Genomic DNA, 113,020 nt, shown 5'->3' with positions numbered 1-113,020 from the left:
CGGGGAGTCAGAAACCGGGTTTCTTACCCAAATCTTCGGTAGGATGCCAAAAGTATCGCAGAAACCCGGTTTCTTGGATGGTTGGCAGGGCCTCAGAAACCGGGTTTCTTCACCAAATCGGGCGTGAAGATGCCAGAATTATCGCAGAAACCCGGTTTCTTGAACAACGAGGATTCGATTTCTAGCTTCCCGATAAAATTTCTTCGAGTGCTAATTTAAGCGTCGGATATTGATATTGAAAACCGCTAGCTAAAGTTTGTTTCGGCAACACTTTCTGCCCTTCCAAAACAACTTTTGCCCCGTCTCCCAACAGCATTTCTAATGCAAAACCTGGCACCGGCAACCAAGAAGGTCGCTTTAAAACTTCCCCTAAAGTTTGACACAATTCATTCATCCGCACCGGATTCGGTGCTGTCGCATTCAAAACGCCTTCAACTTGCGAATTTTGCAAAGCATACAGAATTAAATCAACCACATCCTCGCGATGAACCCAAGAAAACCACTGTTTTCCTGTCCCAATTGGGCCGCCTGCAAATAGTTTAAAAGGTGGCAGCATTTTTGCCAACGCGCCTCCCATTCCCAAAACTATCCCCAGCCGCAAAATTGCTAACCGCGTTCCCGCATTTTTTGCAGGTTGGGCGGCTGCTTCCCAGTCCTTGCAAACTGTTGCTAAAAAATCGTTTCCCGCGAGGCTCGTTTCGTCAAACTCAGCGGTTTCGCTGGTTCCGTAATAGCCGATCGCCGATGCGCTAACAAACACAGATGGTCTAGGATTAGCATTGACGATCGCCTCGACCAATTTTGCCGTAGTCAGTTTGCGACTGTCCAGAATTGCTTGCTGGCGCGCCTCCGTCCACCTTTCCTCCGCAATCGGAACCCCAGCTAAATTGACAACAGCGTCGCAGCCCGCGATCGACTTTTGCCAATCACCAGACTCCGCTGGAGTGTAGGCGACAACTTCCAAATTCGGATAAGCTGAAGCCGGAAAAACTCGGCTAGCCTTCGCCCCATCCCTGCTCAAAACCACCACTTGATGTCCCGCAGCTTGCAGCTTCTCCACCAGCCGGCTACCTACAAATCCCGTTGCTCCCGCGATCGCTACTTTCATCTTTTACCAATAATGCACAGTTCTAGCAGTTTAGACGATCGTCCAAACTTGTGTTAAATCATACAAAAATAAAGAGCAGCCTCGATCGCCTCCCCACAAGCTTTCTGTATTTTCATTAAACTGATAAAGGACGCGAGGAAAACAAACCATGCCTGCAAAAAAATCAAAGCTTCTAATTGCTGCCTCCATCGCCGCAGCAGGTAGCGCTGCGGTCTACTTTTACTTCCAGGGTTTGAGCCAACAAGTATCCAACCCTCAAGACAGCGCCAAAGTTGTACCCGACGAAGCAATGATGGCCGCGTTTATCTCCCCCAATCCCCAAGCGTTGGCCCAGTTGCAGCGATTTGGCACGCCAGGGGCTCAAAAGTTGGTCGGTCAGGGTTTGAAGGCCTTTCAAGAACAAAGCTTGGCCGGCACTCAAATCGACTTTGACAGGGACTTAAAACCTTGGTTAGGGGGGGTGATGGTCGCTTTGCTACCCCCTGATGCTGTGACGAATACAGAGCCTCCAAAACTGCTGGTAGTAGTCAGCGTCAAAAATAAAATTAGCGCTTGGAATTTTGCGAATAAATTAAAATCTCAGCCCGGTGCAACTACTCAAGAAACTGAGTATAAAGGAGTTAAAATTTATGACATTGCAGAGCCAACTGGCAAGCGCTACAGTGTGGCTTTGCTGAACGACCAATTAGTGATGGCTCCTTTGAGAAAGCCTGTGGAATTGGCGATCGATACTTTTAAAGGAGAACCCTCCCTCGCTACGCAGCAGAGTACAACTAAGTTTTTTGCAGAGAGTGCTGGTGTCAAGAATCCGATCGCAACTGTTTATATTGCTGATTATCCTGCTGCAATTGAGCAATTGAAAGCTAATTTGCCCGCTGATATCCAGTTGCCTTGGACAGTTTTTTCGCAGTTCAAACAGGTTAAGTCTTTGGTTGCGGGAATTGGGGCGGACAGTGCGGGATTGAGGGTAAAAACTATCGCTCAGTTAGACCCTAAATTCGTCGAGCAAAATCCACAAGTCCCATCGAAATTGTTACCCAGATTTCCTGGTGAAACTATTGCTTTAGTCGGCGGCCAGGGAATCGATAAAATTTGGTCGCAAGCAACCGCTGAGGCACAAGATAGCCCGGAAGTTGACAGGGGAGTTCAGCAGGTGAGGGATAGTTTTAAGCGGTTGGATTTGGATGCGGATCGAGAGGTTTTTGGTTGGATGAATGGGGAATTTGCGATCGGGGCGATCGGTTCGGATCAAGGGATTTTGTCTCAGTTGGGCATGGGGGCGGCGATGATTTTTGAAACCAGCGATCGCCCTGCTGCAGAAGCAACTCTGAAAAAACTCGATGCGATCGCCAAAAGCAATCCTACAGTCAGTGTCGCCCCCAGACAAGTTCAAGGAAAGGAAGTTACGGAATGGAAAATACCCCAGCAAGGCACTTTATTCGGGCACGGTTGGCTGAATGAAAATTCTGTGTTTGTAGCTTTCGGTGGCCCTTTAGTTGATGTGATTACTTCGACGCCGCCCCAGCCGTTAAGCAGCAGTCCGAGTTTTCAGGCGATCGCCACTTCTTTACCGCAAGCCAACCAAGGTTACTTTTACATAGATATGGAAAAAACCCTGTCTTGGGCTAACCAATATTTGCTTGCAGTACAGCCAAATTTAGTTTCCCCGCCCGCCGCTGAATTGCTGAATTCTCTCCGAGGAGTTAGCGTAGCCACAGCTTCTACGCAACCGACAACTGCTGAGTTGGAGATGCTTTTTGCCTTGAAATCTAACAACAATTAGGCAATTTGTAATCGGTAATTTGTAATCGGTAATTCTTCCTTCTATCCTTCTAAGGATCGCGAATTAAATAACTTACAATTTTAATTGTTATTGTGGGATGGGCCTAAGAGCCCGTCCAAACAGGACGGGCTTTCAGGCCCATCCCACAAACTTTTGGAAGTTATTTAATTCTCATTCCTAAGCTGTTGCGGCCTTAAATTGTGTGTCAAAAAAAAATCAAAGTCTTGTGGGGAGTAGGGGCCCTAGCGTCCCGCCCGCCCAAAAATACAATCTAGATTCGTAACAGCCTATCCCTTAAATCCCGATTCATATCATGTCCGGTGAATCGATCGTGATTGTTGTAGGGGCGGGTTCACCGTGATATTCAACACAAATCCCAAATCCAATAAACCCGCCCCGACCGGATATTATGGTTGAGCGACCTGACATGAGCTCACTGCGCGTTGCCGGACTTTTTTCTTACTAAAAAAGATGCTGCCCTCCATGGAGGGCAGCTACTCAAATAAAGCATCTTAAAGTCTCTCACAACTTCAGAATTAACCTTCAGACATTCCTGATTTATTGGGCAATTGCAAATCATCCGGGTCTACGTAGTGACAAACTGCTTTGTCCATGCAAATCAAGGCCCAACCGGATTTATCGATGCTCATCAACTTGTAAGAAGCTGGCTGAATAAAGAAACCTTTGTGGTTGCGGGTTGCGGGTTTGATGTTAACGTGGCTGTCAGTGCTCATGTTTTTACAACTCCTAGTATTATCGTAGTAAAATCTGAAAACCGCTGAGCGGGTTTGTCAATCGTCTAAGTCTTCAAATACTAGCACTGACTTTCTGAGTTTTCCATAAAGTTATTTATTGATTTATTACGATGTCGTAATAAACCGCAAAGCCACTTTCGTCGATCCCCGCCCCAAATAGACTTGTTTGCGCGGTTACGGCTCCAGAAGCCACTGTTTAACGCGGGCGAGACTCTTCCAGTCGGGTTTTCTACTTAATCCTTCTTCAAAATTTTTTTTAACTTCGTCGAGTAACTCTTCGGAAGCCATCAGAAGTTGCTGAGCCACTTCTACGTGGGGACGCACTCCTTTCTCTTTGAGATCGAGGATCGCTACTGCTAGGTTGATGCGAGCTTGGGGGTCATGAGGGTTCAATTTAACGGCTGTTTTCGCTGCTTTTTGAGCCGAAGATGGTTTATTTTCCAACAGGTAGAGCCACGCGAGGCTAGCCCAAGCATTGCCATTTTTGGGAGCTTTTTCGCACACTTCTTTAAACACGGGGATCAGATTAGCCGGGGCTTCGCCAGCTTGGTAGCGATCGAAACCGTCTTTAAACAATTCTTCAGGGGTCATTCGATTTTAGATTTGGGATTTGAGATTTTAGATTGGAAAGAGCATTGGGTGCCGGACGCCGCAAGGCAGTCCGAGGCATTCTCAGCAATTAGCAATTACCAATCCCCAATGCCCTATTTTCCAATTTATGTAGAAAATGAACTGCCACAACCGCAAGTTTGAGTTGCGTTGGGGTTAGTAAACTGAAAACCGCCCCCGATCATAGCATCGCTGAAGTCGAGAACCAAACCGTAGAGATAAAGAATGCTCTTGCGATCGCAAACTACCTGAAAACCATCGTAGTCGAACACTTCATCGTCGGATTTCACAGTGCTCGGATCTGCGAAATCCATGACGTAAGACATACCAGAGCAGCCGCCCTGGCGCACCCCTACCCGCAAGCAGAGGTCTTTACCTTGTTTCTCTCTCAGAGCTAAAACTTGACGGACAGCAGAGTCTGTCATTTGAATGCCGCGCTTTTCAGAAATGGCTTGAGTCATCAGAAATATGGGTTAGAAACCCCGTCCTTTTAGGACGGCTTTACATTGAGTTAAAACTTTTGTGGGGTGGAGAGGTATGGTTGCCCCTCCGGCGAGGTATGGTTGCCTCAATCTCCTTTCGGAGTAAAGTTAGCTTCGCCAATGTTTTAAGAGCTTGTTAGGCTGAAAGCACTGTTCCAGTGACCTTAGAACTGTTTAACTCTCAACGACAGAGCAAGGAACTAGCTACGCATCCCAGGGTGTCGTGACTCGAAAAACGTAGTCAGTTAAGACTTAGGCTGGTCAGAACGGCTTGTTAGATTTCTCCTTCAAGCCTCATGCCTTTAGGCTGAGGTTCCTGACAATTTGCCGAACTCCTGAGATTGTCTAATGCTAAGAGTGTAATCTTATCCCTCCATTGTACAGGCATTCGCCAGAAGGCATAAGGTTAGATGCTGAAGGCCGAATTTTTAGCTTCTAATTTTTAATTCCCGTGGGGCCTCGTTCCCCAGCTCGATGTCCTCTCCCCCTATAGGGTTTATGATTGATAAGCAGCGGTTGACCGGCTACCGGCACCGCAACAATGCTTCACCCAACGGGCTTACTCTATGGCAGCGCTGAATCGCACTACTCTTCGTCGGCTACAAAACTTACCTCAAATTCCCAGCGTGTGGGAGGGCGATCGCCGACCCTTATCTAATGCTGACTCACACATGATGCTAGATGACGATGACGTTCTAGAAGCTGGTGGCGAGTGCATTCTCTGGGTCGATGGCTCCGAAGGAGTCGTGAGGGCTATGGACATGGTAGGCCCAGATGCCGGCCCAGAGGCGCTCGTCCGGGCCCTGCTACGGGCAATGGAACATCCCCAAAGTCCGGCTCCCGCAGTCCGCCCCCAAAAAATAGTAGTCAAAAACCGAGAAATTCAATTTTATCTGCGGGGCGTACTTCAAGATTTAGGCATTTCCATTGACTACGTGCCGGAATTGCCCCTAATTGACGAAATATTTCGCGGCATGGAAGAGGTCGCCATCAACAGACCTCCTGAGTTGCCACCTCAGTATGCTGAAGTTTTAATGGAAAAAGCTGCTCAAATTTGGCAAGACGCTCCGTGGCGGACTTTGAGGGAACACCAAATTATATCTATTGAAATCAATCAGTGGGATGTCGCCAGCCTCTACGTGTCCGTATTGGGGCAAGGCAGAATGGATTACGGAGTTTTACTGTACCGTTCTCTAGAATCCTTGAAGCGGTTTCGAGAACGAGTCGTCAACGATGAATCTTTTGAAGATTTAGAACAGGCTTTTTTAGGGCAAGACTGTTTGTTTGTTACCTTTGAAAGTGCAGCAGATATTGATGAGGACGACGAGGACGAAATTGATTTAGCCGATTTGCCTCCCTCGGAAATTGAACCAAATTTCGGCAACCTACATCCTTTAGAAGGATTGCGATCGATCCTTTACGAAGAAGAAGCCCTCACGATGTTAGTTGCTCTCGAAGCATTTCATCGCTTTTTCCGCAACGGTCGCCGGAAATTGGGTTCAGACACTTTTCCCAGTCTTAGCAGCCGCTACCGCATCCCAGTGCCGCAGCCTGACGGAGAAATTCAACAGGTATCCGTTAAAGTTTCCACGATGCCCGATGTGTCAGACGAATTATTACAGATGCTCGGTGATGACGATGATGACGATGATGACGATGATGAATTTGACAAGCCACTGCTGCGGGACGATTTAGTACCGCAAAATTCATTTTTGAGTCTCGGTGCCGTACCTTGGGAAACGGTAGATTTCCTGCGCCAAAGTGTCCAGTTTCACCAAGGTGCAGAAGTTGATATTAATACCGCCGGAGATGGTTTGCCGGTGGTGATGATCCAAACTTCTCATCCGAAGGCAAAAACTATGATTCAGGATTTGAAAGAAGCTGGAGGTGTGAAGGGGATTGGTTTTAATCCGGGCGAAAATCCTTTTCAGGATGAGCAATTCGACTTGGGTATTTTGCAAACTAAAAATGGGGAGCTGTATTTGTTTGGGGAGTTTAATGAAGACGATCCGGTGCATCAGGAAGCTCGCAAGAAATGGGACCGTCGCTGTAAATTAACCAACGGTTGGTGCGGTTTGATTATTGCTAAAGGGTTGATGGGTGCTTCTCGCGGTCAGCCTCAGTTTAAGGATATGATCGCTTTGCTTGAGGTTCGCTGGGTGTCTGCTAAAGAGTTGGGAATTGGGCCACTTCAGTTAATGCCGATGTTTTGAAGGAATAAAGAAGCAGGAAGAAGGAAGAAGGAAGAAGGAAGAAAGAATATGTAAAAGTAATTTGTAAGGTGCGCCCCAGCGCACCCTAGTTTTTAAATTATAAAGGAAAATGATTATGTCAAATTCTACTCAAAAGCGAGAAGTGTTAGTCGCCCTTGATGCTGAATTCGCGGAGAAAATAGACCAACTTACTGATGATTGGACGGAGGCGATCGAACAAGCTCTCCGTCTCTGGTACGCTAAGCAAATAGAAGATAAGTTGCGGAAGTTTTATCAAAACTGCAGCCAAGAAGATATTGAGTTTGAGGAAGAATGGGCAACATTTGCTCAGGAACAAATGGAAGAAATTTTAATAGAGGAAGGTCTTTGATACAATGACAGAAGCTTATCCGCGACAAGGCGAAGTTTATCTTGTTAGAGCTTTGCGAACGATCGGAGATACCAAAAAGCGTCCTGTTGCTGTCGTTTCCATAGATAGCCGGAATGAATTGAGCCGTACTGTACTGATTGTCCCTTTTACTAGCGATTTGAGAGGGGGCGAAACTCCGAGTCGGGTTTTGATTCCGCCTGGTGAAGGAGGGTTAGAATCTGACTCGCTGGCTGTCTGCGAGCAAATTATAACTGTCCAAAAGACTTATCTGGAACAAGGCGCTTACGGTCAACTTAGTGCCGATGTCCTAGCCAGAATTCAGAGGGCTATACAAGTGTCGATCGGCATTTACGAACTTTAATAATATTTCTAATATTCTAAATTTTGTTACAATTTGTAAAAATACTGTAAAGGATAGGTAAAATGCGGGTTGCGATCGCAGGTGCGGGACTGGCTGGAATGACCACAGCAGTCGATTTAGTGGAGGCCGGCCACGAAGTAGAAATTTTTGAATCCCGCCCCTTTGTTGGCGGCAAAGTCGGCAGTTGGGTAGATCCCGACGGCAATCACGTTGAAATGGGTTTGCACGTCTTCTTCGGTTGCTATTATAACTTATTTGCCCTGATGAAAAAAGTGGGAGCTTTTGACGACTTGCTCGTCAAAGAACACGTCCACACTTTTATCAATCGAGGCGGCGAAACTGGTTCTTTGGATTTTCGCTTTCCGGTGGGTGCTCCTTTGCACGGATTGAAGGCATTTTTTACTACATCTCAGCTATCGGTACAGGACAAAATCCAAAATTCGATCGCCCTGGGAACTAGCCCGATCGTCCGAGGTTTGATCGACTTTGACGGAGCGATGAAAACCATCCGCGATTTGGATAAAGTTAGCTTTGCTGACTGGTTCCGCAGTCATGGCGGCAACCAAAACTCGCTCAAAAGAATGTGGAATCCGATCGCCTACGCACTGGGTTTTATCGACACCGAAAATATTTCTGCTCGGTGTATGCTGACAATATTTCAATTCTTTGCTACCAAAACAGAAGCATCAAGGATGCGAATGCTGGCTGGTTCTCCCAGCGAATACTTGCACAAACCAATTGTGGAATATTTGGAAAAGAAAGGAGCAAAAATTTACACGCGGCGCAGAGTCCGAGAAATTCAGTTTGAAGAAGGTGCAGAAACCCGCGTCACAGGCTTGGCAGTAGCTAGCGGCGAAACTGAAGAAACTATTACCGCTGATGCTTATCTTTTTGCATTAGACGTACCAGGAATTCAGAAAATATTGCCCCCAGCTTGGCGCAAATGGTCAGAATTTGACAACATTTATAAATTAGATGCGGTGCCAGTTGCTACAGTGCAATTGCGGTTCGACGGTTGGGTAACGGAATTGGAAGACGAAGCCAAGCGCAAACAGTTGAGCCACGCTGTCGGCATCGATAATTTGCTATATTCAGCAGATGCAGATTTTTCCTGTTTTGCTGATTTGGCGCTGACAAGTCCCAAGGATTATTATAAGGAAGGACAAGGTTCTCTGTTGCAGTTGGTGTTGACTCCGGGAGATCCGTTTATTAAACAAAGCAATGAGGCGATCGCCCAACACGTACTTAAGCAAGTTCAGGATTTATTCCCGTCAGCGCGGGAATTAAACATGACTTGGTACAGTGTAGTGAAGCTAGCTCAATCTTTGTATCGCGAAGCACCGGGAATGGATGTTTTCCGCCCTGCTCAAAAAACTCCGATCGCCAATTTCTTTTTAGCAGGAAGTTACACTCAGCAAGACTACATTGATAGTATGGAAGGAGCGACACTTTCAGGCCATCAAGCCGCTAAGGCAATTCTCGAAGCTTACAGTCATTAGTCCTTAGTCTTCTATCGTTTTCTCTCGTTCCCAGGCTCTGCCTGGGAAGGGCGATCGGGAGGCTCTGCCTCCAGTATTCGAGAGGAAAAGTGAGGCGGAGCCTCTGGATCTGCGTTACCAGGCTCTTCCTGGTAACAAGAAAAAAAGAAACAATTCTTCAATCTAAAATCTAAAATCTAAAATCTAAAATCCCATGACTGATTGGTTAGAACACAGTGTCCAAGTAGAAGTGGCAATTCCCATCGAATTAGCGTGGCAACTCTGGTCAGATTTAGAGCAAATGCCGCGCTGGATGAAGTGGATAGAATCTGTTCATGTTCTCGAAGAAGATCCAGAGTTGTCTCGCTGGAAACTCGCAACTGGCGGGTTAGAATTTAGCTGGCTTTCTCGGATTCTCAAATTAGTGCCGAATCAGATAATTCAGTGGGAATCGGTAGACGGCTTACCAAATCGAGGTGCCGTAAGATTTTACGATCGCAAAGACAGCAGTATCGTCAAGCTGACAGTGGCTTACGGAATTCCCGGCTGGCTGGGAAAATTGATGGATAACCTATTTCTGGGCCGCGTGGTTGAATCGACAATTCAGGCTGACTTGGAAAGGTTTAAAGAGTATGCTCTGAAAGTAAAAGCCACATCTTAAATTCTGACGACTCAAGTCCTTTGGTTTTTAATTGTAACGCGAGAGTCGATCGCGCTTGGGCGTCAGTATCATAGAGATGTGCTGCTGATTCCTTCTCGGTTTAGTTATGAGTTATTGCCTAAACCCCGCCTGTCAAAACCCGCAAAATGCCGATCGTACCCAATTCTGCCTGAATTGCGGCTCCAAACTGTTGCTCAGAGAGCGTTACCGCGCCATCAAACCCCTTGGGCGCGGCGGTTTTGGCCGCACTTTTTTAGCAATAGACCAAGACAAACCCTCAAAACCGCGCTGTGCAATTAAACAGTTTTTTCCCCTATCCCAAGGTACCAGCAGCAGCGAGAAAGCAGCAGAATTATTCAACCGAGAAGCGGTGCGGCTAGACGAATTGGGGAAACACCCGCAAATTCCCGAACTGCTGGCGCACTTTCAGCAGGAACGCTATCAGTATTTGGTACAGGAATTTATAGAAGGTCAGAATTTACAGGAAGAGTTGGCGCGGAGTGGGCCTTTCAGCGAAAGTCAGATTCTTAGTCTGCTGAAGGATTTATTGCCAGTATTGCAGTTCGTGCACGATCGCAGTGTAATTCACCGAGATATTAAACCCCCCAATATTATCCGCCGCCGCCTTTCTCAAACTCCCACCATTTATACTTACCCAACATTAACCGGGGAATTAGTTTTAGTTGATTTTGGCGCTGCAAAACTTGTGGAGGGTTTGAGAGAAACCGGTACAGTCATCGGTTCTCCCGAATTCGTCGCGCCGGAACAAATTAGAGGTCAAGCGGTTTATGCCAGTGATTTGTATAGTTTGGGAGTAACTTGCATTTATTTGCTGACTCAAATATCTCCTTTTGATTTGTTCGATATCAATCAAGATGCTTGGGTTTGGCGAGACTTTTTGAAGGTTCCAATTGATCCGAAATTAAGTCGCATCCTCGACAAAATGATCGAATCGAGTCTCAGTCGGCGCTACAAATCTGTAGCTGAGGTATTGAAAGATTTGCAGCCGCAGCAGTCGGCGGGGGCGGGCACGGGGGCGGGCACGGGGGCGGGCACGGGGGCACCGCCCCTACCAGCGCCTAAAATTTCCGTGCCGCAGAGGACGCCTGTGGTGCAGAATGCAGTGCCGCCAACGGTTGCAGGCACCATTTTACCTGTGCCGCCGATGCAGCGGGTTGTGCCCGCACGCGCGCCTACTTGGAGGTGTGTTCATACTCTGGTAGGGCATTCTAATGCTGTTACGTCGGTAGCTTTCAGTCCTGATGGCGCGACTTTAGCTAGCGGCAGTGAGGACAAGACGATTGAGATGTGGAAGTTGGAGACTGGTAGGCGGTGGTACACTCTTACGGGTCATTCTGACTGGGTGACTTGTGTGGCGTTTAGTCCTGATGGCGCGACTTTGGCTAGTGGCGGCCGGGACAAAATGATTCATATTTGGAATTTGAATAAGGGTAAGTGGTGGTACGCTTTGGCGGGTCATTCTGACAGGGTTTCTGCTGTGGCGTTTGGTCGGGATGGTCAGGTTTTGGCTAGCGGCAGTCGGGACAAAACTGTGCAGTTGTGGAATTTGAATAAGGGAAGGCGGATGTCGGCTTTGACTGGTCACGCTGGCGGGGTGGAGGCGGTGGCTTTTAGTCCTGGCGGGGAGTTTTTGGCTAGCGGCAGCCGGGACAAGACTGTGCAGTTGTGGGATTGGCAAAAGGGTCGATCGATTTGTACTTTAGCAGAGCACGGGGATTGGGTGCGGGCGATCGTTTTTGCGACCCCCCCCAGCCCCCCCTTGGTAAGGGGGGGAGTAGGAGAAGGATTGACTTCCTCTGTGTCCCCTGCCGGTCAGACCCCCCCCAGCCCCCCCTTGGTAAGGGGGGGAGATGCAGAAGGATCATCGATTTTGGCGACGGGGAGTCGGGATGGTACGGCGAAGCTGTGGCGGGTGGATGCACAGGGGCGAGGGACGCTGCTGCGGAGTATGAGGGACAATTCTGGGGATGTTTTGTGTGTGGCGTTGAGTCCCGATGGTAGGGTTTTGGCGACGGGGAGTCGGGATGGGACGATTTATTTGTGGGATGCGGGTACGGGGGGTTTGCTGGAAATTCTGACGGGCCACGGGGAGGAGGTTTTGTCGGTGGCGTTTAGTGCTGATGGGGGGAGTTTGGCTAGCGGTGCGGGCGATCGAACTGTGAAGATTTGGCGGGGGATGGGGCATTAGGGGCGATGTCAAGAGTGCCTGCTTAAAAAATTTCATATTTATGCTTGACAGGCGATCGTATGTTCTGCTACATTAGGAATTCGTGAGGACGCATAGCTCAGTTGGTTAGAGCACTACGTTGACATCGTAGGGGTCACTGGTTCGAGTCCAGTTGTGTCCATGAATTTCCATCATTTATAAATCAAGGGTTTTAGGTTGGCCGTCCTACCGAGAGTCTGGTCTTTCGCTAGACAATTAACGGCGTTGCTTAATCAGGGTATGAAAAAAATCACTTGAAAATCCCGAAGCGTTGTGAATACTGGTTTCTATGATGTGCATATTTAGCCTTTCATACCGTAAATCAGCAACGCCACGTAAGTTATCCCACAAATAAAATTGTCCTAATCATCATGGCGACTGCGATAGCTACTGGTATCCAACAAGGAGAGTTGTCCCTCAACTACAGTGGATTTAGGTTGTGAAGCATAAGGAGGCTCACAATTTTCAGGTTTCCCTTTTTGTTTCCCCTGCTTTGGATTATTTGGTCTGACTATTTGCCTATTTCTTTCCTCCAGCAAACCAGCAAAATGAAACCATGACAACATTCGACTGGCATAATCCGATGCCGTTGTTGAGTTCAAATTATATTGCTCAGACAACAATTTTTGAAATTGAGCAAGCCATATCCATTCACCTGGTTTCAGTTGTTCATAAATTTTTTTTATTATGACATGATTCTGGATTTGTTCAGCTAATATTTCAGCTATTTCCTCATCTTGTAACTTTAGAAATTTCTCTAATACTATTATTTTGCCTCTTTCGTCCTTTCTTACTTCAAAAAACTTTTGCAAATCCAGAATAGCATTCTCAACTACGCCCTCGCTATAGCCTAATACCCTTACTAAGTCTGATATTGTTTGATATTGATTAAGCCGTCTAAAGATTTTCCAGGCCGTTGAAATTTTCGTTCGGGGTCTATAGCTTATTATCATTTCAGGTAGCTTACCATCCAACAAATATTCACGAAATATATCCCAGTAGATTTTATAGTTTTCCCCAGTTTCAATAACTAGCTTGCTTTTTAAGAGGCTACTAATTACATCTTTATTAAACTCGCGGCGTACATCCATCTTAGAAACTGGAGAAAATTTAGCTATATACTTTAAACACTTATCATCTCCAGTGATAATAGCTCCCTGAATATCTTTATTAAAGCTTGTTTCGATATCAGACTTGGTTATCACCTTGTTCGGGTCTGGATCAAGTTTAGATTGATCAATATCTTGATTATAAAGTTCACCGCACTCTCTTTTTAAGTACCAAGGTTGATTGAACCAAGGTTGACTAGAAAGATTGTCACGCAACGAAGTGGCTTTTGTAATTATTTCTAATTCTTTATCTTTCTTAGTTGTTACATATTCCTGAAATCCCTCTAATAATTCTAATGATTCTGACTCAGAAAATTCAGCCAACTTAATATTTTTTAGTCGCTCTTGTAGCTTTTCCCATGTAGAAGATGCTGGATGTTCTGGGGGTAAATGAACATCGGTTCTCCAGCAAAAGCCTAAAACTATATTCTTTTTTAAACAATCAATCTTATAAGCTGCTTCCTTAAACAAACCGTAAAGAGATGAAAGTGCATATCTCGTCAAAATTTCTTCAAATTGATCGAAAAAGATTACAATCACCTTACCACTATTTTCAAGGTTTTCTATTAATAATCGAATTGATTCACTATCAAAAGGTGATTCAGGATTTAGAGATACTAGGTAATTAGGAATCTCAACAAATTTACTATCAATAGCACCTTCTAATGCTTTTGTAATAGCGGCACTTACAAATAAATCTACATTTGTTTGGTTGACGCTCGTAACATCTATATGATATATGTAAACATTTCTCTTATCTTCATTTTCTGATTTACTACCGCATTCTGATGCTAACTTAAGAACTAAAGATGATTTGCCTAACCCTGTATTTCCCGAAAAAGAAACAACTCTTAAGTCTGTGCTGTTATCCCTTACTTTTTTGACAAACTCCCAAAACTTATGTTGATGTGTCTTACGTCCAAAAAAATCTTCAGGGCGGGATGGACGATGGTAATCATCAAAACTATCAGCCTGATTAATGTTCGATATTGTTACTCTTTTTTCCGAAATCGACTGGTTTATTAATTTATTTTTAGGCTCAATTACTGTTGGATTGAAAACAGTAACTTCAAGATTTTTCCACTCTTTATCACTAGCAAAATATTCTTTCCATTCTTCTGAACTCAAACATCTGTTACTCTTTTGAGTTGGGAAAATAATAGCACAATTTGGACTATGACTATTTCCTATTTCTTCTGCGACCCAAAAGAAATTTTTTTCATGCGTTACTAATAATGTAATAGTTTCACAACGACCACTTATTTTACCCATATCAGGCGGTTTAATATTATATAAACCCATAAATACTTCAGCAAGTTCATTTGAACTCCAACTCACTAAACTAAATGGTTTATTTTGTTGCTGTTTATATTCAAGAACAACCGGTTTTGCGTTTTTGTTAAGATCAGAATTTGAGAGTAAGTAGGCAAAGTCAACCTTTTTGTAAAGAGCTTGACCCATTAACTTGAATATAGTAGGAGCATCTATAAGCTCTTGCTGAAATTTACATTCAATTAATCCTATTTCATCAGTATCTAAGTGTTTGACATAGATATCAGTTTGCATTCCTTCAAATTCTATATCTTGAGTTACTTTCCATCGTTGTTTACGAAATAAATCTGCTGACACAGTTTCCCAAAAAGTACCTCTTTGTTTATTTGTCCATTGAGATTCATCTGGTATCACTATTTTAAATCTTATGGTCGGCTCATTTACAGTCATTTTTTAGTTGTCCCTATAAATTACTTTTTACTAAATTTGGTTGAACAACTCATAATAATTAGAATTATATCAGCCTTCTCATTAACGAATTGGCTACTTATTTCCGCTGAATGTTAATAATCTAGCTTGCACAGATTCTAAAATTGAATCTCGAATAAAAGCACTAGCATTAATAATTTCAATCCCAATTAATTCCCCGGCTTCATTGAGTTCTACCGTAATATTAGGGCTGATTTCCACACTTCCGACTTCCCGTTCATCAGAAATCGTTAAATGAAGAATATCCTCTTTTTCAAAATACGCCATTTTTGGATTATTCATAAATTACCAATCTCCCACTTGTTAAACGAAACTTTATTTGTTGACGAGTAGTTGTATGCACAGTGATCGGAGTAATAGAATCTTCATTTATTTCATAAGGTATCATAACCAATTCCTGATTATGTTTACCCACAACAATTTGAGTTCCCGTTACTGTGTCATCATACCTTTCTCCCGAAAATCTAATAATATTTTCCAAGATACTTAAGTCAAACCCCCTTAACTCGGCTCTATATTGCATATAGTCAGTCCAGATAATTTTAACCATATGTCTAAATATAATTACATAACCGTTTTTTTCCCCCATTGTATCCACGCTTGAGCCATTTGGGACATCCAACCACGCTGTTCGGTTTTACCGGATGTTCACCACTAATAGCCCTCAACGCCCAAAACTAACGATCGGGTTTTTGTTCAAGATCGCGCAAAATCAACGGTGCAACAGGCTGTCCCATGCCAATAATTCTCTGGTAAGCTGGGTGCATTGACTTCTGTGCAACCAATGACAGCATCCTTGTCTCGGTACGCCATTCTTCTGCGAGGCTATTAAACTCCGCTTCCAGTTCCACCTTACTTTTAATCGAGTATTTATAAGCAGTGGTGTAGTCAGGTAGTTTCATGTCAAGGCGTAGCTACTCCATCAATCTATATTACCTTACTTACGATCGCCCATTCGCACCCAGCCCCTGACTCAGTGCAACTGACAGCCCTGACTTGCTACAATCCAGCTAAAAAAAGGGATTGCTGCGACAACTCCCGCCACCATAGAGAAATAACACGATTACCGAAGCGTTAAAAGATAAAACAACGAACACTTACGAATTTAGAAGCATTACTCGATCGCCTAAATCTTGGACTCAGACACCAAGCCTAACTGATGTCGATCGCCCCCTGCATCCCCAAATGATATGAAATCAGATCGATCGCCCACCAGCCCCTTCCGGGACACGGCTGTGATGCCGTGTCCTTACCCGTAACTTATCGGCGACAGCCTTCGGCGATCGCCCTTAACACCGCTAGCCGCACTTCTGGATGAAATTTCTCAAGCCCGTTAGCCCGAAAAATCCAGTGTCCGCCGCCCGCGTGCTCGATCGCAATTTTCTGACCGTCAGGCAAAACTATTTGCCACCAATTCAACACACTGGCTTTAATAAGGTGGCACTGAATTTCGTTCAGTTGAGCCTCCATTAATTTCAGTTGACGCATGATAGGATTTTGGGCAGATGACTTCATGATTTTTCTCATTAAATGAATTCGACTGTTTCTCGGCTTTGATTTCAGTTTGCCGATTTTTGAACTTAACTTCACCTTCCGAAGTTTTCGCCTTAACTTCCCTTTCCGAAGTTTTCGCCTTCACTTCCGTTTTACCACCTTTAGGCTCAACTTTGACTCCAAAACCTTTAGACTTAACTTTTCCTGGGGCAGAAGTTGAAGTCGGTTCCGTGGCAGGCTTCTTAAACTCCGCGTCTAATTGGTCTAAAATCTCCTCTTGTTCGGGAGTATGTTCCGCTGGCTGGTCTGAATTTCTGGGATTGTATTCGCCAACCAACCTTGCCAAAAATTCCGAAATTGACAGTCCGGCTGCGGCTGCTTTTTTCGTTAAAATGGCGTAGGTGTCGGTTTTAATCCGAATTTGTTTGAGCCGGAGGTTGGGATTGTTGTCAACGGTTTCAGCAATAGTTACTGCCGTAATCCTTTCTTTGGGTATGACATCGACAACTTCTTGCCACTTTTCCTGTAAACGACAGTCGCCGTATTGGTCGGTAATTGCGTGTTTGAACAAAGGGACAACTTGAGCAACGCAGCTAGGCAAAATCTCAAATCCGGCTTTAATTAAGCGCAGGCAAATGCTCGCAGCTTTGATAATTTGCGTGCAGTAAAAATACTGCCTGCCTAATGCTTGTTCGCAGTAACTTTTAAAAGTTTTGAATTTGTCTTTGTACAATCGCAGCTTTCGGATGGCGTCCAGCATGATTCCTTGACGCACGTAGTCTAGGAATCCCCTTTTAATTTCGCCTGTGAGGTAATCTAAATCGTGAAAGGGAGATTGATTCTGGATTTCTTCTTCAAAGTCTAGCAGCGGGCCTGCAAAGTGAAAGTTGGAGGCGACATCGCCTAGGTAGAAGTTGTCAATTGATGTGGACATGATCTGGAATGGTTCGAGAAAGGGCACGATAGCACGGAAGTTGTGCGATCGCAAAGTTGAAGTTTTGGTCTGGATCTTTGATACAATTTTGAGTTGGGCTGTCTTGTGAGGTCGATCGACCTTTTACATGGCACCACCTCAAGGCGGTTATTCAAAACTGTAGGTTTTGGCTGTTCGCCCTGACCGGCCAGCTTTTGTTCTGTCACTTGTATCTCATTATGAGATGTCGATTTAACTTTGTCAAGTATGACATCTCAATTTGAGATTTATGTTACAATGTCATCAAGAAAAGAACGAAGACAGGAGGGCAATTCACCATTGGAAGCCCTAAGAATCAACAAAACAGACTTATCACAAGATGAGTTTGCTTTTAGATGCGGGATTCCCCGGGCCACGTATCATAGATGGATATCTGGAGCCACAGAACCAAAATTTTCTCTCTTTCAGTTGAAAGCTATTTGCCGAGAACTAAAAATAGAAAAAATCGATGAACTTCCAGAGAGCTTTGGGCCGAATTAGCAATTAAATTAAACCAACAGTTAAAAAATTATTACTGCTGATACAATTTTGAGTTGGGCTGTCCTGTGAGGTCGATCGACCTTTTACATGGCATCACCTCCTCGGCGTTGAGAAAAAAGGGGCTTGAGGTATGCGCCCAACCCCCGAAAATACGCTTGGCTATGCAGGCATAATTGATAGACACGAAAAATAAGGCGGTTCTTCAACTAAACCAAAAGGAGTCCCGCGCTCTACCTGTACCTAGGTGAGCGTCGGGAGGAATTTGCGTGAGCCAGGAGAGCCGTCCCGAACCAAACCGATGACTTTATGTGTCGGAAAGTTCGGGGCGGTCGATGAGCGAACAAATAATTTTTGCTACACCACTTGCTTTTTCCATGTTCACGAGATAGAATTTTCTCAGACTTCGTGAAAGTAATGCCTCAAATAATCACCGCCAAGCTAAAACTCAACCTGAATGCCGAGCACAAAGGTTTGGTGTCTCAGACTACCTTGGCTTATCGCGATGCCTTGAATCATACTTCGCGAGTTGCTTTTGATGCGAACAAAACCAGCAATGGCGCTAAGTTGCAAAAGGCTGTTTACAACGAATTGCGTGTTCGATTTGGGCTGGGCGCTCAGATGGCTTGCAATGTACCCAGACAAGTGTCGGCAACCTACAAAACACTCTGGACTAAGGTAAAACAATCTAACGATGCTATTGCCAAAGGATACACCAAGAAAAGGTACAAAGGACTAGACCAGCCCCCTAAGTATATTTCTCGAACCTGTACCTTGAATTATCAGCGCGACTACTCGTTCAAATCCGAGCAGAGGGTGAGTATTATTACCCTAGCTGGTAGAATAGTAGTTTCGTATGATGGCTACAACAAGCATCTGGATTTGATTGCCAAGGGTTCCAAGTTTGGAGCAGCTAAAATTGTCTATCAGCGTTCCTCTAAGGTTTACTATTTGATGGTAAGTATTGAGGTAGAAACCCCTGAACTCGACCCACTGAAAATAACTAGAGTTTCTGGCGTTGACGTGGGGATGCGCTACTTAGCCGTAGAAACAGACTTACAAAACAAGTCGAATTTCTACTCAGGTTCCGACGCTAGACATAAAGCCAACCGCTATCATAAAGCTAGACAAACTCTTCAGCGTAAAGACACTCGTTCGGCAAAGCGCAGACTAATTGCTTTGTCGGGAAGAGAAAGACGGTTTATCGCTGACGTGAACCACCAAATTAGCAAGGATATTGCAAAACCTAATACTTTGATTGGACTGGAAAACCTAACCGGAGTTCGGGAGAGAATTAAGTCCAAGTCTGGTAAAAAGGCTAGCAAGAAACAGCGAAGAGCTAATCGAAATAAAGTTAAATGGTCGTTTGCCGAATTGCACGGCTATATTGACTACAAAGCTAATTTGAACGGCTCTTTAGCTACTAAAGTCCCAGCTCATTATACTTCGCAAAGCTGTCCAAAGTGCGGACACACATCAGCAGGCAATAGACCAAAAAAAGGGCTATTGTTTCGCTGTGAATGTTGCGGACACGAGCTTCATGCTGATTTGGTGGGTGCGCGAAATATTGCCATGAGAACGTTGCTTGTCCGGCAGGACTGGACGAGTACGGGGAGCTTGTCAGCATCCCCTAATGTGTCGGGCCGTGAAACTAAAGCTGAGATTCTGCAAAGATTCTCGGAATTGCGGTGGAGCTCAGATACAAGCCCACATCTCCGGCGGTACTCCGCTTGATGCTGGGTAGTTGACACCTGCATTTTGACCTTGGAGGCTCGTTGAGCGGCCTTTGTTTTGCCTACTAACATGAAGTTTACGTCTTATTCAAGCCTTTGTTAAGACGTAAACTTCATGAATATTTCGTCCCATGATAGAAGAAGATTTACAAGAAAAGGAGAAGTCTCCATTGAGACTACTCAGAGAACAAGCTGGACTAACACGCCCTCAAGTCAAAGAAAAAATCGGAATTTCCGAGCGAAGACAAGCTGACTGGGAATTAGGCAAGGCCCTACCTAATGCTGAAAACATACTTGCTATGGCTAACCTGTACCAGGTTTCTCTAAAAACTATGTTTGAGGTTTTAGGATTAGACGTAACCAAAATTCCCGATGACTTACCAAGTCGTGAGTCCTCACCGAACGATAACTAACCCGCAGGGGTTTGTCCATGTCTAGGGAAAGGGGCTTGAGTCATGCACCCAAGCCCGGAAAATACTAAGGGTATGCAGGCATAATGGGTAGAAACTACAAATAAGGCAGCTCGCTAAACCAAAGCGTTTCCACCGTCCGGCTAAAGGAGCCGCCTTTCTGTTGTCTCTATCTTAAACAACCTTAGTTGTATTTTAGCGATTTGTCAACAACTTTGGTTGTGAATTTTCTATGATATGCCCCGAAAGAAACAAACTCAAGAGTCGAAAGATATACCAGCACTGCAAATCTTGCGGGAGGCTGTTGGTTTATCACAATCCGCGTTAGCAAAACAAATTCCCGACAAGACTCGCACAAAAACCTTAACTCAGCAAGCCATTAGCAAATGGGAACGAGGACTAGACGAACCCGAACTGACCATTGCTCAAATGAAAGCTCTTTGCAAAGCTTTGGGAAAAACGCTTAACGATTTACCTAACGACTTAGGCCCACCAAATCCCGACTGACAACATTTGTTGCTTGGTTCTAATTAGACCAACCTAAAAAAGCAGATTAGATGCCCGACTTCTTCAAGAAGTCGGGCATCTAACAAGCAAGTTATAAAGAGGATATTAAAGTAGGATTTGGTATTACTTACGAAAAACAGAAGTGATAATCACCGTGATAGTGGCGCTTGCAATCAAAGTGAAAGCAAGTTGCACAACCCATTGGGTAGCTTTCTGGTAGTTATCGAATTTGTCATTGAATCTGTCGGTTTTGTCATTAGTTTTCTCAACATCAGTTGATAATTTCTCAACTTCAGCCGATAGCTTGTCTAGCTTTTCAATAACATCGGCTAGCGTCGGCTCGTTACTTGCAGTAGTTGTCATTGCCGTTTCCTAAAACTAACCATCATCACCTACAATTATATCCTAATTTTAATAGGAATTGAGATTATCAATCACTCCGTGACTTTCCCTCTCATAGCTTTAATCTGCCCTCGCTTGGTTTTGCTGTCGAGACGCTTGCGCTGGGAACTACGAGTCGCTTTGCTGGGTTTGCGCCTTTTCGGTATGACGATCGCACTTTTAATCAGTTCTTGCAGCCGTCTCAAAGCCTCTTCCCGGTTTTGTTCCTGGCTGCGGTGTTCCTGAGCTTTGATGACAATCACACCTTCGGAGGTGATGCGCTGGTCGTTGATTTGCAACAAACGCTCCTTGTAGCGATCGGGCAATGAGGAAGCTGGGATATCAAAGCGCAAGTGAATCGCACTCGCCACCTTATTGACATTTTGCCCCCCCGCGCCTTGAGAGCGAATCGCACTAATCTCGATTTCGCCATCAGGAATGAACACAGTATTAGAAATTTGTAACATGATTTATTGATAATTCTTAGCTGTGAGTATAAACTCAATTAGTTTTTTTCGATCCCATAACTCTACATCGTTAGATTGAGCAAGTTTGCAAGCGTTTTCTGTAAATCTGTTGTTAGTGATTACTCTACCTTTATTTCCTTTGTAATGTCTGACGGCTCCTGCTACTTCTTGAACTGCTTTAATCCCAACTGGATTTTTGCTTCTTTTGGCTTGAACCACGGTTTTTGAGCCATCTTTGTATAAAATTAAATCAGCCCCATAATCTTGACTATCTTGAGTTAAAGTAACACTATAACCCAAGTTCCTAAAATGGATATTGAGAAATATTTCAAACTCTTTACCAGTCATTTCATCCACTTCCAGAATACCACTATCTAATAAACGTTTTCTTTGATCTTCTTCTGTTAATTTATCAAATACCAATGCTGCAATATCACTGAAAACGGCTGCTGCTCTCACTATAAAAGGTTTCATAAAATTACATTTATTTTAAAGGAGTAGTTATAATTGTACCAGATTTGCTCAGTACAGGCTCAACTACACATCAACCTATGCCATCATCAGGAGTTCAATACTTAATTATCAATGCCCTGGAAACTCTCGACTTGCTCATCTGGAGAATATATGATGAAGAAAAGGGCTTTTGGTACATCGAAACCCCTAGTCGAGTTTTACCAAGGGCTGCTATACTACAAAGTGGCGAGATTATTCGTATAGACGAGCTGGAAGACTATGACGAAACCGCATGATATTAGAAGAGAACAAGACCGCAGATTGGGAGAATTAATGGCGATCGCACGTCAGCGATTCCTCGATGCAGGCGGCGATCCTCGACACCCGCCATCAGGTATAAAAGGCGATGATTACATGACAGACGCAGAAAGACAAGAAGCACTGACGATCGCCCGATCGCTCTTTAACGACGAATATATTAAAACCTATCTCAAAAACAAACGTCAATGAATTTTAGATTTTAGATTCTAGATTTGAGAGGCGAGCCCACGGATGAAGCGGTTCAAAATCCGAAATTAGTAAGGTGCGCCGAAACGCACCCTACAAAAATTAATTAGTCCGTAGTACCGGTTTGCAGCGACTCTTTAGCAGTCTGCGTCCACTCAGAGTGGAAGAATTCACCGCGCGGTTTGTCGGTGCGTTCGTAGGTGTGAGCCCCAAAATAATCACGCTGAGCTTGCGTGAGGTTTTGTGGCAATCTTTCGCGTCGGTAGCTATCAAAATAGTCCAGCGAGGCGCTAAATGCTGGCACTGCAATCCCCAGTTGGCAAGCAGTAGCTAACACGTCTCGCCAAGCCGATTGGCGATCGAGAATGCTCTGTTTGAACTCCGGCGCTAACAGCAAATTCGGCAACGTAGGATCGTCCTTGAAAGCTGTTTTAATCTTGTCCAAAAAGCCAGCCCGAATGATACAGCCACCCTTCCAAATTCGGGAAATTTCGCTCAAACTCAAGTCGTAATTGTAGGACTTCGATGCCGCGCTCAACAGCGCCATGCCTTGAGCGTAGGAGCAAATCTTCGAGCAGTAAAGCGCATCCCGGACTTTATTCACAAACTCTTTAGTATCGCCTTCGTACTTGCCGCTAGGCCCGGTTAGTTCTTGGGAAGCTTTGATGCGCTCGTCTTTGTAAGAAGACATGATTCTGGCATTCACAGCAGCGATAATTGTGGGAATGCTCACGCCCAATTCCAAAGCACTCATTACAGTCCAGCGGCCCGTACCTTTCTGACCGGCTGCGTCCATAATTACCTCAACTAAGGGTTGCTTAGTTTCCGGGTCAATGTACTTGAAAATATTAGCCGTAATTTCAATCAAAAACGAGTTGAGCTCGTCTGTGGTATTCCATTCGGCAAAAACTTCCTGCAACTGCTGGCCGTTCAATCCACCAACGTTTTTGAGCAAATCGTAGGCTTCAGCAATGAGCTGCATATCACCGTACTCAATGCCGTTGTGAACCATCTTCACGTAGTGGCCAGCGCCACCAGGGCCGATGAATGTGACGCAGGGGCCGTCATCTACTTGAGCGGCAATTTTGGTGAGAATTGGCTCTAGTAGGCCGTAAGCAGTGCGGGTGCCACCGGGCATCAAACTAGCACCATTCAGCGCGCCTTCTTCGCCGCCGCTGATTCCCATGCCGACAAATCCCAGTCCGATCGATTCTAAATCTTTGGTGCGGCGTTCGGTGTCGTCGTAGAGCGAGTTGCCGCCGTCAATAATCATGTCGCCCGGTGACAGCATGGGTTTGAGCTGGTCGATGACTGCATCTACGGGTTTCCCAGCTTGCACCATGACTAAGATTCTGCGCGGGGTTTCTAGGATATCGACGAATTCTGTCAGAGTCTTGGCGGCTACAATGTTCTTGCCGGGGGCGCGCTTGGCCATGAAGTCGTCGGTTTTGGCTGCGGTGCGGTTGTATACAGCCACGGAGAAGCCTCTGCTTTCGACGTTGAGCGCTAGGTTTTCGCCCATCACTGCTAGACCGATTAAACCAAAATTTTGCTTTGTCATGCTAATAACCCGCTGGTTGTTCCCGCTTGATGATAGGTTTGCGAGAGAGGAAAGCGAGGCGGGGTGTAGCGCTTTCCGGTGGACTAAAAGTATTGGACAATAGACCTAGGAGGTTTAGGTTTATTTTTATATTCTCAGAATTGCTGTTTGGTAAATCAGTAGGGTTTTTTTAAGATTTAAGGGATATTAATGACGCCGACAGGTGATGATAAGGCAGGTATTATGTCGATCGCGGTAACGGTAGATACAAACAAGCGGACATTTTGAGGAAAATTGAGGAGACTGTTGTAACTATGGAAGATTTGCAGTATCTCGCGGCCTGGGTGAAGGAGCAACACGCTCGCGAGTATATTTTGACTTGGCTGCTGAGTCAACAGGGGCTGTGGTGGTCTGATGGGGATATTTATCAGGCCGTTTTGCAAAAGTCGGGAAAGCTTTTGAAAGCTTATGTTCAAAAAAGGCAAGCGGGAGAGTTATTTGAGGGAATTTCTGAGAAGTTGGGAGGAGATGAGAATTGGGATGATTTGGCGGCGAGTTTGGCGCGAATTCTTGCGGTTTATCAAGAGGAATTATCGCATTTGCAAGAGCGCGATCGCAAGGGGGATGGGGTAAAAAAAAATTTGATTAGCCAACCGTTGACTGGAGATCCTTTGCCGCTTTTGGAGGTGCAGCAAGCTTTGCCCGATCCTTATGCGGATACGTTGACGGGGAGATAATTTGCGATCGACTTTTTGGAGGCACAAGAATCTCAGAAACCGGGTTTCTTCCTATATCTCTCGTACTCAACCAAAAATTGTCGCAGAAACCCGGTTTCTCGCCACGCAGTTAATCCCAAAAACCGGGTTTCTTCCTATATCTCTCGTACTCAACCAAAAATTGTCGCAGAAACCCGGTTTTTCGCAACTTGGGCGACAGTTCTCGATCTAGATTCAAGGATTGAGAATAGGTGTAATATCTAGAAGAAATCCGGGAAGTACATCTTCACCCGAAAGTGTAGGCGGTTGGTCAAAAGAGAAATTAATCACTTCTGCTACATCTTCAGACAAGCGATAGATTTCTACTAAAGGCGTTTGGGGGTCAATTAGCCAACCTAAGCGACAGCCGTTAGTTCGATAATACCGCATTTTAGCCCGCAATGTTTCTAGGGAATCACTTTGCGAACGCAATTCTATTACAAAGTCCGGGCACAGGGGAGGAAATTTGCGCTTATCTTCTGCGGATAATGCTTCCCAACGTTCTAGGAGTACCCAAGCAGCATCAGGGGAACGCTTCGCACCGTTGGGTAATTGAAAGATAGTGGAAGAGTCAAAGACTTTTCCCAATCGAGTCTGACGATTCCACAAACCGAGTCCCAGGTTGAGATCCGAATTTCTGATGCCGCTTTCGCCGCCTGTTGGAGGCATAATAATTAGTTCTCCTTCGGGGGTTTGTTCTAATCGCCACTCTTCATTAGCGATGGACAATTGATAAAATTGTTCGTCGGTTAAAGCGACGGATGCAGGTAGGTTGAGAGTTATAGTTTCCATCGTTGATATTATCGCCAACTAGCTTGGTTTTATTATAACTCGCACTTTCTGACAATTTTCTCAAAAAGATCGCACGCTCAGAAACCGGGTTTCTTTCGATATTTCTCGTGCGAGGCGGAAAATTGTCGCAGAAACCCGGTTTCTCGCCACGCAGCTAATCCCAGGAACCGGGTTTCTTCCGATATTTCTCGTACTCAACTGAAACTTGTCGCAGAAACTCGGTTTCTCGCCACCTAACGAGAGAAATTAGAGCGCAAATCCGCGATAATCGATCGCAATCACCCGCGCCAAATTCCCCACGCTAACCCACAAGTCCGCCGGGGGTTGAAAGCCCGCGTCTCATAGCAAAAGTCCTCTCAAAGAGGACTGAAAGACACATTTTTGAACAAGCATTGCAATATCTCCCCAGTCGGTTTCAACCGAGTTTCGCTCTCTCGACAGGGGTTTTAACCCCTGGCGGACTGTTTGTTTAACTCTAAATATAGCTGCTAGCTTGACGGGTGAACATTGAGCAGTAAATTCCGTTTGATGCTATCAATTCGTCGTGAGTTCCTATTTCTGCTATTTTACCGTTTTCCATGACGGCGATGCGATCGGCAATTTTTGCTAAGCCCAATCTGTGACTGATGACTATGGTTGTTTTCCCGGCGGCTATTTGGCGGAAGATGCTGTAAATTTCGTGTTCTGTCTTGGGGTCGAGGGCGGCGGTTGGTTCGTCAAAAATGAGCACTTCGGCTGTAGAAAGCCGCATTAAGGCGCGGGCGATCGCAATTCTTTGCCACTGTCCCCCCGATAAGTCTATGCCGTCTTCTAATTGTTTCCCCAACGGAGTCTCTAAACCTGCGGAAAGACTATTTACTTTGGCGCTAATTCCTGCTTCGGAAATAGCTTCATTAATTGCGGTGTCATCTGAGAGTGAAAGCAAGTCGCCGAAACCGACGTTTTCGCGAACTGTGGAGGGGAAACGGGCGTAATCTTGCATGACGACGGCGATGCGCGATCGCACGTATGCTAGAGAGTACGATCGCAAATCTTTGCCGTTCCAGTCGATCGTACCACTTGTCGGGTCGTACAGGCGACCGAGGAGTTTGCCAAGGGTGGTTTTACCCGCGCCATTTTCACCTACAAGCACTAGCATTTCACCCGGATTAATCGTTAAGTTGATATCCTCAACTGTGCTTTTATTGCTACCGGGATAGCAGAAAGATAAATGCTTCATCTCGATACCAATTTTATCTTTTGTGGGGGGGGAATCTTGCCCGCCTTCTGGTAAACTAGGCAGGCGAGATGCTACATCCCCAAGCGGAGACTGCAATTCTGGTTGGAGTTCCAAAAGTTGAAAAATCGGAGTAACACCGAGGGAAATATCGTACAAATTAGCATAATTGCCTATAAGTAACTGCAAACTTTGCTCCACCTGAACAATCAAACCCGAATACAGCGCCAAATCTCCCAAAGTATAGCGACCACCCAAAGCTCCCATTACCACATAAACAAAGGGCAAAGCTACTCCGATTCTACTAAACACTGACCACAAAAGTAAAACAATTGCTCCTTTTTTTCGGATTTGCTGCATCTCGCTAAAAAATTGCAAAAACTGATCCTGCCAGCGTTTGAACCAAAGTTCCTGCAACCCAAACAAACGCAATTCTTTAGCATATTCTTCGCCCGTCAAGACTCTAGCGGATAAGTTCATCTCGCGGCTGATTTTAGCTTGCTTTCTTTGAACTCTCCAGATGATTTTGCTATATTTTCTTTGGATGTAAATTGAGGGACAGGATGAAATCAACATCACCACTGGCACCCACCAAGCTATTGCAGCAGCAAGGCCTATCGATGGAATAAATATAAAAATTCCCGTGATGGTCATGCTGATGGTAAATGCTAGTTGCTGTATTTTGAATACTCCGGTTTTTGCGAGTTCTACTATATTTAATAGTTCCGGGTTTTCAAACAGGGCAATATCGTCGAAATTGGCGACTTTTTCGAGGACTTTTCCTTCGACAAAGCCTTGAACGCGATCGCGCAAAGATGTCGCTGCAAAAGAACTCATTGTGTCTAGGGCATCGCCGACTAACCTAAGACTTAAGACTCCGCCAATACTCCACAGCAATATTGGTCGGGAAAGCATCAAAGCAAGGGGCTGTGCTGTTTGGGTTTGCGACAGCAACCGAGATACTTCATCAATGATTAATTTATCTAAAAAAAGCACGACCGATGGGGCAGCACCGCTGATAATGTTGAGTATTATTAAATTGCGGAGTTCAATTGGTGCGGCTTTGATTATCATGCCCAAGCTGCGCCACAGAGCTTGGAATGTGGTAATTTGGATGGGTTGCATTATTTGTGGGTAGGTGTCTGGTCTACTCATCCCCGGACGGTATATTGTAACAGTAGTTGTCAAGTAATAGGGTTTCCTAACAATTAGGCTGCCAGGGATTTAAATCCCTGTCTCATAGCTAAAGTCCTCTAAAGAGGACTGTTGGTTAATATTTAGAAGTTGAGTTGGTTAGCTTCGTTTTAACGGGACTTAAACAAATTCAAACCCAAACAGAGCATCGAACTAGCTGTATAAGCGGAGAATACGTCCCAATTTTCGTTCAGCCATTTGACAAACCGAAAAGATATCGCTCTCCCAAACGCTTCGATCGCCAGAGAAAAGGTGTTTAAAGGTTTATTTACCCACCTACTTAATAATTTAAACTGTTTTTGACACAGGCATGAGGCCTGTGCCAAACAAAGAATACTAACGGCAAGCACTCTTATTTCAAGCAGCATTATCGTCAATCAGCTCATTACCAATAGCTATCGTGTCGCCATAATTGCTCAATTCTGCCCAACGGGGTGAGAATAGGCGATTATGTAGTTCAATCACCTTGTCAAGATCAGTTATAACCTCTACGTGATCGTATCCCCGATATGCTTTACGCCATCCAGTTAGAGTGAGATTAGCGCCACCTGTGAAAGCTACCAAACCATCAATCACCAGCAGTTTTTGATGAGGTAGTTGTTGCCAGTTTGAACTGCGAACAATCCTAATTTCTAAATTCGGCGCTTCGTTTTTGTAGTTTTCCAGTTCAGGCAAAAGCCAATTTTCTTGGTTGGAAGGTATAGATACAATGCCACGCACCTTAACCTTCTGTGCTGCGTACTTCAAATAGCCCAGAATCTCCTTGCAAGTGCCAAAAGTTGTGAAATGGACAAAATTTTGGGCTTGGTTCAGTCCTTCCAATAATCCATTGATAGGCGAATAATCTGGCTTGTATTGCCGTAAACGACTTGCGATAGATCCAAGTCGCTCAATATGTTTCACATTGTCATTCAACTCAATATAAAGACCCCGCTCTTTGAAATGGGAGCGAAATTTCTCTATTTGGGCGTGACCATGAACAACATATTGAACACCACAAATTTGACACTGAATCTGTTGCTTCTTATTTTGAGGGATGACCTTGTGCAGGCCGTAGCATTTCTGGCAGTGAGCCTTTGCTGGCTTAAAATCCTGCAAACTTGATATGTCAAAGCTGGGATTACCCATAATTGGCTCCATTACATAGGGTGGTTACTTGTCTTCCCTTAGCTCGACACGATTTTGTGAGGTCGTGCCTCTAGGAGCAGGGATACTCCTATTTTGCCCAAAAAAATTTAGGCTGTCAAGGGGTTTGCCCAAATTCTTTTAGGCAAATTTGTGCTATACTCTGATCAGCGTGGAGAAAAACGACTTATGGAACGTACAAAGCCAGTCCCAAGGCTCGCTCAACTCCGTGAGCAGGCAGGGTTGACCCAGTTAGAAGTGTCACAACTGCTTGGAGTAACGGAAAACACAGTCGCCAACTGGGAGAAAGGACGAAGTGGAATAGAATGGATAGAAAGGATTGTCAAGGTCTGCAAGCTGTTTGACTGTAGCGCGGAAGACTTGATCGAGTATGTCGTAGAGACTCAACCCGCAGAGCCTAATGCAAAACGGCCTACATTAGAAGATTTGCGAAGGATGTTAAATACCCACAAACCCGCCCAAACAGCTAATCCTGAAACGAAGGGGGAGTTTGAAAAGCAAGAGGTATATGAATAATGCAGATTCAAGTCGATCCAAGCCTCATATTGGAGGCTTTGCTAAATCGTAGTCAATTTGTAGAAGATGCGGAAAATTGCTGGCAGATTCTTAAACTTCCTCATGTTCAGGGGTACATAACTGAGAGCGGTTTAAATGGAATTCACTCTTATTTAAGGGACCTGAATGGTGAACCAATTGCTGATGAAGTTGTTTTAAACATTAAAAAACTTCATATAAAAGTCTGCCCTGTTAACCCCGGTATTCAAGAGAAAGCAAGGTCATTACCTATCAGGCATTTTGAATCGGCAATGGAGGTAGCTTGTGCAATTGAGATGAATGTAAGTGCAATTGTCACCCAGAATCCTCAAAAGTTTGAGGGTTCGGGTTTGTCAATTCTCTCAGTGAGTGATTTATCAAAACGTTCCCAGCTAGAAGAAATATTATTGAATCGCAGTTTTTACCAGCAGGAAAAACCCGTACAGTTGTGTCTATTTCCAACCTGGGAGGTTGAGAGCATGAGCTACAGAATCCGAAATCCCATTGGGACTGTATTAAAAATTTTTAAATTATTAACAAAAGAATACTTGCCAGGTATAACTCTTGAGGAATTAAGTATACAAACTGAGCATTCAAAAGAAACTACCAAAAGTATTATTTTGGATTTTCAAAATTTTAATATGGTATCTTTTGAAGGGGATAGAGTAGTAGTTGAACCATATTTGTCAAATTTATCAGATAAGGAATTCACTGAATATTTAGCGGAGCGATTAAAAAACCATGCAGTTACTAAAGAGATATATAGGAAACTAGAGCATCACAAAACTATGACAAGATGGGGAGTGCAGAAATTAATAGCTGATATATATCCGAGTAAAAAGCCTGTAAGCACTAAAACCTCACAGGACTATACCAGTAGAATGCTCACATGGTTTTTATATACAGGATTGCTGGAAAAGCGGGGTAAGGATGGATTTGTTAAACCTCTTGGTGAGGGTAAACAGAAGGGGAAATTAATAGAAGAAGCAGAATCAAAGCAACTAGAACTTTTTACAGAATCCTATTTCAATATCTAGATAGATTTGCCGAACTCGCGCCCCACCTTTTAACACCTACTGATGAGCAGTATGGTGATAAAAATGCGATCACCACTTCATAAACTTTTGGTAGAGAAGAGAAAAGCTCAGCCAAACCAATGGTTACCGAAATCCTATTTCCTCATAATTCTACTCTCGTGTTAGCGGGACTTAAACAAATTTCAATCCCAAATAAAGCCCAAACTAGCTTTGTAAGTCGAGAATACGTCCCAATTTTCGTTCAGCCATTTGACAAACCGAAAAGATAAGGTTACTGAGTTTGTCGAAGTATTGCTGTCTGGCCTGTTCCACAAAGAATGAATTTCTTGTGGGGTGGGCAGGAGAGCCCGCCCATAAAAACCTTATTGAGAATGGTGCAACATCTCAGAAATATCAAACTATCCAAATGTTAAACGCCGCACCGTTCCGTCATCTGTAAATCGTTGTTCGCCAACGCCAACAACTTCCACAATAACTTCGCGTTCTGATATCAAAAATTGACCCTCGCGCGCGGCAATTTCAACGATGATTTTTTCCCCTTCCAAATACACCTTGTAATTAGTCGTTGCCCAGACACCTTGTTCATGCTCAAAACTGTGTCCGTCATCCTCATAAAGCGTCCATTCACCGCTTCCGGGCCAAATTCGCATTTTTAATGACTCAAGCGGTTCTTCGCTGACAAATTGCCTCACAGGTTCGATCGCCATTATGCCCCCGCCCCGCACGTAAAGCGGCATTCTCTCCAAAGGTGCATAAGCCAAAATGTGCATCGGGCCCTGATAGCATTCACCCGTCCACCAATCGTACCAAGTCCCCTCCGGCAAATACACGGCGCGATGCTCAACTCCCGGCCGGTAAACAGGTGCAGCCATCAGCGACGGGCCGAGTAATACTTGATCGTAAAGGTGATAAGTTGTGCGATCGCGCGGAAAGTGATATAGTAGCGGTCGCAAAATCGGCGTTCCCGTCGTCGCAGCTTCCCAAAACAACGTGTAAATATAAGGCAACAACTGATAGCGCAAATTGATGTATTCGCGGCAAATCTTCTCAGTGCGATCGCCAAAAACCCACGGTTCGTGCTGCGCCGTACTCATCGCCGAATGACCGCGCATCAAGGGATACAGCATCCCCACCTGCATCCACCGCGCGAACATTTCGGCGGTTGCATTCCCCGCAAAACCGCCGATGTCGCAACCGACAAACGCCACGCCGGAAAGCCCCATATTGCAAAGCATTGGTAGCGACATTTCTAAGTGTTCCCACTGCGATTGATTGTCGCCCATCCACACCGACGAGTAACGCTGAACGCCCGCAAAACCCGATCGCGTCAGCACAAAAGATCGCTCGCCAGATCGCACTTTTTGCAACCCCTCAGCACAAGCTTTCGCCATCATTAAACCGTACAAATTGTGGGTTTCCGCGTGAGTTGTGCGATCGGATTCCGGGCCTTGCGGTGCATCCAGGGGAAAGCTGATGTGTTCGCCGCCGTCACCAAAAGGCCGTTCGGCGATCGCAGGTTCGTTCATGTCGTTCCAAATCCCCGCAATCCCAACATCTGTCAGAGTTTTGTGCAATTCGCCCCACCACTGGCGCACCTCCGGCCGCAGGAAGTCGGGAAACACCGCTTTGTCCGGCCAAACGTAACCGTGGAATAGCTTTCCCTCTGCGGTGCGAACGAAATAGTCATTCTCCACACCGCGATCGAATATCTCATAATCTGCTTCCGGTTCGTACTTGACACCGGGATCGACTATCGTGACAACCTTAAAACCCGCTGCTTTCAAGTCTGCGATCAGTTTCGCGGGATCGGGGAAACGCTTCGGGCTCCAGGTAAAAACGCGGTAGCCGCGCATATAGTCGATGTCGAGGTGGATGACATCGCAGGGAATCGCCCGATCGCGAAATTCCTTCGCCAACTCGCGCACAACGTCCTCGGATTCGTAGCTCCAGCGGCATTGGTGGTATCCCAGCGCCCATTTTGGCGGAAGCGGCATCCGGCCGGTTAACTGCGTGTAGGTGGCGAGAATTTGGGCGGGTTCCGGGCCGTAAATAATGTAGTAATCGAGTTCCGGGCCTCTGGTTTCCATCCGCAAAACCCCCGGTTTTTCGGCGCCGATGTCGAATTGACTCCAAAATGTAGTGTTGAAGAAAATGCCGTAAGCGCGATCGGGATTCATGGCGATGTAAAATGCGATCGCCTGGTACATTTCATCGGTGAGGGAATTGTAGTCGAGGGCGTCGGTTGTCCAGTTTGTCTTGACTTCGGAGAGTTTGTCGAGAAAGCCGGTGCGTTCGCCGAAACCGTAGAAGTGTTCGTCTGCTTCGATGCGTTTCCAGCCTGCGGTTGCGCCGGTGCGCCATCCCATACTGGGATCGCAGTCGCTAGCAAAGGGTTTTCCCGATTTGTCGAAGCATTCGATGGAAGTGCGATCGCGCTTTACGGAAATCAATATTTGTGATGTTTCAATTTCTATTTTTTCGTCTGTTTCTCGCACTTCAAATGGTATAATTTCCCACTCTTCGTCAGGGACTGTTATTGAGTGCGATCGGCTTTCTACCCCCCCTAGCCCCCCCTTATTAAGGGGGGGTTGGTCTATAATTTCTTCCTCCCCCTTGTAGGGGCGGTGCCCCCGTGCCCGCCCTAGTTGGGGGGGGTTTGGGGACATTCGCACTCGGATTAAATTCGGTGCGAGGATGCTGATGTTTAGGGAGGAATTGGTACAGTTGAAGTGAATTGTGCGTGAAGCGCAGCTATCCCGTAGGGAATCGGTTTTATCGATCGATTGTACAGAGCCAATAATTGACCAAGGCTGTTCGGTTGTTTGGAGTTTTCCGAAGTATTGCGGCATACACTCTGACTCGAAATATTATCGATTTTGCTATGAGCAGTTAAGGGTTGTCATCTGGCAAAAGGCTGAACTATAGCCAAACTGAGTATTCCCCACCCGTAGCCAGGGTATAATGGGCGACAAGGAGCCGACATTAAGTTGGATGAGGTACTCTGAAGATGGCTAAAGACATTTACCACAATACGGTGAGAACGGCTCTAGAAAATGATGGTTGGACGATTACTAACGATCCCTTAACCTTGAAGATAGGAGGACGCTCGGCTTATATAGATTTGGGTGCACAGAAGTTATTGGCAGCAGAGAAAGAAGGTCAGCGGATTGCAGTGGAGGTGAAAAGCTTTATCGGCCCATCACCCGTACATGATTTGGAGCAGGCGCTAGGTCAATACATCATGTATTCACAAGTTTTGGAGCGGCAGAATTCGGCGCGTTTGTTGTACTTAGCCATTCCAGAAAGCGTGTTTTTAGATTTTTTTTCAGAGGAGCTGCCACAATTAATGGTTGAAATTAATCACTTAAAATTGCTAATTTTTGATGCGAACACAGCGGAGGTTAGAAGATGGATAACTTAGAGTTTTATCGGCAAACGATCGAGACCATTTTAAGAAAGTATGCAGAAATTCCCTATTCTTTTGGAGAAATCGATCAGCACTTAATTGTCGATCGCGATCGCAATCACTTTATGCTGTTTGATGTGGGTTGGCAGCAAAAACGGCGAGTGCATGGATGTATAACTCACGTCCAAATTATTGATGACAAAATTTGGATTCAACGCGATGGCATTGAGGATGGGATTACAAATGAGCTAGTCGAAGCCGGGATTGGGAAAGATCAGATTGTCTTGGGGTTTCAACCGCCCAACGCCCGCCCTCATACGGGATATGCGGTGGCATGAGGTTGCCGGCGATAGAGTTAAAAACCTGTACTTCACCGAAGAAACAATCAGCGTCGCTCTCATGGATGGCCGAACAATTACTGTACTTTACTAAATCTACTTAAGCTGTTACGCATTTAAAATAGTATTGTATGGTGCCACGGGCCGCAGCGTTTTTCTTGCCTAATAAGTGAGCGAGCTGACGAACCCTACAGGCTACTTCCTTCGCCTCGAAAGCGGTTCATTATATCCGGCAAAAAACAAAGTGGAGCTTTCGCTTCACAATTACGAAATCTCCACTTTTATCACTATTCTAGTGGCTGCAAAAACCCAGTTGCATTCACTCGATCTTACTTGTACAAAACAGCCTCTTTCAAAGTCGCGATCTTACCTAGCGCTTCATCGAGATCCTCTTGGGATGCGCCGTGGGCAACTATTGCATCGGTCAAATGCTTCACAATTGCATCAAAGTGTTCAGGCTGTAAATTCAAACCTGCGTGTGCTTTCTCCATTGAACGGCCTGAGTATTGCTTGGTGCCGCCAAGGGCATAGGAGATAAAAGCAGTTTGATGGCGGCGCTGCTTTTCCATGTCTGTATGATCGAAGAAGTGGCTCACTATCTCGTCAGCCAAAACATCGCGGTAAAAATCATCGACTATCTCTTTAATGGCTGGCTCTCCACCCATTTTTTCGTACAATGTTGTTGCCATATCGTTATCGTTTCAGCGAGTTATTTTTTTTCCCTTACTCTTTAATTATAGCTGGCAGCTTGGCTTTTTTCCACTGTGAAATGTTAATTTAATCTGAAATAATTACTGAGTAACTGTTGCGACTGCTGGTATTTCTTAGACCACATTCTCTAATTGTAAACTTTATTAACGTTCTCTCGCCAGTTAGATATTGTCGATCGCCCTCCCAGCAGTTTTACCTAATGCACGGATTGCTGGTTTTAGCAAGATGTTTCCTATACACCAGCAACACGCATCTGTTTTCCAGCTAGCAAACTCAAGAAATCGGTGATAAAACAGAGGCCGGATGCGATCGCGGAAATTGCGATCGCCCCTGCAATTGGACAAGTTAAAATAAATGGGCGATCGGCTTCCCAGCAGCATCATGTATAATTAAACTGCAAATATAATCGAATCACCACAACGATCGCCTGTATACTGATATTCTGCCGTTGCTAGTCGGTTGCGAGACTTCCGGGCGATCGCCCGCAGTTAAGAAAAACCTTTGACTTAAGTACGCGGACACAAATAAACATTATTATCTCATTGCGAGAAACGAAGCAATCCCAAGTCTGAGCGATTGCTACATTTCTATCTGCTGTTTCCTTGAACTTTGATGATTTTTGAGTGCCTTGAAATACTATAGTCAACATCCTAACGCTTTCTCGATCGACTACCTCAACGACTTGCGAGGAGCAATTCTAGCCTCCCCTTATCTAGCAATCAACAACCTCAATCGCGATTTCATTGGCACAAAAGGGTTTTCCGTAGTGTTTCAACGTTCGGAAATCGCCGAAGTAGAACGGCGGTTCCCTTTGTTCAAACCCTATCTAGACCAAGCATTACTGCCTGAATGCAATGCTTTTTACCTCAACCCTTTGTTGCTGGGTGAAGGTTCCCGCGTCGATCCGCATATCGATCGATCTTTGCGATCGTACTGCAAAACAGTTGAACCTCCCGCAGCCGTCAGCGTTTTATACGTGCAAGTACCGCCGAACTTGCAAGGAGGAGAATTGATACTGCGGCGCAACAAACAGCAAGTCGGCCAGATTAAGCCACAAGCCAACTCGCTAATCTATTTTCAAGGAGATTTGACTCACTCTGTCAACGCCGTTAAAAGTACCGGCACTCGTTTGAGTTTGGTTTGCGAACAGTACAGTTTGAGCGAAACTGAACTGCAAGATATTCCAGGATTCACAGTGGAATCTAGGGCCGCAAAAGCAAAAATTAAGTAATGTTTATTCGATCGATCCTGGGAGGGTGATAAATTCAGGACACGCTTAACCAGCCGCTTGCATCAACGGTTCAATCACCGCCAACTTATGTGCTAGGAGATTATCCAGAACAACTACTGCGATCCGAGTGGGTTAAGACCGAGCATTATGGGCGATCGGCTTAAGTAAAATCAAGTATAATGTTAGAGTTACTGAATTGTTATATGGTTAGAGTAACTTATAACATTCCTAATGAAGCAGAGGAACTTAAGTGGCAAAAATAGAAGGATTTAGGGTAATAAATTACCGCTCGCTGCGTGATATTACTATGGGCAAGCTGTGGAATACGCAAAATGCCGAGGAACTAACGCCAATGACAGCCGTTATCGGTAAAAATGGTGTTGGGAAGAGCACGCTTTTTGACACTTTTGGCTTTCTTGCAGACTGCTTAAAAGGGGGAGTCGAAGAAGCCTGTGATGCCCGTGGGCGGGGAGGTTTTGAGAGAATTCGATCGCAAGGACAAAAGGGAAGTGTTGAGTTTCAGATTTACTATAAAGAGGATCGTAACGCTCGACCAATCACCTATGATTTGGCAATAGACCTTGACTCTTCTGAAAGACCGTATGTAAAAAAAGAAAGACTTAGACAACGGAGAAAAAACGAAAAAAAAGGACAACCTTATTCTTTTTTGATTCTGAATGAAGGTAAGGGCTTAGCATGGAAAGGTGAAGAAGGAGGTCAGCTAGTTGATGAAGATCGAGGAGAATTTGATGTAAACAATTTAATAGAAGAAATCCAAATAGGTGAGAGATCAGAAGAAAGTAAAGAAAAGGAAATAGTTGAACTTGACGACAAGCGAAAACTGGGAATTGCTACTTTGGGAGCGCTCAAACAACACCCAAGAATTTCCGCATTTCGTAGATTTATCGAAGGATGGTATCTCAGCTATTTCACACCAGACGCTGCCCGTAGCTTACCTCTGGCTGGGCCACAAAAACATTTGAATATTCATGGAGATAATCTAGGAAATGTGGTTCAATTTATGGAGAGAGAGCATCCTAAGAAATTCCAATCAATTCTGCAAAAAATATCTAGTAAGATTCCAGGCGTGGCAAAGATTAGCACCGCTAAAAGTCCAGACGGTAGACTTCTGCTGCAGTTCAACGATCGAGGTTTTCAAGAACCATTTTATGCTCAACAAATGTCAGACGGAACACTGAAGGTATTTGCCTATCTCCTTCTTTTAGAAGACCCCTCACCACCGCCATTTTTGTGCATAGAAGAACCCGAAAACGGACTTTACCATAAGCTTTTAGAAACTCTAGTCCGAGAATTTCGAGAACACGCTACAGCTCGAAAAAGATCGCAAGTATTTGTTACAACACATCAACCCTATTTTGTAGATGCTCTTAACCCTGAAGAGGTTTGGGTACTTGAAAAGGGCGAGGATGGTTTTTCTACAATCAGACGAGCTAGCCAAGACCCTCTCATTAATAACCTTGTTTCTGAAGGATTGCCCCTTGGCGGACTTTGGTACAGCGATTATCTAGATAAAAGGTGAATAAATGCACTTTGAGATACTTGTCGAGGATATTTCTGGAAAAACGGCTCTTGAAATTCTTATCCCAAAGATTATTAGCACCGAACACACATTTAAGATCAGTTCTTACAAAGGACTTGGGCATAAGGTTCCTAAAGATATAAACTCTACTTCTGATGCAAAAAAACGAATTTTGCTCGACCTACTTCCGAAAATTGTTCAAGGATGGGGTAAAACATTATCTGACTGTCCTGATTACTCTTTTGTCCTCATTGTAATTTGCGATCTAGATAACCGATGCCTCAGTACGTTTCGCAAAGAACTACTAGATATTGTAGATAAGTGTAATCCTCCGCCAAAGACGCAATTTTGCATAGCAATTGAAGAAGGAGAAGCATGGTATCTAGGCGATTTAGCAGCAGTTAAGGCAGCTTATCCGAGAGCAAAAGAAGCAGTCCTAAATTCTTACACCAATGATAGTATCTGTGGTACATGGGAGAAGTTAGCTGAGGCGGTGTTTTCCGGTGGTGTACAAAACTTATCTCAACAAGGTGGGCAAGCAATTGGTTTAGAGAAGACAAACTGGGCTAACAATATTCCTCCCCACATGGACGTAGATAAGAATTTGTCACCAAGCTTCTGTTATTTTCGAGATAAACTTCGAGGCTTAACGAGTCAGTAAAGAAACCGGGTTTTTTTATTGGGAATCGCCTAGCGCCACGAAGAAGTAGACTCGTAAAAAAACCCGGTTTCTCGACACCCGTGCCTAAGTCCTGTCTAAATACCAAAATTGGAATAATAGCCAAACTTTTGATGAGTAATATCATGTCCGGTCGATTCCCTCCGCTTCGCTTCGCCCGAAATCAGGTAGGGGCGGGTTCACCAACAATATCTGCTAATAATTGACAATCTCAAAAACCCGCCCGGCCGGGATATTATGGTCAATCGATCGGACATGATATAACAGCCCATAAAGCTAGTTTAGCGGGACAACCTCAGCTTAACATTCCCAGAAACAGCGAACAACCCCAAAGAAGAAAATAGAACGATGCAAAGCATTTTCGCTCGCCGCAGGATGTCGGAGTCAATGAAGCTGCTGGTTTGGTAATGCCAGAGGCGATCGACTTATATCATGTCCGATCAATTAACTCTAATATCCCGGTCGGGGCGGGTTTTTGAGATGGTCAATTATTGGCCGGTATTGTTGGTGAACCCGCCCCTACAAAAATCGCGGTCGCTCGACCGGACATGATATTACCAATAAAAACCACCAGATTAATTTAAACTGATTAAAAGTTAGGCTGCGAAAATCCGATGATCCACAAGAATAACCGCAAAAAGTTACCCTTATTAGCAGCATTCTTAGTCACGCCATTTATTTCTTGGTTCCTGAGTACGATCGCCCTATTTCTCAGTCTCTGGATCATCGTACCAGCACCCACGATGTTCCTGTACCCTTTGGCGGTGGGAGCACCAGAAATCAGTCCTTGGTTGGTTGGTATCAATACGATCGCCCTTTTGCTGAACCTGCTCAGACGGCATCAAGGCAAAGTCTACATTATTTTACTCATTTGTAACCTGTTCGCCCTCATCCTGGGCCTGCTTCCCCTGATTCAGTTCCCAGCAGCCAATACAGCGATAGCTACCCAAATGCAAGCAGTTTTAGGGGAAAACTATTTAGCAGCCCTTCCTCAAGCCCATCGCGCGCAGCTACGCCCTCAACCGTTTATCCTCGCAGATGCCTTCCGAGGAATTCCCATCAGAGAGGTTAGGATCGATCGGGCTATTGGATTTGCCAAACCTGACGGAGTTTCACTACAATTAAACCTTTACCGGCCGATGCAAATTGGCAAATATCCGGCGATTATCACACTCTACGGGGGAGCTTGGCAAAGAGGCAATCCCGATTCCAATGAGGAATTCAGCCGTTATATGGCCGCCCAAGGCTATTGTGTGGTTGCAATTGCTTACCGCCACGCTCCCAAGTATCGATTTCCTGCTCAGCTTGAGGACGTACAAGCCGCTCTTTCCTATATCAAAACTCATGCTGCTGATTGGGACATCGATCTCGATCGCATTGCTCTGATGGGAAGGTCTGCAGGTGCCCATTTAGCAATGCTAACTGCTTATAATTCTAGTGTGCTTCCAGTTCGAGCCGTGGTCAACTATTACGGGCCAAATGACCTGATCCGGGGATACAATGACCCACCTTTTCCTGATGCCATAAATGTTCGAGCCGTCTTGCGTGCCTTTCTGGGAGGAACGCCAGACGAACTCAACGAGCTTTACCGTCGGGCTTCTCCCATCAATTATATTAAACCGAATCTTCCCCCTTCTCTACTGGTTTATGCAGGTCGCGACCATATCGTTCAGCCCAAGTTTGGTCGATCGCTCTACCAACGATTGCGAGCCACGGGCGATTCCCTACGGGATAGCTTCGCTTCACCGGCTATTTTGCTCGAAATTCCTTGGGCTGAACACGCTTTTGATGCAGTTTTTAATGGGCCGAGCAATCAATTAGCTTTGTACTACACAGAACGCTTTTTGGCTCATACTCTGAAGTCTTCTGATTACCAACCAGTTAAATAAAAACTATCAACTTACTCATTTATGCTCAATAAACTGCGGCTATAACAGTTTAATAAGTTCCCAAATCTCGTAAAGATTTCTACGGCAAATTGTCGCACCAACTTTTAGAAGAGTTGCCAGACTTTATTTATCATATAGCAGTTCTTAAGAAAGTGAGGTATGCCCTATGCCCTATGCCCTATGCCCTATGCCCTATGCCCTATGTCCTATGCCCTATGCCCTATGCCCTATGCCCTATGCGAGTACGATCGCCCTTAGTTTGAGCGCCCCGCGTCCTGTTAAACTGAAATCCTGCGGTTGTGTGCGCTTGGTGCGATCGACCTTTCTGAAAAAAACCTAAAATTCTGTAGCCTACAATACATTTATTTGGTTAATGATTGTTTAAACTCTCCAAGTGTAGATTGTGTACTCTCCATAATTCTCCAAAACTCCTAAACGAGTGCGTTGTTTGCTGGACTGCGATTTATCGATCGTCGAACCGTTAAAAACCATAAGTAGTTTTGACCTGAATTCATCGGAATTGATTCGCACAAAATTTTTGAGCTGACCAGGGTAAAGATTAATTACTAAATTTGTGCAGTGCAGACATCTATAATGTTGACTCAAGTTTGTACAGGCTCTTGCCATCTATCTTCTTGCTAATAACCGAAATCCAACCGCATCTCACACTGGATTCTCACGCCCGGTGGACGGCGAAGTGATTGCGCCTCGCTCATCCAATCTTGTAGAGCCTGCCAAAAAAGGCATTCTCGCAAAAGTTAGCTTTGACAAAAAATGTTGGGTAAATCTCATATGTTGCACCATTCTCAATTAGCCTTTTATGAACAGGCTGGACGGCCTGTGAAGCGAGAAAATTGATCTCTTGTGGAACGGGCATCTTGCCCGTTATTGAGAATGGTGCAAAATCTTAGGTAAATCCAACATATTCGTCAATCGTTAGACTTTTGCTAACATCTATTTTTTCTCAACTACTCGTCCCGCAATACCAATAAAAATAACCATGAGTGGAAACGAATCGCGCGTTCAAGCAATTTCTCAAATCGTCAACCGCAAACTGATGCCTAGTCGGCCTCCCAAGCGGCTAGAAGATATGTGGGCAACAGACGTTTTTACTCTGAGCAAGATGCAAGAAAGTCTGCCCAAAAGCATTTTCAAATCAGTAAAAAACACCGTTCAAACCGGCCAAAAACTCGATGCTTCCGTAGCTGATGTAGTTGCAGTAGCAATGAAAGATTGGGCTATTTCCAAAGGCGCCCTCTACTACGCCCACGTATTCTACCCGCTAACCAACGGCACCGCCGAAAAACACGACGGTTTCATCTCAGTGCAAGGCGACGGTTCCGTCATCTCAGAATTTGCAGGGAAAGTTCTCGTACAAGGCGAACCCGATGGTTCCTCATTCCCCAACGGCGGCATCCGTTCCACCGCCGCCGCTCGCGGATATACAGCCTGGGATGTCACCAGCCCTGCTTATGTCATGGAAACAGACAACGGCATGACATTGTGCATTCCTACTGTTTTCATCTCCTGGACAGGTGAAGCCTTAGACAAGAAAACGCCGCTTTTGCGTTCCATTGCCGCCATGAACAAAGCAGCAACTCGAGTGTTAAAGCTATTAGGCAATACCGAAGTTGCTCCGGTAAATTCCAGTTGCGGTTCCGAACAAGAATACTTCCTGGTAGATGCCAATTTCACCAACAACCGCCCCGATTTACTGCTAGCAGGTCGCACCCTGTTTGGCAAACCTCCTGCCAAAGGTCAGCAATTTGACGACCACTATTTTGGAGCGATTCCAGAGCGCGTTCAAGTCTTCATGCAGGAAGTAGAAGAAAGAATGTACCGGCTGGGAATTCCTGCCAAAACCCGCCACAACGAAGTAGCTCCCGGTCAGTTTGAAATTGCACCAGTTTTTGAAGCTGCAAACGTCGCCAGCGACCACCAACAATTAACCATGACAATTCTCCGCAACACTGCGAAGAAACACGGTTTTATGTGTTTGCTGCACGAGAAGCCTTTCGCCGGCATTAACGGTTCCGGCAAACACGTCAACTGGTCGGTAGGGAATGCCACCCAAGGCAACTTATTAGACCCAGGCGATACACCGCACTCGAACATACAATTTTTAGTGTTCTGCGGCGCTGTGATTCGCGGAGTTCACAAATACGGGCCGCTATTGCGCGCGGTAGTTGCTACTGCCAGCAACGACCACCGATTGGGTGCAAATGAGGCTCCACCAGCAATTATCTCTGTCTATTTGGGTTCGCAATTAGAAGATATCTTCGGGCAAATTAGCCGGGGAGAAGTTAAGGACTCTAAAGGTCGGGGAATTATGAACTTAGGTGTAGAAACATTGCCTACTTTCATGAAGGATGCTGGAGACAGAAACCGGACTTCGCCCTTTGCTTTTACTGGAAACCGGTTTGAATTCCGGGCCGTAGGTTCCGGTCAGTCTGTTTCCGGGCCGCTGGTGGCGATGAATACAATTCTTGCAGATTCTTTGGACTGGATTGCTAACAAATTAGAAAGCGATTTGGCTAAGGGAACTGAACTGAATGCTGCCATCCAAACCATTCTCAAAGAAGTGATGGACGAGCACGGTGCGGTTGTATTTGGTGGCGACGGCTATTCCGAAGAATGGCACAAAATGGCCGTTGAGGAACGGGGTTTAGCTAACTTGCGGACTACGGCAGATGCTTTACCCGTGTTGAAGGAAGGATACATTGAAGACTTGTTTGAAAAGACAGGTGTTCTGACTCCAGTTGAATTGGAAAGCCGTTACGATGTTTATGCTGAGCAGTATTTGCTGGCAATTGAAGTCGAAGCAAAACTGGTAATCAGCATGGCAAAAACCATTGTTTACCCCGCAGCTTTGAGGTATTTAGCTGAACTTTCCGGCACGATTTCTAAATTGAAAGAGATTGGAATTGAAATGGAAAAGGAAAGTGCCGAAAAAGTAGCGGTGCTAGTTAAGTCCATGATGGATACTACGAGCAAATTGAGCGCGGCTTTGAGCAAGCACGATTTTGCTTCGACAGAAGACCATATGCAATATGCTTCGCAAACAATTCGTCCTTTGATGGATGAGGTTCGCCAGTATGCGGATGCCCTGGAAGGTGAAGTGGCTGATGATTTGTGGCCTCTGCCTACTTATCAAGAAATGCTGTTTGTTAAGTAAGAGCAAACAAATTCGGTTAATTGCAGGTTAGAGTTGTAAGGACACGGCAGTGCCGTGTCCTTACTTGTTTTTGAGCTTAAATGAGTGTTAAACTGTTGCAGCATTTAAATTGTATGTCAAAAAAAAATAAAGTCTTGTGGGGAGTAGGGGCCCTAGCGTCCTGCCCGCCCTGAATATACAATTTAAAGGCGGGACAGCTTACGCTGAATCTGTCAGAGTCATTAAATCCCAGCTACAGTAAGAGTTTTGAAGATGGTTGAGATAGCCTTCAACAAATTTATCGGCGTAGAAAAAGTAACCTTGCTGCGAAAAGCTATTATGCTGATTCAATCTCTCTTGAAACACATGACTCTGGCGGCTCTAGCTCTGGTTTTTGCGATCAGTTGCAGTCGATCGACTCCGAACCTAGACTCTGCCCCTGAAGCCAGCACCTCTAGCAGCTTTAGAGTGGCCATGCTCACCACAGGCGCCAAAGACAACCAAAGTTGGGATCAAGCTTGCTTTGAAGGATTGAATCTAATCAAAAATAAATTTAATGCTGAGGTAGACATTACTGACAGTATTGACGGTGAAAATAGTGAACCTATCATTCGCAAATATGCCCAGTCCGGCTATGACCTGATAATTGCCGCCAGTGGTGCCTATTCCACAACTGCCGAAAAGCTCGCTAAAGAATTTCCACGCACGAAATTTGCCCTGATTACAACGCATCCAGGGAATAACAGAAATTTAGGGGCTGTTGCTTTTCGATCGGGTGAGGTGGGATACCTCACAGGCGCTTTGGCTGCGATGAAGACCAAAAGCAATAAAGTTGGCTATATTGTGGGTGAACCTTATCCCGTTTACCAAGAAGAAGAAGCATTGTTTAGGCGGGGAGTGAAAGCCACGAATCCCTCTGTTCAAGCCTCGACTGCTTTTCTCGATTCTTGGGTTGATACGGAAAAAGCCACCAAAATTGCCACGGATATGGTTGCCTCTGGAGTAGATGTTTTGACTTTCAACGCGGGTGAGGCAGGGTTAGCCGCCCTAATAGCCGTTTCGCAAAAGCCAGGAGTCTTTGTGATTGGTAGGACAAAGGATCAGTATGAAGTGGCTCCCGGCAAAGTCCTCACTAGCGTTCTGCAGGACATTCCCAATCTGGTGCTAAATGTGGCAGTGTTAACCCAGCAAGGTCGCTGGGAAGGAAAACTTTACAAGTTTGGGCTCAAGGAAAAGATCTACGACTTTGCCCCTTTCCGTGGTAGTCTCACGTCTCAGGAAGAGGACACTTTCAAGACCATCCGAGAAGCTGTGACGACTGGCCAAATTGATGTGTCTCCTTAGTGCGCGCATTAATTGATTTACCAATATTGATCCTTAAGTCCGATGCAAAATCAACGCAACGATCGCGCTCTGCCGATTGCCAAAAGCTCCCCTTCACATCTCTGGCAACGCTTCTTTTCTATTGCACATCAGCTCCGCTATGGTTTGATATTTTTGGTTCTCCTGAGCTTACTGCCCACAGGTGGCTTGCTGATCTACCTCAGCTTTCAGGCCCAGATCCAGCAATCGCGATCGCTCCAACAAGCGCGTAGCCAGACAGCAGGAGGGCAGATTGATAATTATCTAGATGACTTGAAACGAAAACTGAGCTATTTAGCTAGGGTCAAAGGACTCACCAACTTTCAATCTCAAGTGCAGCAGAGCCTGTTGGAAGGGTTGATTCGTCATAATGATGCTTATGAAGCCGTTGCCATTTTGAATAGGAAGGGACAATTTGTTGCGTCAGTTTCACCCTATAAACCGCTTCAATTAGAAAATCCAGCCAATTCGCCACTGTTTATTCGTGCCTTCAAACAGCAGGAAGATTATGTCAGTCCTGTAGAAATTAATCCTCAAACCAACCAACTAACAACAATTATGGCGGTTCCGATTCGGAATGATCGAGATGAGGTGGATGGGGTGCTATTAGCAGAGATAAATCTCAACTTTCTCTGGTTTATTGTTTCCCAAACGGAGGTTGGCAAGACGGGTTATGTCTATGTAGTTGATGAGCGTAATTTTCTCATTGCTCAAAAGGGTAGTAAGCCAGAAACGTTTCAGCTTCAAGATATTTCTAAGCGTCCCTTTTTTCAATTTTTGAAAGCATCGGAAGATACTAAGCACCTTAATGTTTATCTGGGTCTAAAGCAGGTAGAAGTATTGGGAGCCAGTACCTTAGTTCGGAGCGTGAATTGGACGGTGGTTGTAGAACTGCCAACGGCTGAGGCCTATGCTCCCGTTTACCAAATGCTCTCAATTATGGGAGGCTCATTGACGCTGGTGACGATCGTCGCTGTTGGCATTGGGTATCTATTTATTCGGCAAATTGTGGTGCCGCTACAGCGCTTAACCACGGCAGCTACTGAACTCAGTGCGGGGGAATTAGAGACGCGGGTCAACATCGACAGCCAAAACGAATTGGGGACATTGGCGATCGCCTTTAACAATATGGCAACTCAGTTAGAGGAACTGATTACAGCAGTTGAAGTGGAACGCAATTTTGTTTCAGCCATTCTTGAAATTGCAGGTGCCCTGGTAGTTGTGCTCGACCCGCAGGGACAAATCGTTCGCTTTAACCGAGCTTGCGAACAAATGACTCATTACTCGTTTAGTGAAGTGAAGGGGCGCTACTTTTGGGACTTGTTCCCGAACTCAGACTTAGCTAGACAAGCCAAAACTACTTTTGAGTCTTTAAAAGCTGGTAATTTTCCGCTGCAGTATGAAGGCAGTTGGGTGAGTAAAGATCAACAACTTAGACTTATTGCCTGGTCAGATACTGCTTTAGTCGATGATCGAGGTGAAATTGAGTACATCATCAAAACAGGGATTGACATTACTCAACGGAAACAGGCAGAAGAAGAACTCAAAGCGTCGGAGCAGCGGCTATCTTTTTTATTCTGCCAAACTTCACTGGCAGTTGTGGAATGGGATTTAAACTTAAAAATCACTGCCTGGAATCCAGCGGCCGAGAAGATTTTTGGTTACACGGCGAAAGAGGCGATCGGACACCATCCCCCAGAATTAATTGTGCCTGCGCCGACCAGAAAGACTGTCGATCGAGTTATGAACGAGCTGTTGATTGAGACCGGAGGACGCTACAGCGTCAACGAAAATCTTACGAAAGACGGCAAAACCATTATTTGCGAATGGTTCAATACGCCTTTAGTAGGGGATGGTGGAGAGATTCTTGGAGTTGCATCCTTGGCACTGGATGTTACTGAGCGCAAGCAAGCCGAAGCTGCGTTAAGGCAAGCAAAAGAGGAAGCTGAGGTTGCACTCAAAACCTTACAGCAAACTCAGGCACAGCTTATTCAGGCAGAGAAAATGTCTGGTTTGGGGCAACTTGTTGCTGGTGTTGCTCACGAAATTAATAATCCAGTCAACTTTATCTATGGCAACCTGAGCCATACTGCGGACTATACGCAAAATTTACTAAAGTTGATTCAGCTTTACCAGCAAACCTATCCAACTAATACCGAAATTCAGGAAAAAATTGAAGAGTTCGAGCTGGACTTCATTAGTGAAGATTTACCCAAAATCCTGACTTCAATGAAGGTAGGAGCCGATCGCATTCGTGAAATTGTCCTGTCGCTACGAAACTTCTCGCGGCTGGATGAGGCAGAAATGAAGCCAGTTGATATCCACGAGGGAATTGACAGCACATTGATGATTTTGCAAAATCGACTGAAGGCGAAACCGGATCATCCTGCTATTGAAATTGTTAAAGATTACGGCGACTTACCTCTGGTAGAGTGCTATGCCGGACAGTTGAACCAGGTCTTTATGAATCTTCTGGCAAATGCGATCGATGCTTTAGAAAACTACGACAATCAGCGTTCTCGAAAAGACATCCAAACAAATCCCAGTCGCATCACTATTCGGACGAAGCTAGTCACAAAGGAAACTGGGCCCAATTGTTCTAAAAACGTGGTGATTCAAGTTCAAGACAATGGGCCAGGGATGACGGAAACTGTTAGACAACAGGTGTTCAATCCCTTTTTTACCACCCAACCAATTGGTAAAGGAACTGGATTAGGACTATCCATCAGCTATCAAATTGTAGTTGATAAGCATGGTGGCTTACTCCAGTGTTTCTCTCAACCCCATCAAGGAGCAGAGTTCCGCATTGAAATTCCTGTGTTACAAAGCGGTGCTGTAGCACTCGTGGGTAAATAACTGCGATCGCATTCTCTGAAGTGGTTGTCACCCCGTCTGAACCAGGAGGCGAATGAGTAGCAAGGGAGACGATCGCCGCCAAGTGATTCAATACCAGCAGATCGCCCCCAACCACCTCAAAACCGACTTAATATCACCCGGTAATCAAACGATTTTCTCGCTAGAAAGTTCGCCACTAGCAGGAGGCTCTACTGTATCGCCAAAGGCAACCCGCAGAAAAGGCGGCGCTAAAAATGTCGTCAGAATCACCATGATAATAATCGAGACTTCTAACGGTTTATCCAAAATCCCACTCGCGGAACCGATGCCAGCAAAAACTAACCCGACTTCGCCCCGAGGAATCATCCCCACTCCGATCGCCAATCGATTGATTCCCGGCAGACCAAACACCACCCAACCAGTAATCAGCTTGCCCAAAATCGCAACCACAATCAAAAATACGGCAATCAAAAGGCCAGCCCGATTATCCGGCACTGTTGGGTTCAAAACCCCCAAATCCGCGCGAGCTCCCACGGTTACAAAAAAGATGGGAACCAGCAAATCCGCGATCGGCTTCACCAGTTCATCCAACTCGTTGCGGGCATCGCTTTCATCCAACACCAAACCAGCCGCAAACGCACCCAAAATCGCTTCGAGATGAATTGCGTTGCCCAGAAAAGCCATGAAGAAAGCAAAGACAAATGCCGGGATGACTATATTGCCGCGAGTTTTGAGTTTCTCCACCACCGCAGTGAAGCTTTTGTTGAAGATGCCGCCCAACAGAATAGAACCCAACAGAAACGCAGTTGCACTGACAATCAAATAGATGACATTAACAACATCAATTTCACCGGTTTTGGCTAAACTGGCGACAACAGCCAGGACAATAATTCCTAGCACATCATCAATCACCGCTGCACCAACAATGATTTGACCTTCTTTAGATTTGAGTTGTCCTAATTCCGACAAAACTTTGGAGGTAATTCCGATGCTGGTTGCCGTCAAAGCAGCCCCCGCAAAAATCGCCGGAATCGCCGCCGTGTGGAAAATTATCATCAAGCCCGCAGTACCAGCGGCAAAGGGAACTGCCACGCCGGCACAGGCGACAACGACGGCTTGAACCCCCACTTCTTTGAGTTGTCTGATATCCGACTCTAAGCCAATTTCAAACAGCAGAATAATCACGCCTATTTCAGCCAGCACTGAAATGACTTCACTCTGCGATTCAAACACACTGGTGAGGGCGGCAGGAGACAGATGATTAATCGATTGCACAACTGTCATAATCCCTGAGTCTGAGGCTGACAGCCCTGCTTCGGGAAAAATGACCAGGTGTAAAGCAGATACGCCAACAATTACCCCTGCTACAAGTTCACCCAAAACCGGTGGCAAATCGAACTTTTTAGCCGCTTCCGCGCCTAATTTACTGGCGAGATAAATCACTACCAAACTGAGCAAAACTCCGCTCAGAACGATCGGCGAATTTTCGGCTTCGACTGTTGCTAACAAAGGTATGGGAGCAACTAGGGATGCCATACCAGAACTTAAAGCTGTAATTGTATGGTTCAAAAACATGGTTACGATGATGGTAAGAAATACGATTCTACGCTGACTGTTGACTGTGAGTCGGAAAATTGATAACTGTTACATATTGGGTAGCCAGTTAACTCGACATGATTATCAAGCAAAGCTTGAAGAACCCAAATCTGGGGGTACATCCTGCCACCGCCCTTGTCCGACTGCTTGAATTGCTTCTTTTAGCAAGATATCGCCGGTATAAATTGCCCTACCGACGATCGCACTTTTGACACCAATTGGTTCCAAAGCCAGCAAACTCAATAAATCGGCGATCGAACTAACGCCACCGGAAGCAATCACCGGAATCGAAATAGCGTTAGCAATTTCGCGTAAAGAGTCCAAATTCGGCCCTTCCATAGTACCGTCACGGTGAATGTCGGTGTAAATAATTTCAGCCGCCCCTAACTCGGCCATTTTTTGCGCCAATTCTGTCGCTAAAACTTCCGAAGTTTCTAGCCAGCCTCTAGTAGCAACTTTACCATTTCTGGCGTCGATGCCAACCAGAATTCGATCGGGAAATTCGGCGGACAATTCGCCGACTAATTGGGGTTGTTCGACGGCGACAGTGCCGAGAATGACGCGGCGGACGCCTAAATTGAGGATACCAGCAACCGAGGCGCGATCGCGCATTCCGCCACCTACTTGACAAGGAACGTCTACTGATCGGACGATCGCTTCAATGGCTGCTTGGTTGACTGGATGACCGGCTTTAGCGCCGTCGAGGTCTACTAAATGCAGCATTGTCGCGCCTTCACTTACCCACTGTCTCGCGACTTCGACGGGGTTGTCGTTAAAAGTTTGAGACTTCGCGTAGTCTCCCTGATACAATCTGACGCATTTTCCATCCAATAAGTCGATCGCTGGAATTACATTCATGATTTTTGCTCAAATTGCTAATTATACCAGTTAAAAAACACAATGCAACTTTAACATCCCACCCATACATAATCATTCATTATAAACTTTATAAGCTAAAGTAAAACATTATTACCATTCGTTAATACCATTTATCTTTGACATTCGCAGCCGCTATTTAAATGAAACATAATCGCCGAAGAAAGCGTTGACCATAAAGGAGTATTGACATCGGCTTTTTCCAAAGCTTCTGCCGTCCAGTCATTGCAAGTTTTACAAATAGAGTAACTGCCTTTTGCTTCATAAAAACTATCGCTGTTGTCGTAGCCGTAGCTAATTTTAATTTTATTACCGGCTGCGTCTAATTGGAATGAATTTTTAATAAATTTTACCAGTGTCAGATAATTTTCGCCGCTAATTTTTACACATTTGGTTTCTATACTTTGGGGGAAAACCCGATAACTTTGAACGTGTAGGGTAGACGGAGTAGGGAGAAATAGAGCTTTGAAAGCTGTAACTGGGTTGATACTTGCTGATGTGGGAGTTTCCAACATAAAAGCTCGATCTCCCCAGCCAAAAGACAAATATTTATAATCATAATTCGCATCCCGCCCTATTTCTATTAGCGGTAAAAATTGATTCCAGTCAAAATATTTATTTTTAACTGGAACAATGATTTCGGTGTGAATGCCTTGGCTGGAAATGTATAGAGAGATAGTGCAATCTGCTTGCGAGTAATTTCCCCACTTTGTGGGAGTGAGATAGCCAATTGTTAGGAAAGCGCTTAAAGATAAGATGACAATTCCTAAGCGCTGTATGCTTTTTCTCATTTTAACCGTGGGTTTCAAATTCTGGCTTCTGAGGGCGGGCGCTGCATCTTTGTGGGAAAGAATTCTTGCAAGGCAGAATTGCGCTGTTCCGGGGTTTCCTTCGCCCAATTCGACAAACTTTCGTAGAAAAAGAACGACACGCCAGCGAAATCTCTTTTTCGCACTTCTTGCACTTGTTCTTGAATTTGTTTGAGGGGAACAGAATTATTTTTAAGACCTGTTAAAATGCCGATCGCAGTTGGAATATTAAGTTTAGCCAGTTTAACTTCTTCCCGTTCCAGTTCGGCACTAAAACGCTTGATATCGCTGCGATAAACCTGCAACACAATTTCGTCGATGTAGCCGCGTCTTTCCCAGGTAAACCAGTCCTGCAAGTGGGCGGGTAAAGAAAAGTGAAAAGGGTTGGGAGATAAGCTGACAATACATTTTTCTTTGCGGGATTTGATGTCGCGGGAAACTCGTCCCACGAAGTCGTTGATTTTGTCAGCGCGCCAGCGCACCCAGAAGGTTTCGCGGGGGTCGTTGGAGGGAGGACTTTTGATTTGTTGCTGATACATTGACACGGTTAACGGCTCGTAGCCAAATTCTACGGGCAAGCCGAAATGGTCGTCAAATTGAATGCCATCTATATCATAATTATCGACAATTTCTAGAATTAAATCTGAGATGAATTGCTGGACTTCGGGATGAAAGGGATTCAGCCAAACTCGATCGTGTTTGCCTTCTTTCCAAATAGTTGAACCGTCGCGCCGCTGCGCCAGCCAGTCGGGGTGAAGTGTGGCTAATTCCGATTCGGCGGGAGCCATGAAACCAAACTCAAACCAGGGGATTACTGCTATACCTTTTTGGCGGGATTGTGCTATAATTTCTTTGAGGATGTCTCGGTCTTTCAATCCGGGCGAGGGGTCGATCGACTGTCCGAATACTCGTTGGGCTGCATCGCTGGGATAAAGCGTATAGCCTCCTTGCCACACCGTGGGATAGATGGTATTAAAATTGAGTTGATCCAGTCGATTTACAGCGTCAATGATGTTGTTGCGGGAGAAAATAACGTCGCTGTCAATGTTCGTCAGCCAGACGCCGCGCAATTCGGTTGTTGGGGCTTTGGGCGGGGTTTGAGCCAAAAGACGCGGAGATAAAATCGCGGAGGAGGTAAGGGCGATCGTAAAAACAACTATTAAAGCCAGTATCCGCTGCCATTTGTGCAGTTTAATCATCAATTTGTCGCAAATATGATTATTGTGAGAGTTCTATTTTACCTCACTCAAGAGCACCATTCTCAGCAACAGGCTTTCCGGCCTGTTCCACAAGAGTGAATTTTTTTCTTGTGGGCCGTTGCTCCTCGCCGGCCCTTAAAAAGCTTATTCAAAATGATGCAATATCTCAGTTTTACCTCACATCTTGCACCATTCTCAATAATCCTTTTATGAACAGGTAAGATGCCTGTTCCACAAGAAAATTTATCTTTTGTGGAACAGGCCGGAAAGCCTGTTGCTGACAATGGTGCAACATCTCAGTTTTACCCTACTAAGAATAACCTTGCAGTTTCATCACTTGCCGATAGTGCGCTTCAATCTCGCTCACCGTTTGCGATTGACGCTTGCTCGTCCACTCGCTGCGATCGAATAATTCCCGCCTCAAAGCATCAACATCGATCGTTTTCACCTTACCTTCGGCGACAATTTGCTTGCCGTTTACCCAAACGCTGTCTACCGCATTAGTCGGGCGCCCCAAAATTAGCAAGCCAATCGGGTCGGTGCGCGGCAGCAATGATAAACTGGTTAAATCATACAGCACAAAATCTGCTTTTTTACCCACTGTCAGCGAACCCATTTCATCGGCGAGATTCAAGCCTTTTGCTCCTCCCAGGGATGCCATTTCTACAGACTGGCGCGGTGTAATCCATTGGCGGTAATCCAAATCCGTGATATTGTGCAAAATTGAACCAATTTTAATCGCTTCCAGCAAATCTTGAGAGTCATTGCTAGCAGCGCCGTCGCAGCCAAAAGATACGTTGACTCCCGCTTGACGGTATTTCAAAATCGGTGCAATCCCGCTTCCTAGCCGCAAGTTACTGAGGGGATTGTGTACAACAGTCGCTCCCGTTTCTGCCATAATTGCAATGTCGGAATCGTCCAGCCAAACGCAGTGCGCTAAAGAAGTTCGGGGACTCAAATAACCAATTCTTTGCAGGTGTTCGACAGCGCTACAGCCGTATTTTTCGTAAGCTAACTGTTTTTGAGCGGGGGTTTCCAAGAGGTGGGCGTGCCGACAAAGATTGTAGCGATCGCTCAAATCGATGCAGCCTTCAAACAAAGCATCGGAACACAGTTGAATTCCCGTCGGCGCCAATAATATATTAACACCTTTTTCGGGATTGTGAAACTGTTTTATGGCTGTTTCCATTAATTCCAAAGTGGCCTTAGTCGATCGAATGTAAGCCGCGTGTTCGATACCGCTATCGCCCGCAGGCATTCCCGCCGTCAGGGATTCATCTTGAATTAACGGCCCGATAAAAGCGCGGATACCGATTTCTTGATAAGCGCGAACTGCGGCGGCGATCGTCTCTAATTCTTGCCCCGGAATCAAAACTAAATGATCGACTACGCTTGTACCGCCCGACAGCAATGTTTCTACCGCAGTTCCCAAGGCGCTCAAATAAACTTGTTCGGGATCGAGAGGTGTAAAATCGTATAATTCGGCAATCCACAACTCTAGGGGCAAAGGCGGAATGATGCCTCGTTGCCACATTTCTGAAGAGTGAGTGTGCGCGTTGACAAAACCGGGCAGCAGCAGCTTATTTTTGCCGTTAATAACTGTTTTACCCCCCCTATCCCCCCCTTGGTAAGGGGGGGAATTAGAGGTGGAGTTATTGGGCGCGATCGCACTTATGCAATTATCCACCACTTGCACATCTGCGGTTTCATAACCGCTATCAACCGGAATTAAAGTATTTTGAATTGTCAAGCTCATAGATTTACCCTTTTTGTAAATTTACATTGATTTTTATTGTATGATTCCCTGGCGCTAACATTGGCGATCGCCCAACGAGAATAAAGTTAATAAATCCTAAACTTTCTCAAAAAGTTACCCCGGATACTTAATTATAACCAAGATTTAAGATATGACAAGTTAGTGACAATCAAATAGTTATAAGATTGAAATTGTTTTTGAGTCAAAATCAATATGAATCCTGATTCTCTCCGCACCTTGGGCGTACCGCCGAATGCTTGGAAAGTTGATGCCAAAATTGCCGATATCACCCGATCGCCGATCGCGCCTGCACCTGTTACCCTGGAAACAGAAACTAAAACCCTGCGTTTAGACTTAGCAAAAGCAGCGATGTTGGTGATAGATATGCAAAACGATTTCTGTCATCCCGACGGTTGGCTAGCACATATTGGCGTAGATGTAACGCCCGCCCGAACTCCAATTAATCCTTTAAAAAATTTGCTGCCAAAATTGCGATCGCACGCAGTACCAATTATTTGGATAAACTGGGGAAACCGCCCCGATTTGCTCAATATTAGTGCAGCTTCCCGTCACGTTTACAATCCCACAGGATCCGGCGTAGGTTTGGGAGATCCGCTGCCAAAAAACAACGCACCTGTACTGATGGCAGGGAGTTGGGCGGCGCAGGTTGTCGATGAATTAAAACCCAAACCGGAGGATATTTGTGTTGATAAATATCGGATGAGTGGCTTTTGGGATACTCCTTTAGATAGTATCTTGCGGAACCTCGGCAGAACTACACTTTTCTTTGGAGGAGTAAACGCCGATCAGTGCGTCATGGCTACCCTGCAAGATGCTAATTTCCTCGGTTACGACTGTATTTTAGTCAAAGATTGTACAGCTACGACATCTCCAGAGTATTGCTGGCAAGCTACTCTGTATAACGTTAAGCAATGTTTTGGTTTTTTGTCGGATTCTCAGGCTATGTTAGAAGCAATTAAATAGTAGTCAGCAATGATTCCTAGAATGAGTGTAGGGGCAATCCCCCCGTGGTTGCCCCTCTTGATTAAGAAACTGAGTAGGCGGGTACGGGGCTGGGGGGGGCACGGGGCTGGGCGGGCACGGGGGCACCGCCCCTACGATAATTAACAATTAAGCACAAAAAAATGACAAACCAGTGCGTGATTCCTGTTATAAAGTCTCCGAAAGACTACCAAGCATTTCGCATCAGTCCGGGCGATACTAATAGATTAGCGATCGTCTTCGATCCGGTAATAGCTAATGTTTCATTAACAGTTTGCGTGGAGATTTTCGATGCGGGCGGCAAAACTCCTCCCAACCGCCATCAATTCGCAGTAGAAATGTTTTTTGTACTCAAAGGAACCGGGCAAGCAACCTGCGACGGCAAAACAGTTAGTATTCAACCGGGAGATAGTTTGTTAGTGCCTCCAACGGGGACTCACGTAATTGAGAATACGGGGAGTGAACGTTTGTACACTTTGTGCATTATGGTGCCGAATGAAGATTTTGTGGAACTAATTCGCAGCGGTACACCAGTCGAACTCGATGAGGAAGATATGAGAGTTCTTGGGCGATCGGATGTACTCGTATCCTGCTAGGTTTGTAGTATAGCAGTTTTTAATTGGATGAAATACAGGACACGGCATTGCCCAAAGCGTGTCAACTTAAGCTATCAGTCCGCCAGTCCTCCCGCGCACCCGCCATTCCGCCAGGGACTGAAGTCCCTGTCTAATAGCTAAAGTCCTCTAAAGAGGACTAATGAGTTGAAAAGTGTTTTTCTTAGTCCTCTTTAGAGGACTTTAGCTTTGAGGCAGGGGTTGAAACCCCTGCCGGAATATGGGTTGTACGTTAATTGGACACCAATGGGCAGTGCCGTGTCCCTACGAACAATTATCAGGTTTGTAGTAAGGATCTCAGTCCTTTATCAGAACTTTTTTATTTGATGTTTTGTAGGATTTATGCTGAAACTTCGTCCGAAAGAAACAGCGTCAATGCTAACTAAAGATGGGGTTCGTTTAGATGCTGACATCTACCGCCCCGATGCGGAGGGCGAATTTCCAGTATTATTAATGCGGCAACCTTACGGAAGGGCTCTCGCCTCTACAGTAGTATATTCCCATCCTGCATGGTACGCCAAACACGGCTACATCGTTGTCATCCAAGACGTGCGGGGACGCGGCACTTCCGAAGGCAAATTTAACCCCTTTGTTAGCGAAACACAAGACGGTTTTGATAGCGTCAATTGGGCAGCTAATTTGCCGGGAAGTAACGGCAAAGTCGGAATGTACGGTTTTTCCTACCAAGGCATGACTCAACTCTACGCGGCGGCTGCTAAACCAAGCGCATTAATCACAATTTGTCCGGCAATGGTAGGCGGCAATTTATACGCAGATTGGGCCTATGAAGGCGGCGCATTTTGCCTGCAATCAAATCTCGGCTGGGCAATTCAGCTAGCCGCAGAAACCGCTCGCTTAAAAGCCGATATTTCTGCCTATCAAGCCTTTTATGCAGCTTCGAGAAATCTCCCGCTATACGATACCGTGCCCGCGCGTCCTGACATTATTAAAAATCTCGCACCCGACTCATATTATCATGATTGGTTGGATAATTATCGACCGAGCGAGTATTGGGAAAAGTTATCGCCAAACATCAAAGATTTAGACTTGCCAATGCTGCACGTTGGCGGTTGGTTTGATAATTATTTGCGAGGAACAATCCATATTTACAAGGAAATGGCGAGCCGGAGTTCCTGTCCGCAGCATTTGATAATTGGCCCTTGGGCGCATTTACCTTGGGGGCGAAAAGTGGGAGAGTTGGATTATGGTTTGGCAGCTTCAAATCCTGTGGATGAGTTGCAAATTCGCTGGTTCGATCAATTCCTCAAAGGAGTTGATACAGGAATATTAGACGAGTGGCAAATTTCACTATTTGAGATGGGGAGGAATGATTGGCGGAAATTTGATAAATGGCCTAATAATAATCATAAATCTTATTTTTTAGCAAGTACCGGACTTGCCGCGATGAGAGAAGATGCTGGTATTTTAACAGATAGTTGCGCGGATGTTTGCACTGATGATATATTCGTACATGACCCTTGGCGACCGGTGCCATCCTTGGGAGGTCACGCTGCATTTCCTGCCGGTGCGATCGAGCGATCGACTATTGACTGCCGCACCGATGTGTTAACATACACTTCGGCACCGCTAACAGCAGATTTGCACTTAGCTGGAGATATAATTGTCGAAGTATTTTGTACCGCAGATGCGCCGAGTTTTGATTTGTGTGCGATACTTTCTGAGGTCAAAGATAGCGGCAACGTCTACAATTTTACTCAAGGTTACGTCCGGGTAAATTCAGGTGAAACACCTGTAAGAATTGTACTGCAAGCAACTTGTATGCAAATTGCCAAAGGTAATGCGTTGCGTCTGAGTTTGAGTGCGGCTTGCTTTCCCGCTTACGACGTGAATCCGGGAACGGGCGCGCCGGACGGTGAAGCGCGGGCGATCGATGCTAAAATTATCACGCTGACAGTAAGTTGTGGCGGGAATTGTCCCTCTCAAATTTTGCTGCCAATTGTCAATTAAACCTAAAACCTATCTAACTATGAGCGTTATTTTTCACATCACCCGCAGCCAACAGTGGGAAGAAGCAAAACAAGTTCAATCCTATCGCGGCGATACGCTAGATACTGAAGGATTTATCCACTGTTCGACTCTGCCACAAGTTCTTAAATCTGCTAATAAATTTTTTGTGGGACAAACAGGATTGCTGCTGCTTTGGATTGACTCGGACAAAGTGCAAGCTGAACTTAAGTATGAATTGGCGGCGGGTGAGAATTACCCGCACATTTACGGGCCGCTGAATGTTGATGCTGTGTTGAAAGTTGTTGAGTTTGAACCGGGTGCAGATGGCAAGTTTGAATTGCCGGAAGAATTAAGGGATGTTGTTTAAGATTCTGATTTTTTAGCATTGTAAACTAACTTTTTAGGGCGGGCTAGAAGCCCACCCCACGGGAAAGTTGAATTTTGTGGAACGGGCATCTTGCCCGTTCTAATTTATGAAATATATCAATTTAAACTTACTGATTCACCAACTCTGCCGCCAATTTCAGTGCATCTTCGCGAGTCGCAATTCTCCCCTCCACTCGCGCTAATTGAATGTCCATCAACAATTGACCGATGCGCGGACTTCTGGGCAATTTCAAATATTCCATTAAATCATTGCCGCTAACTAATTGTGTGGCATGAGCAATAATATCATCAGCATCCAGATAGCGATTAATTAACAGTGAAATCTCCTCAACAGCAACTCCCGTCGCCACCGCCAAAACTGCTAAAACTGGAAATACTATTCCCACATCCCGAAACAAAAAATACTGTTCTCTCAAAGACATTTCCGCGATAGGTTTTGCTGGCAATTGTGGTAAGTATTTCAAAAGCCCGATCGCACTTTTAATCTCCGCATTGCTGTACTTCAACCGCAGCAACTGCCTTTCAGCAATTGTCGGGTCAGAATCTGCCAAAATAGCCAACTTCGCAACCGCCAACAACGGCGTTTTAATCGTATCTCGAATCTGACGCCCGAATTCCTTCCCTAATTCCGGGTAAATTGCCGCTAATTGGTCAGCAGACGCATCAATTTTTGTCAAAATATCAAAACGGTCGATCGCACTTTCAAACCAAATCGAAAACAAACCATCTTCGCAACCGCGACAAATCCAAGGAACACCGTCAGGATTGCTCAACAAATAACCTAATTCCGTCCGCACCCGTTCCACGGCTACCCGACTCAACAGCGGCGCCAATTCCCGAATCGCCGATTGAGTTTCAGCTTCGATCGCAAAACCCAACTGCGCCGCTTGGCGGTAAGCTCTTAATAACCTTAGCGGATCGTCCTCCAAATTTGACCGCGAAATCATCCGCAGCACACCCAACCGCAAATCAGTTTGACCGTCCAAAGGATCGATGATTTCTCCTGTAAAAGGATTGCAGGCGATCGCATTTATCCGAAAATCCCGGCGCAGCAAATCCCCCTCCAGACTCCCCCCTTCCGCCTGCGCCAAATCCACCGTACCGCCCGCAAATACAACCCGCGCAATTTGCCGTTCCGCATCCAACAAGACAAATCCACCTTTCGTGCGATCGGCAATTTTTCGAGCAGTCTTCACGGCCCGTGTTAGCATAACGAAATCCAAATCAAAATAGTGCGATCGGCGGCCCAGCAACGCATCCCGCACCGCACCGCCCACCAAATAAGCAGGCGGTGTCAGCAGTTCCAAATCAAACGGCCAAGAATCAGGAGATAATGAAGAGGGCAAATTAATCGGCATCGCAACAAAAATCTACTTTCCTTACAAACAATTAAACTCTTGCTACGCTAGATTAACAGAAAGCTCAAATTTCACCAATCTTTTTGAAATGCACAGAGGATATCAAGAATGTGTATTTGTATTAACTGCCACTATGTAGACCGCTGCTTCACCTACCACGCCGTAGAAGAACAGCACGAACAGCTTCACCTTACCGAAACACCCGATTTCGACCCCGTAGAACCCACCATCAACGTCAACATCCGCCCCCGCCAAGACGAAATTGAAATGGAATGGGATGTAGTTGGGTGTCAGAGTTTCAAGCAAGAGACCGGCAAATGGGCCTCATTGCGGCCAGGCGAACTCGTACCAACTTAAGGAAGAAGTCATTAGTCAGTAGTCATTAGTCAGTAGTCATTAGTCAGTAGTCAGTAGTCATTAGTTATTTGTTGGTTGTTGGTTGCTATTTGTTGTTTTTTATAGGTTTTTTGTGAGTGGTTGGCGATAACAACCAATAACCAATTCCCAATTCGCAATGCCCGATGCCCAATTCCCCATTTTCAATTACCAATCTAAAATCTAAAATCTAAAATCTAAAATCCAATGTGCTATTGCTTAAACCCAACTTGTCAGAATCCGCAAAACCCAGGGGATGCAGAATTGTGCAAAAGTTGTGGATCAAAATTGTTGTTGACTATTGACGCAGAAACACCCTCCGCATCTCGCTACCGAACCATAAAGCCGATCGGGCAAGGAGGCTTTGGCCGAACCTTTCTAGCAGTTGATGAAACCAAACCCCTGATTTTTTCGCAGTGCGTAATCAAGCAATTTTTGCAGCAAAATACCGCAGCCGAAAAAGCCGCTCAACTATTTCACCAAGAAGCAGCCCAGCTACAAACCTTGGGAAAACATCCCCAGATTCCCGAATTAATCGCGCATTTTGAACAAGACGGGAGACAGTATTTAGTACAAGAATTTATAGACGGCAAAAACCTAGCCAGAGAATTAGAACAAAAAGGAGCATTCACCGAAACTCAAATTCGGCAAATCCTCAACGATTTATTGCCAGTGCTCCACTTCGTCCACAAATCCAAAGTTATTCACCGCGATATCAAACCCGAAAATATCATTCGCCGCCGACTAACTCCAACTCCTTTACCCGCCTTAGAAAATTCCTATCAGCCCTCTCCTTTCCAAAAAGATATTGTTTTAGTAGACTTTGGTGCAGCTAAGAAAGTAACAGCAACCGGGTTGCCGCAAACAGGTACAATCATCGGCAGTGCCGCTTATACAGCCCCAGAACAATTGATGGGGAAAGCAGTTTTTGCCAGCGATATCTACAGTTTGGGCGTTACCTGCATTCACTTGCTGACTGAAATTCCTCCCTTCGACTTGTTCGACAGCACAGAGGATTCTTGGGCTTGGCGAAATTATTTGAAGACTGCTGTTAGCGATGATTTCGGCCGCATCCTCGACACAATGCTTCAAAGTGCCACCAATCGGCGCTACAGTTCAGCATCAGCAGTCATCCGGCACTTGAACCCCAAACCGGTGTATTTAGACGCACCGCCGGTGCTAGACGCGCCGGAAACGCCTGCAGAACGGGTGCTTACACCTGCGCCCGGTGTGTCGCTTTTCACTCGCCAACAGAAAGCCGAAATTCAGCAAGCTTTGCAAGAGGATCTCGCCCCCTACAATGTTACAATCCAAGTCAGTCAAGCCAAGCAACAGCTCACTATCGTCATCAACAGAACCGAAGACAACCCCGTTTACTATCCGCACTTATCTCAAATAATTGCCACCAGACTCACCGATTTGCAGTTAAATAAAGTCGCAGCCGTGAAGCTGTTGGGAAGAGTCAACAATTCTCGCCGCCCGGAGTGGAAGCAAATATTGCAAATCGATCCCAAGATTAAATTGAGAAACAAACTGTTGCGGCTGCAACACAATCAATTACTCAAGAAAATCGCCTCTGTTACTACCCAAGAATTTTGGCTGCCGAAGTTGAAAACTCAGGATTTTTGGATAGATGCGCTAATGTTTGCCTTAGTTTGGTTTATTTTTGGCTCTCAAATAGTCATTTTTAATTCGTGGTTTGCGCTAATAGTTACGTCGGGTTTTATGACGGTGAAACATCAAGTTTCCCAAAACAAAGAATTTGCCAATAAAAATTTATTTGCAAGTTTAGTAGTGCTGTTTTTGATGACTGGAGGAATGGGTAATTCTAGGATTTTAAATACGGGAATATTTGGCATTCTTTTGGGTTGCTTAGTTGTGGCTCTGCCTCTGTTTTTTGTTAAGGAAAATTATCAGTAATCGTGAATAGCAATCCCCAAGACGGAACATCAGTTAAAAAATACGGCTTAGCCCTGCACACAGCTAGTCGGGAACTCGGTTTAGCCATCAGCAATTTTGCCGGGGATTCTCGCTGCAAAACTTGGAATTTGGATCGGGATTTAGCGACTCATTTGCATCAGTATTTAGTCGAGTTTATTGGGCCGCAAACTTGGGCGGATTTGGCTTTTATTGCAGTGGCGAAGGGGCCCGGAGGTTTCACGGGGACTCGGATGGGTATGGTGACGGCGCGGACTTTGGCTCAACAGTTGGATATTCCGGTTTTTGCGATTTCAACTTTGGCGGCTATGGCTTGCAGCAGCAGTAAAAAATCTATCTCAAATCAGGATATGGCGGTGCAAATGCCTGCACAGCGGGGACAATTGTTTGGCGCTGTTTATTCAATTAACAAAGATTCAGGTTTAACTGAGTTGTTTCCTGATACTGTGATGACGGCGGAATCCTGGCAGGAAAAGTTGGAAAGTTGGGAAAAATCTTATCAGTTGATTGAAGTTGGTAGCGAGTTGGGTTGGTCGGTTTCTAGCGTGTTGGAATTGGCTTATTTGGAGTGGCAAATGGGAAGTCGTCCTGATTGGTCGGATGCTTTGCCTTTTTACGGTCAACATCCGGTTAAGGGACACTGAATATTGGTAATTGGTAATTGGTAAATTGTTTATTTAAGGGCGATACAAACTTCGAGGCAAAAAGTTAATGTTAGCGGGTCTGGGTTTTCGGTTCGCAATCGATCGATCTCAGCTCGATCGCAGCCGCGAGATTCCATAAAATCAAGCATCCAGTTCGTTATTGTAGCGAGATCGATGTATTTTGCTCCGAGACAAACAGGGCAAATTTCTGGGCTAAGGGTACCGGTGCCGCCGCATTCGGGGCAATCCCAGTGGGTTGTTACGGGATCGGGGGTAGTTAGGATGTTGTTCATGCTGGGAAAAAGTACGCGCCGCGTAGCGATCCCGCAGGGAATCGCACTACTCGTTAACTCTAGCAAAAATGCCGATCGCCCTCACTTCTTCCAGCCTTAACACTAAGCAGGCTAGTGACTAAAATTGAAAAAAATACAAAAGGGGTGGCTATGTTCGATCGCACTCAATGGTTTTTGGCTGGTATGTCGATCGCGCTTTCGCTTCAGCTAAGTCAGCCAGTGGCAGCAGCCGTGCCCGTTGGTAAAGTCGTACAAACAGCACAAACTAACAGTAGCGACGCTGCACAAGCTGTAGCAGCAGCAAAAGCAGCAGCAGCTACAGAAGCTTTAATAAAAGGAACACAACTTTACCAGCAAGGAACGGCGGAATCTTTAAGAAGTGCGATCGTCAAGTTGGAAGAAGCATTAAAGCTGTATCGAGAAGCGGGCGACAATAGAGGGCAAGCACTTAGCCTCCTTGGTCTTGGCAGTATCTACTCAGCATTGGGAGAACAACAGAAAGCGCTAGAGTATTACAGCCAGTCGCTTCCCCTGTATCGAGCAGTGGGCAATCGCCATGGGGAAGCTACCACCCTCACCAACATCGGCAAAGTCTACTCAGATTTGGGAGAACAACAGAAAGCGCTAGAGTATTACAGCCAGTCGCTTCCCCTGTTTCGGGCAGTGGGCAGTCGCCGTGGGGAAGCTTACACCGTCAACAACATCGGCAAAGTCTACTCAGATTTGGGAGAAAAACAGAAAGCGCTAGAGTATTACAGCCAGTCGCTTCCCCTGAGTCGGGCAACAGGCGATCGCGGCGGGGAAGCTATGACCCTCAACAACATCGGCGGTGTATACTCAGAATTGGGAGAACAACAGAAAGCGCTAGAGTATTACAGCCAGTCGCTTCCCCTGTATCGAGCAGTAGGCGATCGCAGCGGGGAAGCTTACACCCTCAACAACATCGGCGGTGTATACTCAGAATTGGGAGAAAAACAGAAAGCGCTAGAGTATTACAGCCAGTCGCTTCCCCTGAGTCGGGCAACAGGCGATCGCGGTGGGGAAGCTCTCACCCTCAACAACATCGGCACTGTCTACTCAGAATTGGGAGAAAAACAGAAAGCGCTAGAGTATTACAGCCAGTCGCTTCCCCTATTTCGGGCAGTAGGCGATCGCCGTGGGGAAGCTTACACCCTCAACAACATCGGCGGTGTCTACTCAGAATTGGGAGAAAAACAGAAAACGCTAGAGTATTTGGGCCGGTCGCTTCCCCTATTTCGGGCAGTAGGCAATCGCAGCGGGGAAGCTCTCACCCTTTACAACATAGCTTCTTTCAAACGCGACCAAAACAATCTTACCGAAGCCCTCAACGACATTGAATCCTCTCTCAAAATCATCGAAAACCTCCGCACCAAAATAGCCAGCCCCGAACTCCGCAGCTCATACTTTGCCACAGTACAAAACTACTACGAACTCTACATCGATTTGTTAATGCAACTGCATAAAACTAATCCTAAATCCGGTTACGATACAAAAGCCTTAGAAGCCAGCGAACGTTCGAGAGCCCGCAGTCTCCTAGAACTTCTCCAAGAAAGTAACGCCAGCATTCGCGAAGGCATTTCCCCCGATTTACTGCAACAAGAAAAGAGCCTGCAACAGCAACTCGATGGCATTGAAAAACAGCGCATCGAAACAATCAGCAGCCCCAACCCCAATCCAACTAAAATCGCTGAAATCGACTCTGGGCGCCTCGCACTTTTGCAACAATATCAGCAAATTCAAGCCCAGATTCGTACCGCCAGCCCCCGCTACGCTGCCCTCACCCAACCCCAACCTTTAACACTCCCAGAAATTCAGAAACAGATTCTCGATGAAAACACTATTTTATTGCAGTATTCCCTCGGTTCATACCGCAGTTATTTGTGGGTTGTGACATCAACAGGACTAACCAGCTATGAATTGCCAAAACAGGTTGACATTGAAACAGCAGCTAAGGACTTCCTAGAGGCAATAACTAGCCCAATCCAGAGAAATATTCCCCAACAAGTTGCCCAAGCAAGTGCAAATCTGGGTCGAGTAATTTTACAACCCGCAGCAGCCCAATTAGGCAATAAACGCTTATTAATTGTTCCCGACGGCGTGCTGCACTATACCCCTTTTCAAGCTTTAACTCTTGACAAAACCGCCGGACAAAACACCAATGTTCCCTTAATAGTCGAACATGAAATTATCACTCTACCTTCTGCCTCAAGTCTCGCCATTCTCAGGCAAAATTACGGAGATAGAAAACCACCAAGCCGAAATTTAGCAATTTTAGCAGATCCTGTTTTCAGTCCAGAGGATGAAAGAATTAAAGGAAAAATTACCCAAGCAACAACAGAAAAATTAGAAGCAAATAACCTCGGTTTAAATCAATCGCTTCGTGCTTCTAATCGGCAATGGCCACCCGAACGCCTCGCATTTACCCGCCAAGAAGCCCAAACGATATCCAGCTTATTTCCCTCAGCTTCTAGCAGTCAAAAGATTGATTTTGATGCCAGCCGCACTACTGCTACCGACGGCAGTTTAGCTAATTATCAAATCGTTCACTTCGCCACCCACGGCCTTGCCAACAGCCAAAATCCCGAACTGTCAGGAATTGTGATGTCGATGGTAGATGACAAGGGCAATCTTGTCAATGGTTTTTTGCGCCTCACGGATATTTTCAACTTGAAACTGGCGGCAAATTTAGTGGTTTTAAGTGCTTGTCAATCGGGCATGGGACAGAATGTTAGAGGCGAAGGAATGGTGGGATTAACAAGGGGTTTTATGTATGCAGGTGCTCAGCGGGTGGCGGTGAGTTTGTGGAATGTGGATGATGAAGGAACTTCTGTGTTAATGCAAAAGTTTTATCAAAAAATGGTGCAACAAAAGTTAGCGCCGGCGGCAGCTTTGAGGGCGGCGCAGATTGAAATGATGCAGGAGGAAAAATGGAAATCTCCCTATTATTGGGCGGCTTTTACCCTTCAGGGCGAGTGGAAATGATACAGCACTTTTGCTGGTAAGTAAGTACATAGCCCTTGTAGGGACACGGCAATGCCTATTGGTGTCAACAAACACGTTAAATCGGTAGTCCGATAGTCCGACAATCCGACAATCCGACAGTCCGATAGTCCGACAATCCGACAGTCCGACAATCCGACAGTCCGACAATCCGACAGTCCGATAGTCCGACAATCCGATAGTCCGACAATCCGATAGTCCGATAGTCCGACAATCCGATAGTCCGACAATCCGATAGTCCGATAGTCCGACAATCCGACAGGGAATGAATTCCCTGTCTAATAGCTAAAGTCCTCTGAAGAGGACTAATGAGTTTAAAAATTCGGCGTTGCTGGGCGTTGCTAAATACAGGTAGGAATTCAGATTTCCCAATTGCTATAAAACCAGTATGGTCAGTTTTGTAACATCAAGCAAAAAGTTGATTCCTACCGCGAATCAGCAACGTCAAAAATTCTTCTTCCCAGTCCTCATAGCGAGGACTTTCACTATGAGACAGGGGTTTCAACCCCTGGCGGATTGGCGGACTAACGGATGGGCGGCGTGAATCAGCAACGTCAAAAATTCTTTTTCCCAGTCCTCATAGCGAGGACTTTCGCTATGAGACAGGGGTTTCAACCCCTGGCGGATTGGCGGACTAACGGGTGGGCGGCGTGAATCAGCAACGTCAAAAATTCTTTTTCCCAGTCCTCTTTCAGAGGACTTTCGCTATGAGACAGGGATTTAAATCCCTGGCGGATTAGCGGACTATTGGGTGGGCGGCGTGAATCAGCAACGTCAAAAATTCTTTTTCCCAGTCCTCATAGCGAGGACTTTCGCTATGAGACAGGGATTTCAATCCCTGGCGGACTACCGGGTGGGCGGGCGGACTACCGGCTGGGCGGGCTGACAGCTTAAGTTGACACCAATGGGCCGAAGAGCCCGGAACGGGCAAGATGCCCATTCCACAAAGAATGAGTTTTCTTGTGTGTTGGGCATCTTGCCCGCCCAGAAAAGGGTTTATCGCCCGCTAGCTAAAGCCTCCCGCAATTTGCGGCCCCGCGATTTATTCCGAAGTTCGGGAGTCGCCATCCGCAACACAAAATCCAGCAACCAAGGCGCAATTCGGTGACACCAAACTGCTAGATGACTTTGCCATCCTACCAAGATTTCTGGCGCATCTTTGTGCAATCCCGCGACAAGTGCTAGGGCAACTTTTTCGGGAGTTGTGGGCACTACCCAGCGAAATTGTTCCAAGTCTCGCACCATGTCGGTATCTGTTAGGGATGGCAGCAAAGCTGTGACTCGAACATTGTACTGAGTTAACTCGCTACGCAAAGCTTGGGTGAATCCCAAAATGGCAAATTTGGTAGCAGAATAAGTTGCCATTGTGGGAGCGGCAATTTTGCCCATTAAGCTGGAAACATTGACGATTGTTCCCTCTTTTTGAGTCGCCATTCGCCGAGCTATCAAGCGGGTAATTGTGTAGGTTCCGAGCAAATTTAAGGCGATTTCTTCCTCGATTAACGGGAGTGGCGAACGCAAGAATGATGCTTGGTGGGCGACGCCTGCACAGTTGACTAGCAGGTGAATGGGGCCGCTATCTCGCCAAGCTTGGGCGATCGCAATATTCACCGCTACTGACTGAGTTAAATCCAAAGCTAACGGCACTACTTCTGTGCCCAAAACATCGATTTCCTCTGCCAGTTCAATTAATTGCCGGCGGTTGCGCGCCACAATCAACAAACGTTTGACTCCTTGTCTCGCTAATTCCAGGGCGATCGATCGCCCAATTCCGCGCGAAGCCCCTGTAACAAGAGCTGTTTTTCCTTGAAGTTGCATAGATTAAACCTTTTGGTAGATGCTCACCGCGGCACGGAGTTATGAGTTGTGAGTTGTGAATTATTAGTTATGAGTTGAATGTTTTGGCGGTAACAACTCATAATTCATAATTATTGAAAAGGCTATCTTGTTTCGATAGACCTCATTTACTTGTGGGGTTAACTCAAAACTAAAAACTTTTGAATCGCTAACGTGCGCGTGAGCTGAACTAAACTTTTGGTTTGCCAGAAATCAGTTAATTATCTGGTCTTTTAACCTCATGCCAGCAGACAAAGCTGAGATGGGCAAACCTAGTCGATAATCATGTCAAAGCGGGCTTTATTACCGCTTTTTCTTCAGTCTGCAGAGGCGGACTTCGCCTGTGTAGCCGCGAATTTATTCGCCAGGTATTGGTTTCCTTCAGTCTGCAGAGGCGGACTTTGCCTGTGTAGCCGCGAATTCATTCGCCGGGAATATTCGCCGGGATTAGTTATTCGCCAGGGCTTAATTACCCCTCTTTTTTTAGTCCGCAGAGGCAGACGAAATCCTGTGCAGCGGCGACTTACAATCGCCGGGGATTCGTGCGAATTGGCACAGGATAATTGAGCAATGCAGATTATCAATTCCACACCTCCTAGATATGAGAATTTCCTATCTACACACACCTTAACAACTTGACAGAGAAGCGGCAACAATTTTTAATAAATCTTCCGCAACACTTCTTTACAATTTTCTCAGACTGCCGATTTCCAAGTGCCGTGAAAGCCCAAAGGTATGACACCGGGCAGTTCTAGCTTGCAAACAGGTTCGCGATCAAGCCCTTCGCTGTCAAATATCCAGACTTCGCTGCTGTCAGAATTGCCGTCGTAAACAACTGTTACTATCCAACCTTTCTCCGAGGAAATATCTGGAACGTAGATGGGCTCTGCGGGATAGCGATTTTCGCCACAGTCGGCAATTGTGAGATTGCGGCTTTGCGTGTCGAAACGGGCGATCGCACCGAAACGTTCCGGTACAATATCAACGTCAGGGCGATACATTGCCAGATAAATATATCGTGAGTCTTGCCCTATTTCGGCAGCAGGTACGATCGGAAACTCACAAGGTTTATCCAACAATTCTTCTATTCCTGTCACTTTCGCCGTCAGAGGATTGAGATGCACTCGGCAAAGAGTACCCTCCGCATCCGTGCTAGTTTCACCAGTCGGTACTTCTTTCAGTCGCTGATTAGTTTGAAAGTCAGCGAAGCGCACAAAATCTACAGCCACGGAACCATCTTCCTTGACAAAACCGTTAGCAAAATGCCACTGAAACCAAGGTTCAGTTTCGCCGCGACTAACTAAAGAGAGAGTTTCTGAGTCAAAAATTAATATCTGAGTACCTAACTCCGGTTTCCACTGAAAGGACTCGCTATAACTGCTAATTCCCGTTAACAATGGCAAAAAATTGACTTGCACCGGCGGGATAAAAAATATCAGATATTTACCCGCCAAAACAAAATCGTGGAGCGCGTAAATTCCATCTAAAGCAACTGTTGATTGTTGCACGACTTGGCCAGTAAAATCGCTTTTATACAGATTCAACTTTGTAGTCGCACCGTTGGTAACTCCAAAGTTGAAAATATTGCCAGTAATCGGGTCGCGCTTGCAGTGAGCAGAATAAACAAATTTACTATCTAAACTGCCTAAATCGTCCGTTCCCTGAGTTTCCAGGGTTTGCAAATCGAGGCGGTGAGGCGGGCCACCTTCCCACAATGCCAAAAGGCGATCGGGCAAAGCTAAAACAGAAGTATTGGCAGCATTTTTAACAGTTTTAGTCCACCGCAACCACACAGGGCCCGGTGCTGTCATGCCATAATTACTGTAGAGAAATTTATCAGCTTTTTCTTCAGCTAGATATCCCGCTGTTTTCACGTAGCGATAAACAGCCGTAGCACCGACATCGGTAAAATGTACTGCCAAAATTGCACCGTCGCCATCAAACCAGTGTCCCGCAGCAACACCGCCACGTTCCAAACGTCCGGGCCCGTTGCGGTAGAGAGTGCCGCGCAATCCGTCGGGAATTTTACCAGTTTTAACCGATAGCTGAGTCAGCGGAAACTCCGCAGCAGGACGGGCTAAAGCTTGAGCCCAAGATTTTTTAGCTGAGATTTTAGTGTCTGTTTTCATTGGAAACTCGCAATTTTAAACTGATCTGACAGATATTTTGCTATACAATTATAGCAAAAACCATCTATAACAGTTCTCGCGTGAGCCATTCATCAATGAATTAACAATTGCTCAATCCCCCAATCTAAAATCTAAAATCTAAAATCTAAAATCTCAACCTGTACCTCACTTAATCGAACAAGGGTATAACACCTATGACTCTCCGCCGCCGTGCTCTGATCAGAACTTTTGGGCTGACTGCTATTGGTACTCAGCTTTTGCCACTCGCCCAAAACAACCTATCTCCCAAAAGTGCGATCGAGCCGCGCCGCCTGCAAGTCGGCGATACTGTAGCCTTAATCAATCCTGCCGCTTTCAACTACGAAAAAGAAGTGCAGCCATTTTTTAAAGTTCTGGATAACCTGGGTTTAAAAGTTAAATTGGGAGAGCATTTTTACGATCGCTACGGCTATTTAGCCGGCAAGGATGCCGATCGCGCCGCCGATGTCAACGCAGCCTTTGCCGACGACTCAGTGCGAGCTATTTTTACCGGAATGGGCGGCTGGGGCTGCGGTCGGATATTGCCGCTCCTAGATTACAATATTATCCGCAACAATCCCAAAATTATTATGGGATTTAGTGATATTACGGCGCTGTTATTGGCGATTTATGCTAAAACTAATATAATTACTTTTCACGGCCCTTTAGGTGTGTCAACTTGGAGCCCATTGACAGTAAATTACGTCAAAAAAGTTTTGTTTGAGGGCGGCTCTATAACCATGCAAAACTCCCCAAGCGTGCAAGTTCAAACAATCGGGCGCGGAACAGCTAGGGGAAAACTAATCGGTGGAAATTTATCAGTAATAGCAGCAATGGTGGGTTCTGCATATTTACCTACCTGGGAAAACAGTATTTTGTTTGTTGAAGAAGTTGGCGAAGAAGTTTATCGCATCGATAGAATGTTGACGCAGCTTAAATTAGCGGGCATTCTTGATAAAATATCAGGTTTTATTTTCGGACAGTGTACCAAGTGCGAAGCTGAAAAACCCCAAGAGTCCCTAACCTTGCCTCAAGTCTTGTCCGACCACATTCGGCCTTTGAAGATTCCCGCGTGGTATGGTTCTATGGTGGGACACATCCGGGAGCAGTTCACTTTGCCGATCGGCCAAGAAGTCGAAATCGACGCTGACTCTGGTACAATTAAATTGTTAGAATCTGCTGTCAGCTAAATCTTAAATTATTCTCGATATTCGCTCGGCTCTTCCTCCAGTTCTGCATGACCGCGCAGAGCCTGGTAATGAAAAAATTAAACATACAATTAGGACGATCGTGAAAAACCGACAATTCATTAAACCGCTAGCAGCAATTATCTTAGCAATAATGTGCCTGTTGCCGCTCAACGCCTGTGCAGCAGCAAGTAAAACCGCCAACAGCGACTCCATTTATCAGCAGCGAACCGTCCACAATCCCGACGGAATCGGCAAATTTTACATGGGTCGAGAAATTGCCCAAGTCATGGGATATCAAGGCGCTAGTTGGCTAGAAAGACCGTCTCGCGGCATGGAAGAAAAATCAGCTCGATTAGTCAACAATCTCGATTTAAAACCAACCGATATTGTAGCAGACATTGGAGCCGGAACGGGATATTTTAGCTTTCGCATCGCTCCCTTAGTTCCAGAAGGAAAGGTTTTAGCAGTTGACGTGCAGCCGGAAATGATTAATTTTCTGGAATTGAATAAACAAGAAAAAAATATCGCTAACGTTGAGCCAGTTTTGGGCAGTATCGACAATCCGAATTTGCCAGAAAACAGCGTAGATTTAGTTTTGATGGTCGATGCTTATCACGAATTTGCATATCCCAGAGAAATGATGCAAGGAATTGTGAAAGCACTCAAACCGGGAGGCCGCACAGTATCGATCGAGTATCGGGGCGAAAACCCGCTGATTCCCATTAAAGGTTTGCACAAAATGACGCAGAAGCAGGTGAAAAAAGAAATGGCCGCCGTCGGTTTAGTATGGAAAGAGACAAAAGATATGTTACCCCAGCAGCATTTGATGGTGTTTGAGAAAAAATCTCAAATTTAGCAGCCAAATAGAGCGATTCTATACCATTTTTACTGAGTTTTGTCAAGGTACAAAAGACGTATTTTTGAGGCGCGCAGGCGATCGGTCAAAAATTCTAAGCCTTAAGTAACCCTTAAGAGAGACATTTTACTAAAAATACCATTTACAATTAAAAATTGATAACCCAGAGGCGCTTCCTTCATTTTTCAAGCGAAGAAGTGTCGCTATTAAGAAGTACCAGCGTGAACATTCCAAGTTCCATCCTCACCATGCTCGCCGGCATCGGAGTGACTCTGATCAGTCTCTGGTACGGGCAGAATCACGGTTTGATGCCGCTCGCCGCCTCTGACGAAGCATCCCAGATAGACGGACTATTCAATACAATGATGACCATTTCCACTGGACTATTTATCATGGTCCAGGGAATTCTCATCGTTGCTGCAATTAAATATCGCCGCCGTCAAGGAGACAACACAGACGGGCCGCCTTGGCATGACAACTTTCCCTTAGAAATTCTTTGGACAGCCGTGCCAGCGGTGATTATTTTAGGAATCGGAGTCTACAGTTTTGAGATTTACAACTCAATGGGAGGCCTCGATCCGATGGGCAATCATGACCACGGCACCATGCAAGCGCACTCTAAAATGCGGGGAAGTGCGATCGCAGCCACACTCTCAGATACACCCCAAAACGCCCCTCAAATTCCGTCTAGAAAACTTGTTGCTTTAGGCGTAGGCGCTTCCCCAGAAAATGAAGACAAACCAGCAGATTTAGTTGTAAATGTCACTGGTTTGCAGTACGCCTGGATTTTTAGCTATCCAGAAAGCGGCGTTAGTTCCGGCGAACTGCATATGCCAGCCAACCGCGACGTACAGCTAAATATCGCAGCTCAAGACGTGCTGCACGCATTTTGGCTGCCAGAATTTCGCCTCAAACAAGATGCAATTCCTGGGCGGCCGAGCGAACTGAGATTTACACCAACTAAAACCGGCGAATACCGGGTGGTTTGTGCTGAATTGTGCGGCGCTTATCACGGAGCGATGAAAGCTGTAGCAGTCGTTCACACGCCCGAAGAATTCGACAGTTGGCTGCAAGAACAGCAAGTTGCTAGCAGTCAAAACTTAGAGCAAGCAGTTGCAGTCAATCCAGGGGAATTGTCAGACGGTGAATTTTTGGCTCCCTACGTCAGGGAAATAAAAATTAATTCCGAAACCCTAGAACAACTTCACCCAACTCATCACTAAAAATAGTCATTAGTTCCTGGCACTGGGTGTTTGACCCAGAGCTAATAACTAATGACTAATAACTAATGACTAATAACTATGACACAAGCACAGTTCCAAGAAAGTGCAAACACTGAGGCTCGCGGAACAGCGCCCGCCGATAGACATTGGCGCGACTACTTCACTTTTAATACCGACCACAAAGTCATCGGTATTCAATACCTAGTCACAACATTTATTTTCTATCTAATCGGCGGCGTGATGGCAACTTTGGTGCGAACAGAACTCGCCACCCCCGACGCCGATTTTGTCACCCCCGAACTCTATAACAGTTTATTTACTGTTCACGCGACGGTGATGATCTTCCTGTGGATCGTACCCGCCGGAGCCGGATTTGCTAACTTTTTGATCCCCTTAATGATTGGGGCCAAAGACATGGCATTTCCCCGGCTAAATGCCGTTGCCTTTTGGATGATTCCCGTAGGTGGCATTTTGCTGTTGAGCAGTTTTTTGGTAGGAGCTCCACAGGCGGGTTGGACTTCCTATCCGCCTTTGAGCTTAGTTACTGCTCAAGCGGGGGAAGAAATTTGGATTCTCAGCGTTTTGATTCTGGGAACTTCTTCGATTTTGGGGGCGGTGAATTTTGCCGTTACCATCTTTACCATGCGCGTTCCGAGCATGGGTCTCAATGATATGCCTTTGTTTTGCTGGGCGATGATTGCGACTTCAGCGCTGACTTTGATTGCTACTCCAGTCTTAGCAGCAGCTTTGATTTTGCTGTCGTTTGACTTGTTAGCAGGGACGGCATTTTTTAACCCGACCGGCAACGGCGATCCCATCGTCTACCAGCATTTATTCTGGTTTTATTCGCACCCGGCAGTTTACATTATGATTATGCCCTTTTTCGGGGTGATTTCAGAAGTTTTGCCGGTGCATTCGCGCAAGCCAATTTTTGGTTATTTGGCGATCGCCTATTCGAGTCTCGCAATCAGCTTTTTAGGGTTGATCGTGTGGGCGCACCATATGTTTACCAGCGGCACCCCCGGCTGGCTGCGGATGTTTTTTATGATCACCACTATGATCATCGCCGTACCAACTGGGATTAAAATATTTAGCTGGTTGGCAACTATTTGGGGAGGCAAACTCCGGCTTGTCAGCGCGATGCTATTTGGGATGGGTTTTATCTCAACATTTGTCCTCGGCGGCATCACCGGGATCATGGTAGCTTCCGTACCTTTTGACATTCACGTTCACGACACTTATTTTGTCGTCGCTCACCTACACTACGTGCTGTTTGGCGGCTCAGTGTTTGGAATTTACGCTGCTTTTTACCACTGGTTCCCCAAAATGACGGGGCGGATGATTAATGAATTTTGGGGTAGAGTTCACTTTGTTTTAACCTATGTGGGCTTTACTGTAACTTTCCTGCCGATGCACGCTTTGGGGATGCAAGGAATGCCCCGGCGGGTGGCAATGTACGACCCGAAATTTACCACAATTAATGTCATTTGTACTGTCGGTGCTTATATGCTGGCAGTGTCTACAATCCCGTTTATCATTAATGTGATTTGGAGCTGGATGTACGGCCCGAAAGCAGGTGACAATCCTTGGCAAGCTTTGAGTTTGGAATGGATGACGACTTCGCCACCCCCGATCGAAAATTTTGAAGGAGTGCCGGTATTGGCAACGGGCCCTTACGATTACGGCATGGAAAAAATTCAGCATACAGGGGAACGTCTCAGGCTCAAGCTGAGGGAAAATGCTACCCGCAATGCCCAGAAAACAGGTATTCCTATTGCGGAGGCTCAAGCTTCAACTTTCTTTGGCGGTACTGCCACTTTGGTCGCTCCTGAATCAGAGAGAGATGTTGATTCTCCTGCTGATGAAAGTCAAGATGGCGAATAGTTATTAGTCATCAGTCATCATTCATCAGTCATCAGTCATTGGGCATTGTTGACTGTTGACTGTTGACTGATGACTAATGCCCACGGACAACTGACAACTGACTTCTTCATTACCAATTTCTTATGCAAATTCCAGCGATCGATCCGACAAAAACAGCCCTAAATTACCACCACGAGGGCGAAGTAGAAGCACACGGCGTCGAGCATCCCGACCACAGAATGTTAGGCGTAATTGTGTTCCTGTGCGCTGAAGGCATGATATTTTTCGGTATGTTTGCCGCGTATTTGATTTATCGGGCGATGGCTCCCGTGTGGCCTCCTGAAGGTACGCCTGGACGAGAGTTATTGCTGCCGGGAATTAATACGGTGATTTTGATTGCTAGCAGTTTTGTGATTCACAATGCTGATACTGCAATTAAAAAGAATGATGCCACTGGAATGCGGAATTGGTTGCTCGTAACTATTGCTATGGGCGCAGTTTTCTTGGCAGGTCAGGTTTACGAATACACTCATTTAGAGTTTGGCTTGACGACTAATTTGTATGCCAGTTGCTTTTACGTTTTGACTGCTTTTCACGGCTTGCACGTTACGTTTGGAGTGCTGCTGATGGCGGGGGTAGTTTGGCGATCGCGCACCCAAGGTCACTATTCTAGCGAGCACCACTTCGGCATCGAAGCGACTGAAATTTACTGGCACTTTGTCGATGTGATTTGGATTGTTTTGTTTTTGCTGCTGTATATTTTGTGAGCCCAGAGGCTTTTGGGCCTCTGCCACAAGAGATTTGTATGACCCCCAATTGGGGGTTTTTTATTGTTTGGAGAGTGCGATCGCCTTTCATATCAAGTCCGGTCGAGCGACCGCGATTTTCGTAGGGGCGGGTTCGCCAACAATACCTGCCAATAATTGACAATCTCAAAAACCCGCCCCGACCGGGATATTATGGTTAATCGATCGCACATGATATCATTCACCTCCTCAAAGCCGATCGCGCTAAACTAAAAGTAGCAATTCTCCTATCCAGCAGCATTGAGAAAATTATGCAGTGCGAATTGTGCGATCGACAAATGGAAGCATTAACCGCCCATCACCTCATCCCCAAACAAAACACCAAGCGGAAAAACGAAGATCCCAGCCCGACAATCGACATTTGCTCAGCCTGTCACCGCCAGATTCACTCTCTATTTGACAACAAACACCTCGCCCAAGAGCTCAACACCCTGGAAAAGCTCAAAAATGACCCTGAACTCCAGAAATTTGTCTCTTGGATTAAGAAACAAAAAACCGACAAACGCATTCAAGTACGCGGCAAAAAAGCTTGATTGCAGGGCCAGAAATTAGGTATATACTCCTGGACGCAGTTACTGTCTGATGCCCGGTTTCTTCATTAATTTTCGTTTCCTAACCCAAAATTTTATATAGCAACCCGGTTTGTTTGCCTAAATCCTAGTATAGTTATTTACTTATTCGTAACAAGCTGCCAACAATTATCATGAACCTCACCTCCCTCGAACTCGCAAAAGACCGAGCGCGCATCTACAAAAACTACCTCCAAATGGAAATAGATGCCCAAGCTAACATCAACAAACTAGCTTTTTTAGACAGGGGCGTTGAAAAATCCCCTTACCAACAACACATTAAAAACTATCCCGATTATCTCAAACAGAAACCCGACGGCTTAAAAGTAATTAGCTCTATTCCAGGCCCCAATAATCCCCTCAAACCTACTCCGTTTCCCAGCCTGGGAGAACTACCTCAAATTAACTCTCAAGCTTTAAGTTTCCTCCACGCAGACATCAAAGAAGCCTGCGTTTGCATTGGTACTTTTGTAGATGGCAAAATTCAGGCGCAGTGGCTGGGAAAAAACGCACTTACCAAAGCTGAACAGTGGAGTGCTACTAAAATTATCGCACTCCTTAATATCGTTAGTCAAGTAAATACCAAATATCCAGACTGCGACATTGACAACTGCGTTGTTAGAGATGGCAACGGGCTAAGACACGATTTTTACTTTTACGATTTAGCAAAAGATATGATTAGCTATGCCTCAAATATAGCAAGTTCAAACTCCTTAGCTGCGATGTTCAAACGCTTCGATACTCGCATAGGATTAGAGCAATGGCTCAAGAGCGCTACTGGCAATAATGACCTAATTTTTCGCGGCGATTACGGCGAAAATCCTTATCACAACAACCCCAAAATCTTCGATCTCACCAAAAAACAAGTGCTGCTAAGTGCGGCATTAAACAGTACCAAACAAAGTAATACCGTATCTGCTTATGATTTGACCAGGCTAATTTCCATGTTAGGATGGCACTTCCACATCGAACAGCGATCGCGCATGAAAGGATCTCAGTGGAACAGTTTAGAAAGCATTGTCAGAGCAATGGGACATGATAGCGCTCGATATGTGGACGTAGCAATTAAAACTTTGGGGATGGATACCCTTATTACTTCTCCAGTAATTATCTCAAAATTGGGTTACGGACTCAGCTCGATCCGGGGAACCCTAGAAACAGTTTATGTGGCTTTAGTGCGGTTTGTTGACGAGCGACCGAAGGCGGCGGGAAATCCCGCAAAACTCAGAACTTTAGCCATGACTTTGCGGGCTGAAAAACCTGTAGGCGGTTCCAGTGTCGATCGCCTAGCCATCGAACTCGACGCCAGATTTTGCGCCGAAGTCACGGAAATTCTCCGCCGATTGTTTGCGGAAGAATTTTAAAGGCGGGCGATCGACTAATGAGAAAGTCGGTGAAACTTGCGATAAAGCATCCTCTCTACCGGCTTTCCTCCCCGCAAATGTTGCTCAGTTATTGCCGCAACTTCTTCAGGGCAAACCCCATTGTACCAAACCTCTTCTGGTAGTACCAACACCATCGGCCCGTTGCCACACTGTCCCAAACAACCGCTAGCAACAACTTCAACTTCTGAGGGCGACAATTTCTGAAAAGCTGCCAGTACCTTTGCTGAATTTTGCTTGCGACAAGTGCGGTTTTGGCAAACGAGAACTTGCCTAGAAGATTGGATAATTTTCATGTTTTTTCACTTGACAATCTGCTCAATATATGCTATTTTTTTATCATGGGAATATGTGTGGCCATATATGCCCAAATTGTAGGAAAGTCGTTAAAAACTTTGGACGGGCTAGAAGCCCATCCCACAACTCATTAAACTTGAATTGCATTCAATCGCTTTGAATTCCTCAAATTATCGTGGGGAGTAGGGGCCCTAGCGTCCCGCCCGCCCGAAAAATACAATTTAGATGCGGGACAGCTTAAGACTTCAACGCACCCTATAATTAATCTGGTGACAAACCTTTGGAAGCCAACCATTGTCGATCGAACAAACGCGACTGATACCGAGCCCCGCCATCACAGAGTACCGTCACAATCGTATGTCCAGGCCCCATTTGCTTCGCCAAAGCCACCGCCGCCCCCACATTAATCCCCACAGAACCGCCCATAAACAGCCCTTCTTTCCTCAGCAGTTGGTAAATCACCCGGACAGCTTCAGTATCGTGAATTTGGATGGCGTCGTCTACCGGGGCATTCTCCATATTTCCAGTGACGCGACTGGTGCCAATTCCCTCAGTAATCGAACTACCTTCAGTCTTAATTTCCCCAGTTTTGAAATAACTGTAAAGCCCGCTGCCCATCGGGTCTGCCAAGACAATTCTCACAGCAGGATTTTTTTCTTTCAAAAACATTCCTACCCCAGCAAAAGTGCCGCCTGTACCCGTTGCGGCTACCCAAGCATCAATTTTCCCATCAGTTTGTTCCCAAATTTCCGGGCCAGTTGTCTCGTAATGAGCTCGGCGATTGGCTAAATTGTCAAACTGATTTGCCCAGACAGCATTCTCCATTTCTGCCGCCAATCTTCCCGACAATTTGACATAATTGTTCGGGTCTTTGTAAGGAACAGCGGGAACAGTCCGAACTTCCGCGCCCAAGGTTCTTAAAGCATCGATTTTTTCTTGAGATTGGTTATCGGGAATCACAATCAAACATTTGTAACCTTTAGCGTTGCAAATGTGGGCCAAACCGATGCCAGTATTGCCCGCAGTGCCTTCAACAACGGTGCCGCCCGGTTTCAGCAAGCCTTTTTCTTCTGCATCTTTGATGATGTATAAAGCAGCCCTATCTTTAACGGAACCGCCGGGATTGAGAAACTCTGCTTTGCCGAGAATTTCGCAGCCAGTTTCATCGCTGAAGCTGTTTAAGCGAATTAGTGGTGTGTTGCCTATTGTGCCTACAAAGCCGTTTTTAATATCCATATTTTTTTGATTTTTGCATCCTATTATTAATTTTTACAAGAAGTTGATATTTATTGCTACCAGTTCTACCAAATCTTGCTCATATTAAGTACGAATCCCGGCAAAACGGGGTCGCCGCTAACTGTAGCCGGATTCTCCAAACATTCTTCGGGCAAACCGGGACGGTAAATATAAACTCTGCGATTTTTGCGGTCAATTAACCAGCCTAACTGCACTCCTGGTTCTCTCATATATTCTTGCATTTTTTCTTGCAATGGCTTGAGATTGTCAGAAGCCGACCTCAGTTCTACTACAAAATCCGGGCAAATAGGTGGGAATTTATCTTGCTGTTCTGGTGACAAAGTATTCCACCGTTCCAGTTTAATCCACGAGGCATCTGGAGACCTGTCACCCATTGAAAGCTTAAATCCCGTACTGGAGTCAAAACACATACCTGTTCCATCTTGGCGAGCCCAAATATACAACTCTCCAAAGACGCTACCGCTGCGATTTCCTGTTGTTCCACCAGTAGGGGGCATAATTAGCAATTCTCCCGATTTGTTGCGTTCAATGCGTAATTCACTATTGATTTGACAGAACTCGAAAAACTCGTCTTCTGTCATTTGCAATTTTGGCGGTATTCGCAACACAATTGTTGATGACAGCATTTTGCCTTTCCTCCAATCTAAAGTGTTTACACAAGATTGCACAATTTCTTTGTTTGTAGTTAGCACTTGAGTGCTCGAAAATCAGGATTAAGGACTCAATTCCTAACTATAAGCTGGTGTGGGATCAATTCCGGTTGTATCGGAATGATTAAACCACAGAGGGCACAGAGAACACAGAGAAAGAGAAGAGAGAGATGCATAATTCCGATGTCAACGGATTTGATATTACGTGCGAATTATAGAGGTAAGGTGCTCCGTGGGCACCTTACATAATTAGGTTCTGCGTCCAGGAATGTTAAACCTATTTATTCGGCTGAGGAGTCATCCGCAAATAAGGCTTAATCGGCGTATAACCTTTAGGAAATTTCTCTGCCAACTCTTTCGGGTCGGTAATCGAAGGTACGATGACGCAATCGTCGCCGTCTTTCCAATCAACCGGAGTCGCGACGCTGTATTTGTCGGTAAGTTGCAAGGAATCAATTACTCGCAAAATTTCATTAAAATTCCGACCAGTGCTCGCGGGATAAGTAATGCTCAAACGCAATTTCTTTTCCGGGTCAATAACAAAAACTGTGCGGATTGTTAAGTTGTTTAGCGAGTTGGGATGGATCATGTCGTAAATGTCGGAAACTTTACGATCGCCATCTGCTAAAATCGGATAATTGAGGGTGACGTTTTGAGTTTCCTCAATATCTTTAATCCAGCCCATGTGAGAATCCACATCATCGACGCTGAGGGCAATGGTTTTGACTCCCCGCTTTTCAAATTCCGACTTGAGACGGGCCACTGCACCGAGTTCTGTGGTGCACACTGGAGTATAGTCTTTCGGGTGGGAAAACAACACGACCCAGCTATCCCCAGCCCAGTCGTAGAAATTGATTTCGCCTTCAGACGAAGCTTGGGTAAAGTTGGGAACTGTATCGCCTAATCGCAGAGTCATAACTGATTTCCTCTAATTTTATTTAAGGACTGTTCCTTATCATGCCATAATTCCCCGGTTTCTCGATCGAGCTGTAAAGGATTCTAAACTTTTTGGTCGATCGATCGGCAATTCCACTACTGTAATGTATGTGTGGCTTATACCGCTAAATTTGATTGCTATGCTTTACTTTTTGCTCAAGGCAATACAGCCTGTTTTAGTCCCGCTGTGTTTTGTCTCCGCCTGGGGTTTAGTTTTTTTGATATTTTCGAGTATCGGGCGTACTGTCGCCGACTCCCTGCGCCGAGCTCAGCGGATGCACCAAATCCCTTGTGCTAACTGCGTATTTTTCACCGGCGATTACCACCTCAAGTGTCCCGTTCAGCCTACCATAGCTTTATCTGAAGATGCGATCGACTGTCCTGATTATCGAGGGCATTCGGGAATTTACGGTTGAAAAATCCGGCCGCCACTTTACATATTTCTTAACATCTCTGGCTCTTTCAATTAAACTTAAGTTGTGGTAAAGAGATTTTCAGGAGTGTCGAAAGAATGCTAATTCAAAAGCTAAATGCCTGCGACGAGTTTATTGCTGGCGACGGTACTCAACTGCGAGAATTGCTGCATCCAGACAAACAAGCTGTGGATTTGCGTTACAGTTTAGCCCACGCCACTTTGCCACCGGGACAAACTTCTGCGCTGCACTCCCTGACAACTTCTGAAGTTTACTACATTCTCAGTGGCGTTGGAGAAATGCACATCGACGAGGAAAATCAATTCGTGGAAGCCGGAGATGCAGTTTACATTCCGCCAAACGCCAAGCAGTTTATTTACAACTGTGGCACAAAGCCGCTAATATTTATTTGTATCGTCGATCCCGCGTGGCGAAAGGAAGACGAGACAATTTTCGAGTAATTTTCTAGTTTTTCTCCTGGTCTGCTCGTTACCAGGTTCTGCCCGGTAACGCATATCTAGAGGCTCTGCCTTGACTGAAAAAAACATCACAAACCAAAAATCTATTTTAACAACAACAGCACCCAGCCATATGTACCGAGTGATTTCCTCTTTTTTCAACTTCGATGTGGAGTTGCAATAATCCTCGGATTCAGTTGCATTGCTCCCCTCTCATTAGTTGAGGAAGTATCAGCTTTGTTGGTGGGTGCTGCTATTGGTTTTTAATGAGACAGATGTGAGATTAAACAGCGTTTTTACTCCTTAGATTCTATTGTGAACTTCGCTGTGCTATCTAGATGTGGTATCTGTCAGAGAAGCTTTTTGTTCGCTTCATATTATTAATTTAGCACCTTATTCTAGAAGCGCAAGTACCTGCAACTAAACTTTACATTTTTAGAAGTAACGGCGGAAAATGATGAAGTTAAATTAAGCATTGAGCTTTCTAGCTGCTCAGGTAAAATAGTAGAGTTCGGCTGTGCTTGCGGCTGCGAGAAACGGCATAATATTTGTATGAAAACAACCAAACTCATCAAACTGTGCGCCTTGTCGCTGAGTATCTTTCTGCTGTGCAGCAGTGCAGTGACAGCCCAAACGACGGCGAACCCTCAACCTGGGCAGACTTACACTAACCAAGAGATTCTGCAACAGTTGGTGAAGGCAAAAGTCGTGTATCTGGGAGAAACCCACGATAGTGCGGAAGACCACCAAGCTCAACTGAAGATTATCCGAGAAATGCAGCGGCAAAATCGGAAAATTGCGATCGCGATGGAAATGTTTCAGCGTCCCTTTCAAAGTGCGATCGACAACTACTTAGCAGGTAAACTGACTGAACAGCAATTAGTCGAGCAAACAGAGTACGATCGCAGATGGCGCTTTCCCTGGGAATCTTACGCCCCCATTTTGCGGTTTGCCAAAGAAAATCAACTACCTGTCCTCGCCTTAAATACACCATCCGAAGTAACGAGAAAAGTTGCCACTCAAGGTTTAGAAAGCCTCACAGCGGAGGAAAAAAAGCACATTCCGCCAATATCGGAAATTCGCACCGACAACGCGGAATATCGGCAACTGCTGCTAGAAGTTTACCAGCAACACCAAAAGGCAGGACAGGGAAATAGTACGGCTTTTGAAAGATTCTTGCAAGCTCAAGTTTTGTGGGATGAAACTATGGCGGAAAAAATAGCCCAATTTGTCAAAGCAAACCCCGACTATCAAGTTGTGGTGTTGGCGGGGAAAGGACACATTATTTACGGTTACGGCATTCCCAGTCGCGTCGAAAGGCGTTTGGGTGTCGGGAATGTAAAAATGCGATCGGTTTTACTCAATTCCAATGACAATCCTGTTTTGTCGGCAGATAGACCCATTGCTGACTTTGTTTGGAATCACTCGGAATAGTACAATTATACGCGGAAGCAATAATTAGGAAAAAATCCATGACAAACAGACCAAAAATTCTCGCATTTGCCGGAAGTACCCGCGAAGGATCATATAACAAACTGCTGGTAAAAGTTGCGGCGGCTGGGGCTACTGCGGCGGGTGCAGAAGTTACTTATGTAGATTTGCGCGATTTGCCGCTGCCGCTATTTGACGAAGATTTGGAAGCAAAAGAGGGAATGCCAGAAAATGCCCGTAAATTGAAGGAATTAATGGTAGCGCATGACGGCTTTTTGATAGCTTCCCCTGAGTATAACAGTTCAATTACGCCTGTGTTGAAAAATGCGATCGATTGGGTATCGCGCCCAGCACCGGGTGAACCGGGATTGGTGGCATTTACTGGCAAAGTAGCGGTAATTATGAGTGCTTCTCCAGGCGGAATGGGCGGTTTGCGGGGATTGGTTCATTTGCGATCGATCCTGGGGAATATTAACGTATTGGTACTCCCGGATCAGAAAGCAGTTCCCCAAGCTTTTGAAGCATTTAATGCTGACGGTACGATGAAAGATCCCAAACAGCAGGACGCTGTTGAGAATCTAGGTGCTAAGTTGTCTAATGTGCTGTCGAAATTAATCGCCTGAAGCAATAAATTCATTTTGCAGTAGGGACACAGCAATGTTGTGTCCCTATCTTAGTATCTGTTATTTTGCTGGCTGCATCAAGTGCGATTCATAGAATAAAAGCCTTGAAACGGCATTGTTAAAATGCCCAAAATCCGACTAATTTCATTAACAAAAAAGTCTCGCTTGTCAATGAAAATTGTGCTGTTACTCAATTTAAGAAACTTCCAATCAGTACCCGTAGTAACAGCCCCATAAATGCTTTCAATTTGCTCTCCGCTGCGCTGATTAAATAATTGGGCGGCTACCATTTCTGCAATACACTGGCCTAAACCGGATTTAATACTTTCATTCTTAGCCTCTGTGAGAGTAATTACGGGGGCGCGAATTTCATAGGAATCCTTCGATGCAGTGAGAATATAATCGCAATACCCGTTTAAGCCCGCTTCTATATCTACATTGAATTCTGAACCAGAGAAAAAACCAACTTGAAAATTAAATTGCCGCCTGACTTCCAATAATATTGGAGCAATAATTAATTCAGCGCGAGCCTTTTCTGTATTAATTGCAGTAGCTAAAGACAGGTTTTCAGTTAAAGTAGTTTGCAAATAGGAACTTGGCTGTACCTCTGGGATATCACTAAACAAATCTAAAGGTTCTTCTACGGTTAAATTAAAAGATTCTCTAACTTTCGCTAAAGTTGTAAAGTCGCTGTATGCCACAGGTTAACCTCCTTGCTCGATTTGGGCGATCGCATTCTCAAATTGCTACAATTATAATTGATTGCCTGTTATACTCAACCCCAAATTAACATGACATTCACCGGAGATCCCGACTCAGCACCTGCTTTACCGACAGCAGCAGAAGCAGCGGTTGCCAAAACCAGCAGCCGCGCTTTAGAATCGCACTTGCAAAATCATCCGTCTGGCGAATCCCTCAAATTGATATTAAACGAAAAAGAGGGAAAGACAATTGACATACCTGCCGCAGCATTGCCACTGCTATTAGCGATTTTGCAACAGACAAGCAGCGGCAATACTGTCAAGCTGATTCCAATTACTGAGGAACTCGATATCTGGCAGGTTGAGGCCATACTCAATGTCTCCCGCGAGTATGTGTGGCAGTTACTAGATTCTGGCGAAATTCCTTACAAAATGGTAAGTACCTGTCGCCGGATACGTTATGAAGATGTAATGAAATATAAAAAGCAGGATTATGACAAAAGAAGTAAAATACTTGACGAACTTGTCGCAGAATCAGAAGCACTCGGTTTGTACGACTAACTCATGGAAATTGTAAAAGTTGTCTGCGATGCTAATGTTTTGTATTCAGCCGCACTCCGCGATTTTTTGATGGAATTAGCAGTTGGTGATGTGTTTGAGCCGAGGTGGACAGAAGAGATTCACGGCGAGTGGATGAGAAACGTGCTTCAGAACAATCCAAATCTCACATTAGAACAGCTTGCCAGAACCAAAAATCTGATGAATGCAAGCATTAAAAATTGTGTGGTGACTGGCTACGAGCCAATTATACCAGAGTTGGAACTTCCAGATCCGGGCGATCGGCACGTTCTAGCAGCAGCAATTCATTCTCGCGCGGATTTTATCGTTACTTTCAATCTCAGGGATTTTCCTACTGAGAATCTCAAACAATATAACATTGAACCGCTGCACCCAGATGACTTTATCCTGCGCTTTCTCAACTTAAAGTTTGAAGGTGTATGCAAAGCAGCCGAGAAACAAAGAATCAGGCTCAAAAATCCGCCAAAAACGCCTGACGAGTATTTGGGAACGCTGGTAGAATTGGGACTGCCGCTGTCAGCAAATCGGATGCGAGAATTGTGCTATGGAGATTAGTGCGATCGCCAACCGCAGACTTTTCCGAGTTTCTTCCCAGGTTTATTCTTGTATTTTCCCCCAGGCTAACTCTTCGACCTAGCCAATATAGCACTCATCTACTTTTTCCAACACCGCAGTAAATCTATTTACCCTTGTGCCTCTACTTGAAAACGGGTATAATTTTATTTCCTACAGATAATAGCTCGTGGAAAACTTACCACAAATTGTACCAAAACCGCATCACCCGATCGACGTAAAACAAAACCACCCGATCGCAGATTGGCAGAAATAGACAACAGTAGGCATACTTGAACCATCGGTCATCGGTCGGTATATTTCTTCCAAACAGCACGGCAGGCGTGGGAGACTCCTCCGTTACGCCTGCCTTGCAGTTTTATTTGATAATTGAGCGATTTGTGCGATCGCCAATGATACCAGTTCGCAAAAAGAATGAAACTGTAGATTATATTCAAACCCTTTGGGAATTAGTAATTCCTTAATCGAAAATCTAAAATCGAAAATCTCAAATAGTATCACCCCATTTTTTTCTTCTTCCAAGCCTCCACAAACGGCAAAAACACCGACACCAACTCCTGCCGATTCATCACCAAAGTCGGATAAGAAATCCTGCCGTAATTCTTCCCCACTTCCAGCGGAAAAATAGCCGGGGATTCCAGCGGCAACCAAACCGCACCAGCAGCCTTCACAATTACCCAACTCCCCGCAATATCCCAAATTTTGGGAGTCGCTTCCACCCCTCCCATAGCCACACCCGAAGCCACAGTCAAAAAATTGTAACTAGCCATGCCCAACATCCGAACTTTACTCGGAAGATGAGGCCCGATTCCCACACTCCGCGAACACAAATTAAAAAAATGATTGCCGCTCATTTTATCAGCAGTCGGCCGAATTTGCTGCCCGTTTAAAAAAGCACCTTGAGGCATATTGTCAAACACGCCGCCCGCAAAATCAGGTGCATAAAAACCGTGAAAAGACTGATTAATTGGCGGCAAATGCACGCAGCCAAAAACCGGGGTTCCGCGATACAACAAACCCAAAGAAATACCCCAAATCGGAATTCCCCTAGCAAAATTAGTCGTAGCATCCAAAGGATCGACAACCCAACACCATTCAGTATCTGGGAAAACGTGTTCGCCCTCCTCACTTAAAATCCCGTGACTGGGAAAAGTAGATGCGATCGCACTTCTAATTTCCGCATCAGCCCAATTATCCGATTTCGTCACCAAACTCCCGTCATCCTTCTCATCCGCTTGCGCGGAACCGAAATCTTGCAACAACTGCTGTCCGACTTTCTCGACAGTAACCCGTGCAAAACTTAAAATAGAATCCCAAAAATTAGTCATTAGTTATTAGTTATTGGTTATTGGTTATTGATTATTGGAACTAACAACTGCCACAGCCCAACTGACAACTGACACCTGCTTTCCTGACAACACATCAGTCTAATTCATTTTCAAGAATAGTGGCGATCGCACTTTTAGCATTATCCTGAAACTCCCGAACATCCACCCTACCCAACAGCCAAACAGCCAGAATCATACCCACCGCCGGCACAGCAAAAACCAACCCGTAAGCCAACATCGGCACCCCAAACAAACTTCTGCCCAAATCCAAAATAGCACCGCCAGTAATCGTCGCCACACCCCGCGCCATCGCCTGCGACAAACCCCAAGCACCAATAAAAGTCCCAGCAGTTTCTGCAGCCGTCAAATCCAACATCAAACTCAGCGCACCCGTCGTAGTAATACCCGAAGCAAAACCAAAAAACATTAAAGCCGACTTAAACACAATTGGATTACCTGTGAATCCCGATAAAATAATTAAAACAAAACAAGCCGCCACCGACAAACAGCCCAACCTAATCGTATTTTCCTTGCCAATGCGCGGCACAATTAAAAAACCAGTTGCACTCAAACCGATCAGAGTACCAGTACCATAAATAGCATTCAACTGCGTAGTTTCCGAAATCGACATCTTAAAAATTTCCCCGCCGTAAGGTTCCAAAACCGCATCCTGCATAAACAAGCAAATTGTCATAATCAGCAGGAAAGTAAAAAACAAACCGGTTTGGCGGCTAGCAGTCAAAATCCGCAGCGCACTTCCCAGAGTAATTTTATCTTCTCGATTCACTGCGGACGATCGCATCTTGTACCGCGAATACTTTTTCTCAACGCCAAAAGTTGCAATCCCCACCAACAGCAAAACCAGCGCCGGCACCTTCACAAACAAACCATTAATCGAAGCCTGCAACACTTCCCGCGGCACATCCCCATCAATTTGCTTCAGCAAACCGCTGCTAACAATCGCCCCGATAATAATACCAACCATCAGCATCGACCACACCACACCCACTAACTTCGATCGATCCTCCTCATCCGAAACATCCACCAACAAAGCAGCAAAAGGAGTCGAACTCGAACAAATAGCAATACCATAAAGCGCAAAAATCAAACCCAACAAACCCACCCAACCGTAAGTAGGAGTAGTCCACCCCACAGCCTCCAAACTGCTGCCCAAGCGCCACATCACCTGCACCGCCAAAAAAGCAGAAATCACAAACAAAACCCCGCCCATCCACACATAACCCGTGCGGTGATGGCCAAACAAAGGCTTAGCATCAGACATTTGCCCGAACCACACCCTAGCCGGGGCGACAAACTGGTGCATAGCCAGCGTACCCGCCACCACAGTAGCCGGAATCGCCAACTCCTTAATCATGACGCGATTGAGTACCCCCAGGGTCAAAATCGACATCATGCCCAATCCCATCTGAAACAAACCCAACCGGAACATAGTCAGCAGGGTAACTCTCTTTTGGGCAGGAGTCGCGGAATCTGTTAATCTTGAATCTGGTAAACGGTCGATCGACATAACTACTCAAATAAACACATCATTTGCACTTATAGTAACTGAGATATCGCCACCAGCCGCCATTCCTCCCCCGGCTAGAAGCTCGATCGGGATTATTCGTATAAATTCATATAAAAATAAAGAGAATCAATAACTGTGGATTTACCAACCGTGACAACCATTACCCTAGGACAAAACGGCCCCGCCGTCATTCCCCTGTGCGTCGGAACTTGGGCTTGGGGCGACAAACTATTTTGGAACTACGGCAGCAACTACGGCGCCGCCGAAGTCGAAGCAGCATTCAAAACATCCCTTGACAACGGAGTCAACTTTTTTGACACAGCCGAAGTCTACGGTAACGGCTTGTCAGAAGAATTACTGGGGCAGTTTCTCAAAAAAACCAGCCAACCCGTGCAAATAGCCACCAAATTCGGCCCCGTACCTTGGCGGATTACAGGAAAATCAGTTTCCGACGCTTTGAGTGCCAGCTTAAAACGCTTGCAAGTAGAACAAATAGCCCTCTACCAAGTGCACTGGCCATTCACTTTTTTACTCAGTCAAGAAACCCTGATGAACGCCTTAGCCGATGAAGTAAAACAAGGCAGAATTCAAGCAGTAGGAGTCAGCAACTATTCAGTAGAACAGATGCGCCAAGCCCATAAAATCCTAGCAGCCAGAGGCGTTCCCCTAGCAACAAATCAAGTCCGTTACTCCTTGCTGTCGCGGCAAGTAGAAAAACAAGGAATTGTGGGTGCAGCCCGCGAATTGGGAGTCACAATTTTAGCATACAGCCCCTTAGCCCAAGGATTGCTCACCGGCAAATACACAGCCCAAGAACCACCTACAGGAGCCCGCAAAATGGACTCCCGCTTCAGCAAAAGCGGCATCGAAAAAATTGAATTAGTCATGTCTACCCTGCGGAAAATGGGCCGAAAGCGCGATCGAACTCCCGCCCAAGTTGCCCTAAACTGGTTGATATGCCAAAACGGAGTCATCCCCATTCCCGGCGCCAAAACCGCCAAACAAGCCCAAGAAAATGCAGGCGCGTTAGGCTGGAATTTGAGCCAAGAAGAAGTCAATCAATTAGAATTAATGACACGTCCCTGGCGAGAATAAATTTGTTAATTGTTGACTGTTGACTGTTGACTGTAGGTTGTTTTTACTTCTGTCTACCCAACCTACAGTTCACTTCCTTCTTCCGATTCTTCACCTTCGATAATTAATCCGTGTATCCGTGTCAAAATCAGTGTCGTGCCTTCCCTCTTCCTTTGTCTTACTATGAAAATCTTAACTGACTGGGGCTTCACGCGCGAAGGCTGGCGCAATAACAGCCGCGGCGAATATTTAGTTTTGCTGCAAGGAGCATTGCTCACAGGATTTGTAATCTTACCAGTCTATCAACTGCCAGGATTAAAAATTCAATCAACCCACTTACTTTATATTATCTGGTTTATGGCCAGTATTCTCGGCTTAACCGGATTAATTTTCATCATCAAAGGATTGATAGACTTAGGAAAAAACCTCACACCTTTACCATATCCCAGAGAAGACGGAGAATTAGTCCAAACAGGCATTTACGGAATAGTGCGGCATCCATTATACAGCGGTTTAATTTTAGCAGCCCTCGGCTGGACACTTTTTCAAATGAGCATATCCCACTTAATAGCCAGCGCACTATTAATAATACTTTTCGAGATCAAAGCCAACCGAGAAGAAACCTGGTTAACCAAAAAATATCCAGACTATTCAGAGTACCGCCAGCGAGTAAAAAAACTAATTCCCGGAATTTATTAACAGTTCGATCTAAAAACCTCCCTGTCAACAGTCAACTGTCAACAGTCAACTATCTAAAGACCATTACCAATCAGAATAAACGGTGCCCAGTAGTATGGATGATGCAAACGACTGGCCACTGACCGTTTCAAACCGCTGCGAGTTTGAGCTAAAATTGATAAATTGGCCGATCGACCCAACACCGAATCATCACCTGTAATTAAGGCAATTTGCGCTTTTTGCAAAGCTTCTGCCTTTTTATTTCCCGACAGCAACGCCGTATAAAAAGCAACCATCAAAGCTTGAGTGCCGCCATCATCTACTATCCATAAAGAAGCGAGCGCAGCTTTTGCCCCTGTTTCCTGTATCTGGTAGCCAAAACCTAAAATTTCTTCTCCATTACCTAGTTTACCACCTATCCCCGTCTGGCAAGCACTCAATACTACCAAGTCTACATTTAGTAGGTTTAAAGTTTGAATATCGGGCAGGGTAATTAGACCCCCATCACCTAGCAAAATAAACGAATCTTCCGGTTGTCCGGTAACAAACATAGCATGAGTTGCCAAATGAATAATGTTATAATCTGGCAAACGCGGAATCATTGTGGCACGATTGAATTCCCGATCTATTAATTTTGTAGTTCCTGGCATCATCGCAGCTAAATTTTCCACTTCTAGCCCCGCAAATGGCAAACCCGAAAAACCAAATCGAGTAGACCCCCGTTTAAAATTATGACGACCCGTAGCAAAAGCACCCGCTAAAATGCGAGGTTTAGCAGCAGTTTCTACATTGAATTTTGTCAGGCTCATAGCAGTAATATTATTAATGACAAACCGCTGCCCCAACCATTGTTTGCCGTCGTATAAAGCTGCTAGGGGAATGTAGCGTAACTGTCCGTCAGGAGCATAAATAATGCTTTTAGCTTGTGCTTCAGTCAGATCGTCTTCTAGGGGTTTAATTAACCAATTATAAAGTTTATTGGCTGGGATTGTGGCATCGGAGTTGGGATCTTCCAAAGCCATGCGAAATTCCAGAATTGCTTGATTGAGTTCTTGTTTTTTAACCGCTACAGTACGTCGGAATGGGGGAGAGTCAGCAGTTGTTATTACCAATTCTAAACGGTCTTCTAAAATTAAAGGCTGAATCAATACGGCTTTTTTTTCTAACCGCTGCAATACATCCGATCGTATGTTATTGAGTTGAGCTAGATTCACAGTTTGTACTCTAGGGCTGAGTTGTCGGACAATAGCAACAATTTCAGGGGAGTTAATAAATTCATTGAATGTGCCGCGCATTTCCTGCTGCATTTGCCTGAGATTGGCAATTTCTTGTTGCTGCTGGGATGTGCGATTAGCTGGAGTAATTTTTTCTAATTCAGCCAGCTTTCTGCCTAGTTGAATTTCTCGATTTAAAATTTCATTGTGCCTGTTGCGAATTTGCTGTTCTTGAGGAGTTAAGGGAATACCTTGTGCTGTTTGTTCGTTTCCCCGCACGGAACGGAGATAATCTTCTATTTCTTGAATTTTGAGTAAATCGAGGACTTGTTGTGCTTCTAAAACTCGGTCTTGTTGCAGTAATAAATCGGCGAGGAGGCGGTAGGTATCGGCGACAGTTGTTGTATAAGAAAGCTGTTGTTCGGCGGGTAGAGAGCGCAAATCGCTGCGAATTGATTCGGTGACATTAACGGATAATTTATAAAAGGCTATCGCTACTTCTGGTTGATTTTGTTTCGCCAATACTTCCCCTATGTTACTAAGAATGAGGCGTTCTGTTTGGCGATCGCCAATTTCTTTAATAATTGCTAACGCTTTCTGGTAAGAATCTAACGCTTGGTCAAATTGATTTAAATCCTTATAGACACTACCAATGCTATTAAAAGTGTTGCCAGTCCATGCCTTTTCTCCCACTTCTTGAAAAATTGATAATGCTTGTTTAAGCGCGTCTATTCCTTGAGAATATTGCTCCCGCCTGTAATAAATAGATCCAACTTTGCTAAGGGTACGCGCTATACTGGCATTTCCGCCGAGTTGTCTCCGAATAGCTAATGCTTGTTCATAAAATTCCAAAGCTTTGGAGTAATCTCCTAACTGTTCGTAAGCCCACCCAATATTGTGAAGACTGTATCCTTCTCCAGATTTGTCGTTAAGTTCTCTACGAATGACTAAAGCTTGCCGGTGTAACTCCAGTGCTTGGAGATTATCGCCCAAAGCAGTGTAAACTAGCCCTATATTATTTAGAGTCCTTCCCATATTTGCTAGATCGTTAAGTTCTCGGCTAATAGCTAGACTCTGCTCGTATAAATTAAGGGCTTGAGAGTATTGACTTAAATTATCGTAAACTAAGCCAATGCTATTAAAAATACTCCCAATACCAGCTCTGTCGTTAATTTCCTGACGAATTGCAAGGCTTTGTTGATAGAAATCTAATGCTTTATAAAACTCTCCTTTCCAGTAATAAACTTTTCCAATCTCATGAATAGTTTTACTCATACATTCCTGATTAATTAGTTCTTGACAAATAGTTAGAGATTGCTCTAATAACTGAATAGCTGACGAATATTGACCGAGATAAGCATGAACAAGTCCTAGAGCACGGGTGGTCTCTGCAATACCTTTGACATCGCCAATTTCTCGACGAATTACTAAAGCTTGTTGGTAGATTTCTAATGCTTCTTTATATTGGTTTTGACGAAGTTTTTCCCGACCTGTCTCGAATAGCAAATCTGCTTCTATTTGACGGTTTGAAACCGTTGAATTTTGTGTTACAAATGTGGTTGTTATCCTATTTGGATGATGTATATGCAATTCTCTTAATGGCAAGTTCAGCAAAAAGCTCAGACTTGCAGTTAAAAAACTGAGGTAGTTAAAGCTAAAAGACATGAGGCAAATATTATACAAATGAGTTATATCCTACGAATAATAGTCTCTTCGTAGTTTGCTAACCACAAAGAGACCAGAATTTATGTTGATTATTTCACTCTTAAAGTTCGACTGTTTTTTTCTGGCTCTGGCTAATTTAGCATTATTGTTGCCCTTTACCATTTTTCTTGCGAGGATCATTAGACCCTGACTGTCCATCACCCCCTGGCTCTCCATCACCCCCTGGCTGTCCATCACCCTTCTTGACAGTACGATCATCAGACCATACCTCCCGTCGAGCACCCTTATTGACAAAACGATCAGACCGTGGCTGTCCATCACCCTTTGCATTAACGGGAAATCGTGGCTGTCCATCACCTATGTAACTACCAAAATCAGTAGGTTTTAGTATCTCAGTATTCCAATTATTGGAAGCATACCAATCTAGTTGAGTTTCTAAAGGAGAGTTAATACTTTGCGCTATTTCCTCACTAATTTGAATACTGTTTCCTGTAAAAGTTGATAGAGCTTCTTCGTAAGAATCTACTGCTTGTCTCCTGTATATATTGCCAATATTGGTTAGAGTGTATGCGACTCCTGTCGAATCGCCTATTTCTTGATAAATAGCTAATGCAGCTTGGCAATACTGCAATGCAGTAGCATATTTTTTGGCTTCAAACTTATTGCGAGCTTTCTGTAGTAAGTTAAATGCGATTTGATTGGTAGATGTTTCCGAATTCATTTGCGTTTTTGCCTCTTACTTTACTATTTAAAATTTGCACTATATAAAACTGTTCTCCGGGAAAAATCAAAAGTTTCTCTAAATTAACTCCCCCATCCTCCGGCAAAGCGTTGCGGTTTTGCCAAACTTGCCTTGAGTTTGGCAATCTGCGTTTCAAGTTCCTTGACTCTTTGCGTATTTCCTAAAGCTTTGTGACTGTTTATGGCTTGCGTCAACCAGCGAAGTGCTTCTTGCTTTTCGCCGATCGCCCCGTACAACTCCCCCAAAGCCTCCTCTAACTGCGCTTGCTCCCCGATGTCTTTGGCTGCACTAGCTAATTTTTGTGCTTCTAGATAATGGTTTTCAGCCAGCAATGTCACCCCTTCTTGCCAGTATAAATCGCCTAGCTTGCGATAGGCAATAGCTTCTTGAAAACCCGTTGCTACCAATGCTTCCAATGTCTCGATCGCCTCAGATTTCAAATCCGAACCGATGTAAAAATAAGCACGTTGCAAAGCTTGGGTTTTCTCGGCAATTTTTTGACTGTTAATTAGCTCGATCGCCCCTTTCACCAGTTGCTTTTGGGTCGTTGGTAGCATTCGGAAGCTTCGATCGGGCAGTTTTTCCTCGTCAGATGTCCTGCCGTTCTCAGCTTTTACCACAAGTAAATACACAAATCCCGGTTCCAGTTGTGGTGTTCCCGGATACACTACCTCATTTCCATTAACATTTGTTTCCCAAATTGTGCGATCGCCCTTCACTAAACTCACAGTATAATTATTAACACCGGGAACTTTATTCCAACGCAACTTCGGGCGATCGTTCAGCAATAAAGTGCGTCGGGGACTGATAATATAAGGAATTAAGACATCAAGAGGCCCGCGAGGATCGGCAGTATAATCCTCACAGTCGATCGCTAGCATTTCCGATCGCTCGATACCTGAAACTTGAGGATGCAATCCATTAATTATCGGATCAACTCTTGACGCTGTGACGATCGGGATTAAAGGCGTCAGCCCAAAAATAGCAAAGTAAGTAAATGTTTTGCCTTTGAGATTGATTGGTGTCAGCTTGGATGGATGATTATTTTTCATGACCTAAATTATTTTTCATTGTTCGCGATAGCGAAGCGATCGCATAAACTTTGGAAATCTTCATTAGTCCTCTGAAGCGAGGACTTGTGCTTTGAGGCAGGGGTTTAAACCCCTGCCGGACTATCGGGGATACGCTATAACTTTAAATTTTGAAAATTTTTGCTGAATTCTTGCAGCACCCATCTCTGTTCTTCAGGCAATTCAGACGACAAATTATTATAGCATTTTTTCCAATTAAATCTAGATTTTTGTTGATTTCCTTGACGTTCTAAAAGAACCGCTTGCAAACAGTAAGCAACAGAACGATCGCTAGAAATATTAATCGCTTTCGTCAGGTTATTGTTAGCCTCTTCATATCGCCCTAACTCCAACTGCGCCCAACCTAAATTTTTGTGTATAGTGTACGTTGTCTTAATATCTGTGGCAAGTGGTAAAGCTTTTTCTAACAGCGGTAGAGCTTTCGCATATTGTTTATCTAAAATTTCCAGTCGCGCCAAATTATTTAAAGCTTTATTAACACCTGCATTGATAGCAATTTGATATGCAGCGCGAGCCTTGTCATACTCTTGTTTGTCTTCATAAATTACGCCTAAGTTATAGTTAACTCTTCCATCATTTTCTTGAAATAATAGAGCTATTTTATAATATAATTCCGCATTGTCTAAACGTTGATTTTTGTAATTGCTCAAACCTTCTTTGTTAAGATAAAATACTATCTGGGGTGAGAAAGTCCACAAACCGCCTAGCAAAAAAAAGCTAGCTAGAGCTAGTTTGCCTACCCAGTTAAAACGAATCCTATCAAAAATAGGATTCGTTTTACTGGGTTCGATGGATTGTTTAATTTCTGGCAATGGTTGCGCCACGCTTTCCAAGGGCGATCGCGCGTCTCCTCGTGCCAAAATCTGCAAGATTTCCTGGCAGTTTTGTGGTCGCTTGCCAAAAAAAGGAGCCATCATGCGGTCAATTAAATCTGCCAAATGTGGTAAAACTTGCGTTGCTTTATCTCGCCATATCAATTCACCATTGTCAGGATTTTTATGTAAATCGATCGGCACTTTTCCTGTCAGTAAATAAACAAAACTACGCCCCAAAGCAAAGAAATCCGATTGCGGTACTGCATGACCCTCTGCTTGTTCGCTTGGCGTATAGCCAGCAGAAATAATCGCAGTTGCCGTATAATTTTCTTTTTGTTGCCGCAAGTAAGTTTCTGTTACTTCTCGCACCGCACCAAAATCAACTAATACCAATTTCCCATCCGGCTTTAACATGATATTGGACGGTTTAATATCTCGGTGAAAATACTGCTGCTGGTGCAGTAAATTGAGAATTTGTGTGAGTTGTGTCAACCAGTCGATCGCAGTTTCTGTATTTATTGGTTGATTCGCTCTTGCTAACATCCACTCTTGTAAATTTTGCCCCGGTATTTTCTCCATTACCAAACATGGTAACGGTTTGCTACTACCTTCAGGCCAATTAAAATATCCGTCTTTTTCTACACGAGGAATGCCGGGGTGTCTTTGGCTCATTAAGAACTTTGCTTCTCGCTGAAATAAAATGGTGGCTTTTTGCTTAATATCTGGGTTATTAAAGTTATCTAAATTCAAAACTTTTAATACTTTGATAATGCCACCATCGTCTACTTCAAAAATATCGCCAAAGCCACCGCCACCAATGCGATCGATAACTTGGTAGCGACCTTGCAGTAAAAACCCTGGATGAATTAAGTTACCTGGAATCATAGAACCTCTTGAGAAATCTCGTTTTTACCTGATTCTAGATCCCCCTAAATCCCCCTTAAGAAGGGGGACTTTGAGAAGACTTCCCCCTAAAAAAGGGGGACTTTGAGTACATCCGGTCCCCCCCTTCTTAAGGGGGGTTAGGGGGGATCTAAGTCTAATACTCAAACAGCATTCTTTAACCCTAGATTTTTTTCCCAAATGATTTAGGCTCGCTATATTTCAGTTTGTCCTAGCAGTTTGAGAAGATTTTTCTCTGCATATTGAAGCTTTGGGGAAGGACACTCGCGCACTTTTGACAAAAGTTCTTTTAGCTGCATTTGATAATTATTTATTCGAGTTAAATCTAAGCGTTCTCGAACTTTGGTTAAGATCGGGTGTAGCTGAGTAATTTTAGTGTCCTTGAGTTCGGGCGATCGCTCGAAAGCATGACTTCCGATTAAACCTAGCTTGTCGGTGGATTGCGCTTCCATTGCTTCGAGAATATTTTGGCATATTTGTTCGATCGAATTATGGGTGAGATATTTCATCATCACGGGTTCGAGAGTGAATTTTGCTTCAGCACTAGAGGGAGAAAGCTCTTTTTCGATTAACGAACGCCTTACCAAGGATTCTAATACTGTTAGTAATTCTGAACTAGAAACGCCTGCTGATAATTTTGCTTTCAGTTGGTTCCAGGAAATCGGCTGCTGTTCGATCGCCAGCCAGTACATGACAGCTTTTCCTAAATCCGATAACCGCTGAAAATGTTCGTTAAGTAGATTGGCAAAAATATCGCCAATAACTAAGGAGCTTTGACCCATAAATTGACTAATATTGCCATTAAACAACTCTTGAATTGTGGTAGCAGTAATTTTCAGTGCAGCCGGATGACCTCGGTATACTTGTATTAGTTCGTCTAAGCCGTTTTCTGAGTCAGAAAAACCAATGGATGCCAACAGCATTTTTGCATCTGTTTGTTTTAAGCCTTTAACTTGTAATGTACGCACAGGTAAGGTTTCGCCTGCTAAAGATGCAACCTCTACAGGCTTTTCTCGCGATAAAAGTAGCAAGCAGCTTTGATGCCTTTCTTCTGAGATTCGTCGCAGTAGTTGACCGTACCCTTCATAACCATCTCCGTAATACCCAGCGATATCTCCACTTTGCAAAATCATTTCCCAATCATCTAGGATCAGCAAACAACGGCGATCGCGCAAACTTTTGATTAGGGAAGAAATTTGCTCGCCTATAGTAGTTGGCAGTTGCGTTTCTGGGGAACTGCTGGCAAATGAGTTCAACTCAGTCAAGATTGTCAGCAAGGGAGGTGCATGACGGAGACTGCGCCAAATTAGATATTCAAATTCACCCTGAACTTGTTCTCCCAGTTTAGCAGTCAAAGCCGTTTTACCAATACCTCCCATACCCAACAGCGCCACCAAGCGACAGCGATCGCGGAGTACCCATTGACTGAGGGTATTTAATTCTGCGGCGCGGCCGAAAAAATTTGAGACTTCCGGCGCTTCACCCCAATCTTGGCGTAAGGGAGTGCTTGTAACTCCTGAAACATCGCCAAAATCCTCGATGTTGACCAATTGTTCCGCTATTTCTGGTGCAATTGGCTGTGCGGCTGTCTCTGACTGCAAGAGCGATCGCCTTTCCAATGCCGCTTGAAAGTTTTTTTTACTGACCCTTTCCCCTAAAGCTTCCGAAAGCAGCTTCCATAACTTGGGGCCCACATCTTGCATCAGGTATTCGGCAGCATATCCGTAAGTCTCTGCAATCTTATGATACTCATGACCGTGCCAAGATCCTGTCAGAATTATTACTTCTATATCTTTTAAGTGTCTGTTTGTTTTGGCAAATACGGCGGTATCTGCGAGTTTCAGCCCTTCTTCAAAATTCATCAGGTTAAAATTTTTTCATTGGATCTTGAGTATAACCTGAAGTTTACTGAGGTTTACTTAGTTAGACTGAGGTTGCCTCAGTCTTTTTATTTTTGTATTTAACTTTAACAACTTAGGTTATCTATATAGACCGTACAATAACAACTCGCTACTGTATACATATCAGCTCAAACAAACGAGCTGAAGCCAAATCAATTATTTACAACACTTACCTTGAGGTAAATTATGGCTGTCAATCATAACGTTCCGTATTTCAGTCAAGAAGATAACGAGATTCAGCCCTGGCGCACTTGCGGTGCTACAAGTTCCGCAATGTGTCTGAAATACTTTCAAGTTGCAGATTTAGGTTCCTTTCCACAGTACGAAGATGATGTTAAAAAACGTTTCGATCGGCTGGGAATAGATCACGGTTCTCCCGATGGCATCAAAAGATTGTTAGAGGGTTTAGGGTTGAGAGATAAGTTGACATTAAAGGGAAGTCTTTCAGACATCACTCGGTCTCTCGATTCTGGCGAGATCTGTATATTGCACGGTTTTTGGACGAATTCAGGTCACATTCTAGTTATTCGCGGCTATAACAACAACGGTGACTTTTTTGTGAATGACCCAGCCGGAGAATGGTTCCACTCAGGCTATCGGAAAAATTCCTCATTTTCACCAGATAACAAAGGCGAAAACAAGTTATACAGCGGTAAATTGATATCCTCCGCGGGCAATGCCTCTAGTTTGCGTGAAGCTTTATCTTTTTATGACAATTGGGACAGTAGCACGATCGAATCTACTGCAACAATGTGGCTGCATCGAGTTTCTAAATAGCCGAAAAACTTACTGCGTTTGCAATTAAAATTGCGTCCGGTAAAGCCCCTGAATAAAAAAAGTTTGTAGTGAGGACTTTAGTCCGCATTTTTCCCAAACCTGCAACAAAAGACTGAAGTGCTTACTACAAACATCATTACTACTTGGAGAACTGAATATGACCATTAAAAAAGTCGAGTTACAAATCAATGACGGGATTATTGATAGCCCTCACCTGATTGACGAGGTAGAAATCCTGCAAAGGCGCTTGAAAGATTGGGGATTATTACCCAAAGATGCCAAAATTGACGGACTTTTTGGGTCTGTCACAAAAGCAGCAGTCGAACAATTTCAACGGATGCGCCCTGCTAATAAAAGCCAATTTGTCCCCGGCGGACTACAAGTTACTGGAAAAGTTGATCGCAATACCTGGGCTGAGTTGCTGAAAGTGAAGCCAGAAGAAATAATCATAGTTAGTCGCACACCCAAGACTTCGGATATGCCCGATGGATTCCCTAGCATCGATCGTATTTTAGATGTTGCTCAATGCCCATCCGAAATTCGCCCCTTTGCTCAGAAAAATTTGCCTCTTATTCTCAATCAATGTCTCAACGATGGAGTTGTCGATCTAGGGCAAATTGCCTATGTTTTTGCAACGGCCCAACATGAATCCCTTTTGGGACGGTTCATGATGGAATTAGCTGATGGGTCGGATTATGAAGGTCGCGAAGATTTAGGAAATACTGAACCCGGTGATGGCCCTCGCTTTAAAGGCAGAGGTTTTGTCCAAATTACAGGGCGTCGCAACTATCAAATCTGGAGCGAAAAACTCGGAATTAATTTGATAGATAATCCAGAAAAAGCCGCTCTCCCTGAAATTGCTGCCATGATTCTAGTTCGGGGAATGCGCGATGGTAGCTTTACGGGTGTAGGTTTGAGTGGTTCCATTGTGGGCGATCAACGCGATTTCTCTAAGGCCAGAAAAATAGTGAATGGACGGGACAGGGCCGATCTCATCGCGCAGATTGCTGAGCATTACTTCAAAGCCATAGCCTAAACAGAAGTTGCCCCCTCCGTGGGGGAAATTCCACCTACAAATTAAACAATTCGGAGTCATTTTTTATGTCATTTACAGCAAAAGTTGTAACAGCAGCAGCGTGGGGAGCCAGACCGCCAAAATCTGGAACATTTCCTTTTCAAATGACTATTCCCCGCTATGTAATTGTCCATCATACAAACAACCAAAATCCTCCCAACGATGCCTCAAGAGGCACGCTTGAAGGAGCGATTAAGTTAGCGCGAAACATTCAAAACTTTCACATGGATGATAATGATTGGTCGGACTCAGGACACAACTTCTTAAATACAACCGGAGGGTTGATTTTAGAAGGTCGGCACGGTTCCCTAGATGCTGTGAAAAAAGGGTTTTGCATTCAGTCAGCCCATGCAGGGCAAGATCCAGGAAAATTAGCCAACGGCAATCAATCTCCTGGTATTGAAAATGAAGGGAATTTCATGACTTTCCAAATGAGTGAAAAGCAATGGGAGAGCCTTGTAGAACTTTGTGTGTCATTATGCGATTCTTGCAATATTAGTCCGCTCAATATCAAGGGACACAGAGATTTCAGCAATACTGATTGTCCGGGTGATTTGCTGTACAGTCAACTTCCCCGTTTGAGAAAACAAGTTGCTGATAAGCTAGGTATGCAATTCACTCCCGAACAGCTAGAAAATGATTCGCAAGTTGTGGATCTAAAGTTTGGTTCAACAGGTTCAGCCGTTATAAAACTCCAACAGCGATTGCGCGATCGGGGATTTAATCCAGGAGCAGTTGATGGTGTATTTGGTGAAAATACACAAACGGCTGTAAAAGCTTTCCAGCGTTCTGTTGGACTTGAAGATGATGGAATAGTTGGTAGCCACACTCGAACTAAGTTAGGACTTAGTTAAGCTTTAATCATTTAGGAGGTTAATCAAATGACACATTCTTCTATAGTTGAGACTCAACCAAATTCTTCAGAACATGGAAAAGAGCTTGCCGAATTATTCCAGGAAGATAATGGGAAATACTCGACAATGCGAGCCATGAGTTTTATTGCGCTGATTGCAGCGATTGTGTTTGGTGCAATAACAATAACTAGCAAAGATTCTGAGGGGAAATACATTACAACTGCTTTTTTAGTTGCTGCTTTCGCGCCAAAAGCTGTTCAAAGATTTGCAGAACGTGTGTAAGTAAAGTTGGTATGACTTACGCACAGGGGCTTAGAAACCGGGTTTTTTTACGAAAATACACAGGTGGTGACCTGCAGATTCGGTAAAAAACCCGGTTTCTGGAGTCGGAGTGCGTCCAAGACTGGCTGAGTTAGATAGATGATTAAAGCAGCCGACGCGCTTGTAAAATCTGCTCTATTAGAATAGCGATCGCACCTCACCCCTTCATCTCCTCACCAAATAACCAGAAATGAAGGTTGCAGGTGCGATCGCCCTCTGCTCTGATTAATGACAACTGACAACTGACAACTATCAACTGTCAACTGTCAACTGACTTTCATTCCTGCCGCGTACCATCAGGCATCACCGCCCCCTTTAAATTCGCCCCTGCCAAATTAGTATCCAACAGCAAAGCATTTCTCAGATTAGCACCCTTCAAATTAGCACTTTCCAGATTAGCCATCCACAGATTAGCCCCCTCCAAATTCGCCCCTTCCAAATCAGCGTTAACGAGAAAAATACCTTTCATAAAAGCACATCTTAAGTTAGCACTTATCAAATTACTCCCTCCCAAATAAGCATCCTCTAAAAACGCCTTTTCTAGATTGCTTACCTCCAAAATTGCCCCAGCCAAATTGCTGCTTATCAGGTAAACCCCAGCCAAATTGGCCTGTTTCAAGTTAGCATTTACCAAAGGCGCGCTCCACAAATTGGCATCTTTCAGGTTGACTTTTTCTAAATTGACGCCTTCCAGAAAAACTTCGCTCAAATTCCCCCCGGAAAGATTGCAACCTTGACATTCTCTCGCTGTCAGCAATTGCCGGACTTGATGCTTGACTGACGAACGGTTCGCTGCGACAATTATTAAACCTGTAGTTGCTAAGGCAATAATACTAAAAGTTGCCAGCCCGATCGCACTTACAAGCTTTCTCTGTTGTATTTTTCGGAAAATCCGCTTGCAGCCCCTAAAAATATTTACAAAATTGCTCATATTTATAATCAAGTGTTTTGCTTCCCTGCCCTTCCCCTTCCCCTTGCCTTATGAAAAAACAGTTAAAATTTAAATTTCTGACGATCGCACTTATTGTAAGCTTAGCAATAATCGGTGTCGGGTGCGATCGCCTTTTCAAAAAACCCTTTCAACTTCCCGCCTCAGCCAAACAAGAACCCTGGCCAATTCAAACAGGCCTCCGAACAGCCATCGTCCGCGAAAATATACCAACAGTCAACCGCGTAGTTTTAGTACCCGACGAAGCCACATTCTTAGCAGCAATCCAAAAATGGAATCTCAAAGGACACTGGCCTATTCTCATCGAAGACAAAAAATATGCCCCCATGTTTTTGCAGCGCTTTAAACCCGAAGAAATAGTCCGTTTGCCCAGCATCAAACAGCAACTGCCAAAAAATCAAAAACTCCAGCAATTAATGCTGAACGCCACAGCAGCAGCCTGGAATGCCACCGATACTCCAACCTTAAAAGCAAAATGGCAGCAACTCGGCTGGGAACCCCCAGGAGTAGTAATCACAGCAGAAAACGACCCAGCACGCTCAGCAGCAGTTGCCTTAGCAGCCGCTCACGGCCAACCTTTAGTATTTCTAGAAGGCAACTTCGGGAAACCCAACGATACCCTCAATAACACACAGTGGAAAACTCTGCAACTAGCAGTTACAAAAGCCGTCGAATCAACCGGATTTTTTTATTCTCAACTCGCAGACCCGATCGACACAATAACCATTGTACGCCAACTAGCAGTCAAATATCAATCTCCTGAAAAACCAGAGGAACAACTAGCCGTTACCGACGGTTTGGGAAGACACCCCAACGGCGAACGCTGGGCGGCTGTCGGCTGGATTTACGGTTCCGAGGTACGATCGATCTATCAAGCCATGTGTGCCATATTTCTAGACAGCCAAACAGCCATGCTTTATGACAGTTACCCCAAGGAAGGAAATTGGGCAAAATATGAAATGGAGGAAGCAGCTAGCGAACTAAAAACCATAGGTTTAAATGTCGAATTAGTGCAGAAACCCGAATCGAGCCTAGAAAAGTGGCGGAGTTTAGCCTCAAAACCGTGGACATTTGACTTAATATTAATTAATTCCAAAGGCTATCCAAAATCATTCCAAGTGGGCAACGGCGACGCTTTAGTTGAAGACATACCAAAACTACAATTTCCCGCAGCAATCCACATGATCCACAGTTGGTCAGCAGCAGCGCCAGATGACACAAACACCGTTGCCGGAAGGTGGCTAGAGAATGGTGCTTACGCATATATTGGCAGCGTCAACGAACCTTTTTTATCGGCATTTATTCCACCTAAAATAATCGTCGATCGCCTAAAGCGAGGAGCACCCTTTTTAATCGCAGCACGTCAGCTCGAATCCCCACCCTGGAAAGTCGCCACCATCGGCGATCCGCTAATGTCGATCGCCAAACCCAGACCAAGAATCCCGCCCAATCAACAACCGATATGATAGTATGCGCGAGCGAGGATTTTAAAATTAGAGATTTGAGATTTGTGGTTTGAGATTTGTGGTTATCAGGGAAAATCTCCCATCGACAATTCTTTAATTTGAAAGTTGTTTTTTACTGAGTTATATGATATTGCTAGTTCACTGATGCGATCGGCATAGCCACCCACAAGGTAAATATAGTTGATTACCATTATAGCCAGAGTATATCTAAGTTTGAATGTAACTGAGCATACAATCACGCCAAATCCGTCGCTCCTCATAATCAGTCATTCCACCTCAGCGGCTAGCCCCAAAAATTTACCCGAAAATACGCCTTAATTAAGTTGTCAATTCCCCTAAAATCACTCAAAATGAAAATAAGAAATAAATTGTAATAATTATATAACTTCTCACCGAAGAATTAACCGCTAAATGAGAGCCATCCCTCCTGTGGATCTGCAGCCACCCGGGCCAACCGCAGCAACTCCCCAAGCCTCCCGACTGAGCCCGTTATTCAACCGCCTGCACCCCAGCCCAGAAACCCTCCTGCTCATCCTCTCCCTAGTCATAGGGGGAGTTACGGGCGCAGGCGTCGTCACCTTTCACTACCTCATCCACTTCATCCACAGCCTGATGCTGGAAGACTTCATGGGGGCGATCGCCTCGAAAGGCTCTTGGACGCTAGCCTGCATTCCCACCCTCGGCGGAGTCATCATCGGGCTGATGCGGTGGCGATTTCGGGACTTTGGCCCGAATATGTCTTCCTTAATTGCAGCCACCCGCGGCCTGCAAGAACTCTCCCCCCTCAAACCCATCACCAAAATGGTGGCAGCCTCAGTTTCCCTCGGCACCGGCGCCTCCCTCGGCCCGGAAGCCCCCAGCGTCGAAATCGGCGCTAATTTTGGAATGCTGCTGGCTCAAGTTTTGCAGCTCTCCCCAGAACGGCAGCGCTTGCTCCTGGGCGCCGGAGCAGCAGCAGGTTTATCCGCCGGATTTAACTCTCCCATCGCCGGAGTCTTCTTTGCCTTAGAAGTCGTGCTCGGCAGCACCTTCGCCACTTCCTCAGTCAGCGTAGTCTTGCTCTCCGCCGTAGTTTCGGCGCTCATCGCTCAAATCTGCTTGGGAGCTCAGCCGGCCTTTTCTTTGCCAGTTTACGATGTCCGCAGCCCCCTGGAACTGCCTCTGTATATGGGATTGGGACTTTTAGCGAGCGGAGTGTCTCTAGCCTACACAGAAGCAATTCAATTAGCCGAGGGCTGTTTTCAAGGAAAAGTCCGAGGATTTGCTTGGCTCGGACGACTGCCCCGGCCGCTTCACCCGATCGTCGGCGGGGCCGCAGTCGGCTTAGTCGCCCTGCAATTGCCTCAAATTTTGGGTGTTGGCTACGAAACAGTCCAAGCCATGCTCCAAGATGTTAAATTTTCCTTGCCTTTGCTGTTGCTGCTGCTGTTTGTCAAACTGGCGATGACCGCAATCAGCCTCGGCAGTGGTTTAGTGGGCGGTATATTCGCTCCGGCGATGTTTTTGGGAGCTTCCCTGGGTTCGGCTTACGGCCTCTTTTTGGAAATGCTGCCGGCAATGAGCGATCGAGTCGCTGGCCCTGCCGCCTACGCAATGGTGGGAATGGCCGCCGTCCTCGCCGGCAGCGCCAGAGCACCGCTGACAGCCATCCTATTGATGTTTGAATTAACCCGCGATTACCGGATTGTCTTGCCTTTGATGGCAGCAGTCGGATTGAGCGTTTGGCTGGTGGAGTGTGTCAACCGCCGATCGACAGCCCACAGCCTCAACCTTCAGCAAATGGGCGTAGACGTGGCTGTCAATACACCGATCAAAGCCAGAGAACAGTTGCAGGATTGGGAAGATGTTCTGGGCGATCGCATCGTCACAGAACTGATTTCTTGCCAACTCCCCACCGACGGCGAACACAGTATCGAGGAGCCAGTGCTGGCGATCGCCAATGCACATTTGCCGGAAAATGTCAAACCATTACCTGAAACAAAATCAGCAGTTTGACGGATCTCAAATCCGGTTATTTCGTCACCAAACCGATCGCCTTAAAGCTAAATCTGACAACCATGATATTTATCAACCCGAAAACCGATTACGCCTTCAAAAAAATCTTCGGTTCCTCAGAAAGCAAAGAGATTCTAATTAGCTTTCTCAACGCCTTAATTTATGAAGGAAATCCCACCATCCAAGACTTAGAAATTATCAACCAGAATCTGCCGATCCAAGTAGAAAATTTAAAAGATACTTACCTTGATGTCACAGCCAAACTAGACGATGGCACCTTAGTCATTATTAAAAATCTAGTTCTCAACGTTCAATATTCTGGCAATCGGGTGTTGTACAATGCAGCCACAACCTACGCATTTCAATTGCAAAGAGGAGAAGGCTATCGAATGCTCAAGCCATTAATAGCTTTAACCATTACAGATTTTGAAATGTTTCGCAACAGCCCTAACTTAATTTCGAGATTTGTGTATAAAGAAGTTAAAAGCAATTTAAACTATCCCGAAGATGCCATGAATTTAGTGTTTATAGAATTACCTAAATCCCATAAAGAAGCAAGTCAACTAGAAACTTTGACAGATAAATGGATATATTTCATGAAATATGCCAGAATTCTCTCAGAAGTTCCCGAAACAATCGATAGCGTACCGGAAATCCACAAAGCATTCGATCTTGCCAATCAAGCCCGGTTAAGTCGGGAAGAAGTAGAAGTTTTGGAACGCAGGGAACAGTTTATTCACGATCAACAGGGGGTAATTATTAAAGCTGTTGAAGAAGCAAGACAGGCAGCAAGACAGGAAAGAATACGAAAAGAAACGCTAGCGATCGCCCGACAATTACTTTCACAGCTAGATAATGCCACGATCGCCCAAGATACGGGGCTTAGCGTTGAGGATGTGCAGAATTTGCGACCGGGCGATTCATAGTTTAAAGTAATTGGGTACAGGAGTGGAGCTATACATAGTGATCAACGATTTTTGATTATGGATTATAGAAAAAAACTATTGATCCTCGATCTTGATGAAACTTTAATTTATGCTGCCGAAGCATCTCTCCCTCGGCAAGCTGATTTTTTAGTGGAGCCATATCACATTTACAAACGACCGTTTCTAGATGTCTTTTTGAAAAATTGCCTGGACTGGTTTGATGTGGCAGTTTGGACATCTTCTTCGCCGTCTTATGCGAGCGCAATTGTCTCAGCCCTCTTTGAAAATCCTAAAACTTTATCGTTTGTGTGGGCAAGCGATCGCTGCACAGTTGCTTACGATATGGAATGGTTGGAATATTACAATCGCAAAAATCTCAAAAAGGTCAAGCGCAAAGGGTATCGTCTAGAGTCAATCATTGCAGTGGATGATACACCTCAAAAGTGGGAGCGCAGCTATGGCAATCTGGTGCGAGTAAACCCCTTTGAGGGGGAGGAGACGGATGATGAATTGAAGTATTTGCTGCTTTACTTGGATCAACTCAGATATGAAGAAAATATCCGCAGTGTCGAGAAAAGGTTCTGGCGAAATCGGCTTATCCGATCCATCGGTGAGTCATATCAAATCCGTTGACATCGGAATTATTATCTCTCTCTTCTCTTTCTCTGTGTCCTCTGTGCCCTCTGTGGTTTAATCATTCCGATATAATCGGAATTGATATCAGATATCTCAAACACTTCGTCAAGTCGCATAACAAATCGATGAAGCCGAAGGCATGAATATCTTGGTGCTGAGTTTGATGTTACTTGCCGTCGCCTTACGCCCACCCTCAACCCCTCGACATCGCAGACAGTGGCGCTACCCTCAAATCTGCTCTAAAATAATCAAAAATTATAAACAAGCCCAGAGGCGCTGAGGTGACTCCTAACGAGGGAACGGCAAACAGCAAAAGTCAGAAAATACCCGGCAAAACCCCCTTGGGTTCTAGTTACTACGGCTTGTTAGGGCTGCATCCTTCCGCATCGCCGATCGAAATTCGGCGATCGTACCGGGAACTGAGCAAACTCTACCATCCCGATACCACCGAGCTGCCACCCGCAGTCGCCACCGCCAAATTTCAGCAGCTAAACAACGCCTACGCCACCCTCAGCAACCCAGAACGTCGCCTCGCCTACGACCTCAAAATAGGCTATTCTCGCCAGAACGTGATTGGGCCACCCCCAGGCTTCAATACTCCGGTTTCGGCATCGGGCAAAAAAACTTCCAACTCCGCTTACCTAGATCCCACGGATCGACCTCTTTCCCCCGGAGAAATGTTCGCCCTGTTTATCATGGGAGCTAGCTTAATCGGATGTTTGGTACTGGCGATCGCGATCGGCTTAATTCGCGGCAATTAAACCCTCAAATCCCAAATCTCCAATCTAAAATCGGCAATCCTCAATCCTCAATCCCAAATCTAAAATCTAAAATCTAAAATCTAAAATCCCATGACTCTTCCTTCCGCCGACACTCCTTTGTACAACCATCCACTCCCAGAAATCGAGCAGTGGCTAAAAAGCCGCGGCTGCCAGCAAGATCGGCGAGAACTCCACTGCTGGCAGATCGAGCAACTTACATGGAAAGCAGAACTTTCCCTCGATATTGACCAACTTACCGTCCGCTACATCGATGCTGGAGCCGACGGCCAAGACATTCAGCGAGCATTCAAATACTCCCTCTCACGTCAGGACATTGAAGCGGCCGTTTTCTCCGGCCCCTAATTTGATTTTAGATTTTAGATTTTAGATTTTAGATTTGTCCTCCAATCTCACATCTAAAATCGTTATGTTGAGCAGGAACTGAGTGAAATTGGTATGAGATTTTAGATGGGGAATCCAGGTAAAAAGCCTCAACCCTGCAAGCATTTACATGGGATTGCGATCGTCCCGGTCGCTCTATTTTGCTGTGCAGGACGCTCGCAGGTGGCGTAAAAACGTTTTTTACTTTTATGGAGATGCTCCCTCAGAATCCACACCTACTTGGAAACTGAAAAATCAACCAAAAAATCTAAAATCTAAAATCCAAAATCCAAAATCCAAAATCGTTAGACTTTGCCAAATCGGCGGCTGCGCTTCTGATAATCAGACAAAGCGCGGTGAAACTCCGATCGATCAAAATCCGGCCACAGCGTCTCAGTAATGTAAATTTCCGAATAAGCCATTTGCCATAGTAGAAAATTGCTCAACCGCATTTCCCCGCTCGTCCGGATCAGCAAATCCGGGTCACAAATATCAGCAGTATACAAATAGCGTTTAAATAAAACCTCATCAATCTCCTCCGGCTGCAACTTGCCCTCTTTCACCTGAGTGGCGATCGCCCGACAAGCTTGTACAATCTCCTGACGCCCCCCGTAATTCGTCGCCACCGTAAACAAAATCCCCTGATTATGCTGAGTGGCCGTCACAGAACGCTCGATTTGGGCCTGCAAAGACTTCGGCAAAGCCTGCAAATTCCCCATAAATTGAATTTGCACGTCCTCGTCCACCATCTCCCGCAATTCTTGTCGCAACTTTCCCTCAAATAAACTCATTAAAAAATCCACTTCCCCGGCAGGCCGCCCCCAATTCTCCGTCGAAAAAGCATAGGCCGTTAAAGCTGGAATCCCCCAATCTTTGCAGCAGCGCAGCAGTTCCTTCAGAGTGCTAGCTCCTCGGCGGTGCCCCGCAATCCGCGGCAAGCCCTTCTTCTTAGCCCAGCGCCCGTTCCCGTCCATAATCACTGCTATGTGCTTAGGCAGTAGTTCCTGTTGCAGATCCTCCGGCAACTTTTCCAAGCAAATTCCTTGACTCATGGTTTCTCCCGATTACCCGACTAACGGCGCAGTATCCGTTTTAATAGCGTCACTCCCTTCAATCCTATCTGGCGTCCGAGATTGCCGATCGGAATTGGAGCCACAACTCTTTCTCCCTCGGACGGAAACAGCTTTGCTTCCAGCAATTCCTTAAGTTTGTTGCTAGTCAAAGGTCGATTTAAAAGTCCCATCTGGGCTAAAGAAATAGAACCCGTTTCCTCGGACACCACCACGCACACGCAAGCTTGCACCCGTTCCGTAATCCCCATCGCCGCCCGGTGGCGCGTTCCCAACTGCCGCGACGCAGTGCGATCGGACAAAGGCAAAATTACCCCCGCCGACACGATCCGCGAACCTCGAATCAAAACAGCTCCGTCGTGCAGCAAAGTTTGCGGCTGAAAGATAGTCTGCAACAATTCTTTAGAAACTTCAGCATTTAGCTTTAATCCCGGCACAGAAAAATCTCGATCGTCGATCGGAGAATCTGTTTCTATAATTAGTAAAGCGCCCGTGCGGTTTTGCGAAAGTTCTTTTACTGCGTCCACAATTTCATCTATTACGCTGTCCGGTTCGGGAGTTGGCCGGCGATCGCGTCCAAACAATTGCCGAAATTCCCCCCGACCCAATTGTTCCAGAAATCGGCGAAACTCCGACTGCAATATTACCGCCATTGCCACAGCCGAACCAGTCACCAAGCTATTTAGCGCAACGTGCAACAGCCTCAATCCAGCCCAGTTGCTCACCGCCGCCGCCAGCATCAAAATGATAAATCCCCGTACCATCCACAGCGTTCTGCGCTCGCCAACAATGACGAGCACCAAATACGCAAGGGCAAAAACCAGTCCAATATCGATCCCTTGAATCAATAAGGACTGAACCAGGGCCAAGTCAAAGCCAGATTGTTGATTGTTCATGGTTCATCGAACGCTACCGCCTGTGAACCGCGAACCGTGATGCACTCGAACCCGTGAACCATGAACAGTTGTTATAAGGAATACTCTGAAAATCCCCGTGTTTTTAGACCGGGGAGTGTCAATCCAATCGCGTGACTGAACAAGGCAAAAGTTAAAAGTGAAAAGGCAATCGTCACTAAGTAAACATGGATTGTCTTTCTTTTAACTTTTAACTTTTAACTTCTAAGTTTTTACTTTTGAGCTCCGAGTCGTTCAGGAAGGCGGTCAAGCCTCAGCAAATCCTGGTAAGTTTCCCGCTGTATAATCGTGTTAACTTCCCCATTTCTCACTAAAACCGCTGCCGGTCGGGGTACTCGGTTATAGTTAGAAGCCATACTGTAATTGTATGCCCCTGTGGCCGTAACCGCGAGGACATCTCCGGTCTGACACTCGGGCAATTTGGCATCTTTAATCAGAACATCGCCTGATTCGCAGTGTTTCCCAGCAATTGTCACTGTTTCCGTTAAGGCAGCAGACATTTTACCGGCTGCGAGGACTCGATAAACTGATTGATAGGTAATAGGACGCGGATTGTCCGACATCCCTCCATCCACAGCTAGATACGTCCGCATTCCCGGAATGACTTTTTGAGAGCCAACGGTATAAGCAGTGACGCAGGCTGTACCGACGAGCGATCGACCCGGTTCGCAAAGCAATTTTGGTAATGGCAATTGCTGCCGCTCGCAAGCTGCTACCACTGCGGAGCAAATTGTACGAGCCCAATCTTCAATGCTGGGAGGATCGTCCGCTTCAGTATAGCGAATGCCCAACCCACCGCCAATATTAATTTCTGTTGCTGGCAAACCATAACTCTGTGCTTTTGTCAAGGCCTGAATTATGACTTCGGCTAAATCGTCATGGGGTTGCAGTTCAAAAATCTGAGAGCCGATGTGAGCGTGCACTCCCACGCAAAATAAGGACGGCTGTTGGCTGATGAAAGTAAATACTCGATCGAGCGAGTTGGGATCAAAGCCAAATTTACTATCGATTTGACCCGTCTGAATGTACTCGTGGGTGTGACACTCAATTCCTGGAGTAAACCGCACCATAACTCGTGTCGGCCCACCTGTGAGGCTGCTGACACCCAATTGTCCCAACTCTGCTAGAGTCTCTAAATCCCGCCAATTGTCGGCTACGGTAATGCAGCCGCTTTCGACAGCTAGCCGCAGTTCCTCGCGGGACTTGTTGTTACCGTGGAAGTAGATTTTGTCGGGACTGACTCCGGCTTGCAGTGCAGTGTAGATTTCTCCGGCGGATACGACATCTATGCCTAAACCTTCGTCCGCTGCGATCGCGCAAACTGCCAAACAACTCCAAGCTTTAGAAGCATAGAGCACTTGAGATTCGCCCGGATAGTAACGCCCGAAAGCATCCCGGTACTGGGTACAAGCCGCCCGCAACGTTTCTTCGTCTAAAATATACAACGGCGAGCCAAATTGCTCCACCAAAGCTGTCACCTCGCAGCCTCCGATTTCCAACCGATCGCTGCTGTTAACACTGGCTGTCAGCGGTAACAGTTCTTGATTGGGCGATCGAGTTTGCAGGGCTTGTTGAGACTCAGACAGATACTTAAGTCCCGATTCCACCCCGAAAGATTGAGTTGATACCATCGCGCAATAACTATCCTTACGGTCTTTCCCAGTGTACAATTGACGGCAAGCAATTGGGTCAGTTGCCCCCAGATTCATTCCGCAAGCAGGCTGACTGACTGAGACTCGATCGAACTGGAGCATCCTTGCAGTGAGTAATTATCAAATCTAAAATCTAAAATCTAAAATTTAAAATCGACTGTGCGTTTTCTACAAATTAAACATCTCGTCGCAGAAGACCTCAACAGTGCAGTCGAACTCGATCGGCTTTGTTTTGGGGGACTTTGGGCGATCGAAGGCTACAGGCGCGAGTTAGACAGTCCTAACAGCGATTTATTAGGTCTTTGGACATGGGAAACTGACGACTGTGAATCAGCTCAAAACCGGGCGGGCACGGAGACACCGCCCCTACAGATTCCGCCAACTCTCATTGGTATCGGTTGTTTGTGGGCGATTTTAGAAGAAGCTCACATTATCATGCTGGCAATTCATCCTCAGTTTCAAGGTCAGGGTTTGGGACAAGCTCTGCTTTTGGCTTTGCTAAAATCGGCTTGTGAAAGACAATTAGAACGGGCAACCTTAGAAGTGCGGGAATCGAATTTAGCCGCAGTTTACCTGTACAAAAAGTTTGGTTTTAAAGAGGCTGGACGGCGCAAGCGATACTACGAAGACACCGGAGAAGATGCTCTGGTAATGTGGCGCAGCGGTCTGGAAAAACCGGAATTTCAGCAATATTTGACGGTTGAGAAACGGGAGATGTGCGATCGGCTGCATCAGAAAAACTGGCATTTGGCGATCGACATTTTTGAGTTGTGAGCATGAGGCTCCAGAAACCGGGTTTTTTACGACCATACTTCATTGCCACCCGCAAACTCGATAAAAACCCGGTTTCTTTTGTCGGTATTCAAGCACCCATGAGGCTTCAGAAACCGGGTTTTTTACAACAATACTTGATTGCCGCCCATAAACTCGATAAAAACCCGGTTTCTTTTGTCGGTATTCAAGCACCCATGAGGCTTCAGAAACCGGGTTTTTTACAACA

106 protein-coding genes and 1 tRNA gene are annotated in these 113,020 nt (G+C 45.3%); 62 read left to right on the top strand and 45 right to left on the bottom strand.

The annotated features are described in order from the left end of the window. Positions 1 to 185 (top strand): hypothetical protein (locus QT973_RS06775; protein ID WP_333390987.1); only part of this gene is annotated, 185 nt, incomplete at its 5' end. Here QT973_RS06775 and thyD read toward each other — a convergent pair. Further along, positions 182 to 1,108, bottom strand: coding sequence for a thylakoid membrane protein ThyD (gene thyD, locus QT973_RS06770; RefSeq protein WP_333208021.1), 927 nt, complete (start codon positions 1,106 to 1,108; stop codon positions 182 to 184). The two genes, QT973_RS06775 and thyD, sit on opposite strands and share 4 nt — an antisense overlap. Before the next feature lie 148 nt (positions 1,109 to 1,256). Between thyD and QT973_RS06765 the strand changes: the two genes are divergently transcribed. Beyond that, a complete protein-coding gene (locus QT973_RS06765) occupies positions 1,257 to 2,891 on the top strand; it encodes a DUF3352 domain-containing protein (RefSeq protein WP_333390984.1) in 1,635 nt (544 codons plus the stop codon). Positions 2,892 to 3,427: 536 nt separating this feature from the next. Here the strand turns inward: QT973_RS06765 and QT973_RS06760 are convergent. The 3 genes from QT973_RS06760 to QT973_RS06750 all read right to left on the bottom strand — a co-directional run bounded on the left by QT973_RS06760 (position 3,428) and on the right by QT973_RS06750 (position 4,716). Next, positions 3,428 to 3,625, bottom strand: a complete 198-nt coding sequence (locus QT973_RS06760; RefSeq protein WP_006632682.1) for a hypothetical protein — start codon at positions 3,623 to 3,625, stop codon at positions 3,428 to 3,430. 195 nt (positions 3,626 to 3,820) lie between these two features. After that, positions 3,821 to 4,237 carry a tetratricopeptide repeat protein gene (locus QT973_RS06755; RefSeq protein WP_333055586.1) on the bottom strand — a complete coding sequence of 139 codons (417 nt, stop codon included), beginning with the start codon at positions 4,235 to 4,237 and terminating at the stop codon, positions 3,821 to 3,823. Between the two features lie 125 nt (positions 4,238 to 4,362). Next, the gene (locus QT973_RS06750; RefSeq protein WP_006632680.1) at positions 4,363 to 4,716 is read right to left on the bottom strand and encodes a HesB/IscA family protein; all 354 of its coding nucleotides are present in this window, start codon (positions 4,714 to 4,716) and stop codon (positions 4,363 to 4,365) included. A 587-nt stretch (positions 4,717 to 5,303) separates the two neighbouring features. Here QT973_RS06750 and QT973_RS06745 point away from each other — a divergent pair. The 7 genes from QT973_RS06745 (at position 5,304) to QT973_RS06715 (ending at position 12,189) form a co-directional block, all read left to right on the top strand. Beyond that, positions 5,304 to 6,950, top strand: a complete 1,647-nt coding sequence (locus QT973_RS06745; protein WP_333390981.1) for a DUF6930 domain-containing protein — start codon at positions 5,304 to 5,306, stop codon at positions 6,948 to 6,950. A 115-nt stretch (positions 6,951 to 7,065) separates the two neighbouring features. Next, positions 7,066 to 7,320 carry a hypothetical protein gene (locus QT973_RS06740; protein WP_333055584.1) on the top strand — a complete coding sequence of 85 codons (255 nt, stop codon included), beginning with the start codon at positions 7,066 to 7,068 and terminating at the stop codon, positions 7,318 to 7,320. 4 nt (positions 7,321 to 7,324) lie between these two features. Next, entirely contained in the window at positions 7,325 to 7,681 is a 357-nt protein-coding gene (locus QT973_RS06735; protein ID WP_333055583.1) for a type II toxin-antitoxin system PemK/MazF family toxin, read from the top strand. Between the two features lie 62 nt (positions 7,682 to 7,743). Further along, positions 7,744 to 9,180, top strand: a complete 1,437-nt coding sequence (gene zds / locus QT973_RS06730; RefSeq protein WP_333055582.1) for a 9,9'-di-cis-zeta-carotene desaturase — start codon at positions 7,744 to 7,746, stop codon at positions 9,178 to 9,180. 193 nt (positions 9,181 to 9,373) lie between these two features. Further along, positions 9,374 to 9,820 carry an SRPBCC family protein gene (locus QT973_RS06725; protein ID WP_015175311.1) on the top strand — a complete coding sequence of 149 codons (447 nt, stop codon included), beginning with the start codon at positions 9,374 to 9,376 and terminating at the stop codon, positions 9,818 to 9,820. Positions 9,821 to 9,926: 106 nt separating this feature from the next. Further along, the gene (locus QT973_RS06720) at positions 9,927 to 12,029 is read left to right on the top strand and encodes a serine/threonine-protein kinase (RefSeq protein ID WP_333390978.1); all 2,103 of its coding nucleotides are present in this window, start codon (positions 9,927 to 9,929) and stop codon (positions 12,027 to 12,029) included. Between the two features lie 86 nt (positions 12,030 to 12,115). Next, positions 12,116 to 12,189 (top strand) — tRNA-Val (locus tag QT973_RS06715). A gap of 220 nt (positions 12,190 to 12,409) precedes the next feature. Here the strand turns inward: QT973_RS06715 and QT973_RS06710 are convergent. The 6 genes from QT973_RS06710 to QT973_RS06685 form a co-directional block, all read right to left on the bottom strand. Next, entirely contained in the window at positions 12,410 to 14,878 is a 2,469-nt protein-coding gene (locus QT973_RS06710) for a restriction endonuclease (protein WP_333259389.1), read from the bottom strand. A gap of 93 nt (positions 14,879 to 14,971) precedes the next feature. Next, on the bottom strand, positions 14,972 to 15,199 hold the full coding sequence (locus QT973_RS06705) for a DUF2283 domain-containing protein (protein ID WP_333259386.1): 228 nt from the start codon (positions 15,197 to 15,199) through the stop codon (positions 14,972 to 14,974). Then, positions 15,192 to 15,539: a hypothetical protein gene (locus tag QT973_RS06700; protein WP_333259383.1), complete on the bottom strand. Its 348-nt coding sequence runs from the start codon at positions 15,537 to 15,539 to the stop codon at positions 15,192 to 15,194. Before QT973_RS06700 ends, QT973_RS06705 begins: the two co-directional genes overlap by 8 nt. Positions 15,540 to 15,594: 55 nt before the next feature. Continuing rightward, positions 15,595 to 15,819: a hypothetical protein gene (locus QT973_RS06695; RefSeq protein ID WP_333259380.1), complete on the bottom strand. Its 225-nt coding sequence runs from the start codon at positions 15,817 to 15,819 to the stop codon at positions 15,595 to 15,597. Positions 15,820 to 16,177: 358 nt separating this feature from the next. After that, on the bottom strand, positions 16,178 to 16,339 hold the full coding sequence (locus QT973_RS06690) for a hypothetical protein (RefSeq protein ID WP_333055576.1): 162 nt from the start codon (positions 16,337 to 16,339) through the stop codon (positions 16,178 to 16,180). Positions 16,340 to 16,346: 7 nt separating this feature from the next. Beyond that, complete coding sequence (locus QT973_RS06685) at positions 16,347 to 17,345, bottom strand: hypothetical protein (protein ID WP_333208029.1); 999 nt, start codon at positions 17,343 to 17,345, stop codon at positions 16,347 to 16,349. Between the two features lie 246 nt (positions 17,346 to 17,591). On the opposite strand from QT973_RS06685, the gene QT973_RS06680 reads away from it, so the two are divergent. From QT973_RS06680 to QT973_RS06665, 4 genes are all read left to right on the top strand, one after another. Further along, positions 17,592 to 17,864 (top strand): helix-turn-helix transcriptional regulator, encoded by a 273-nt coding sequence (locus QT973_RS06680; protein WP_333038831.1) that lies wholly within the window; start codon positions 17,592 to 17,594, stop codon positions 17,862 to 17,864. Positions 17,865 to 18,278: 414 nt separating this feature from the next. After that, the gene (locus QT973_RS06675; protein ID WP_333208030.1) at positions 18,279 to 19,595 is read left to right on the top strand and encodes a transposase; all 1,317 of its coding nucleotides are present in this window, start codon (positions 18,279 to 18,281) and stop codon (positions 19,593 to 19,595) included. A 130-nt stretch (positions 19,596 to 19,725) separates the two neighbouring features. Next, positions 19,726 to 20,007: a helix-turn-helix transcriptional regulator gene (locus tag QT973_RS06670; RefSeq protein WP_333055574.1), complete on the top strand. Its 282-nt coding sequence runs from the start codon at positions 19,726 to 19,728 to the stop codon at positions 20,005 to 20,007. A 234-nt stretch (positions 20,008 to 20,241) separates the two neighbouring features. Then, on the top strand, positions 20,242 to 20,511 hold the full coding sequence (locus QT973_RS06665; RefSeq protein ID WP_333038826.1) for a helix-turn-helix transcriptional regulator: 270 nt from the start codon (positions 20,242 to 20,244) through the stop codon (positions 20,509 to 20,511). A 123-nt stretch (positions 20,512 to 20,634) separates the two neighbouring features. On the opposite strand, the gene QT973_RS06660 is transcribed toward QT973_RS06665, so the two are convergent. From QT973_RS06660 to QT973_RS06650, 3 genes are all read right to left on the bottom strand, one after another. Further along, positions 20,635 to 20,874 (bottom strand): hypothetical protein, encoded by a 240-nt coding sequence (locus tag QT973_RS06660; protein ID WP_333208032.1) that lies wholly within the window; start codon positions 20,872 to 20,874, stop codon positions 20,635 to 20,637. Between the two features lie 71 nt (positions 20,875 to 20,945). After that, positions 20,946 to 21,359: an alternative ribosome rescue aminoacyl-tRNA hydrolase ArfB gene (gene arfB, locus QT973_RS06655; protein WP_333055572.1), complete on the bottom strand. Its 414-nt coding sequence runs from the start codon at positions 21,357 to 21,359 to the stop codon at positions 20,946 to 20,948. Positions 21,360 to 21,362: 3 nt separating this feature from the next. Then, entirely contained in the window at positions 21,363 to 21,833 is a 471-nt protein-coding gene (locus QT973_RS06650) for a restriction endonuclease (protein WP_333208036.1), read from the bottom strand. A gap of 77 nt (positions 21,834 to 21,910) precedes the next feature. Here QT973_RS06650 and QT973_RS06645 point away from each other — a divergent pair, with 77 nt between their 5' ends. Further along, the gene (locus QT973_RS06645) at positions 21,911 to 22,108 is read left to right on the top strand and encodes a hypothetical protein (protein WP_333055570.1); all 198 of its coding nucleotides are present in this window, start codon (positions 21,911 to 21,913) and stop codon (positions 22,106 to 22,108) included. Further along, the gene (locus QT973_RS06640) at positions 22,092 to 22,322 is read left to right on the top strand and encodes a hypothetical protein (RefSeq protein ID WP_333055569.1); all 231 of its coding nucleotides are present in this window, start codon (positions 22,092 to 22,094) and stop codon (positions 22,320 to 22,322) included. The genes QT973_RS06645 and QT973_RS06640 overlap by 17 nt, the downstream gene beginning before the upstream one ends. A 103-nt stretch (positions 22,323 to 22,425) precedes the next feature. On the opposite strand, the gene gnd is transcribed toward QT973_RS06640, so the two are convergent. After that, positions 22,426 to 23,880: a decarboxylating NADP(+)-dependent phosphogluconate dehydrogenase gene (gene gnd / locus QT973_RS06635; RefSeq protein ID WP_333055568.1), complete on the bottom strand. Its 1,455-nt coding sequence runs from the start codon at positions 23,878 to 23,880 to the stop codon at positions 22,426 to 22,428. A 293-nt stretch (positions 23,881 to 24,173) separates the two neighbouring features. Between gnd and QT973_RS06630 the strand changes: the two genes are divergently transcribed. Then, complete coding sequence (locus QT973_RS06630) at positions 24,174 to 24,596, top strand: hypothetical protein (protein WP_333055567.1); 423 nt, start codon at positions 24,174 to 24,176, stop codon at positions 24,594 to 24,596. Between the two features lie 213 nt (positions 24,597 to 24,809). On the opposite strand, the gene QT973_RS06625 is transcribed toward QT973_RS06630, so the two are convergent. The 3 genes from QT973_RS06625 to QT973_RS06615 all read right to left on the bottom strand — a co-directional run bounded on the left by QT973_RS06625 (position 24,810) and on the right by QT973_RS06615 (position 28,944). Then, positions 24,810 to 25,406: a Uma2 family endonuclease gene (locus QT973_RS06625; protein ID WP_333055566.1), complete on the bottom strand. Its 597-nt coding sequence runs from the start codon at positions 25,404 to 25,406 to the stop codon at positions 24,810 to 24,812. 475 nt (positions 25,407 to 25,881) lie between these two features. Next, complete coding sequence (locus tag QT973_RS06620) at positions 25,882 to 27,810, bottom strand: ABC transporter ATP-binding protein (RefSeq protein WP_333390974.1); 1,929 nt, start codon at positions 27,808 to 27,810, stop codon at positions 25,882 to 25,884. Between the two features lie 363 nt (positions 27,811 to 28,173). After that, positions 28,174 to 28,944 (bottom strand): phospholipase D-like domain-containing protein, encoded by a 771-nt coding sequence (locus QT973_RS06615; RefSeq protein ID WP_333115283.1) that lies wholly within the window; start codon positions 28,942 to 28,944, stop codon positions 28,174 to 28,176. Between the two features lie 186 nt (positions 28,945 to 29,130). Between QT973_RS06615 and QT973_RS06610 the strand changes: the two genes are divergently transcribed. Next, positions 29,131 to 29,478: a helix-turn-helix transcriptional regulator gene (locus QT973_RS06610; RefSeq protein ID WP_333115285.1), complete on the top strand. Its 348-nt coding sequence runs from the start codon at positions 29,131 to 29,133 to the stop codon at positions 29,476 to 29,478. After that, positions 29,478 to 30,533, top strand: coding sequence for a PIN domain-containing protein (locus QT973_RS06605; RefSeq protein WP_333390971.1), 1,056 nt, complete (start codon positions 29,478 to 29,480; stop codon positions 30,531 to 30,533). Before QT973_RS06610 ends, QT973_RS06605 begins: the two co-directional genes overlap by 1 nt. 398 nt (positions 30,534 to 30,931) lie before the next feature. On the opposite strand, the gene QT973_RS06600 is transcribed toward QT973_RS06605, so the two are convergent. Continuing rightward, a complete protein-coding gene (locus tag QT973_RS06600) occupies positions 30,932 to 33,382 on the bottom strand; it encodes a glycoside hydrolase family 31 protein (RefSeq protein WP_333390968.1) in 2,451 nt (816 codons plus the stop codon). Between the two features lie 158 nt (positions 33,383 to 33,540). Here QT973_RS06600 and QT973_RS06595 point away from each other — a divergent pair, with 158 nt between their 5' ends. Then, positions 33,541 to 33,954: an element excision factor XisH family protein gene (locus tag QT973_RS06595; protein ID WP_333102649.1), complete on the top strand. Its 414-nt coding sequence runs from the start codon at positions 33,541 to 33,543 to the stop codon at positions 33,952 to 33,954. Next, positions 33,942 to 34,277, top strand: coding sequence for a XisI protein (locus tag QT973_RS06590; RefSeq protein ID WP_333102648.1), 336 nt, complete (start codon positions 33,942 to 33,944; stop codon positions 34,275 to 34,277). The genes QT973_RS06595 and QT973_RS06590 overlap by 13 nt, the downstream gene beginning before the upstream one ends. A 329-nt stretch (positions 34,278 to 34,606) precedes the next feature. Here QT973_RS06590 and QT973_RS06585 read toward each other — a convergent pair whose 3' ends face one another. Continuing rightward, positions 34,607 to 34,966, bottom strand: a complete 360-nt coding sequence (locus QT973_RS06585) for a group 1 truncated hemoglobin (RefSeq protein ID WP_333055558.1) — start codon at positions 34,964 to 34,966, stop codon at positions 34,607 to 34,609. A 183-nt stretch (positions 34,967 to 35,149) separates the two neighbouring features. Next, entirely contained in the window at positions 35,150 to 35,371 is a 222-nt protein-coding gene (locus QT973_RS06580; RefSeq protein WP_333055557.1) for a hypothetical protein, read from the bottom strand. Between the two features lie 245 nt (positions 35,372 to 35,616). On the opposite strand from QT973_RS06580, the gene QT973_RS06575 reads away from it, so the two are divergent. The 7 genes from QT973_RS06575 (at position 35,617) to QT973_RS06545 (ending at position 47,699) form a co-directional block, all read left to right on the top strand. Beyond that, complete coding sequence (locus QT973_RS06575) at positions 35,617 to 36,219, top strand: 2OG-Fe(II) oxygenase (RefSeq protein WP_333208048.1); 603 nt, start codon at positions 35,617 to 35,619, stop codon at positions 36,217 to 36,219. A 250-nt stretch (positions 36,220 to 36,469) separates the two neighbouring features. Continuing rightward, positions 36,470 to 37,759, top strand: coding sequence for an AAA family ATPase (locus tag QT973_RS06570; RefSeq protein ID WP_333055555.1), 1,290 nt, complete (start codon positions 36,470 to 36,472; stop codon positions 37,757 to 37,759). Positions 37,760 to 37,763: 4 nt separating this feature from the next. Next, positions 37,764 to 38,420 (top strand): DUF4276 family protein, encoded by a 657-nt coding sequence (locus QT973_RS06565; RefSeq protein WP_333055554.1) that lies wholly within the window; start codon positions 37,764 to 37,766, stop codon positions 38,418 to 38,420. A gap of 632 nt (positions 38,421 to 39,052) precedes the next feature. Continuing rightward, on the top strand, positions 39,053 to 40,327 hold the full coding sequence (locus QT973_RS06560) for an alpha/beta hydrolase (RefSeq protein ID WP_333340286.1): 1,275 nt from the start codon (positions 39,053 to 39,055) through the stop codon (positions 40,325 to 40,327). 1,000 nt (positions 40,328 to 41,327) lie between these two features. After that, entirely contained in the window at positions 41,328 to 43,502 is a 2,175-nt protein-coding gene (locus QT973_RS06555; protein WP_333055552.1) for a glutamine synthetase III, read from the top strand. A gap of 252 nt (positions 43,503 to 43,754) precedes the next feature. After that, positions 43,755 to 44,825, top strand: a complete 1,071-nt coding sequence (locus QT973_RS06550; RefSeq protein WP_333055551.1) for a BMP family protein — start codon at positions 43,755 to 43,757, stop codon at positions 44,823 to 44,825. A 42-nt stretch (positions 44,826 to 44,867) separates the two neighbouring features. Then, positions 44,868 to 47,699 carry a PAS domain S-box protein gene (locus QT973_RS06545; RefSeq protein WP_333231104.1) on the top strand — a complete coding sequence of 944 codons (2,832 nt, stop codon included), beginning with the start codon at positions 44,868 to 44,870 and terminating at the stop codon, positions 47,697 to 47,699. A gap of 144 nt (positions 47,700 to 47,843) precedes the next feature. Here the strand turns inward: QT973_RS06545 and QT973_RS06540 are convergent, their stop codons facing one another. The 5 genes from QT973_RS06540 to QT973_RS06520 all read right to left on the bottom strand — a co-directional run bounded on the left by QT973_RS06540 (position 47,844) and on the right by QT973_RS06520 (position 53,914). Beyond that, positions 47,844 to 49,214, bottom strand: coding sequence for a cation:proton antiporter (locus QT973_RS06540; RefSeq protein ID WP_333055549.1), 1,371 nt, complete (start codon positions 49,212 to 49,214; stop codon positions 47,844 to 47,846). A gap of 144 nt (positions 49,215 to 49,358) precedes the next feature. Further along, the gene (hisA, locus tag QT973_RS06535; protein WP_333055548.1) at positions 49,359 to 50,132 is read right to left on the bottom strand and encodes a 1-(5-phosphoribosyl)-5-[(5-phosphoribosylamino)methylideneamino]imidazole-4-carboxamide isomerase; all 774 of its coding nucleotides are present in this window, start codon (positions 50,130 to 50,132) and stop codon (positions 49,359 to 49,361) included. Between the two features lie 131 nt (positions 50,133 to 50,263). Continuing rightward, positions 50,264 to 50,941: a TIGR02117 family protein gene (locus QT973_RS06530; protein WP_333390964.1), complete on the bottom strand. Its 678-nt coding sequence runs from the start codon at positions 50,939 to 50,941 to the stop codon at positions 50,264 to 50,266. 14 nt (positions 50,942 to 50,955) lie between these two features. Continuing rightward, on the bottom strand, positions 50,956 to 52,158 hold the full coding sequence (locus tag QT973_RS06525) for a glycoside hydrolase family 10 protein (RefSeq protein ID WP_333055546.1): 1,203 nt from the start codon (positions 52,156 to 52,158) through the stop codon (positions 50,956 to 50,958). A gap of 310 nt (positions 52,159 to 52,468) precedes the next feature. Continuing rightward, entirely contained in the window at positions 52,469 to 53,914 is a 1,446-nt protein-coding gene (locus QT973_RS06520; protein ID WP_333231107.1) for an amidohydrolase, read from the bottom strand. A gap of 213 nt (positions 53,915 to 54,127) precedes the next feature. On the opposite strand from QT973_RS06520, the gene QT973_RS06515 reads away from it, so the two are divergent. From QT973_RS06515 to QT973_RS06500, 4 genes are all read left to right on the top strand, one after another. Beyond that, on the top strand, positions 54,128 to 54,898 hold the full coding sequence (locus QT973_RS06515; protein WP_333055544.1) for a cysteine hydrolase family protein: 771 nt from the start codon (positions 54,128 to 54,130) through the stop codon (positions 54,896 to 54,898). 161 nt (positions 54,899 to 55,059) lie between these two features. After that, positions 55,060 to 55,512, top strand: a complete 453-nt coding sequence (locus QT973_RS06510) for a cupin domain-containing protein (protein ID WP_333055543.1) — start codon at positions 55,060 to 55,062, stop codon at positions 55,510 to 55,512. 360 nt (positions 55,513 to 55,872) lie between these two features. Next, entirely contained in the window at positions 55,873 to 57,498 is a 1,626-nt protein-coding gene (locus tag QT973_RS06505) for a CocE/NonD family hydrolase (protein WP_333390959.1), read from the top strand. Positions 57,499 to 57,517: 19 nt separating this feature from the next. After that, positions 57,518 to 57,865, top strand: a complete 348-nt coding sequence (locus tag QT973_RS06500) for a DUF952 domain-containing protein (RefSeq protein WP_333055541.1) — start codon at positions 57,518 to 57,520, stop codon at positions 57,863 to 57,865. Between the two features lie 127 nt (positions 57,866 to 57,992). Here QT973_RS06500 and QT973_RS06495 read toward each other — a convergent pair whose 3' ends face one another. Continuing rightward, positions 57,993 to 59,243 (bottom strand): CCA tRNA nucleotidyltransferase, encoded by a 1,251-nt coding sequence (locus QT973_RS06495; RefSeq protein ID WP_333390957.1) that lies wholly within the window; start codon positions 59,241 to 59,243, stop codon positions 57,993 to 57,995. A gap of 108 nt (positions 59,244 to 59,351) precedes the next feature. On the opposite strand from QT973_RS06495, the gene QT973_RS06490 reads away from it, so the two are divergent. From QT973_RS06490 to tsaB, 3 genes are all read left to right on the top strand, one after another. Continuing rightward, positions 59,352 to 59,600 (top strand): Ycf34 family protein, encoded by a 249-nt coding sequence (locus QT973_RS06490; protein WP_333055539.1) that lies wholly within the window; start codon positions 59,352 to 59,354, stop codon positions 59,598 to 59,600. A 225-nt stretch (positions 59,601 to 59,825) separates the two neighbouring features. Beyond that, a complete protein-coding gene (locus tag QT973_RS06485) occupies positions 59,826 to 61,538 on the top strand; it encodes a serine/threonine-protein kinase (protein ID WP_333271514.1) in 1,713 nt (570 codons plus the stop codon). Between the two features lie 2 nt (positions 61,539 to 61,540). Further along, positions 61,541 to 62,200 carry a tRNA (adenosine(37)-N6)-threonylcarbamoyltransferase complex dimerization subunit type 1 TsaB gene (tsaB, locus tag QT973_RS06480; protein WP_333055537.1) on the top strand — a complete coding sequence of 220 codons (660 nt, stop codon included), beginning with the start codon at positions 61,541 to 61,543 and terminating at the stop codon, positions 62,198 to 62,200. Positions 62,201 to 62,229: 29 nt separating this feature from the next. Here the strand turns inward: tsaB and QT973_RS06475 are convergent, their stop codons facing one another. Beyond that, positions 62,230 to 62,559 carry a hypothetical protein gene (locus QT973_RS06475; RefSeq protein ID WP_333055536.1) on the bottom strand — a complete coding sequence of 110 codons (330 nt, stop codon included), beginning with the start codon at positions 62,557 to 62,559 and terminating at the stop codon, positions 62,230 to 62,232. Positions 62,560 to 62,643: 84 nt separating this feature from the next. Here QT973_RS06475 and QT973_RS06470 point away from each other — a divergent pair, with 84 nt between their 5' ends. Then, the gene (locus tag QT973_RS06470; protein WP_445305688.1) at positions 62,644 to 65,496 is read left to right on the top strand and encodes a CHAT domain-containing tetratricopeptide repeat protein; all 2,853 of its coding nucleotides are present in this window, start codon (positions 62,644 to 62,646) and stop codon (positions 65,494 to 65,496) included. A 1,014-nt stretch (positions 65,497 to 66,510) separates the two neighbouring features. On the opposite strand, the gene QT973_RS06465 is transcribed toward QT973_RS06470, so the two are convergent. Further along, positions 66,511 to 67,332 carry an SDR family NAD(P)-dependent oxidoreductase gene (locus tag QT973_RS06465; protein WP_333259334.1) on the bottom strand — a complete coding sequence of 274 codons (822 nt, stop codon included), beginning with the start codon at positions 67,330 to 67,332 and terminating at the stop codon, positions 66,511 to 66,513. 713 nt (positions 67,333 to 68,045) lie between these two features. Next, complete coding sequence (locus QT973_RS06460) at positions 68,046 to 69,479, bottom strand: carotenoid oxygenase family protein (RefSeq protein WP_333208067.1); 1,434 nt, start codon at positions 69,477 to 69,479, stop codon at positions 68,046 to 68,048. Between the two features lie 194 nt (positions 69,480 to 69,673). On the opposite strand from QT973_RS06460, the gene QT973_RS06455 reads away from it, so the two are divergent. The 7 genes from QT973_RS06455 to QT973_RS06425 all read left to right on the top strand — a co-directional run bounded on the left by QT973_RS06455 (position 69,674) and on the right by QT973_RS06425 (position 77,368). After that, positions 69,674 to 70,687: an LD-carboxypeptidase gene (locus tag QT973_RS06455; protein WP_333390950.1), complete on the top strand. Its 1,014-nt coding sequence runs from the start codon at positions 69,674 to 69,676 to the stop codon at positions 70,685 to 70,687. A gap of 97 nt (positions 70,688 to 70,784) precedes the next feature. Then, positions 70,785 to 71,543 (top strand): class I SAM-dependent methyltransferase, encoded by a 759-nt coding sequence (locus QT973_RS06450; RefSeq protein WP_333208183.1) that lies wholly within the window; start codon positions 70,785 to 70,787, stop codon positions 71,541 to 71,543. 221 nt (positions 71,544 to 71,764) lie between these two features. Further along, entirely contained in the window at positions 71,765 to 72,766 is a 1,002-nt protein-coding gene (locus QT973_RS06445; protein WP_333208071.1) for a cytochrome c oxidase subunit II, read from the top strand. Between the two features lie 78 nt (positions 72,767 to 72,844). Then, positions 72,845 to 74,650 carry a cytochrome c oxidase subunit I gene (gene ctaD / locus QT973_RS06440; RefSeq protein WP_333208072.1) on the top strand — a complete coding sequence of 602 codons (1,806 nt, stop codon included), beginning with the start codon at positions 72,845 to 72,847 and terminating at the stop codon, positions 74,648 to 74,650. A gap of 122 nt (positions 74,651 to 74,772) precedes the next feature. Continuing rightward, positions 74,773 to 75,396, top strand: coding sequence for a heme-copper oxidase subunit III (locus QT973_RS06435; RefSeq protein ID WP_333151381.1), 624 nt, complete (start codon positions 74,773 to 74,775; stop codon positions 75,394 to 75,396). Positions 75,397 to 75,686: 290 nt separating this feature from the next. Next, on the top strand, positions 75,687 to 75,968 hold the full coding sequence (locus QT973_RS06430; protein WP_333175565.1) for an HNH endonuclease: 282 nt from the start codon (positions 75,687 to 75,689) through the stop codon (positions 75,966 to 75,968). 170 nt (positions 75,969 to 76,138) lie between these two features. After that, positions 76,139 to 77,368, top strand: coding sequence for a hypothetical protein (locus QT973_RS06425; RefSeq protein ID WP_333208074.1), 1,230 nt, complete (start codon positions 76,139 to 76,141; stop codon positions 77,366 to 77,368). A 14-nt stretch (positions 77,369 to 77,382) separates the two neighbouring features. On the opposite strand, the gene QT973_RS06420 is transcribed toward QT973_RS06425, so the two are convergent. The 4 genes from QT973_RS06420 to QT973_RS06405 form a co-directional block, all read right to left on the bottom strand. Next, positions 77,383 to 77,682, bottom strand: a complete 300-nt coding sequence (locus tag QT973_RS06420; RefSeq protein ID WP_333208076.1) for a (2Fe-2S) ferredoxin domain-containing protein — start codon at positions 77,680 to 77,682, stop codon at positions 77,383 to 77,385. A gap of 262 nt (positions 77,683 to 77,944) precedes the next feature. Next, complete coding sequence (locus QT973_RS06415) at positions 77,945 to 78,919, bottom strand: cysteine synthase A (RefSeq protein WP_333055524.1); 975 nt, start codon at positions 78,917 to 78,919, stop codon at positions 77,945 to 77,947. A gap of 65 nt (positions 78,920 to 78,984) precedes the next feature. Then, positions 78,985 to 79,566 carry a Uma2 family endonuclease gene (locus tag QT973_RS06410; protein WP_333206102.1) on the bottom strand — a complete coding sequence of 194 codons (582 nt, stop codon included), beginning with the start codon at positions 79,564 to 79,566 and terminating at the stop codon, positions 78,985 to 78,987. A 301-nt stretch (positions 79,567 to 79,867) separates the two neighbouring features. Next, positions 79,868 to 80,506 (bottom strand): peroxiredoxin, encoded by a 639-nt coding sequence (locus tag QT973_RS06405; RefSeq protein ID WP_333055522.1) that lies wholly within the window; start codon positions 80,504 to 80,506, stop codon positions 79,868 to 79,870. A gap of 160 nt (positions 80,507 to 80,666) precedes the next feature. On the opposite strand from QT973_RS06405, the gene QT973_RS06400 reads away from it, so the two are divergent. The 4 genes from QT973_RS06400 (at position 80,667) to QT973_RS06385 (ending at position 83,451) form a co-directional block, all read left to right on the top strand. After that, positions 80,667 to 80,942, top strand: coding sequence for a hypothetical protein (locus QT973_RS06400; protein ID WP_333055589.1), 276 nt, complete (start codon positions 80,667 to 80,669; stop codon positions 80,940 to 80,942). Positions 80,943 to 81,037: 95 nt separating this feature from the next. Beyond that, entirely contained in the window at positions 81,038 to 81,400 is a 363-nt protein-coding gene (locus tag QT973_RS06395; protein ID WP_333055521.1) for a cupin domain-containing protein, read from the top strand. A 549-nt stretch (positions 81,401 to 81,949) separates the two neighbouring features. Further along, positions 81,950 to 82,831, top strand: coding sequence for a ChaN family lipoprotein (locus QT973_RS06390; protein ID WP_333055520.1), 882 nt, complete (start codon positions 81,950 to 81,952; stop codon positions 82,829 to 82,831). A 38-nt stretch (positions 82,832 to 82,869) separates the two neighbouring features. After that, positions 82,870 to 83,451, top strand: a complete 582-nt coding sequence (locus QT973_RS06385; protein WP_333055519.1) for an NAD(P)H-dependent oxidoreductase — start codon at positions 82,870 to 82,872, stop codon at positions 83,449 to 83,451. Between the two features lie 77 nt (positions 83,452 to 83,528). Here the strand turns inward: QT973_RS06385 and QT973_RS06380 are convergent, their stop codons facing one another. Further along, positions 83,529 to 84,152 carry a hypothetical protein gene (locus QT973_RS06380; protein WP_333055518.1) on the bottom strand — a complete coding sequence of 208 codons (624 nt, stop codon included), beginning with the start codon at positions 84,150 to 84,152 and terminating at the stop codon, positions 83,529 to 83,531. A 90-nt stretch (positions 84,153 to 84,242) separates the two neighbouring features. Between QT973_RS06380 and QT973_RS06375 the strand changes: the two genes are divergently transcribed. Together QT973_RS06375 and QT973_RS06370 are read left to right on the top strand one after the other, a co-directional pair. Next, entirely contained in the window at positions 84,243 to 84,713 is a 471-nt protein-coding gene (locus tag QT973_RS06375) for an excisionase family DNA-binding protein (RefSeq protein ID WP_333055517.1), read from the top strand. Between the two features lie 3 nt (positions 84,714 to 84,716). After that, positions 84,717 to 85,286, top strand: coding sequence for a PIN domain-containing protein (locus QT973_RS06370; protein ID WP_333055516.1), 570 nt, complete (start codon positions 84,717 to 84,719; stop codon positions 85,284 to 85,286). Positions 85,287 to 85,801: 515 nt separating this feature from the next. On the opposite strand, the gene QT973_RS06365 is transcribed toward QT973_RS06370, so the two are convergent. Next, positions 85,802 to 86,632 (bottom strand): inositol monophosphatase family protein, encoded by an 831-nt coding sequence (locus tag QT973_RS06365; protein WP_333055514.1) that lies wholly within the window; start codon positions 86,630 to 86,632, stop codon positions 85,802 to 85,804. A 94-nt stretch (positions 86,633 to 86,726) separates the two neighbouring features. Next, positions 86,727 to 88,160, bottom strand: a complete 1,434-nt coding sequence (locus QT973_RS06360; RefSeq protein WP_333208078.1) for a BCD family MFS transporter — start codon at positions 88,158 to 88,160, stop codon at positions 86,727 to 86,729. Between the two features lie 150 nt (positions 88,161 to 88,310). Between QT973_RS06360 and QT973_RS06355 the strand changes: the two genes are divergently transcribed. After that, entirely contained in the window at positions 88,311 to 89,255 is a 945-nt protein-coding gene (locus tag QT973_RS06355) for an aldo/keto reductase (protein WP_333391022.1), read from the top strand. 162 nt (positions 89,256 to 89,417) lie between these two features. Beyond that, positions 89,418 to 89,933, top strand: coding sequence for an isoprenylcysteine carboxylmethyltransferase family protein (locus QT973_RS06350; RefSeq protein ID WP_333390946.1), 516 nt, complete (start codon positions 89,418 to 89,420; stop codon positions 89,931 to 89,933). 53 nt (positions 89,934 to 89,986) lie between these two features. On the opposite strand, the gene QT973_RS06345 is transcribed toward QT973_RS06350, so the two are convergent. From QT973_RS06345 to QT973_RS06325, 5 genes are all read right to left on the bottom strand, one after another. Continuing rightward, entirely contained in the window at positions 89,987 to 92,632 is a 2,646-nt protein-coding gene (locus QT973_RS06345) for a tetratricopeptide repeat protein (protein WP_333390943.1), read from the bottom strand. A 301-nt stretch (positions 92,633 to 92,933) separates the two neighbouring features. Next, positions 92,934 to 93,512 carry a tetratricopeptide repeat protein gene (locus QT973_RS06340; protein ID WP_333055510.1) on the bottom strand — a complete coding sequence of 193 codons (579 nt, stop codon included), beginning with the start codon at positions 93,510 to 93,512 and terminating at the stop codon, positions 92,934 to 92,936. Positions 93,513 to 93,595: 83 nt separating this feature from the next. After that, positions 93,596 to 94,585 (bottom strand): tetratricopeptide repeat protein, encoded by a 990-nt coding sequence (locus QT973_RS06335; protein ID WP_333055509.1) that lies wholly within the window; start codon positions 94,583 to 94,585, stop codon positions 93,596 to 93,598. A gap of 134 nt (positions 94,586 to 94,719) precedes the next feature. Further along, positions 94,720 to 96,324: a protein kinase domain-containing protein gene (locus QT973_RS06330; RefSeq protein ID WP_333055508.1), complete on the bottom strand. Its 1,605-nt coding sequence runs from the start codon at positions 96,322 to 96,324 to the stop codon at positions 94,720 to 94,722. Between the two features lie 212 nt (positions 96,325 to 96,536). Beyond that, entirely contained in the window at positions 96,537 to 98,204 is a 1,668-nt protein-coding gene (locus tag QT973_RS06325) for an NB-ARC domain-containing protein (protein ID WP_333055507.1), read from the bottom strand. 225 nt (positions 98,205 to 98,429) lie between these two features. Here QT973_RS06325 and QT973_RS06320 point away from each other — a divergent pair, with 225 nt between their 5' ends. The 4 genes from QT973_RS06320 to QT973_RS06305 all read left to right on the top strand — a co-directional run bounded on the left by QT973_RS06320 (position 98,430) and on the right by QT973_RS06305 (position 101,231). Then, positions 98,430 to 99,020 carry a C39 family peptidase gene (locus tag QT973_RS06320; RefSeq protein ID WP_333055506.1) on the top strand — a complete coding sequence of 197 codons (591 nt, stop codon included), beginning with the start codon at positions 98,430 to 98,432 and terminating at the stop codon, positions 99,018 to 99,020. A gap of 157 nt (positions 99,021 to 99,177) precedes the next feature. After that, entirely contained in the window at positions 99,178 to 100,056 is an 879-nt protein-coding gene (locus QT973_RS06315) for a peptidoglycan-binding protein (RefSeq protein ID WP_333055505.1), read from the top strand. A 65-nt stretch (positions 100,057 to 100,121) separates the two neighbouring features. Further along, complete coding sequence (locus QT973_RS06310) at positions 100,122 to 100,949, top strand: N-acetylmuramoyl-L-alanine amidase (protein WP_333055504.1); 828 nt, start codon at positions 100,122 to 100,124, stop codon at positions 100,947 to 100,949. A gap of 27 nt (positions 100,950 to 100,976) precedes the next feature. Then, a complete protein-coding gene (locus tag QT973_RS06305; protein ID WP_333055503.1) occupies positions 100,977 to 101,231 on the top strand; it encodes a hypothetical protein in 255 nt (84 codons plus the stop codon). A 316-nt stretch (positions 101,232 to 101,547) separates the two neighbouring features. Here QT973_RS06305 and QT973_RS06300 read toward each other — a convergent pair whose 3' ends face one another. Continuing rightward, positions 101,548 to 102,201, bottom strand: coding sequence for a pentapeptide repeat-containing protein (locus QT973_RS06300; RefSeq protein WP_333390939.1), 654 nt, complete (start codon positions 102,199 to 102,201; stop codon positions 101,548 to 101,550). A 50-nt stretch (positions 102,202 to 102,251) separates the two neighbouring features. On the opposite strand from QT973_RS06300, the gene QT973_RS06295 reads away from it, so the two are divergent. From QT973_RS06295 to QT973_RS06270, 6 genes are all read left to right on the top strand, one after another. Then, entirely contained in the window at positions 102,252 to 103,685 is a 1,434-nt protein-coding gene (locus QT973_RS06295) for a hypothetical protein (RefSeq protein WP_333390937.1), read from the top strand. Positions 103,686 to 104,096: 411 nt separating this feature from the next. Beyond that, the gene (locus tag QT973_RS06290; RefSeq protein WP_333338848.1) at positions 104,097 to 105,680 is read left to right on the top strand and encodes a chloride channel protein; all 1,584 of its coding nucleotides are present in this window, start codon (positions 104,097 to 104,099) and stop codon (positions 105,678 to 105,680) included. Between the two features lie 62 nt (positions 105,681 to 105,742). Next, complete coding sequence (locus QT973_RS06285; RefSeq protein ID WP_333259471.1) at positions 105,743 to 106,606, top strand: Rpn family recombination-promoting nuclease/putative transposase; 864 nt, start codon at positions 105,743 to 105,745, stop codon at positions 106,604 to 106,606. Positions 106,607 to 106,663: 57 nt separating this feature from the next. Further along, positions 106,664 to 107,239: an HAD family hydrolase gene (locus QT973_RS06280; protein ID WP_333055499.1), complete on the top strand. Its 576-nt coding sequence runs from the start codon at positions 106,664 to 106,666 to the stop codon at positions 107,237 to 107,239. 284 nt (positions 107,240 to 107,523) lie between these two features. Then, positions 107,524 to 108,003, top strand: a complete 480-nt coding sequence (locus tag QT973_RS06275) for a J domain-containing protein (RefSeq protein WP_333055498.1) — start codon at positions 107,524 to 107,526, stop codon at positions 108,001 to 108,003. A gap of 90 nt (positions 108,004 to 108,093) precedes the next feature. After that, positions 108,094 to 108,366, top strand: coding sequence for a DUF3143 domain-containing protein (locus QT973_RS06270; RefSeq protein WP_333039717.1), 273 nt, complete (start codon positions 108,094 to 108,096; stop codon positions 108,364 to 108,366). A 323-nt stretch (positions 108,367 to 108,689) separates the two neighbouring features. Here the strand turns inward: QT973_RS06270 and QT973_RS06265 are convergent, their stop codons facing one another. The 3 genes from QT973_RS06265 to lysA all read right to left on the bottom strand — a co-directional run bounded on the left by QT973_RS06265 (position 108,690) and on the right by lysA (position 111,999). After that, complete coding sequence (locus QT973_RS06265; RefSeq protein WP_333055497.1) at positions 108,690 to 109,436, bottom strand: isoprenyl transferase; 747 nt, start codon at positions 109,434 to 109,436, stop codon at positions 108,690 to 108,692. A 20-nt stretch (positions 109,437 to 109,456) separates the two neighbouring features. After that, entirely contained in the window at positions 109,457 to 110,350 is an 894-nt protein-coding gene (gene cdaA, locus QT973_RS06260) for a diadenylate cyclase CdaA (RefSeq protein WP_333055496.1), read from the bottom strand. Positions 110,351 to 110,580: 230 nt separating this feature from the next. Beyond that, on the bottom strand, positions 110,581 to 111,999 hold the full coding sequence (gene lysA, locus QT973_RS06255; protein ID WP_333259468.1) for a diaminopimelate decarboxylase: 1,419 nt from the start codon (positions 111,997 to 111,999) through the stop codon (positions 110,581 to 110,583). 180 nt (positions 112,000 to 112,179) lie between these two features. Here lysA and rimI point away from each other — a divergent pair, with 180 nt between their 5' ends. Together rimI and QT973_RS06245 are read left to right on the top strand one after the other, a co-directional pair. Beyond that, entirely contained in the window at positions 112,180 to 112,794 is a 615-nt protein-coding gene (rimI, locus tag QT973_RS06250; protein WP_333055495.1) for a ribosomal protein S18-alanine N-acetyltransferase, read from the top strand. 2 nt (positions 112,795 to 112,796) lie between these two features. After that, positions 112,797 to 113,020 (top strand): hypothetical protein (locus tag QT973_RS06245; protein ID WP_333390934.1); only part of this gene is annotated, 224 nt, incomplete at its 3' end.

This window comes from Microcoleus sp. Z1_A1 (assembly GCF_036700305.1).
In the GTDB taxonomy this organism is placed as follows: Bacteria; Cyanobacteriota; Cyanobacteriia; order Cyanobacteriales; family Microcoleaceae; genus Microcoleus.
The sequence above is the reverse complement of the archived record's forward strand: the minus strand, read 5'-3'. Positions and strand labels throughout refer to the sequence as shown.

Coding starts and splice junctions, on each gene's coding strand:
- thyD (WP_333208021.1), bottom strand. CDS start 1,108: ATGAAAGTAGCGATCGCGGGAGCAACGGGATTTGTAGGTAGCCGGCTG.
- QT973_RS06765 (WP_333390984.1), top strand. CDS start 1,257: ATGCCTGCAAAAAAATCAAAGCTTCTAATTGCTGCCTCCATCGCCGCA.
- QT973_RS06760 (WP_006632682.1), bottom strand. CDS start 3,625: ATGAGCACTGACAGCCACGTTAACATCAAACCCGCAACCCGCAACCAC.
- QT973_RS06755 (WP_333055586.1), bottom strand. CDS start 4,237: ATGACCCCTGAAGAATTGTTTAAAGACGGTTTCGATCGCTACCAAGCT.
- QT973_RS06750 (WP_006632680.1), bottom strand. CDS start 4,716: ATGACTCAAGCCATTTCTGAAAAGCGCGGCATTCAAATGACAGACTCT.
- QT973_RS06745 (WP_333390981.1), top strand. CDS start 5,304: ATGGCAGCGCTGAATCGCACTACTCTTCGTCGGCTACAAAACTTACCT.
- QT973_RS06740 (WP_333055584.1), top strand. CDS start 7,066: ATGTCAAATTCTACTCAAAAGCGAGAAGTGTTAGTCGCCCTTGATGCT.
- QT973_RS06735 (WP_333055583.1), top strand. CDS start 7,325: ATGACAGAAGCTTATCCGCGACAAGGCGAAGTTTATCTTGTTAGAGCT.
- zds (WP_333055582.1), top strand. CDS start 7,744: ATGCGGGTTGCGATCGCAGGTGCGGGACTGGCTGGAATGACCACAGCA.
- QT973_RS06725 (WP_015175311.1), top strand. CDS start 9,374: ATGACTGATTGGTTAGAACACAGTGTCCAAGTAGAAGTGGCAATTCCC.
- QT973_RS06720 (WP_333390978.1), top strand. CDS start 9,927: ATGAGTTATTGCCTAAACCCCGCCTGTCAAAACCCGCAAAATGCCGAT.
- QT973_RS06710 (WP_333259389.1), bottom strand. CDS start 14,878: ATGACTGTAAATGAGCCGACCATAAGATTTAAAATAGTGATACCAGAT.
- QT973_RS06705 (WP_333259386.1), bottom strand. CDS start 15,199: ATGAATAATCCAAAAATGGCGTATTTTGAAAAAGAGGATATTCTTCAT.
- QT973_RS06695 (WP_333259380.1), bottom strand. CDS start 15,819: ATGAAACTACCTGACTACACCACTGCTTATAAATACTCGATTAAAAGT.
- QT973_RS06685 (WP_333208029.1), bottom strand. CDS start 17,345: ATGTCCACATCAATTGACAACTTCTACCTAGGCGATGTCGCCTCCAAC.
- QT973_RS06680 (WP_333038831.1), top strand. CDS start 17,592: ATGACATCTCAATTTGAGATTTATGTTACAATGTCATCAAGAAAAGAA.
- QT973_RS06675 (WP_333208030.1), top strand. CDS start 18,279: ATGCCTCAAATAATCACCGCCAAGCTAAAACTCAACCTGAATGCCGAG.
- QT973_RS06670 (WP_333055574.1), top strand. CDS start 19,726: ATGATAGAAGAAGATTTACAAGAAAAGGAGAAGTCTCCATTGAGACTA.
- QT973_RS06665 (WP_333038826.1), top strand. CDS start 20,242: ATGCCCCGAAAGAAACAAACTCAAGAGTCGAAAGATATACCAGCACTG.
- QT973_RS06660 (WP_333208032.1), bottom strand. CDS start 20,874: ATGACAACTACTGCAAGTAACGAGCCGACGCTAGCCGATGTTATTGAA.
- arfB (WP_333055572.1), bottom strand. CDS start 21,359: ATGTTACAAATTTCTAATACTGTGTTCATTCCTGATGGCGAAATCGAG.
- QT973_RS06650 (WP_333208036.1), bottom strand. CDS start 21,833: ATGAAACCTTTTATAGTGAGAGCAGCAGCCGTTTTCAGTGATATTGCA.
- QT973_RS06645 (WP_333055570.1), top strand. CDS start 21,911: ATGCCATCATCAGGAGTTCAATACTTAATTATCAATGCCCTGGAAACT.
- QT973_RS06640 (WP_333055569.1), top strand. CDS start 22,092: ATGACGAAACCGCATGATATTAGAAGAGAACAAGACCGCAGATTGGGA.
- gnd (WP_333055568.1), bottom strand. CDS start 23,880: ATGACAAAGCAAAATTTTGGTTTAATCGGTCTAGCAGTGATGGGCGAA.
- QT973_RS06630 (WP_333055567.1), top strand. CDS start 24,174: ATGGAAGATTTGCAGTATCTCGCGGCCTGGGTGAAGGAGCAACACGCT.
- QT973_RS06625 (WP_333055566.1), bottom strand. CDS start 25,406: ATGGAAACTATAACTCTCAACCTACCTGCATCCGTCGCTTTAACCGAC.
- QT973_RS06615 (WP_333115283.1), bottom strand. CDS start 28,944: ATGGGTAATCCCAGCTTTGACATATCAAGTTTGCAGGATTTTAAGCCA.
- QT973_RS06610 (WP_333115285.1), top strand. CDS start 29,131: ATGGAACGTACAAAGCCAGTCCCAAGGCTCGCTCAACTCCGTGAGCAG.
- QT973_RS06605 (WP_333390971.1), top strand. CDS start 29,478: ATGCAGATTCAAGTCGATCCAAGCCTCATATTGGAGGCTTTGCTAAAT.
- QT973_RS06600 (WP_333390968.1), bottom strand. CDS start 33,382: ATGCCGCAATACTTCGGAAAACTCCAAACAACCGAACAGCCTTGGTCA.
- QT973_RS06595 (WP_333102649.1), top strand. CDS start 33,541: ATGGCTAAAGACATTTACCACAATACGGTGAGAACGGCTCTAGAAAAT.
- QT973_RS06590 (WP_333102648.1), top strand. CDS start 33,942: ATGGATAACTTAGAGTTTTATCGGCAAACGATCGAGACCATTTTAAGA.
- QT973_RS06585 (WP_333055558.1), bottom strand. CDS start 34,966: ATGGCAACAACATTGTACGAAAAAATGGGTGGAGAGCCAGCCATTAAA.
- QT973_RS06580 (WP_333055557.1), bottom strand. CDS start 35,371: ATGATGCTGCTGGGAAGCCGATCGCCCATTTATTTTAACTTGTCCAAT.
- QT973_RS06565 (WP_333055554.1), top strand. CDS start 37,764: ATGCACTTTGAGATACTTGTCGAGGATATTTCTGGAAAAACGGCTCTT.
- QT973_RS06560 (WP_333340286.1), top strand. CDS start 39,053: ATGATCCACAAGAATAACCGCAAAAAGTTACCCTTATTAGCAGCATTC.
- QT973_RS06555 (WP_333055552.1), top strand. CDS start 41,328: ATGAGTGGAAACGAATCGCGCGTTCAAGCAATTTCTCAAATCGTCAAC.
- QT973_RS06550 (WP_333055551.1), top strand. CDS start 43,755: ATGGTTGAGATAGCCTTCAACAAATTTATCGGCGTAGAAAAAGTAACC.
- QT973_RS06545 (WP_333231104.1), top strand. CDS start 44,868: ATGCAAAATCAACGCAACGATCGCGCTCTGCCGATTGCCAAAAGCTCC.
- QT973_RS06540 (WP_333055549.1), bottom strand. CDS start 49,214: ATGGCATCCCTAGTTGCTCCCATACCTTTGTTAGCAACAGTCGAAGCC.
- hisA (WP_333055548.1), bottom strand. CDS start 50,132: ATGAATGTAATTCCAGCGATCGACTTATTGGATGGAAAATGCGTCAGA.
- QT973_RS06530 (WP_333390964.1), bottom strand. CDS start 50,941: ATGAGAAAAAGCATACAGCGCTTAGGAATTGTCATCTTATCTTTAAGC.
- QT973_RS06525 (WP_333055546.1), bottom strand. CDS start 52,158: ATGATTAAACTGCACAAATGGCAGCGGATACTGGCTTTAATAGTTGTT.
- QT973_RS06520 (WP_333231107.1), bottom strand. CDS start 53,914: ATGAGCTTGACAATTCAAAATACTTTAATTCCGGTTGATAGCGGTTAT.
- QT973_RS06515 (WP_333055544.1), top strand. CDS start 54,128: ATGAATCCTGATTCTCTCCGCACCTTGGGCGTACCGCCGAATGCTTGG.
- QT973_RS06510 (WP_333055543.1), top strand. CDS start 55,060: ATGACAAACCAGTGCGTGATTCCTGTTATAAAGTCTCCGAAAGACTAC.
- QT973_RS06505 (WP_333390959.1), top strand. CDS start 55,873: ATGCTGAAACTTCGTCCGAAAGAAACAGCGTCAATGCTAACTAAAGAT.
- QT973_RS06500 (WP_333055541.1), top strand. CDS start 57,518: ATGAGCGTTATTTTTCACATCACCCGCAGCCAACAGTGGGAAGAAGCA.
- QT973_RS06495 (WP_333390957.1), bottom strand. CDS start 59,243: ATGCCGATTAATTTGCCCTCTTCATTATCTCCTGATTCTTGGCCGTTT.
- QT973_RS06490 (WP_333055539.1), top strand. CDS start 59,352: ATGTGTATTTGTATTAACTGCCACTATGTAGACCGCTGCTTCACCTAC.
- QT973_RS06485 (WP_333271514.1), top strand. CDS start 59,826: ATGTGCTATTGCTTAAACCCAACTTGTCAGAATCCGCAAAACCCAGGG.
- QT973_RS06470 (WP_445305688.1), top strand. CDS start 62,644: ATGTTCGATCGCACTCAATGGTTTTTGGCTGGTATGTCGATCGCGCTT.
- QT973_RS06465 (WP_333259334.1), bottom strand. CDS start 67,332: ATGCAACTTCAAGGAAAAACAGCTCTTGTTACAGGGGCTTCGCGCGGA.
- QT973_RS06460 (WP_333208067.1), bottom strand. CDS start 69,479: ATGAAAACAGACACTAAAATCTCAGCTAAAAAATCTTGGGCTCAAGCT.
- QT973_RS06455 (WP_333390950.1), top strand. CDS start 69,674: ATGACTCTCCGCCGCCGTGCTCTGATCAGAACTTTTGGGCTGACTGCT.
- ctaD (WP_333208072.1), top strand. CDS start 72,845: ATGACACAAGCACAGTTCCAAGAAAGTGCAAACACTGAGGCTCGCGGA.
- QT973_RS06435 (WP_333151381.1), top strand. CDS start 74,773: ATGCAAATTCCAGCGATCGATCCGACAAAAACAGCCCTAAATTACCAC.
- QT973_RS06430 (WP_333175565.1), top strand. CDS start 75,687: ATGCAGTGCGAATTGTGCGATCGACAAATGGAAGCATTAACCGCCCAT.
- QT973_RS06425 (WP_333208074.1), top strand. CDS start 76,139: ATGAACCTCACCTCCCTCGAACTCGCAAAAGACCGAGCGCGCATCTAC.
- QT973_RS06420 (WP_333208076.1), bottom strand. CDS start 77,682: ATGAAAATTATCCAATCTTCTAGGCAAGTTCTCGTTTGCCAAAACCGC.
- QT973_RS06415 (WP_333055524.1), bottom strand. CDS start 78,919: ATGGATATTAAAAACGGCTTTGTAGGCACAATAGGCAACACACCACTA.
- QT973_RS06410 (WP_333206102.1), bottom strand. CDS start 79,566: ATGCTGTCATCAACAATTGTGTTGCGAATACCGCCAAAATTGCAAATG.
- QT973_RS06405 (WP_333055522.1), bottom strand. CDS start 80,506: ATGACTCTGCGATTAGGCGATACAGTTCCCAACTTTACCCAAGCTTCG.
- QT973_RS06400 (WP_333055589.1), top strand. CDS start 80,667: ATGCTTTACTTTTTGCTCAAGGCAATACAGCCTGTTTTAGTCCCGCTG.
- QT973_RS06395 (WP_333055521.1), top strand. CDS start 81,038: ATGCTAATTCAAAAGCTAAATGCCTGCGACGAGTTTATTGCTGGCGAC.
- QT973_RS06390 (WP_333055520.1), top strand. CDS start 81,950: ATGAAAACAACCAAACTCATCAAACTGTGCGCCTTGTCGCTGAGTATC.
- QT973_RS06385 (WP_333055519.1), top strand. CDS start 82,870: ATGACAAACAGACCAAAAATTCTCGCATTTGCCGGAAGTACCCGCGAA.
- QT973_RS06375 (WP_333055517.1), top strand. CDS start 84,243: ATGACATTCACCGGAGATCCCGACTCAGCACCTGCTTTACCGACAGCA.
- QT973_RS06370 (WP_333055516.1), top strand. CDS start 84,717: ATGGAAATTGTAAAAGTTGTCTGCGATGCTAATGTTTTGTATTCAGCC.
- QT973_RS06365 (WP_333055514.1), bottom strand. CDS start 86,632: ATGACTAATTTTTGGGATTCTATTTTAAGTTTTGCACGGGTTACTGTC.
- QT973_RS06360 (WP_333208078.1), bottom strand. CDS start 88,160: ATGTCGATCGACCGTTTACCAGATTCAAGATTAACAGATTCCGCGACT.
- QT973_RS06350 (WP_333390946.1), top strand. CDS start 89,418: ATGAAAATCTTAACTGACTGGGGCTTCACGCGCGAAGGCTGGCGCAAT.
- QT973_RS06340 (WP_333055510.1), bottom strand. CDS start 93,512: ATGAATTCGGAAACATCTACCAATCAAATCGCATTTAACTTACTACAG.
- QT973_RS06335 (WP_333055509.1), bottom strand. CDS start 94,585: ATGAAAAATAATCATCCATCCAAGCTGACACCAATCAATCTCAAAGGC.
- QT973_RS06330 (WP_333055508.1), bottom strand. CDS start 96,324: ATGATTCCAGGTAACTTAATTCATCCAGGGTTTTTACTGCAAGGTCGC.
- QT973_RS06325 (WP_333055507.1), bottom strand. CDS start 98,204: ATGAATTTTGAAGAAGGGCTGAAACTCGCAGATACCGCCGTATTTGCC.
- QT973_RS06320 (WP_333055506.1), top strand. CDS start 98,430: ATGGCTGTCAATCATAACGTTCCGTATTTCAGTCAAGAAGATAACGAG.
- QT973_RS06315 (WP_333055505.1), top strand. CDS start 99,178: ATGACCATTAAAAAAGTCGAGTTACAAATCAATGACGGGATTATTGAT.
- QT973_RS06310 (WP_333055504.1), top strand. CDS start 100,122: ATGTCATTTACAGCAAAAGTTGTAACAGCAGCAGCGTGGGGAGCCAGA.
- QT973_RS06305 (WP_333055503.1), top strand. CDS start 100,977: ATGACACATTCTTCTATAGTTGAGACTCAACCAAATTCTTCAGAACAT.
- QT973_RS06300 (WP_333390939.1), bottom strand. CDS start 102,201: ATGAGCAATTTTGTAAATATTTTTAGGGGCTGCAAGCGGATTTTCCGA.
- QT973_RS06295 (WP_333390937.1), top strand. CDS start 102,252: ATGAAAAAACAGTTAAAATTTAAATTTCTGACGATCGCACTTATTGTA.
- QT973_RS06290 (WP_333338848.1), top strand. CDS start 104,097: ATGAGAGCCATCCCTCCTGTGGATCTGCAGCCACCCGGGCCAACCGCA.
- QT973_RS06285 (WP_333259471.1), top strand. CDS start 105,743: ATGATATTTATCAACCCGAAAACCGATTACGCCTTCAAAAAAATCTTC.
- QT973_RS06280 (WP_333055499.1), top strand. CDS start 106,664: ATGGATTATAGAAAAAAACTATTGATCCTCGATCTTGATGAAACTTTA.
- QT973_RS06270 (WP_333039717.1), top strand. CDS start 108,094: ATGACTCTTCCTTCCGCCGACACTCCTTTGTACAACCATCCACTCCCA.
- QT973_RS06265 (WP_333055497.1), bottom strand. CDS start 109,436: ATGAGTCAAGGAATTTGCTTGGAAAAGTTGCCGGAGGATCTGCAACAG.
- cdaA (WP_333055496.1), bottom strand. CDS start 110,350: ATGAACAATCAACAATCTGGCTTTGACTTGGCCCTGGTTCAGTCCTTA.
- lysA (WP_333259468.1), bottom strand. CDS start 111,999: ATGGTATCAACTCAATCTTTCGGGGTGGAATCGGGACTTAAGTATCTG.